The organism is Halococcus sp. IIIV-5B (assembly GCF_003602035.1).
Classification (GTDB): domain Archaea; phylum Halobacteriota; class Halobacteria; order Halobacteriales; family Halococcaceae; genus Halococcus; species Halococcus salsus.
Genome location: NZ_QZWE01000008.1, coordinates 57672 through 147995 on the forward strand (window position 1 = coordinate 57672; position 90324 = coordinate 147995).

Sequence of the window (90324 nt, forward strand, 5' to 3'; positions counted from 1 at the left end):
GTCGGAGCCGCGGCCGGCCGACGTCGATCGGGACCTTCTCGGTCGTGATCAGCCCCTGCTGTTCGAGCGTGGTCTTCATCCGCGAGAACGTCGCCTTGCTCGCGACGCCGACGTCCTCACCCCACTTCGAGATGTCGTAGAGCAGCGCCTCGTGTTTGGCCGCCACGAGCAGGCTCGCGCCGACCTCGTCGAGCCCGTCGTTCCCACTGCCACGGGCGGTCCGAAGCGCGGTGACCATCGTCCGGAAGTCGGTCTCGACCTCCGGGCCGAACGTCTCGGTCAGCGACTCCTCGACCTGCGAGCGCGCCGGCGTCCGGAGGGCGAACTCGTCGCTGCGCTCCCAGCTCCCCTGCCAGTGTTCGTTCGCCTCGTCGACGAACGTCGTGTCGTCGGTCGCCAGCCCCGCGGTGTACCGGCCCGCGGGGACCAGGGAGACGAGCTGGTCGTCGGTGACGACCAGTCCGGTTCCGGCGGGCTCGTCGCTCGTCCGGAGTTCGAGCGTGCCGGCCTCGACGAGCTCCGCCGCCGTGCTCGCGAGAACGAAGTCGCTGCGTACCCCTTTCAGCACCGACTCCGCCGCGAGCAACCGCACCGTCGGCGAGTCGTCCAACTCTCCCAGAACGTCGAGAAGCGCTTCGGTCGTCTCGTTGTCGACGCCGACGACGAAGGTCTCCCCCGATTCGTTTCCGAGGATACGTTCGAAGAGCTCGGTTTTCGACGCCACCACACTATTTGAGGCTGCGGTCATGCCGAAACATACGGTCCCATCGCATAGGAACCTTTTGGCTTCGGACGGCCGCTATCCGGCCACATCGACGGGACTCGTCGTTCACGATCCATCGGGTGCGTCGTGCGCTATCGCGTCTCGCCACTGACGCGTCGGACTCGCGAACACGTCGCCGCGATCCGAACCATATGTCGGACGTGGCCACCGCGTGTCGTGGTTTTCGGTGGTGGGACCGACGGCAGTGATACCGACCGGCCCGATCGCCAGTGAAGCCTCGTTTTCCAAAACATAGCCCCGGCACGTTTCCGGATCGTTCGGTCGGGGATGTCCGTCGTTCGGTGGTCGTTACCCACAATGCAGGAAAACCGTCGTCCCCTCGAACGACGTGCAATGGTAGTTCAGCAGATCGGTCTGAGCGACGAGATGGAAACGTGCGTCGACACCTGTATCGAGGCCGCGGAGGTCTGTGAGTGGTGCGCCGACGAGTGTGCGGGCCACGGCGAGGAGATGAGCGAGTGTCTCCGGCTCTGTCGGGACGTCGCCGACCTCGCCTCGCTGTGTGCCCGGCTGTGCGTCCGCGACTCCGCGTTCAGCTCCCAGGTCGCCGAGGCCTGTGCCGAGGCGTGTGAGGCGTGTGCCGAGGAGTGCGAGCAACACGACCACGACCACTGCCAGGCCTGCGCCGAGGTCCTGCCCCGCTGTGCGGAGACCTGCCGGAACATGGCCTGAACACGGGTTCGAGCGACGAGGACCTTCTCAGTGAGGGATGTCGAAGATCCCGCCCATCCAGTCGGGTGCATTTGGCTCGTAGACCGCCTGATCCCGATCGAGGTCGGTGAGACGTCGGTGGTCCGCCTCCTCTAGCTCCCAGTCGAAGACCGCGAGGTTGGCTTCGAGGTGCTCCGCCGACCCGGACCCGGGGATGGTCGCGACGCCGCGCTCGAACGCCCACCGGAGGACGACCTGAGCCGGCGTTCTGTCGTACGTCTCGGCGAGCTCCCCGACGACTTCCTCGTCGAACACCTCCGTTCGTGCGAGCGGCGCGGAGGCCTCCACGACGACGTCGACCTCTTCGCAGTACTCGACGAGCTCGGGTCGTTGGAACCACGGGTGGAACTCGATCTGGTTGAGGGCGATCGGGACGTCTGTGACGTGGTTCGCGTTGCTGAGCTGGTAGGCGCTGAAGTTCGAGACGCCGACGTTCCGGACCTTTCCCTCGTTGTGGAGCGTCGCCATCGCGTCGAGGGTCTCGCGTAGCGAGATCGCGGGGTTCGGCCAGTGGATCAGATAGAGGTCGAGGTACTCCGTCCCCAGACGGTCGAGCGAGTCCTCGCAGGCCTCGATCACGGACTCGTAGTGGAGGTTCGCGGGACGGACCTTCGAGGTCAGAAAGAGGTCATCGCGGTCCTCGTCGGCGATGGCCTCGCCGATCTCGGTCTCGTTGCCGTAGGCTTCGGCCGTGTCGAGGCGGGTGTAGCCGATGTCGAGGGCGGTTCGGACGGCCTCGGTGCCGAGCCCGCCGGTGCCGAGCCCGACCATCGGTAGTTCGTCGCCGCTCGGGAGGGGTCTGGATGGAATAGCCACAGCCGCGAAACGCGGGGGGCGGTATTAGTCGTTCCCCACCCCCTCGCACTCGGACCCCGCGGAGTGGATGGCTATTTACCGACGTGGCTTCCAGCGGAGCCATGAAGGACCTCCTCGTCGACTGCGACCCGGGCCACGACGACGCGATGGCGCTGTTGCTCGCGCTCGCGTCGGATCGGGTCGCCCTCGAAGCCGTCACGACGGTCGCCGGCAACCAGACGATCGAGAAGACGACCCGGAACGCCTGCCGCGTGCTGACCCTGGCCGATCGGACCGACGTCCCCGTCGCCCGCGGCATGGGAGCCCCGCTGGTTCGCGACCAGGTCACTGCCGGCTGGGTCCACGGCGAGAGCGGCCTCGACGGGGCGGACCTCCCGGAGCCGGAAACGGAGCCGATCGAGCGACACGCCGTCGAGACGATCGCCCAAACCGCCGCCGAGAGCGGAGCGCTCCACATCGCGCCCGTCGGACCGCTCACGAACGTCGCCGTCGCGCTCCGGAAACATCCCGATATCGTCGAGGACATCGAACGGATAGTGCTGATGGGTGGCACAACCGAGGACGGGAACATCACGCCGGCCGCGGAGTTCAATGTCTTCGCCGACCCCGAGGCGGCGAAGGTGGTCTTCGAAGCCGACGTCGACGTCACGATGGTCGGGCTGAACGTCACCCGCGAGGCCCGTCTCGACCGCGACCACGTGGCGCGGATCCGTGAGATGGAATCCGCGATCACGACGGTCGTCGCGGACCTGCTGACCTACTTCCTCGACGTCTACGAGACCTCGTTCGAGTGGGATGGCGTCCCGATCCACGACGCGTGTGCCGTCGCCGAAATCGTCGAACCGGGGGTCCTCGACACCGAGCACACCTTCGCGACCGTGGAGACGAAGGGCGACCTGACCTACGGGCGAACGGTCGCCGACGTCCGCGGCGTGAGCGACGACTGGCCGAACGTCGAGGCCCCGAACGCGAACGTGGCGGTCGACATCGACCGCGACCGGTTCGTCGAGATGCTTCTCGACGCGTTCGAAACCTACCGGTAGGGAAGACCGGTTTCGGACGAAAGAAAGTCGAACGGACGGTGAGTGTCACGGCCCGTTCGCGGTGTGGATCGGTGTCGTCGACCGACCAGCTATTCGAGCGGGACCTGGCCGCGGATCTCGCCGTCGGGGTTGGCTTTGGTGTGAACGTTGACGTAGAGCCCCTCGTCGGCCATCGACTGCAGGTCGGAGACGGTCTTGCCTTCGAGCGGACCCACGAGGTCGGACTCGGTGATCGTCCCGCTCGCGATCTGGCCGTCCTCGCTGGTGCCGTCCTCGTTCGGACCGTAGAGGAAGGCGACGACCGGGCCGTTCTCCTCTGATCCACCGAGATGGAAGTGAGCCGCGGTGACGTCCTCGATGTTCATCACCGAGAGGTCGTATCGGAGCGCGTAGCTGTCCCCGGTATCGACGAGCGTGAGCCCCGCCTCACCGCTGGCGTCGGTGTCGACCGGCGGGACCTCGTTGTCGCCCGAGAGCTGGACGGTGAACTGTCGGACGACGTCGCCCTCGACGCCGTCGTCACCCTCGGAGTCGTCGCCGCTGCCGCCGCTCGCGCCGACGATGAACTGTTTGACGATCGGGAGCACCTGCTCCATCGTCCGCGCCGGGTTGAACGCGTTCGGCGCGGGGCGCTGGAGGTGGAGCAGTTGGAAGTAGGTCGCGTGGTTGGCCTCGACGCTGTGGATCGAGAGCGCGGCCGTGAGGACCTCCTCGCTGTCGATCATGGGTGCCGCGCCGGCGTAGGCCGAGACGCCGACCGACTCCAGACGGTCGGCGACGGCGACGAACTCCTCCATGGAGTCGTAGGGGAACTCGTAGTCGGCGGGTTCGACCGGTGTGCCACCGAGCTGCTCGATCGTCTCGGTGAGCGCGTCGACGTGGGCCTTCTCGTGGTCTCGGACGTCCTCGATCTGCTGATAGACCGAGTACTGGAGGGTCGGGCGGGCGAAGTAGTTCGCGACCGCCGAACGCTCGACCTCGTGTTCCGAGTGGTTGGCGAGGAACTCGTCGTAGAACGCGTACTCGAGGTGTTCGAGCGCGAGCGCGTAGTTCAGGATGTCGACGTCGCTCGGGTCGTCGCCCGAGCCCGAGCCGGAGCCCGAACCGCTGTTGGCACCGACGGTCCCGGCACCGAGCGCCGAGAGCGCGGTTGCGCCGGCTCCGACTTTGAGCGCGTCGCCCATCATCTCTCGTCGTGAGCGAACCTGGCCTTCGACTCGCCCGATCAGTTCGAGGACCCCCTCCTCGGAGTTGGTAGTGTCGTCTGTCATAGTTTTGCGTGCGGACGCACGTAATCGTACACCGCGTTCAGAGATGAAAAAACTATCGTCACCCCGGGTTCTATCCGCTTCCGTGGCTCGGGAGGGATCGGGAGACGACCATAGCGCTCGGCGAACGACGGCCGGAAGCCAGCACGCGAGAGACGGCCGTCCGTCCGCACGGTGAGCGGACGAACACACCCCTCAGAAGTCGCTCAGCGCGGTCTGGTTGTTCTTCAACGACCGCGCGGTGAGGTCGAACTCGGCTTCGAGGTGGGTCGCGAACGCGTCGGCGAAGCCGTGCTGGGTGTAGACCCGCTCGGGCTCCAGTGTCTCGACGGTGTCGACCAACTCGGAGAAGTCGCTGTGGTCCGAGAGCACGAATATCTCGTCGTAGCTCCCCCGATACTTGAACGACTCCTCGATGGCCCAGCCCGAAAAGCCCGCCTTCAGCGCGCCGGTCGACTCGGCGATCGAGTCGACGAACGAGAGCCGGTTGGTCTGTGCCGGGAGGAGCAGCGCGTCGCCCGCCCCGAGCGTGGTGGCCTCCTCGTAGCGTTCGGCCCCGAAGTCGACGTCGTAGGCGTCCTCGATGATCGCGTTCAGCCGCGCCGTGGCGTCGGTGACGAACAGCCGCTCACGATTCGAGCGCCCGACCAGGAGTTCAAGCTCCTGGGCACGACCCAGGGTGTAGCCGAAGAGCAGGACGGGCGTGTCGTGGGTCTCGTCCAGCCAGTCGACGATACGCGCTTCGAGCACCTCCTGGTCGTCGAAGACGTACTCGGGCTTGCCATACGTGGTCTCGGTGACCAGAACGTCGACGTCGTACTCGTCCGCGACCGCGCCCGCGTCGAACCCGTCGAGCAGAAATCTGGATCGCGGCGAGAAGTCGCCCGTATAGAGGTAGGTGGTCCCGTCGGGGTCGTCGACGACCGTCGCTCGGGAGCCCGGCACGTGACCCGCCGGGACCTGCTCGACTCGTGGATGCGTGGTTCTGGTGAGGGGGGCCTCGTCCTCGCGGCGCGCGTTCGCCAGCCGAGCCGTGACCTCGGAGCAGACCACCGACTCGGGGGCGCGCGTGTAGAGGTGGTCGCCGTGGGCGTGGCTCAGTCCCACGACGTCGCCCGCGGGTTCGGTGGCGTCCGCGACGAACGTCTCGCCCGTCGAGAGCGTTATCTCCACGCCGTCCCGGAGACTGACACCGTTGCTCATCGAGGGTGCCCCTCCGAGCGCACGGCTCGCACGGGCCGACTCGGTCGTGTCTCTCGGTGTCTCATTGGTCCCCGTAGAGTCGTTCTACCCGTTCGAACCGGTCGGCGTCCTCGGGGCCGAGGTCGTCACGAAAGCCGCCGAACCGGGGGAAGCGGAGCGCGTAGCCCGAATCGTATTTCGTCGATTCCTGTATCGCCTCGTACTCGACCTCGACGACTACTTCCGGACGGAGCTTCGCCGTTCGACCCTCCACGGACTGAATGAGGGGTTCGAGTTTGTCGGTGATCTCGCGGAGTTCGGCGTCCGTGAGACCCGAGAACATCCGCCCGACCTCCCGGAGCTCCTCGCGGTCGGCGTCCCAGCAGGCCAATCGTAATCGCCCCAGCCACTCGCTCTTGCGGCCCGCGCTCCACTTGGCCTGGACCACGACGAGGTCGAGCGGCTCCATCGTGGGCTTGACCTTCAGCATGTAGCCGACCCGCGACCCCGGCTGGTAGCCCGCGTCGAGGTTCTTCACCATCAGGCCCTCCTGGCCGTCGTCGAGCGCGTCCCCATAGAACGCTTCAGCCGCTTCGAGCGAGTCGGTTCGAACGTTCTCGGCCCGCTGGACCGTCTCGCTCTCGGGGACGACGACCGATTCGAGGCGGGAGAGTCGGTTCGCGAGCGCCGTTTCGACGAGCGGGTCGCCGTCGTGATAGAGCAGGTCGAAGGCGTGGACCGTGACCGGATACGCGGCCGCGAGTTCGTCGATGTCGGTCTTGCGCTTGATGCGTTTCGAGAATTCCTGGAACGGTATCGGCCGGTCGGTCTCGGGGTCGTAGCCCACTACCTCGGCTTCGACGATCGCGTTCTCGACGTCGACCTCGTCCCGCACCACCTCCACGACGTCCGGGAACTGCTCGGTGACGGCTTCGAGCCGGCGGGTGAACACCCGAACCTCGTCGCCGTCGATGTGGATCTTCACCCGCATCCCGTCGTACTTGTATTCGAGCAGCGGGCGGTCGGTCGACGCCAGCGCGTCGTCGAGACCCTCGGCTTTCTGCGCCAGCATGGCCTTCACCGGCCGGAAGAGCTCGACTTCGAGTTCGTCGAGCCCCTCGCGTCCTCGGTCACGGACCGTCTCGCTCACGACGCGGAAGTCGTTCGTGACCTCGTAGGCGCGTTCGACCGCCCGGATCGCGTCGTCGGAGCCGTCGAGAAACGCCCTCGCGAGTGCATCGCGGATGGTGCCCTCCCCGACTCCCAATCGCATCGTCCCGACGATAGTTCGAACGACGTACCGGGCCTCGTCAGCGCTCGCGTCCCCGAGTAGATCCGCGATATCGTCGGTCGCTCGGGTCTGGCTGCCCGAGCCCTCGTACGCGGCGAGCCCCCGAAGCGTGTCGTAGACCTGCCCGACCGAGAGGCTCCCCGAGAACAGCGTCGTCTGGACGCGGTTCTCGACCGCTTTCGCCGCGGCGTCGCCGAGGTCGCCCGTCTCGCGCCGCCAGTCACCGATCCGGTCCGCGTCGACGCCCGTCGCGTCGCTCAGGGCGCGAACCGTCAACGACGACGAGACGCCGAGGTCGTCGGGTTCCCACGAGGCGAAGACCCGCCCGCGAGCGAGGCCGGTGAGCTCGCCCAAGAGGTCGCCGGCGTCGGCGAACAGCTCGGCGAGGATGGCCGTCTTCTCGAGCGTCGACGGGGTGGCGTCGAGATGGTCGTAGCACTCGACGAGCTGCGAATATTCCACGAGTAGTCGAGGACACGAAAACCCAAAAAGTCGCGGGTTGCGGACGCAACGCCCGGTCGAACGGTGAATGAAGGGGGCCGTCGTCCGTCGTCGACGGCTGGCTTCGAGACGAGCTACGAGCGCCGTCCGGGGTAGGTGTCCCGCCACGGCCGGACGCGTTCGAGCGCGGCGCTCGCCGCGAGCACCGTCTCGTCGGCGTGTCGCCGACCGACGACCTGGAGCCCGACCGGGAGTCCATCGACGAACCCCGCGGGTATCGACGCGACCGGGTGCCCGGTGAGGTTGAACGGCCAGGTGAGACACCAGTCCACGACCGGGTTCGCGACCGGCTCCCCGTCGATCGTCTGGGGGCCGTCCCGCCCGTGTTCGAACGGGGGCACCGCCGTCGTCGGGGTCACGAGCAGGTCGTGCTCGTCGAGAACGGTCTCGACGGCGTCGTAGAAGTCGGTCCGTGGCCGGTCGGCGCGCTTGTACGAGACCGCGTCGGCGTCCTCGCCGATCTGGACCATCGTCCGCACCGATGGCGAGAGCCGCTCGCGGTCGCCGTCGCCGATGATGCCCTCGGCCTCGAAGCCGTCGACCATCGACGCGAACACCACGGTCGAGATCTGTGTGAACGCGTATCGGAGGTCCGACAGCGTGCCGTCGTAGGGCGGGTCGGCTCGCTCGACGTCGTCCACGACGCCCGCGAGGTCGGAGAGCGCGTCGTCGGTGACGTCGGCGACGCGCTCGGCGACGTCGAAGATGCCGAGGTCGCGACTGTACGCGACGCTGAGGTCGCTCGTGTCGCGGTCGAGCGCGTCACGGTAGGACTTCTCGGATGCGGGAAGACTGTACGGGTCGCGCGGATGTGGTCCCGAGAAGACGTCGATGGCGAGCGCGGCGTCCTCGACGGTCCGCGCGAGCGGGCCGATGCTCGTGAAGGGGGTCGACAGAACGAACCCGTCGGGGCGGGTAGCGGTCGGCACCCGGCCGAAGGAGGGTTTGATCCCGTAGACGCCACAGAAGGCAGCGGGAACACGGATCGAGCCCCCCTGTCCGAGCCCTGGGCGAACGTCGCGAGGCCGTCGGCCACGGCGGCCGCGCTGCCGCCGGACGATCCTCCGGAAACCCGCTCGGGGTCGAAGGGGGTTCCCGTCCGGCCGTGGAGCGGGTTCTCCGTGACGAGCTTGTGGCCGAACTCCGGGGCGTTCGTCGTGCCGACGACGACCGCGCCCGCGGCTTCGAGCCGTTCGGTGACGACGGCGCTCTCCTCGGGGACGAACTCCCCGACCGCCGCCGACCCCATCGTCGCCGGAACGCCCGCTTTGTAACCGAAGAGGTCCTTGAGCGCGACCGGCACCCCGGCGAGCGGGCCCGGGTCCTCGCCGCGCTCGACGGCCGCCTCGATCTCGTGGGCGCGCTCGCGGGCGTCGTCCTCGACGAGCGTGACGTACGCGTTCGTGACGTCGTTGCGGGCCGTGGCTCGGTCGAGGACCGTCTTGACGACGTCGACCGCCGACAGGTCGCCCGCGCGGACCCGCCGTGCGAGCGACGTCGCGGAGGTGAACGGGATATCGGACATAGATCCGCATCCCGCGTCGACACCAAAAGGGTTCCTGCGGTCGGTCCCCGTCGTCGGCGATCGGCCGACCACCCCGGATTCGGAGTCCTCGAAGACCGGTGTGAGCCAAAGGCTATGTCCTTCCCTCCGGGATCGGGACTATGGCCAACGACACGGATGAGACCGGGACCGGAAGTCCGCTGTGCATCGTGATGGGGCTCGTCTACGTGGTCGCGGGCGTGCTCCACTTCCTCGTCCCGAGGGCGTTCGCCCGGATCGTCCCGCCCTCCCTCTCTCGTCCGGTGGGGCTCGTCTACCTCTCCGGGCTCGCCGAGGTCGTTCTCGGGGCCGGGGTCATGGTCCGGCGCACGCGGTCGCTCTCGGCCTGGGGGATCGTGGCGCTGCTGGTCGCGGTGTTCCCGGCGAACGTCCACATGGCGACCAGCGGGATGGTGCCCGAGTCGGTCCCCGACCGTGCTCGCGGGCTCGCACGGGCGGGGCTCTGGGCACGGCTCCCGCTCCAGGGCGTGCTGGTCCTCTGGGCCTGGCGGTACACGCGCTCGGGACGGCCCACGCCCGAGTGAGCGGTCGGGAAACGCGGCTCCGACGAGCCGTCCGAAAGGTCGTCCGACCGACAGCCTCAGGTGTCCGGGAGGCGGAGGATTCGGCCACGAACATGGACTGGAATCGGAGACGACTGCGTACGACGACTCGGGAACGGTAACACGGTGACCGACGCGTATCCGGCCGATTCCGCCGACCGTGGCTCCCACCATGGATAGGCGCGCGCTCCTCGAACGCGCCGGCGCGGTCCTCGGTGCCGTCGCCGTCGCGGGCTGTGGGTCGGTCGCGATCCCGGACGAGTTCTCCAGCGGGGACGACGACGACCCGGGGTCGTCCCCGACCGAAACGACCACACGACGTCCCGATACCGACGCGCCGGCCGACGGGACGTCGACCCGACGAACCGCCGAGCCCCCCACCGTCGACGCGACGGCGGGCTCGACGCCGACGCGACGGCCGACGGCGCGACCCACGACGACGGCACCGACACGGACCGAGACGACGCTGGCGACGCCGAATCCGCCTGCGAATCGGTTGTTACTGGCGGAGGAAGTCGGCGATCGGTGGCGCTACCGGAGCGAACCCACCGAGCGCGGGAACGGGACCATCACCGCGGTCTACGGGATGGTCCGCGAGCCCTCGGCGAAGCTTCGGACACGGCTTTGGCCCTGCGAGGGCGAATCGCTGGCCAACCTCGGGGGGACCTGTTCGCTCGGCAACCTCCCCGAACGCTATCGGGCGATGGACGACGTCGAGACCGCGACGCCGGCGGTCGGCGAGACCGCGTTCGCGTGGTGGGCGGGTGCGACGACCGACATCGAGGTCGTCGCGAACGGGCACGTGTTCCGGATGACCTACACCACCCCCGGACCGAGCGCGGTAGCTACCGGCGGTGCCGACGACCGAAACCCCGTCCTCCGACGACTCACCCGACTCGCGCGTCGACAGGCCGACAAACTCGGGACGGTCGCCTGACCGGAACGGGCTATCGGTCGCGAACGGCCTGCCACCGACCGGCTCGCCACTCCCAGAGGAGTTCGAGCCCGATCCACCCCAGGCTCCAGACGACGATGACCGTCGCGACGAGCGCCGTCGTGGAGAGAACCCCGAAGGACTCGGTGAGCGCGACCAACACCGGATAGAGCAGCCCCGAGAGCGCGATGGCGAGCACGAGCCCCCCGACGGCACACGTGTGGTGTTCGGTCCAGCCGACGGTCGTCACCGGGTTCGATTCGTGCTCGGTTTCGGATGCGGCCTCCTCCTCGTCCATGCCGTGGTGTGCGTACACACTTGTCACCCTCTATCGTATATCTGTGTGGATCGACAATCAACGTTTCGCCCGTGCCGAAGGCGGTGGGTCGGCAGCGACGAGGGACCGAGCCGGGCCATGTCGAGCCCCTCAAAAGGGTCGGCCCCGCATCGAACGCCGAGGACGTCGATGAAGGATTTCTACAAGAAGCTCATGAAGATGAGCATCGAGGACGCGGAGGAGATCGCCCGCGAGAGCGAGATGGACGCGGTCAACGAGATGGCGATGCAGCTCTACCAGACCAGGGTGCGCCACTGGCAGCTGAAGGCGACCGAAGAGCGACAGCTCGATTTCCCCGACGACCCGATGGCCATGTACGACTGACGCTGTCCTCCGAAGCCTTTCGTAACCCATCGCAGCGGTCCCCTCGACCTGCGGGGAGGCCGTCTCTCGAACTGCGGGATGCACCTGCTCGAACGTACTTGCTCGGCCACATCCGTGTGGACGAACGCTACCAATACCACGATCGGTCTTTGCAGTTTTTGTCAAACGATACTCTTCGTATGCGTAAGGTTATTAGTTCGTCAATGTCGATTAGCATCCAATATGGCACACATCCACCTCGGCGAGGGGTCGTTCCCGCTGTGGGCGCTCGTCCTCTGGAGCGTTCTCGGCATCGGCCTCCTCGGGGTCGCCACGTACCGCGTCCGGAAGAACGGGATCAGAACCAGCCAGGTCGCGCTCGCGGGTATCGGTGCCGCGGCGAGCTTCGCGGTCTTCCAGCTCAACCTCCCGGTCTGGGGTGGGATCCACATGAACCTCACCGGGCTCGTCGGCATCCTCGCCGGGCCGCTGCTCGGGGCGGTCATCGCGCTCGTGGTCAACGTCTTCTCCGCGGCGCTCGGCCACGGCGCGGTCGGGCTGCTCGGCGCGAACGTGCTCGTCAACGCGACCGAGGCCATCGTCGCCTACTACGCCTTCCGCACGTTGGTGCGCATGGACTGGGACGTCTTCCCCGCGAGCGCGAGCGCCGCCACGCTCGGGCTCTCCACGGGCGCGGTCCTGATGGGGGTCATCATCGTGGTCTCCGGGGTCAACGGCAGCGCCCTCCCGCGTTCGGACCTCGCTATCGCCGTCGCCGGCATGGTCGGGCTCAACCTCGGCGTGGCCGTCGTCGAGGGGCTGCTGACCGGGTTCATCGTCCAGTTCCTCGCCTCGATCCGACCCGACCTCGTTCCCGGCGTGACCCGGACGGAACGCGAGACGACCGACGGGGTGAGCGCCTGATGCAACGCTGGAAGCAGTACGGCGGGCTCGCCGGGTTGCTCGCGGTCTGTCTGGCCGCCGGGCTCTACGGGTTCACCTCGACCGGCGGCGCGCTCCCCTACGCCAAACGGTTCGGCCAGGCACTCCAGAAGGGCGCACAGGAGGGTGGCGGGCCGCTCGTCGACCTCGGACGCGGCGTCGTCATCGCCGGGCCGATCACCAAGGGCGGGCTCGTCACGGAGTACGTCGCGATCGTGGTCGTCCTCGTCGCTGTCGGGGTCGGGTTGTACTTCTACGCCGTCCGATATCGGAGCGGGAGCGACGACGGCCAAGACCGGGACGACGGTCAGGACGCCGCCTGAGTGGATGGCGACGCTCTCGAACCACGTCCCCGATCCGCGACTGATCACCGCCTACGCCGAACACCGCGATAGCCCGCTCCACCGGGTGAACCCCTGGACCAAGCTCGGCGTCGTCGCCGTGCTCGTCCTCGCCGTCACCGTCGTGGACTCGCTCGCGGTTCTCGTCGGTCTCTACGCCGCGACGCTCCTCGTCTACGGCGTCGCCGACCTCCCGTACCGACGGCTGGTGCGGTGGTACACGCTACCGATGTTGTTCATCGTCTCGGTGGCCGGGCCGATCGCCTTCCTCGAACCCGGACGCCCGATTTTCGGTGCGCTCGCGACCTCGCTCGGCGAGCTCTCGGTGACGTGGGCGGGGGCCGCGCTGTTCGCCGAGCTGGCCTGCCGGTCGCTGACGGTCGTGACGTTCGCGCTCACGGCGTCGATGACGACGAAATACAACGACATCGCCTACCTCCTCGGCCGGGTGTTCCCGGCCCCGATCGACCAGATCGCGCTGTTGACCTACCGGTTCACATTCATCATGCTCGAAACCCTCGAAGACCTCGTGAAGAGTACGCTCGCACGCGGGGCGAACCTTGGGGAGTTCTGGGCGAACAGACGGCTCTACGCACGGATCCTCGGGATGACGATGCTGACCGCCATCGAGCGCTCCGAGCGGCTCGTCAAGTCGATGGAGGCGCGCGGCTACGAGGGCGACATCACTCTCTACAGCGACGTCCGCCGCCCGCCAGCGATGGAGGTCGCCGCAGTCGTCGGGCTGTTCGCCCTCGTCGTCGCCTACGCGCTCGTGGTTACCTATGGGGTGGTGACGATATGAGCGAGCACCCGACGGCCGACGCAACGGGAGATGCAGCGGACACCGAGCCACTGGTCGACCTTCGCTGTGAAGCCCACACCTACCCCGACGGGACCGTCGGGATGCACGACGTCGAGTTCGCGGTCCATCCCGACGAAGTCGTCGCGCTGGTCGGCGGCAACGGCTCGGGGAAGTCGACGCTGCTCGAACACCTGAACGCGACGCTCGTGCCCGACGAGGGCGAACTCCGTGTGACCGGCGAGGAGGTGACGAGCGAGAACAAGGCCCACGCCCGTCGGGAGGTCGGCTTCGTCTTCCAGGACGCCGACACACAGATCGTCGCTCCCACCGTCCTCGACGACGTACTGTTCGGACTCCACAACTACGGCGTGCCCGCCGACGAGGCGGAGCGGCGGGCCCGCGAGGCGCTCGCGACCGTGGACGCGAGTCACCTCGAAGACCGCATCCCGCACTACCTGAGCGGCGGCGAGAAGCGGCTCGTCGGGCTCGCCGGCGTGCTGGTGCTCGAACCCAGCGTGATCGTGCTCGACGAGCCGTTCGCCGGGCTCGACCCCGAGCGCTCGCGGCTGGTCGCCGACCGGATCCGCCGGATCGACGCCGAGGGGATCAGCGTCGTCCTCTCGACCCACGACCTCGACACCGCGGCCGCGATCGCCGACCGGGTCTGCGTGATGGCCGACGGAGGCGTCGTCAGCAGTGGCACCCCCCAAGAAATCTTCTACGACGACGACCTGCTGAACCGGGCCAACCTCCACCCGCCGAGTACGGTTCGGATCGCACGCGATGCGGGGCTGGACACCGAGGCACGACCCGTCACCGAGGCCGAACTCGTCGCGTTGCTCGGCGAGGGATCGGTGGGGACTCGTCCATCGCCCTGAGGGTGCGTTCCTCCAGCGACGTGAGTTCGTGCTCGGGTGCTTCGCGACCCGCGTTCTCGCCGACGCCGTTCGCGTGCTAGCGACGTCGTAACGCCTGCCAGTCCCCGCGCCGAGTGCTCCGATCCCGTTCAGAGGAACGCAACGGCGAGCATCGCCACGAGTATCGTGAGGGTCAAGAGGAACTGGACGATCGTCGAGGTGAGCATCCCGACCACGGTGTAGGCGGCGGTCCGGGCACCCCGGACCGGGTCGCCGTGGCGGTAGAACTCGGCGGCGAAGACGGTGACGACGACCCCGACCACGAGCCCGAGCGGGCCGGTGAGGAAGAAGAGGACGAGGCCCACGACCCCGGCGAGGGCGCTCGTCACCAGCGACCCACCACCAGCGGCGGCGGAGATCGCCCCCGAGAAGTAGTCGGCGACGAACGCGAGCAGTCCGATGAGGGTGAGCGCGGCGAGCAGCCCGAGCCCGGGCTGGCTGTAGCCTGTGGCGTACCAGTAGCCGTAGACGCCGACGAGCGAGAGGAGCGCGCCCGGGATCAGCGGGAAGAGGCTGCCGACGACGGCGAGCACGAGGACCCCGAGGGCGACGAGCGCGAGGGGTTCGACCATGTGCTGACTCCCGGGCGACGGGAGTAAACTCCACCGGCCTCGGGCGTGGGGATTCCTCAACGCCTAAATGCACCAGCCGCTCAGGGGCTTCATCGGGCGATGGAGTCCGCCTGCCCCAACCGCTGGGTTTCCAGCTGATGACTCCTTCTCCAGCCAGCCATGCCCGACACCCACCCGCTCCGAACGCTCGAATCGGTCGTCCTGATCGCCATCGGCGGGTTCTCCGGCTCGAATCTCAGATACTTCGTCGCCACGCTGGTCCCGGGACCGGCGGGGACGCTCGCGGTCAACGTCGTCGGGAGCTTCGTGCTCGGGTTCGTCCTCTACGAGGCGATCTACACGGGGATCCTCGCCGAACGGATGCAGCTGGTCTTCACCACGGGCTTTCTCTCCTCGCTCACGACCTACAGCACGTTCGGCGTTCAAACCGTGCTCCTCGACGCGCCGCTCCTGATGGTCGGGAACGTCGTTGCGACCTACGCTCTCGGCTTCGCGGGCGTGTTCGCGGGTCGCGCGCTCGCCCGCCGTATCGAAATCGATCCCGAACGGGGGGCGAGCGCGTGATGGAGATCCATCCCGCCCACCTCGTCGGGACCGGTGGGGCCATCGGCGCGCTCTGTCGGAGCTACGTCGGCCAGCGGCTGAACACGACCTACCCGCTCGGGACGCTCACGGTCAACGTCGTCGGGAGCTTCGTGCTCGGGCTGGTGACGTTCGCCGGCGTGGGCGGCGACGTCGCGCTCCTCGTCGGGACCGGGGCCTGCGGCTCGTTCACGACGTTCTCGTCGTTCTCGGTCGAGACCTTCCAACTGGCCGAGGTCGACGACTGGGGGCGGGCCGCCGCGAACGCCGCCGCGAACCTCGTCGGGTCGCTCGCAGCGATCGGGCTGGCGTGGTTCCTGTTGCAGATCGTCGGCTGAACAGCGGGTCAGTCGACGTACCGAGCACGTTCGGCCCGTGCCGCCTCGTCGCCGTAGCGTTCGATCAGTGGCTCGTAGGCGTCCCCGAGCCCACGGAGACACTCCCGGGCGGAGTCGTAGCCGAGTTCGTCGGCGATCGCCGAAGCGGGTCGTGACTGGAGCACGCGCATCACCAGCAGCCGCTCCTCGCGGGCCGACAGCGCGGTGCTCTCCGGGTCGGTGAGGTGGGCGAGCGCGAGCCGTCGGAAGACGTGCGGATGGGTCTTCGCGAGCCCCGGGCCGTGGGCCGCGCTCGCGACGACCCGCCACTCGTAGGGCGAGCAGTCGTGGTCGGCGGTGACGGCGGCCCCGGCGAGGACCGCCCGAACGACGTCGGGGTCGAGGTCGCGGAGCGAGTCCGAGAGCGTGCCGCCGACCCGCTCGACGAACCACTGCGCGTGGCGGTCGTGGAGGGCTCTGCCGTCGTCGGTGAGCGGGTCGACCATCAGGACGGAGTGTTCGCCGCTGCGCTCGTTGCGTGTGGTGGCGAGGTAGACCGTCGAGAAGCCGTTTCGCCACCAGAAGTCGACCAACTCCGGTGTTGCACCGTAACCCACGCCGAACCAGTCGGTCTCGATACGTTCGCGGACCGAATCGAGGAGGTGCGACCCGAGTCCACGCGAGCGGGCCGCGTCGTGGGTGGCGATCCGGAGCACGCGCTGGCCGACCGCGACCCCCGCCTCCTCGTCGCGGAGCTGGCTCGTGAGCACGTCCGGGAGGAGGTGACCCTTGATCCGACTGCCCTCGTAGACCGCGCGACGGCGGTCGGCGGGGAGCCCGCCCTCACGCGCGAGGAGCGCGACCGAGACGACGTGGTCCCGATGAAGCAGGACGTGGACCGAGACGTTCGGCGCGTCGAGCAGGCGCGCGAGGTCGTTCGGCTCGGTGCGGTAGTGGGCCGCGATGAGCAGCCCGAACGCCTCCCGGAGCCGGTGTTTGTTCGCGAGCAGCCCTGCCGACTCCAGCCGTTCGTACGTCACGGTCTCCGGGGTCGCGTCGGCGACGAGCGGGTCGACGGGGGGCCGTGCGTCGAGACACAGCGCCCGGAACGCCCAGACCTCGACCGGGTCGCCCGCGGCGTACCTGATCGGTTCGTCGAGCCGCGCTTCGGCGACGTCGAGGGCGGAGTCGTCGAGCCGGTCGCGAAAGCGGACCGAGAAGCCACGGCCCGCCCCCTCGTAGCCGTGGACGGTGGTGACGAAGGCGACGGCCGGGGCATCGAGGAAACCTCCAAGGAGATCGACGGGGAGGGCGGCGGCCTCGTCGACCACGACGAGGTCGGCCGCCGCGGCGCTCTCGACGGCGGTGCTTGGGGGCTCGAAGCGGATCCGGCCGCCGCTCGCGGCGTCGATCCGACGTGGTCGGTCGTCGCAGTCGGACTCCGCGAGCGCGTCGAGCGAACCGAGGAGTTCCCGTGCGCGCTCGAAGACCGCGCCGGCGCTCTCGAAGCCCGGCGCGGTCACGAGCACCCGCTGCCCGGCGGCGGCGAACGCGCCGGCCGCGAGTCCGGCGGCGCTCGACTTCCCGCGACCCCGGTCGGCCTCCACCACCAGCGCGTTGCCGGGGGTTCGGAGGCGCTCGAACGCGCCGAGACAGTCGGCCTGGCCGGCGGTCAGACACGCCTCGTAGGCGGCGCGCGGGAACTCGCTGTCGGCGGGGACCGACGGCGTGGTTCGTGGGGGCCGTGGCGACGGGTCGGTACAGCCGTCGCGTTCGACGGTCTCGGTATCGACGTCCACGATGGCGATGCCGCGGTGAGCGCGGAGCGTCTCCACGAGGCGGGCCCTGAAGTTCCCCGTCACGCCGTCGGCCTCGAACGGCGTCACCGCGAGCGTGTCGTCGAAGCCGTCGCGCCGGTCGGGCCAGTCGTCGAGCGGCGGGGTCAGGAGGACGAACAGGCCGCCGCCGTCGACCGCACCGACCGCCCGGCCGAGCGCGTTCGGGCGGCACTCGTCGTGACAGTCGAGCACCACGCACTCGCGGGTGGTCCCGAGGAGCGCGTCGGCGTTCTTCGGCGCGACCCGTTCGTGGCCGAGCGACTCCGACTCACGAGCGGTCACTTCCGTCGTCGCGGTGGCGTCGATCCCGGCCCCAGCCAGCGCCTCGCGGGCCGCCGAGCGACACGCGTCGTGGGCACCCGCGAACACGAGGAGCCGACGCTGGTTCGCCCGGCGTGCCTCGTCGCGGAGCGCGGCCGCGAGGTCGGCGGTCATACCACCGTCTGGGAACGGACCGACATGGGTGCGTCGTTTGCCGGGTCGGCGGGTTTCTGACAACGACCGAAAATTTTAGTCGGTTCGTCACGAACGCCGGGACGAGATGGGCCCCGCGGATGCCGTGCGGGAACGACTCGACCGCCTCCAGGAGCGCTTTCGCGGCGATACCGGCGACGAGGAGACCGAAGAGTCGCCCTGGCGGCGGTACGGCTCGCTGGTACAGATAGCGGTCGTGGTCGCGGTGGCGTTCGGCGGTGCCATCGTGAGCACCGCCTCGACCGCGTTCGATACGGGGTCGCGGGCCCTCCGTTCCGGCGGTCCGGCAGTGCTCGACGCCCTCTGGCCGGTTCTACTCGGCGTCACGCTGGTCGCGGTGGTCGTCTGTGTTATCGTGGTCGTGCTCGGCATCCGAAACGTGTAGCGCGGGGTTGAGGAGGGGAAGTTTCCGACGGGTCCGGCTCAGTCGAGGTCGACGTCGACCCACTCGCCGTCGGCGCGCGCGGACTCGTAGGCGGCCTCGGTGACTGCCGTGACGGCGAGCGCGTCACGGGCCGTCGCGGGCGGTTCCGACCCGTTCTCGATCGCGGTGATGAACGCTTCCGCCTTGGTGGTCTGGCCCTCGTGGTCGATGTACGGCACGGACTCGGTGTTCTCGGCGTCGATCTCGGTGACCTGTCGGGGTTCCCACTGGCGGCCGTCGATCGAGACCGCACCGTCGTCGTCCCAGAGGTGGACGTGCTCGCGAACACACGGCAGGTCCCCCGAGACCGTGACGTTCGCGGTCGCGCCGTTGGCGAACTCGATCAGTACCGTCGCCTCGCTGTCGACGCGCTCCGCGTCGTCGACGAAGGTCATCTTCGAGGAGACCCGCACGGGGTCGAGCCCGCTGGTCCAGAGCACCGCGTCGAGGAGGTGACTCCCCGTGTCGTAAAGCATCCCGCCGCCCGAGAGGTCGGGGTCGGTCCGCCACGCGTCGACGAACCGCGGCAGCCAGTTCTGGGTGACTTCGGCCGTGATCCACCGGGGTGGCGAGTCGGCGAACCGGTCGCGGGCCGCGATGAAGGAGGGGTTGAGGTGGCGCTGGTAGCCCACCATCAAGGTCCGATCCGAGGCCTCGAACCGGTCCGCGATCTCCTCCGCGTGACCCAGGTCCGTCGCGAGGGGTTTGTCACAGAAGACGTGGAGGCCGTGGTCGAGCCCCGCCAGCACCTGCTCGTAGTGGAGGGTGTGGGGCGTGCCGATGAGGATCGCGTCGAGCGCGGCGTCGTCGAGCATCTCCCGGTAGTCGTCGTACAGGGCTTCGTCGGGCACCGAGAAGGAGTCCGCGGTTCGTTCGCGGCGTTCTTCGTCGATCTCGGTGATGGCGCTCACCGTCGCGTCCCGGTGGCGGTCGAACTGACCGCCGACGAAGGTTCCGATGTAGCCCGTTCCGATGAGACCGACCCGTAGTGGAGTGTCGTCCGTCACCCCTGAGAACGGGGGCGAACACCGCATAAGCGTGGCGAATCGGCCGCCTCAGCTGGGGTCCCCGATGGGCGACGCCCGTCAGTAGAGCTGCTGTTCGCGCTCCTCTCGTTCGGCCTCGCGCGCCGCCTCCTCCTTCTCGTTGCGCCGCCCCCGCAGGTACTGCTTCGCGAGCGGGACGAACTTGTGCTTGACGTCGAGGACGAACGAGACGAGGCCGTAGGCCCAGAAGACGAACAGCAGCGACATCCCGACGACGTAGACCAGTCCGATCTCCGTGACCATCGTCAGTCGTCGCCCTCGGCTTCGGTTCCCGTCGGGCTCTCGGTCTGGGTCGGTTTCACCAGCCCGTGTTCGAGCGCGTCGCCCGTCTCGGCGTCGAAGAGGTGGACCTTCTCGCGGTCGAGCACCACCCGCATCGTCTGGTCCTCGCTGATGTCGGAGGCGGGGTCGACGCTCATCAGGAGTTGGTTCCCGGCGGCTTCGGGGTCCTCGAGGTTGGTGTCGGCGGCCTCGTCGGCGAGCAGGAGGTAGACGAAGATCTCGTCGCCCATCGGCTCCAGTACGTCGGTCGTGACCTCGATCTCGGCGGTGGGGTTCGCGACCGACCCGGCCGTGTCGACGGGGTAGACGTCCTCGGGTCGTATCCCCATCGTGACCGAATCGCCCTGGCTCACGTTCATCGTTCCGGGGTCGAACTGGACATCGACGAACTCGGACTCGAAACCGTTGCCGCCGACGGTCCCACGCAGGAAGTTCATGCTCGGCGAGCCGATGAAGCCCGCCACGAACTGGTTGGCCGGCTCGTTGTAGCAGGTCAGCGGCGGGGCGATCTGCTGGAGCTTACCGTCGTTGATCACCGCGATCCGGTCCGACATCGTCATCGCCTCGGCCTGGTCGTGGGTCACGTAGATGATGGTCGTCCCGAGCTCGCGGTGGATCCGCTGGAGCTCGGTCCGCATGTGGACCCGAAGTTTCGCGTCGAGGTTGGCGAGCGGTTCGTCCATCAGGAAGACGTCGGGTTCGCGAACCAGCGCGCGGGCGATCGCGACCCGCTGGCGCTGGCCGCCCGACATCTCGCTCGGCATCCGGTCGAGCATCCCCTCCATCTGGACGGTCTCGGCCGCGCGGTCGACCCGGCGGTCGGTCTCGTCCTTGTCGAAGTTCCGGAGCCGGAGCCCGAAGGAGATGTTGTCGTAGACGTCCATGTGGGGGAACAGCGCGATGTTCTGGAAGACCATCGCGATGCCGCGGTCCTTCGGCGGGAGGTTCGTGACCTCCCGGTCGCCGATGTAGATCTCGCCCTCGGTGGGGATCGTGAGGCCGGCGACGGTCTCCATCGTGGTCGACTTCCCACAGCCCGACGGACCGACGAGCGTGACGAACTCGCCGTCGGGGATCTCGAGGTTCATGTCGTCGACGGCAACGATGTCGTCGTAGCGTTTCGTGACGTTGTTGAGGGTGACTTGTGCCATGGTGTTACTCCTTGAGTGCGCCGCTGGTGAGACCGCTGACGATTCGTTCCTGGGCGACGACCACGAGGATCGCCACCGGGAGGACGCCGACGATGCTCGCCGCCGCCATCAGGTTGTACGATGCCGTGTACTGGGTCTGGTAGCCCAGGATACCCCAGACGAGCGGGGCCCAGTTCTGGGCCTGCCCGTCGGTCATCAGGAAGGAGAAGAAGAACTCGTTGTAGACGCTGATGAAGGTGAGCACGCCCGCGGTGGCCACGCCCGGTGCCGAGAGCGGGATGATCACCCGGAAGAGCGCACCCAGTCGGGTGGTGCCCTCGACCCGCGCGGCGTCCTCCAGTCCGTCGGGGATCTGGCCGTAGAACGTGGTGAGGATGAAGATCGACAGCGGGAGGAACAGCGCGCTGAACGGCAGCACCATCGCCCCCGGCGTGTTGAACAGCATCGGACTGCTGAGACCGAGGATCTCGACGTTCCCGGTGAACAGCCGGAACAGCGGGAGCAGGAACGCCGCGGGCGGGAAGTACGAGATCGCGAGCACGAGGATCATCAACAGCCCCCGGCCGGGGAACGAGAGCCGGCCGAAGACGTAGCCCGCGAGGCTCGCGAGCGCGAGGACGATGACCGTCGTCCCGAGCGCGAGCACGAAGCTGTTGAACAGGTAGATGTGGAACGGCAGGCGCTCGAAGATGGTGACGAACGCCTCGGGGTTGAACCCCTTCGGGAGCAGCCCCATGTTCACGATGGCGCTCTCGGGCGTGAGCGCGAGCACGATCAGCCAGTAGAACGGGAACAGCGTCGTGATCAGGAAGAATATCGTCACGACGTAAAACATCGCGCGGTAGGTCCGGTCGGGGTTGCTGATCGACCCCTGGACCCACCGGGTGAGCGGTCCGGCGTCGTCGTCGGTCTGGGTGTCCTCGGCCTGTGCGCTCGCCATCTCAGATCCCCTCCTGGGAGTCGCGCCAGTACTTGACGATGTAGAACGAGACCACGATGGCGATGATCGCCGCCGTCACGAACGCCACCGCCGAGGCGGTGCCGTACCGGCGGGTACTGAACGTCGAGACGACGAGACACGACAGCGACGGCACCGTCGTACAGCTCGACGTGGTCTCGATCAGTCCGTAGATCCGCATCGCGTCGATCGTCCGGAAGAGCACCGCGACGATCACCGTCGGCAGCACCAGCGGGAAGGTGATCATCTTGAACTGCTGCCACTTCGAGGCCCCGGCGACCTTCGCGACGTCGTAGAGGCTGCGGTCGACGCTCTGGAGCCCCGCGAGGATGAGCAGCGCCATGAACGCGGTGGTCTTCCAGACGTCGGCGAGGATCAGGATGGGGAGCGCCTCGGCGCTGTCGACCAGCGGGGTGCCGGACATCCCGAGCGCCTGCGCGACGTCGACGCCGAAACCGATACCGGGCTGGAAGAGGAGGAAGAAGATCATCCCCTGGATCACGATGGGGACCGCCCACGGGATGATGATGGCGACCCGGACCCAGCGCCGGCCGCGGAAGTCCTGGTCGAGCACCAGCGCCTGGCCGAAGCCGATGATCGTCTCGAAGAAGACGCTGGCGATGGTGAAGATCAGGGTGACAACGAGCGCGCTCTTGAACGGCTGTGCGGGGTCGAGGAAGGGCTGGGGCAGCGCGACGGTGTCGAGCTTCCCGGTGAGGAGGTTGACGTAGTTCTGGAAGCCGACGAACTCGCCGAGCTGGGCCGCCCCGCTGATGCTGTCGGCGTGCAGCGACATGTTGAACGTGCTCACCAGCGGCCAGAAGGCGATCACCGCGAGCACGAGGAACGCGGGGACCAGGAGGAGATAGGCGAACGCCGCCTCGCTCAGGCCCTCCACCCAGCGGACCAGACTGGTGTACGCGCCGCCGCTCTGTGCACCTCGTTCGGTTGATTGTTCCGTTGCCATGGGTTATCCGTTGTAGTTTTCGATCGCGGTGAGTTGGCTCTGGAGCGTGTCCATCGCCTGCTGTGGCGGGCTCGACCCGTCCATCCCGGCGTGGACCTGCTGGGCGATCTTGCCGGACTGCTGGGGCCAGACCACGCTCACCGGTCGCGGGATCGCGTTCCGACCCGCCACCTGAAGCGTCTCGATGTAGTTCCCGACGATCGGGATCTGCTTCGCCCGTCGCGTGTTGAGGAGCTCCTGATTCGGCGGGAGGAGCCCGAGGAGCTCGAACAGTTCGAGCTGGAAGGAGGGCTGGGTCAGCGCCTCGATCACCTCCATCGCCTGTTCGCGCTGGGGGGTGTTCGGGTTCACGCCGATATGCCACCCGCCGAGCGCCGCCGTCGGCCCGCCGATGTCCCTGAAGTTCGATTGTTGCTCGGTGACGGCGTAGGGGATCGGCATCACGCCGAGTCTGTCCCCGAGCGCGTCCTCGGCCCCGGCCGCCGCGATGGCGTAGGGCCAGTTGCGGAGCGCCACCATGTTCCCGGCGGTGAACGGCGAGAGCGAGGAGTCCTCGATCCAGCTCAACACCGCGTTCGGGGAGATCTGTTCGTAGCCGTTCAACGTGTCGGGCGCGTTCGAACCGAAGACGAACGTCTTCAGCATCTTGATCGCGTTGACCACGGGCTCCTGGTTCACCGTCACGGGGCGGTCGCCGACCGGGCCCAGTAGTGTGTCCCGGCCGCCGAAGTAGGCCCCGCCCCAGCTCGTCATGAACTCGTTGAAGTCACAACACGAGAGACCCTCGTAGATGTTGCCCTGGAAGCCGAAACCGTAGTTGACCCCCGACTGTCGTTTGGTGTCCGCGACGACCTTCGAGAACTTCTTCCAGCGCATCGACTCGGTCGCCCAGTTCTCCTGTTCCGGGTTGTAGCCCGCCTGCTGCACCAGGTCCTTTCGGTAGAGCATGGTGGCGAAATCGGGGTACATCGGCACGGCGTAGAGGTCGTTGTTGTCGCCCCGTGCGGTGTTGACACTGGCCGAGAAGTACTTGTTGTTGATGCGATTGAGGAGGTTCTCGGGGAGTTCGTTGCTGAGGTTGAGGAGCTGGTCGCGATTGATGAAGTTGAGCGCCCAGCCGCTGTCCATATCGAGGAGGGCGGGTTCTTCGAGGTCCGCCGAGAGCCACCGGGTGTACTGGGACTGACGCTGGTCGGTGTTCGCGGGCCCCGCGACGATCTCGAGGTCGACGTCGTTCGACATCCCCGCGTTGCGGAGTGCCTTCTTGATCGCGGCGCTCTCGCCGGCCATGTCGTTGCTGCTTATCCAGCGAATGGAGTTCGAACTCGTCTCCGTACCGCCGACGGTACAGCCCGCGAGACTGACCGCGGCTCCCGCCACGCCGGCCGTCTTCACGAACGTCCGACGGGAGACGTCCCGGCCGGACGGGATCCGCTGTGGGTCGCCTTCATCTCTCATCATTATTAGGAAACCATACGCCTACTTATAGCTAGTGGAGACGAGCGCACGTGGGCGGGGGTGTTTCGAAGGACGGGGGCTCGACGACTACGCACCGACGTCGACCCACTCGCCGGCCGCGTCGCTCCGCTCGACCGCGTCGAGCACGCGCTGGACGCCGAACGCCGACTCGAAGGACGGCTCGAACGAGTCGCCGTCGCGAACCGCCGAGAGGAACTCGTAGTCCTCGTGGACGAACGTGTGTTCCCAGCCGAGGACGTGGCCCGGCGGCCACCAGTGCTCGACGTAGGGGTCGCTCTCGTCGGTCACGAGTACCGTCTCGTAGCCCCGGCCGTCGCCGCGGAGCACCTCGAGTTCGTTGAGCCGTTCGAGCGAGAACGCGAGGCTTCCCTCGGAGCCGTGGACCGCGATCGAGTGGTCGTTCTTGTGGCCCATCGCGACCCGTGAGGCCTCGAAGGTCCCCATCGCGCCGTTCTCGAAGGCGGTCTCGGCGGTGTAGGCGTCGTCGACGGTCACGGGTTTCGTCCCGCCGTCGCCCGTCGGGCGTTCCTCGACGAACGTCTGGAGGTGGCCGCTGACGCGCTCGATATCGCCGGCCTGCTCGCCGACGAGGAATCGCGCGAGGTCCACCGTGTGCGCCCCGAGGTCGCCGAGCGCGCCCGCGCCCGCGAGGTCCGCGTCCATCCGCCACGTCCAGGGGTCCTCGGGGTCCGCGCCCCAGTCCTGGAGGTAGCTCCCACGGACCTGCCGGATCTCGCCCATCTCGCCCGCGTCGATCAGGTTCTTCGCGTACTGGATCGCCGGCACGAACCGGTAGTTGAACGCACAGCCCGCGATGGCGTCGCTCGCCGCCGCCGCCTCGGCCATCCGCTCGGCGTCGTCGACCGTGGGGGCGAGCGGTTTCTCGCAGAATACGGGAACGTCGGCTTCGAGCGCGGCGATCGACGGTTCGGGGTGGATGTGGTTCGGACCGAGGTTGTAGAAGACGTCGACGTCGTCGATGGCGCTCTCCCAGTCGGTCTCGGTGTGCGAGAAGCCGAACCGGTCGGCGGCGTCGGCGAGCGCGTCCTCGTCGCGGCCGACGAGGGTGTGGCGCTCGACGTCGGGCGCGTCGGGGAAGAACAGCGGGAGCCGCGCGAACGCGTTCGAGTGAGCCTTGCCCATGAACCGGTAGCCGAGGACGCCGATATTGAGTCCCATATCGGGACTACAGCCGAGGCCGTCTTAGGTTTCGGGGTCCCGCCACCGCCTCGTGTCTCCGCCGGCTACCCGTCGAGACCGACCCGAGCACCCGTTGCCGCCGACTCGTAGACCGCGTCGGCGACCGCGATGTCGACCAGCCCGTGCGCCCCGTCGGGCTCGATCGACTCGCCGTGCAGCACCCGCGTCCCGAAGTACTCGAACTGCTCTTCGATCTCGTCGACGTACGGGCCCGTGAACTCGGCGTGCATCTCGCCACGCTCGACGACGACCTCGCGGTCGACCAGCCCGCCGAATGCCGAGTCCACGGTGATCCGACCCTCGGTGCCGACGACCTTCAGCTGGCTGTCCCGGTGGGCGTTGAAGCTCGCCGAGAACGAGCCCACCGCGTCGTCCGGGAAGGAGACCTGGAACGCGACGTGCTCGTCGACGCCGTCGAACGCCTCGTCCGGGGCGGCCGTCGTCGCCTGGACCGCGACCGGGTCGGCGTCGAGCAGGTATCGAGCCGTGTTCAGGGGGTAGATCCCGAGGTCCATCAGCGCGCCGCCGCCGGCGACCTCGGGGTCGATCCGCCAGACGTCGGTGGCCGAGCCCTCCGTCCGGCCGAGGAGGTCGAGCGAGAACGCGCCGTGGACCTGGACCGGGTCGCCGATGAACCCGTCGCCGATCAGTTCCCGGAGCCGTCGGTAGGCCGGTTCGGCGTGGAGCCGGTAGGCGACCATCAGCGCCACGCCGGCGTCGTCGCAGACCTCGACCATCCGTTCGGCGCGGTCGGAATTCACGTCCATCGGTTTCTCACACAGGACGTGTTTTCCGTGCTCGGCGGCCGTCTCGGCGGCCGCGAGGTGGTGGGCTGGCGGCGTCGAGATGTAGACCGCGTCGTAGGCCTCGACGGCCTCGCCAGCGTGAAAGGCCTCGTAGTCGAGCGTCTCGTCGACGTCGAACCGCGAGGCGACGGTTTCGATCTTCCCCGGCGACCCGCTCACGGCGACCGTCGTCTCACACCGGGCCGTCCGTTCGATCGCCGGTAGCGCACGGTCGCGGGCGTAGCCGCCGAGACCCACGATGGCGAGTCGGAGCGGTTCGCCGTCCGGTTCGGCCTCGGGTTCCCAGTCGCGGTCGTTGAATCCCTCGAAGTACCGCTGAAGCTCCATACGGCACCCACGTGAGTCCCCATAATATACCACCGGAAGCCGGCCGAGCGGTCCTCGGTGTGGTCGACCGGGGAACCGATGGGGAGTCGAAGAAAGCGCACGTATTTCACCCGGACGACGAAACGGCTGCCATGTCCAACCGACCACGCCGCGTCATCGTCGATACCGACACCGCCGGCGACGACAGCCAAGCCCTCCTGCTCGCCGCCGCCACCGACCGGGTCGCGATCGAGGGGGTCACGATCGGCGCGGGAAACGTCGCGTTCGACCGGCAGGTCGAGAACGCGAAGTACACCCTCGACCTCGCGGGGGTCGACGACGTGACCGTCTACGAGGGGGCGCGGGGACCGTTGCTCGTTCCGTTCGAGCACGCCGACCACATCCACGGCGAGGGTGGACTGGGTGGTGAGCGGTTCCCCGAGACCGGCATCCCCTCGGGCGACGCCTACGGTCCCGACTTCATCGTCGAGCGGGCGCGCGAGAACCCCGGCGAGTTCACGCTGGTCTGTCTCGCGCCGCTGACGAACGTCGCGCTCGCGCTCCGGCGGGAACCCGACCTCGGGGAGCTACTCGATTCGGTCTGGGTGATGGGTGGGAACGCGAACTGCCCCGGCAACGTCACCCCGGCCGCCGAGTACAACTTCTGGGTCGACCCCCACGCCGCCCGAAAGGTGCTCCGCGAACTCGACGTCACGCTGTTCGACTGGGGCGTCTCCGTCCGCGACGCGACCTTCGACGGCGACACCCTCGACGGGTTCGCGGGGATCGAGACCGAGTTCGGGGAGCTGTTCGGCGAGATCGCCGACGCCGGCCGGGCGTTCAACCGCGAGACCCACGGCGAGGACCAGGCGACTCAGCCCGACCCCGCCACGATGGCGGCCGTCATCGCGCCCTCGCTTGTGGAGGAGGCGGGAACGTACCACGTCGCCGTCGACGACCGCGAGGGCCTCACGCGGGGCTACTCGGCGGTCGACGAGAACGGACTGACGGAAGACGAACCCCGAACGAGAGTGGTCGAATCGTTCGACGGCGACCGCTTCGAGGCGATGTTCCGGGCGATGCTGCGCGGCGACGCGCCGGAAACCGCGCTCGAATGACCCGACAGCGGCGAGAATATTAGGATCTTCTTACAGACGATGTATTGAACGTGTGGTGGGAATACACGGCGTAATATTTCGTATTTTCACCGGCATTCTTATATCTATCTCGCCGATACCACGCCCAAAATGATTGGATGGCACACCGAATCGGCACGGTTCCGATCGTCCCGTGGATATCGTGGCGGGCCGAGGCTCGGTGTGTCGAGACGACGTGAGGGGTGTGTGCCATGAGCCAACCCGTCTCGACGACCTGTATGCGGTGTGCGGTCGGCTGTGGGTTCGTCCAGCGTGGCGTCGCGTCCGGCCGTGGTCTCGACACCGTCCGCGGCGACGTCACCCACCCGGTCAACGGAGGTGCCGTCTGTCATCGCGGTACCAGCGAGACGCAGGCCCCGTGTGGCGATCGGCTGACTCATCCCCTCGTCAGGGACGGCGACGAACTGGTTCCGACGTCGTGGGACGCGGCGCTGGAGCGGGTGACCGAGGAGTTCGGGAGGGTCCTCGAAACCGATCCGAATCGACTAGCTGTGCTGGGAAGCGGGCAGCAGACGAACGAGGCGGCGTACGCGCTGGGGAAACTGGCCCGTGGTGGGTTCGGGACGAGAAATTACGACGCGAACACGACCCTGTGTATGGCGAGCGCCGTCGTCGCTTACCGCAACGCGTTCGGGAGCGACGCGCCGCCGTGCAGCTACGACGACATCCCCGAGGCGGAGACCCACCTCGTGTGGGGCGCGAACCCCGCTGTCGCCCACCCCGTCCTGTTCGATTGGATCCACGACAGTGCGACCCGACCCGGAAGCGAACTGGTGGTCGTGGACCCGGTGGAGACGGAGACGGCCGAGCGTGCCGATACCCACGTGAGCCCCGCGCCGGGCGGCGACCTCGCGCTCGCACGCGCCGTCCTCGCCCAGGTCGTCGACACCGACCGGATCGACGCGCCGTTCATCGAGCGGGCGACCACACGGTTCGGGAAGCTCGTTCGTGACCTCCCCGACCCGGCGACCGCCGCTGCGGAGGCCGGTGTCACCCTCGATGCGGTCGAGACCATCGCGGCCGCCCTCACGCAACGGACCCTGCTCTACTGGGGGATGGGGGTCAACCAGAGCGTCCAGGGGACCGAGACGGCTGGTGCACTGATCGACCTCTGTCTCGCGACGGGGAACCTCAGACCGGGGAGCGGGCCGTTCTCGCTCGCCGGGCAGGCCAACTCCCTCGGCGCGCGATCGTTCTCCCCGAAGGGGACCTGGCCGGGCCACCGTGACTTCGCAGACCCCGACGAGCGCGCCGTCGTCGCCGACCACTGGGGGATACCCGTCGAACGCTTACCGGACACCACGGGCCCCGGTCCCGTGGGGGTCGTCGAGGCGGCCGGCACGGACGTCGACGCTCTCTGGACGGTCGCGTCGAACCCCGTCACGGCGTTGCCCGACAAACACGCCGTTCGCGAGCGGTTCGAGGACGCCTTTCTGGTTGTCCAGGACGCCTTCCGGAACGAGACGGCCGAGTTCGCCGACGTGGTGTTGCCCGCGGCGACCTGGGGTGAGGTCGAGGGAACCACGACGAACATGGACCGCCGGATCTCCCGTATCCGAGCCGCGACCGATCCCCCGAACGGGGTTCCGACCGACCTCGACCTCGTCACGACCATCGGCGAGCGCCTCTCGCCGGGGCTGTTCGAGGCCACCACGCCATCGGCGGTGTTCGACGAGTGCGTCGGGCTCACATCGGGAACGACCGCCGACTGTTCGGGCATCAGCTACGATCGCCTCGACCGGGAGCGGGCAGTGCGCTGGCCCGCCCCCGATCCGGACTCGGCGGGCGGCTACCGCTACTGCCGCGAGACCGAGGGTGGGGCCGAGTGGCGGTTCCCGATGCCGACCGGTCGGGCGCGGTTCTCGTGGGGTGTCACCGGCGACCCCGCCGAACCACCGACCGAGACGTACCCGTTGACGCTGACGACCGGACGGCGACCGGAGCGCTACAACACGGGCGTCCGTTCGCCGGAGTCCGACTCGTCGACGCCGGTCGCTCGCGTCAACCCGGAGACGGCAGCGACGCTCGGCGACGACGATCCGGATCTGGAAGCCGATGTCCGGGTCGAGTCGCGCCGTGGGTCGGTGCTCGCGGCCCTCGACCCGGACCCCGCCGTCCCCGAGGGGCTGGTCTGGCTGCCGGTCCACCATCCCGCCACGAACGAACTCACCATCGCGGCGCTCGACCCCGAGTCGGCGGAGCCGAACTACAAGCAGTGCGCGGTGCGACTCGCGCCGGTCGAACGGTGGAAACCGAAACCGGCCTGAGCCGAACGTATCGGACCGTCCGAGACCTGATACTCGTTACTTGCGGCCGGATCGGATATCGTCGGCGAACCGTCGAAACCCGCACGCGGACGACCCGTTGGCCGAGTGAAAAAGGCGTGCGCAGCGGTCAGTCAGTCGTCGCTGGTCGGCTGGCCGTCGTCGGTGCGGTCGAGCAAGCCGTCGACGTTCGCGCGACGGGCGATCTGGGGTCGATAGACCCACGCGTTGATTGCCACGATCGGGACCATCACGACGAGCGCGACGAGCGCGTAGCCGAGGTGGAGGTTCGGCATGAGCGTCGAGGCGTAGACCAGCGGGAAGGCGATCCCCCCGACGGTACCGATCCCGCCGACGACGCCCGAGACCGTCCCCGAGCTGTTCGGGAACATCGCGGGGACCTGCGCGAAGATCGCGCCTTCGGCGAACGCACACGCCGCCCCGACGAGGAAGCCCGCCCCGACCGCGAGCAACAGCACGCCCGAGAGCCCCGCCAGCGTCATCCCGATCATCGTGACGACGATCAGCGCGAGCGAGACGAACGTCCACTGTTCGCGGTAGCGCCCCTCGAAGAACGGCAGGATGTCCCGTTCCCGCCGGGCGAGCACGTCGCTGATGTAGCCCCCGAACGGCCGGAGCAGCCCCGCCGCGAGCGAGAACGTCGCCGCGAACGTGCTCGCGAGCACGAGGTCGCTCGTCCCGAAGCCCTCGCGGTAGTAGGTCGCGAGCCAGCCGTTCATCGAGAGTTCGAGCCCGAAGCTCATGAGGTAGCCGAGCGCGAGCACCACGGTGCCGTACCGTGTGGCGGTGTAGATCCACTGTTTGAGGCTGGCGTTGTCGGCAGTGGCCCGACGGCGCTCCTCGCTCGACGCCGCCTCGCCGACCGCGTAGTAGACGACCGCGAGCAGGATCGAGACCACGCCGGTGTAGAAGAAGGCCGCCCGCCAGTTGGTCTCGAACAACGGGCCGCTCCAGTCCGCGCCGAAGATTCGCGGGAGCAACAGCGCACCCGCCGCCGCGCCAGCGTTCCCGATCCCGGCGTAGACACCCTCGGCGGTGCCGAGGCGCTCCTCCTCGAACCACTCCGAGACGTGCTGGATGCCGATCACGAACGTGATCCCCGCGGTGGCGACGATCAGCCGGACGACGAAGAAGAGCGCGTAGCTCTGGGCGAACGCGCTGACGATCGAGAAGACGCCGACGTAGCCGAGCACGATCGCGAAGACGACGGGGGCACCGTACTTGTCCGAGAGCCAGCCGGTCAGGATCCGGCCGAACGGCGCGAGCCAGATGTTCGCGCTCGCGAGGAGGCCGATCTCGGCGAGCGAGAGGCCGAACTCCTCGGCCATCGGGCCCGTGAACGGCGCGAACGAGAACCAGATCAGAAAGGAGAAGTTGAAGCTCACGGTCGCGAGCAGCAACGTCCGCCACTTCGTCATCCTGACGAGGCTCATCTGCTCACCTCGCCATCGCTACCGAGTGGACGAGCCACCCCGCCGTCGTGGAGCACCGCGCGGGCGGCACCGGAATCGGCCGACTGGTCGGTGGCGACGAGGCGGACCGCACACTGTTTGTAGTTGGGTTCGTTCGACTCGGGGTCGGTGGCGGGTATCGTGAGCCGGTTGGTCGCGGGGTGGTGGACCGGCAGCCAGACCATCCCCTCCGGGATCGCTGCGTCGGGAACCGCCGACACCGGGACCGAAGCCCGTCTCGATTCGACGGTCAGCCGGTCGTCACCGGGTTCGGCGAACCGGTCGAGTGTCGTCGGGTCGACGCGCGCGACTGGGTCGCCGGGTTCGTCGACCGAATCGCGGGTTCTGACGCCGGTGTTGTAGGCGTCGGCCTCGCGGGCCGTCGTCAGGGTGAGGGGATACTCGTCGGTCGTTGGTTCGGGAACTCCTCCATCGACCTCGGTCGAGAAGCGTGCGCGACCCGTCGCGGTCGGAAATTCCCAGGTAGCCGACCCCGAATCGGGGTCGTAGTAGCGGTAGCCGCCCGCCGAATCCGGATCGGGGGCGGGCCAGCGCACTGCCCGCTCCCGGTCGAGGCGATCGTAACTGATGCCCGAACAGTCGGCGGTCGTTCCCGCCGTGAGCGCGACGAACTCCTCGAAAACTCCCTCCGGGTCGCGCGCGTCGAACAGTCCGGGAACGAGTCGGTCCCCGACGGTGGTGACGATGTCGAGGTCGGTTCTGACTTCCGAGGGGGGTTCGGTCGCGGCGCGGACCCGCGAGACGGTCCGCTCCATGTTCATGGTGGTGCCTTCGGACTCCCCCCACGTCGCCGCGGGCAACACCACGTCCGCGAGGTCGGCCGTCTCGCTCCGGAAAGCGTCCTGCACGACCAGGAAGACGTCGTCGAGGCGGTCTCGGGCCGCCGTCGCGTCGGGGAGCCCCGCGACCGGGTTCGTCGCCACCGCCCAGACCGCCTCGACCGGCCCGTCGTCGATGGCCTCGACGATCCCTACGGGACCGGGACCGGTGTCCTCCGGGAGCCGCTCTTCCGGGATTCCCCACGCGTCCGCAACGACAGCGCGTTCGTCGGGGTCGGCGAAGTCGCGGTGGCCCGGCCACGTTCCCTTCGACGAACACACCCGGGTGCCCATTGAGTTTGCTTGACCGGTGAGCGAGAACGGGCCGGAGCCCGGACCCAGGTTGCCGGTGGCCAGACAGAGGTCGATCAGCGCCCGCGCGGTCGCCGTTCCGCGAGTGCTCTGGTTGACCCCCATCCCCCAGTAGAGCAACGTCGGGTCGGCGAGCGCCTCGACGAGCGTGTCGACCGCGTCGAGCGAGACACCAGCGGTCGCGGCCGCCGATTCGGCTGGCGGAAGCTCATCACGGAGCGCGTCGAACCTGTCGGTGGCGTTCTCGACGAATTCGCGATCCACGAGGTCGCGGTCAAGGATACGAGCGAGAACCGCACGCGCGAGCGCGAGGTCGCCGCCCGGTGCGAGGCCGACGTGAGTGTCGGCCCGTTCGGCCGTCTCCGTCTCCACCGGATCCACGACGACGAGCCGGCTTCCCTCCTCGCGGGCGCTTTCGGCCATCCACCGGTACATGACTGGATGGGCGACGGCGGGGTTCGCGCCCCACACGAGGTGCGTTTCCGCCTTCGGAACGTCCTCGTAGGTGCAGGGTGGGGCATCACTCCCGAAGGCGTCGTAGTAGGCCGTCACCGCGCTCGCCATGCAGAGCGTGGTGTTCGCGTCGTAGAACCTGGTTCCAAAGCCCCCGCGTGCGAGTTTCCCCAGCGCGTACGCCGCCTCGTTCGTCTGCTGCCCGCTGCCGAGGACCGCGAGGCCGTCCGGATCGGTTTCGAGGACCCTCTCGAACTCGTTTACCACCCGATCCAGCGCGACGTCCCACGTCGTCGAGACGAGCGCGCCGTCGCGGCGGACCTTCGGCCGGGTCAGCCACTCGCCGCTTGGATTCGCGCTCTCGCGGATGCCGCGCGGGCACGCGAGCCCCTGGTTCACGGGATGGGCGACGTCGCCCCGAACCGAGGCGATACCGTGGCCGAGGTCGACCCCCTCGTGGACGTGTCCACAGCCGACCGCACACCGCATGCACGTCGTCGGGACCGGTTCGCCCATCTCACCCCCTCCTGCTGACCATCGCCTCGCCCCGCTCGGCGGCCGCCGCGGCGGCTTCGAGGTCGGCTGCGAGCGTCCGGGCTTGCTCGGGTGCGAGCGGAACGCGGTCGACGTGGTGCGGGAGGATTTCGGTACTCCCGTCGAGTTCGAAACCGAGTTCGACCCGGTCCTCGCCGCGCGGCGATTCGACGTCGAGGACGGCGATCGATTCGCGGGTCCAGCCGTCGCCCTCGGCGCGCGCCGGGAGGTGGTCGAACGTAGTTCGCGAGGTGACGTCGAGGAAGCGCCGATGCATCTCAATCGTCGGCCTCCATCGGGGTCCCGTCGGCGGCGGTCGGGGCCGGCCCCTCGCCGTCGTCGAACGGGTACCACGACTGCTTCGCGTCGGTGAGGCAGGGATCCACGTAGTCGGTTTCCTCGGGCTGGGCGAGTTCGGCGATAGTGCCGTCGCCCGTGGACTCGACCCACTCCCGGAAGGTCTGGCCGTCGTCCCGGAGCGCCACGAACCCGTCGAGGAGGTTCTTGATCATCCCCGGTGCCTCGTCGGCCGGCACGCGCTGGTGGACCCAGTCGATGAACGCGGGCTCCGGGCCGATACCGCCCCCGACACCGATGTCCATCGCCTCGACCATCTCGCCGTCCTTCCGGGCGCGCATCCCCTGGAGCCCGATGTCGGCGGTCAGCGCCTGGCCGCAGTCGGCGGTACAGCCCGAGAAGTGCATCTTGACCTGAGAGACGTCGTCGGGCATGTCGACGTTCGCCTGGAGCCACCGAAGGGTTGCTGCCATCCGGGCTTTGGTCTCGGTGAGCGCGAGCGAACAGAATTCGGTTCCCGTACACGCCATCGCCCCGCGGGTGAACACGTCGGGGTCGGGGGAGTGGACATCGAGCAGCGGCTCAGCGAGCAGCTCGTCGAGCTTCGCCTCGGGAACGTCCATCACGAGCGGGTTCTGTCGGCGGGTGAGTCTGACTTCCCCTGAGCCGTACTCGTCGGCGAGGTCGGCGAGTTCGAGCGCCTCGTGGGTAGGGACTCGCCCTACCGGGGTGTTCAACCCCACGTAGTACCGTCCGTCGGGCTGTTCGTGGACGCCGACGTGGTCGTGGCGGCCCGCCTCGTCGGACCGCCCGGCGTTGTAGGTGTACTCCTTCCGGATGTCCGTCCCGCCGTACGCGAGGTCGAAGTCGACCTTCTCGGCCATCGCTTCCCGGATCTTCTCCGTGCCCCACTCGTCGACGAAGAATCTAGACCTGTTTTTACTCCGGTTCTCGCGGTTCCCCTCGGCGTGGTAGAGTTCGACGAACGCTCGGACCGCGTCGTAGGCGTGCTCGGGTTCGACGAAGACGTCGAGCGAGCGCGCCCGCCGGGGTTCACGCCCGCCGAGACCGCCGCCGACCCGCATGTTGAAGCCTCTGACTGTTTCCCCATCGACCAGCTTCCGCGCGGGTTCGAGCGCCACGCCGTTGATGGAGTCCTGGGCGCAGCCCTCGCGACACCCGGTGACCGAGATGTTGAACTTCCGGGGCATGTTCGCGAGCGCGTTGTCCCCGCGGAGGTCGTTCTGGATCTCGTCGAGCAGCGGCCGCGTCTCGACGTACTCGTGGGCATCCTTCCCGGCGACCGGGCAGCCCGAGACGTTCCGCATGGTGTCCCCGCCCGACGAGCGACTCGAAACGCCCACGGCTTCGAGCTTCTCCCAGACCGCGGGGACGTCTTCGAGTTTGATCCAGTGGAGCTGGACCGACTGGCGGGTGGTGAGGTCGATCCAGCCGTTGCCGAACTCGGGGTTGTCAACGGGTCCGGTCGCGTACTCCTGGGCGACCTCGGCGATGGCGCGGAGTTGGCCGGGTTCGAGGAGTCCCCCGCAGTTGGTGAGCCGCATCATGAAGTAGCTCTCCTGGCCCGACCGGTGGTGGAAGACCCCCCAGAACTTGAATCGCGAGAACCACACCTCGCGTTCGTCCTCGGGGATCGACTCCCAGCCCGATTCGGCGAACTCGATCAGTTTCTCGCGCACCTCGTCGCCGTACAACCCCGCCTTCCAGTCCTCCTTTTTGTGCGTCATTGTAGGATCAGTCCTCTGATACCGGTGATTCTTCACGTATAACGTGTTTCGACACGGTGTTCGTCACGCTTCGACCCAGGGAGGAGTGTATAAATAAATCTGGCCGCCAAAATCCCCAATTTATTTCCCGTTCTCGGAGCCATCCGTCCAATACACTATGAATGCGGGATTATTCGGTTCTGTATAAGGTCTTCGTACACAAGTCGAGCGCTCGGGGCCGCCGTCGGTATCTCAACCTACATAACCCCCGAGCGCGTACCGACGTCCAATGGCCGACCGAGTGTTCAACCGGGAGACGCTGCTCGACCTCACGGTCAACTTCATACCGATGGGGATGATCATCTTCTTCTTCGCGCTGTTCATCCTGGCGGACCCGTTTCCGGCCGACGCGATGGCGGTCGGAACCAGCCTCAGCCTGCTCGTGATCCCGTTCGTGGTGCTCGCGGTCACCACCTACGTCACGGGCCGGATCATCGCCGAGGCCGACCAGACCGGCCGTTCGGGGACCGCGGCCAAGATCAGCAGTATCGCCACGGGGATGGACCACGAAGCGGACGACGAGCCCTGATCAGGCCCGTTCGCGCCAGACCAGCCCGCCCCCGGCGACCATCACGAGGAAGCCGACGACCGAGACTGCGAGCGTCGGGACGAACGCGATGGCGTGGATCTCGGCCCACGCGTACACGGCGATACCCACGAGCGCGACGAGGTAGCCGGTGGTGACCGCGGCCAGTCCGAAGGCGGTTCTCCAGGAGGGCTCCAGCACCGGCGGGGATTCGGGCGACGACATGAGGAGGTTCGTTTCCACCAACGGGCACCGGCGTCATTTAGTTTGTGAAGGCGTACCCGTCGACGGCCGCAGGCGGGGTGTTTTTATCGCTCTCGACGCAATCGGGGGCATGGGGACGACGAGCGAGACGGTCGAGGAGACCGGCGAGGACGAAGCCCTGTGGCGCGACTTCCCCACCGGGCACGAGGAAGCGACGTGGTGGCCCGTCGCCTGTACGGTCGGGCTGATCGGTCTCTACTTCGGGGCCGGGCTCTACTTCTTCGGGACCGGCGAGAACGCGCCGATACCGCCGACGATCGGCCCGGCGGTGTTCGCCCTCGGCTCGCTGGGGTTCATCGCCGGGGCGTTCGGCTGGTTCTACCAGGGCTTCCTCGTCGACTTCTGGACCCGGAGCACCGAGGGTCGCGAGCCCGGCGCGCTCCGGGGCGCGATGATCCTCTTCATCCTGACCGACATCGCGACGTTCTCGGCGGGGTTCGTCTACTACGCCTTCATCCGGGTCGACCAGTGGCCTCCGGGGGAACTCCCCGAACTCCTCACACCGGTGTTGATCGTCAACACGGTCGCGCTGGTGGCGAGCAGTTTCACCCTCCACTACGCCCACCAGGGGCTCGAAGAGGGGAACCGGCGGGGCTTTCTCGGCCTGCTCGGCGTCACGATACTGCTCGGCGTGATCTTCGTCTCGGGCCAGATATACGAGTACTACACCCTGGTCGTCCACGAGGGCTTCACCATCACCACCGGGATCTTCGGGAGCGCGTTCTTCGGGCTCACGGGGCTGCACGGGCTCCACGTTCTCGCCGGGACGATCTTCCTCGGCATCCTGTTCGCCCGCGGTCTGCTCGGCCAGCTCTCGGACGGGCGGGACACCTCGATGGTGACGATATCGTACTACTGGCACTTCGTCGACGTCGTCTGGATCTTCATCATCGCGCTGCTCTACTTCGGGGCCGAGTTCTCGCTTTGACGTCCTCCCCGCGCTGAAGGGCGAGGATTCCCACGGCCGTACCGCAACGCTGGGTTGGGCGTTTCAGGTTCGTGGACGGACGTTCGTTCGTCTACAGGGAGTGCCACGTCCCCGAGTACTCTTCTCGTTCGGGACGCCACACCCGGGGTGACTGTCCAAGGTACTGGTTGTCGTTGCCCGAGCTGTTGTGGTGGCTGTCGTTCGGGTTGCGACTGCGGGTGTTCTGTCTGTGCAGGCATTCCACCCGGTGGCTCGTGTGGATGTGATTGTCGTGTAGTTGGATGTGGCGGTGGGCGTGGCTGTGGGTGCTGCTACTGCGTATGACTTACCCCTCTCGGGTTCGCCTGTAACCCTTCCAATGAAACAGAAGCTACGACTTCCTTATGCACGTCAACAGTCGTTAGTAGCGCAGAATTTTCATTCGGTCTCAGCACCGTGACGGTGAGGCGTTAGCGCCTGATTTTCACGTAAAAGTTCAGGCTGGCGGTGCGGCGACCGACCCGGTGACGTTGGTCGCGTTCTCCGCGCTCACCCGCGTCGGGACGTCGGTTCGGTTCTGGTTCGACAACCAGGCCTGGTATCGGTCCTGGCTCACGACCGTGAGGTTGGCGTACATCCGGGAGTGGCCCGCGCCACAGAACTCCGAACAGTAGACCCGGTAGGTGCCCGGTTCGGTGATGTTGGTACGGATGGTGTTGTACTGGCCGGGGATGGTGTCCATCTTCAGCCCGAGTTCGGGCGCGTGGAAGGCGTGCAACACGTCACGTGACGTCAGGTGATAGTAGACGTCCGTGTTCGCCGGGACGACCGTGGTGTTGTCGGTCGTGACGTTCTCCTCGGGGTAGACGAAGTCCCACCCCCATTGGTAGGCGATGGTGCGAACGATGACCGCGTCGTCATCGTTCGCGGGCATGACGGCCCCTTCGAGGTTCTGGTCGCCGCCGAGGGCCTGCTCCTGTTCGGTGAGCGAGGGCGAGATGTACGGGTCCGTGAGGATGTTGTACGACGCGAACCCGACGAACAGCAGGATGATCGCGGTGGCGATCGTCCACGTGATCTCGAGCGAGCGGTTCTCCTTCGTCGGCGAGGGGTCGTCGTTGTCCTTGTGTTTCCAGACGGCGTAGAACAGGATCACCTCGACGAGTATCGCGAGCGGCACGGCGACGTAGAGGAGCTGCCGGTTCAGGCTCTCGATCAGGGTCTTGTTGATCGACTGCGCGGCGACCGGCTCGACAGCGATCGTCAGGAACGCCGCCAGCGCCACCCCGGCCGTCGCCTGTCTGCGGTTCATCGAGCTACGATCGGAGGGCCCCGCACAAGTATCTGCTGTCGTCGGCCAGAACCGTCGGCCCGCGGTTCCCCGGGCGAGGGGCTTTTGCTACCCCGGCCGTAATCGCTCGCATGGCCGACACGGGCTCACTCGTCGAAGAGGTTACCGGCGAATCCGAAAGCAAAGCGCGGGGCGACCTCCGACGCATCGTGGTGGGCGGACTCGTCGGCGGGATCGCCGGTGGGCTCGGTACGCTGGCCTTCTCGGCGGTGCTGGCCCTCGCCCTCCTCCTCGACGCGTTCGACCCCGTCCAGTTCGGCGAGATGGCCGTCATGGCCGGGCTGAGCGACCCGCTCGCGGGCGAGGGCGACCCGGTGCTCGGTTACCTCATCTTCGTCGGCGGCGGGATGACGACGTGGCCGTTCCTGTTCGCGGCGCTCCACGAGTACCTCCCCGGCTGGCGGATGGCGGTCTCCGGAGTCACGTTCGCGGCGATCGGCTGGGCGGGCTTCGCGATCGCCTTCTACAGCCCCAACGTGAGCCTCCCGCTGTTCCTCGTGTTGACCTTCATCGGGCAGTGCCTCTACGGGCTGGTCATGGGACTGGCCTTCGAGTACGCCGAACCGCGGACCGACATCGCCTTCGTCGGAACGACGTTTCAGTAACCGTTCGACTGGGGTCTACCGGCGGCCGCGAAGCCGGTTCATCGCGACCGTCGCCACCGCGAGGAAGAGCAGTCCGATCGTCGCACCCGTCGAGGAGTAGGAGGCCTCGGCGGCCGTGATGGTGTCACCGACCACGCCACCGGTCGGGTTCGCGGGCGCACCGCCCGTGGCGGCCGCCCAGTCGGCATCGCTCACGACGACCTCCTGGTACTCCTCGAAGTGCTCGGTCCCGAGGTCGTCGATGAGGGTGTCGAGCTCCGCCCGCGTGTCCGCATCGAGGTCGGGGATCTGGTCGGCATCGTAGGGGCCGTCCCGCGCCGCGAAGAGCGCGTTGAGGCTGAGCTCGTTTCGGCGGTCGACGACCGGGAGGTAGAGGTCGTCGAGCGAGTCGGGCTCCTCGAAGCCCGAGGCCGACACCAGGAACCGGTCGGCGACGGCCGAGAGGTCGCTCGTGTCGAAGTCCTGTGCGGTCGGGAACACCCAGTCGTTCCTGGTGGTCCCCGTGAATCGTGGTCGGTGGATCGAGTACTCGGTCATGGATTAGTTGAACCATCGCCGGAGCCCGGGGGCGGCCGAGAGGCCGAGCCCCACGACGACCCCGACGATGCTGAGCGGCACGTTGAACGCGGTCTCGTCGACGCAGTCGTCGAGCGACGCGACGACGGTGTAGTACGACTCGCCCTCGTAGGTCACGACGGAGCCGTTGCGAAGCTCCTCGAAGTGCGCCGTCCGTCCGTCGAGTTCGGCCTCCTGGAGCGCGCTCGTTCGGGCCTCATCGAAGGTCTCCTGCTCCATCGGCGTGAGTTCGTCGTAGGAGAACTGCCTGAAGTTCGGCGGCTCGTCGCCGGCCGTGAGTTCCGCGGTGTCCGCCGGCGAGTAGACCTCGACGACCGGTTTGTCACAGAGCCCGTAGGTCGGCTGTATCGCGGCGTAGGGCCCGAGGATGACGCCGCCGATGCTGGCCGAGAGGATGATCATCCCCACGAACGATATCGTGTAGGTCTGGAACGACCGGCTGGTCATCGTTCGCCAGAAGCTCCGGACGACGGGTGCGAAGTGCTCCTGGAAGTCCCCCTGGTCCTCGCCGTGGAGGTCCTTCTCGTCGTCGCTCATCCGTCGGTCCTGGGGGTTTCGTCCGCCTCGGTTCCGTCCGAACCGCCGTCGGTGGCGTAGCGCTCGGCGAGCTGCTTCTCGAACCACTGCCACTCACGGGTGAACTGTCCGGTCTCCTTCAGGTCCCAAACGTCGGCCTCGGTGACACGCTCGCCCGCCCAGTACGAGCGGAGCATGTTGTAGAGCCAGAGCAGGACGCTGATCCCGATGACGTACGCGCCGATGGTGGTGATCTCCATCAGCCCCGTGAACTCGGCGGGGTAGGTGGCGTATCGGCGGGGAAGCCCGAGCGCGCCGGTGATGAGCATCGCGCCGAAGGTCACGATCACCCCGATGACCATCGTGACCGCCTGGAAGCGTGCGAGCGGCTGGTTGTACATCTTCCCCGTGATGATCGGGAACCAGTAGTAGCTCGCGGCCATCATCATGAACGGGATCACGCCCATCAGGATCATGTGGAAGTGACCCACGACGTAGTAGGTGTCGTGATAGAGGATGTCGACGGGGATCGCCGCGAGGAACACACCCGTGATGCCGCCGATCACGAACGTGCTCAGCCCGCCGACACAGAACAGCATGGGGGCGGTCAGCCTGACTCGCCCCTTCCAGATCGTGGTGATCCAGTTGAACTCCTTGATCGCGCTCGGGATCGCGATAGCAAGCGAAACCGCCATGAAGCTCGCGCGGATCCGGGGGTCGATACCCGTCGTGAACATGTGGTGGGCCCACACGCCGAACGAGAGCACGCCGATCGCGAACGTCGAGTAGATCACGAACCGGCGGCCGAACAGGGTCCGACCCGAGAACTTCGGGAGGATGAGGCTCATCAGCCCGAAGCCCGGTAACACGATGATGTAGACCTCCGGATGGCCCCAGAACCAGAAGATGTGTTGCCAGAGGATCGCCCCGCCCTGTTCGAGCGCGAAGAACGTCGTCCCGAAGTTTCGGTCGAGGAGGAGCATGATGAGCGCGCTCCCGAGCACCGAGAACGCCAGCAGGGCGATCCCGGCGGTCGTGACGAGCGTCCAGGTGAAGAGGTCGAGGTCGGCCCACGACACCTCGTCGCTCTTCTCGGTGAACACCGTGACGATGAAGTTGACCGACGCGAGCACCGTCGCGATCCCCGAGAGGTGGAGTCCGAGCAGCAGGAAGTCGACCTGCGGGTTCGCCGACTGGAGCGACAGCGGCGCGTACATGTACCAACCGATCTCGGGCGGTTGGATCGCGAACAGGAAGTCGATCGCGTCGACCGGGACGATCAGCCCGAGGAACTTCGCCGTCATGTTGACGATGAGGCCGCCGCGGATCAGCACGAGCGCGGGCGGCAGCATCCAGAAGCCGAGCAGGTTGATCCGGGGGAAGGCGAGGTCGTCGGCCCCGATGAGGAGCGGGAGGAAGTAGTTCGCGATGCCGAAGAAGACGGGGGTGACGAACAGGATCAGCATCGTCAGCCCGTGGGTGGTGAAGAGGGCGTCGTAGGTGCCCGCGGTCCAGACGTCGGCCTGCGGGGTGAGGAGTTCGGTCCGGATCATCATCGCGTCGACGCCGCCCCAGATCGCGGCGATCGTCCCGAAGACGATGTACATGATACCGATGTCGCGGTGGTCGGTGGTGGTGAGCCAGCGCGTGATGCCGCCGACCTTCGCCTCGGTCTCGGCCCCCGTCTCGGTGCCGGCGCTCTCGGGGAGGAATCCCCCGTCGGTCGCCGGTCTGCCGGCCGTGGTCTGGGCGGTGTACGACCGCCAGACGAAGCCCGCGAGCGCGAGGCCGAGCACGGCGGCGACGAGGATCGTCGCGTTCAGCATGGCACGGTCGTATCGAGAACGGCCGCCCGCTCGATGCTTTCGCTTGCCGATTCAAGCGATTGCGCCTGCCGTCTCGGTGCGAACGCGGAACGATGCATACCCGGAACTGGAGCGGTGGGGGTAAATACCCAGCGGAGTCCCGACTTCGTTTCCGGTAACCGGCCGACCCGAGCCGGATCGCGGGGACGAATCTCCGCCTCGTCTCCGCTCGTGGGTCACCCCGACTGCGTCTGGAACGGCTCGACGGCCCCGCCGGTTTCGGCCTCGTGGAGGTAGAGCGCGCTGTTGACGAGCCCGATGTGACTGAACGCCTGTGGGTAGTTCCCCAGCAGTTCGCCCGAGTCCGGGTCGATCTCCTCGGAGACGAGCCCGAGCGGGCTGGTGTAGCCACAGAGGGTGTCGTAGATCTCCCGCGCGCGGTCGACCTCGCCCAGCAGCGCGAGGCAGTCCACGAGCCAGAACGAACACAGCACGAAGGTTCCCTCTTGGCCGGGGAGGTCGTCGTCCTCGTAACGATAGACCAGCCCCTCGTCGGTGGTGAGTTCCTCGCGGATCGACTCGACGGTGCCCTGGATCCGTGGGTCGTCGAAGTCGAGGAAGCCCGACAGCGGCAGCAGGAGGAGGGAGCCGTCGAGCTGGCCGTCGTCGAACGCCTGGGTGAACGTGTTGCGCTCCTCGTCGAAACCACGTTCGATGACGCTCTCCTTGATCGCCTCCCTGTCGGCTCGCCAGTCGTCGAGCGGCGCGTCGAAGCCGTGTTCCTCGGCCATCTCGATCGCGCGGTCGATCGCGACCCAACACATCGCCTTCGAGTGGACGAACTGTTTCGGCCCGCTCCGCATCTCCCAGATGCCCGCGTCGGGGCGCTCCCACGCCTCGCGAACGAACTCGACGATCTCCCGGATCGCGGTCCAGTCGTCGCCCGCGATCTCCCGGTCCGACCACGAGAGCTGGTGGATCGCGAGCACGAGCTCGCCATACATCCCGAGCTGGAGCTGGTCGGCCGCGCCGTTGCCGATCCGCACGGGTGAGGACTCCCGATAGCCTTCGAGGTGGTCGAGTTCGGTCTCCTCGTAGGTCGAGTCGTGCTGGAGGCCGTAGAGGGGTTGCATCTCGCTCGGGTCGACCTCGCGGCTCAGTCGGAGGAAGTCGTCGAGGTAGTCGACGGCCTCTTGGATGTCGCCGAGGTTGGCGAAGGCTCGCACCGTGAACGCACCGTCGCGGATCCAGTTGTACCGGTAGTCCCAGTTGCGGACCCCGCCGACCACCTCGGGGAGCGACGTCGTGGGTGCGGCGGTGATCCCGCTGGTTCCCTGGTAGGTGAGGAGCTTGAGCGCGAGCTCCGAACGCACCACGGCGTCGTGGTTGTAGCCCGCGAACGGGCAGTCCTCGCCGTCACAGGCGTGGGTCCAACCGCGCCAGAACTCCACGGTGTCGTCGAGCAGCCGTTCGCACGCCTCGGGCTCCCGGGGAGCCCGGGTCCCGTATTCGAGCACGAACCAGCCCGAATCGTGGGCGTCGAGCGCGTACGACGCGGAGGCGGAGTCGCCGTCGGCGTCGAGGTCGACCGGGCTCGACAGCGCGATCCGGCGGGCCTCGCCGGTCGCCACCACGCCGTCGTCGATCGACTCGACCTCAGTCTCGGAGCGGGCGTAGTCGAATCGCGGCTCGAACGCGACTTCGAGGTCCACGCTCCCGTCGGTGCAGGCCACCTCGCGGTAGAGCCCTCGAACCTTCGGCTGGTTGCCGTCGTTGCCCGCCGAGAGCGGCATGAAGTCCGTCACCGTCGCGGTCCCGGTGTCGGTGTGGAAGGTGGTCTGGAGCACGTTGGTGCGCTCCATGTACTGCTGTTCGGCCTCGAACTCGCCCGCCGGTTGGACGACGAACCGGCCGCCCCGGTCGGCGTCGAGGACCGCCGCGAAGACCGACGAGGAGTTGAGCCGCGGGAGGCAGCACCAGTCGATCGCGCCGTCACGACCGACCAGCGCACAGGTTTCGAGGTTGCCGATCAGCCCGTAGTCGGCGAGCGGTTTGTACTGGCTCATCGCTTCCGCGGTGTCGGCAGCCACTGTTCGGCGGACGATGCGGCAGCCGGAACGGCGGTCGGTCTCATCGATCGGTCCATCGACCGTGCGACGGGTATATGCTTCTATCCCCGTTTCCCCGGGGTCTTAGCCGATGTGTATTCGCAAGCCGGTCGGATAACTCCACCACGGTCGGAGGTCTTGACAGCCGATCGGTCGTCACGGGCCAGAGCCATCGGCCGTATCCTGGGTGCGGGACACGTTCTCCAGGCGCTCACGGTGGGCCGAACGCGCTCCGAAGCGTGGGAGAACGCCAGTGTAGGTGTCGACGTACTCCACGCGCTCAGTATGCTGCTTTTCGCCGGCTACAGCGAGAACTACCGTCGGCTCGCGGCGCTCGATGCACTCGTCGCGGGCGCGTGGGCGACGAGCGCGTGGCTCGCCGCTCGACGTTCGTAAACGGTCCTTCCAAAAACGGTGCGTCGACGGCTCAGCTCAGCGGGAGGACCGTCGAGAACAGCACGGTGAAGGCGAAGCCGAACACCGAGACGAGCGTCGTCGCGACGCTCCACGTCTTGAGGGTCTCGACCTGCGTGAGCCCGCCGAGCTCCTTGATGATCCAGAAGCCGCTGTCGTTGTACCACGAGAAGGTCGTCGCGCCCGCGCCGATCGCCATCACGAGGTAGGCGGCGTTCGGCTCGAACCCGCCGGCGAGCGGGGCGACGATCCCGGCGGTCGTGAGGATCGCGACGGTGGCCGACCCCTGCACGATGCGGACCGCGGTCGCGATCACCCACGCGGTGACGAGGATACCGAGCCCGAACCCGCTGAGGATGCCCGCGATGTACTCACCGATGCCCGCGGCGGCGAGCATCGCGCCGAACGCGCCACCCGCGGCGGTGATCGCCGCGATGTTCCCACCGCTCTGGAGCGCCTGCGTGAGCTCCTCGCCCCAGTCGGTCCGGTCGAGGGAGCTCTCGCGGAAGTAGGTGATCGCCGCCACGACCGCCGCGAGCGTCAGCGAGAGGTTCACGTCGCCGATGAAGCTCATGACCGCGCCGAGCTGGCCACCGACGCCGAAGATGTTGCTCGCGGTGGTGTTCGCCCCGATGAAGCCGACGGCGATGACGATCGGCAGGAGGGACTCGACGATCCCCGGCAGCCGGTCGGTCGACTTCGAGCTCATCGTCTCGAGCTCGTCGGTCGTCATCCCCATCGAGTCCCGGAGCGGGATGTCCATCCGGCTGTTGATCCACTTCCCGAAGCCGATGCTGACGAACGCGGCGGTCGGGAGCCCGACCAACAGCCCGACCACGATGGTCGTCCCGAGGTTCGCGCTGAGCTGGTCCGCGGCCGCGAGCGGGCCGGGCGTCGGCGGCACGAACCCGTGGGTGACGACCCCTGCACCGGCGACGGCGATGAGATAGAGCGTGTAGTTGTCCTCCATTCGCGCCGCCGCGGTACGCGCGAGCGGCGTCAGGAGGTAGAGGACGTTGTCGAAGAAGACCGGGATCGCGATCACGAAACTGCTGCCGAACAGCGAGTACTCGGCCCGGTCCCGTCCGGTAAGCGACTCGAACCCACGGACGATCCGCTGGGCGGCCCCGCTTTCGGTCATCGACTTCCCGATGATCGCCGCCATCAGGATCGGGATCCCGATACCGACCATGTTCTCACCGAACGCCTCCGCGATCCGCGTCGGGACGTTCCCGAGCGCGACCTGTGGCGCGACCAGTCCGACGGCGAACGCGGCGATTATCAGCCCGAGAAACGCCGGGACGTCAAGCCACGCCAACAGGAGGATGACGATGATCGTGCCGACGAGCAGCGCCAGGAGCGGCGCTGGAACGATACCCGTTTGGAGTAGCCCGGATCCTACCTCGTTAATATCCATCAACGACGGTTCTACACAACCCCTATTTAAATCTGTGATCGACGCTCGGGACGGCGGAAAAATCATGCGCTATTCATGTAAAATGAAAAATCCGATCCGCCGAGCCGCCGTGAAGGGTCGATCGAGCCTCCGTCGCGGCCCCTTCGTTGAGGACGGCGGGCGAGCGTGTGCAAACGGGTCAGCCGTCGGACCCCGAAGGGGCCGCTACCCCTCCTCGTGGAGGAGATACCGTCGCGCTGCTGCGACGGTCAGAGGGAGTTCGACCGTGTCGAGGATCCCCTCGAAGAGCCGTACCGTCGCCGGCGGCCGGAGCCCGTTCTCGGCCAACAGCGACCCGTCCGTCAGAACGTCCCGAACGGAGCCGTCCGCGACGACGGTGCCGTCCCGTCCGATGACGATCACGCGCTCGGCGACTTCGGGGACGGCGTCGAGCGACGGCGTGAACAGCACCACGGTCCCCTCGTGGTCGGTCACCAGCTGTCGGATTCGCTCCCCGTAGTGGGCATCGACGGCACCGAACGGTTCGTCGAGCAGGAGGGCGTCGGGGTCGAACGCGAGCACGCTCGCGAACGCCGCCCGCTGCTTCTCGCCGCCCGAAAGCCGAAACGGCGGTCGGTCCAGCAGCCCACGAAGTCCGAGCTCGTCAGCGAGCGCCGCCACTCGCCGGTCCGCCGTCTCCAGTGGCATCCCGAGCTGTGCCGGGCCGTATTCGAGGTCCTCGCGAACGGTGGTGTTGAAGAGGTAGTCGTTCGGGTCCTGGAGTAGCACGCCGAGTCGGTCCCTGACTGCTTCGGGGTCGGTCGTCTCACCGAAGTACTCCACCGTCCCGACGGACGGCTCGACGAGTCCGCCGAGGAGAAGCTGGAGCGTGCTCTTGCCCGACCCGTTCGCGCCGACGACCGCGACCCGTTCGCCCGCCTCGATGGCGAGCGTCACGTCCCGGATCGCCGTCGTTCCGTCCGGATACTCGTGTGTCAGCTCCCGCGCCTCGATCACGGGCCCCACCGTATCACCCCCGACCCGACGACGGCGACGACGGCCAGCGCGACCAGCGCGTAGTCGGCGCGGTCGAGGGTTCGCGACCGGCCGTAGGGAGATGGGGGGCGAGCACCGCCGCGGGCCCGCATCCCGCGGCCGACGCGTTCGCCACGGTCGAGGGTTCGCAGCAGGAACGTGCTCGCGATCCCGCGTGCGTCGCGCCAGCCATCACGGAGGCCCGAGTCGCCGGTCGTCCGGCTGTTCCGCGCCAGTATCAGCCGTTGTAGTTCGTCGAAGAACAGAAAGAGGTACCGATAGGTGACGGCGATGGTCCAGACGAGCGCGACCGGGACCCGAAGTTCCCGCATCGCCGCGACCACGGCCGAGAACGGGGTCGTCATCACGACCAACGACAGGAGGGCGACGCCGACGCCGACACGCAGCGTGAACAGGACGACGTACGCGACGCCTGCCTCGGTGACGGTCACGCCGACCACCTCCACGAGTGGGTCGCCTGGAAGCAGTACGATCTGCGGGAGGACGACGAGCGCGGAGACGAGCGGGACGACCGCCGAGCGCGCGAGGAGCCGACGCAGCGGGACGGCGGACAGCCGCGCGAGCGCGACCGTCACGAGCCCGAGCGCGACCACGACCGCGAGCGTTCGCGTGAGCATCGTGGCCAGCGCGAGCCCCGTCATCGAGAGAAGCGAGACACGGGGGTCGCGGCGCTGTAAGAAACCGTCGTCGGCCGCGACCCGTTCGGCGGCGAAGACGGCTCGGAGCGCGGTCGTGATCGTTTCGACGGACGCCGCGACGACCCCGGTCACCGTTCGAGGAGCCGACCGATCCCGACGGCGACGCCGAGAGTCAGCGCCGTCCCGACGAGCGCCGAGACCAGCGTACCGAGCGGCGCGCCGAGACCCGGGACCGCGTAGTCAGGGAGGAACCCGGCGTGGAGCGTGACGGCGGCATCGCCAGCACCCGTCGCCTCGGCGGCGTTCTCGAGCGGCTCGGCGTAGCCGACGGCCCCCGATGCCCACCCGAAGACCGGTGCCAAAAGGACGAGAACGAGGATACCAAGACACGCCCGGCGAACCCACGGGTTCGTTCGGACGGCGCTCACAGGTCCACCTCCGGCGAGACCGGTTCGTCCGCGAACCGTCCGAGGACGAGGTCCGGTCGGGCGTTCACGACGGAGCCGTAGACGGCGGCCGTGATCGCCCCCTCGACGAGTCCCAGCAACGCGTGGCCGACGACCATGACGGGAACGGTCACACCGAGTTCGTAGGCGAACGCCGACGAGGCACCGACGGCGACCCCGACCACGAGCGCCGAGACCGTGATCGCCGCCCAGCCGGCCACGAACGCCGCGCCGTTCTCGTGCACCCCTCGCAGGAGCCGGAAGAGCACGTAGCCAACGAGTACGTCGACTACGGCCATCGTGAAGAGGTTCGCGCCGAGCGCGATGATGCCGCCGTCGCCGAAGACGAGCGCCTGGATCGTGACGACGGCCGTCATGGCGAGGACCCCGAGGTACGGCCCGAGGAGGATGCCGGCGAACGCACCGCCGACGAAGTGGGCGCTGGTTCCGCCGGGGATCGGCCAGTTCAGCATCTGGGCGGCGAAGATACCGGCCGCCACGACGCCGAGCAACGGGGTCCGCTCGTCACCGAGCTCGCCGCGAGCACGGACGACCGCGACACCGACCGCCATCCCCGTTCCGAGCCAGAGGAGGCCCGCCACCCAGGGGTCGAGAAACCCATCCGGAATGTGCATTCGTACCCGCACCCACCCGCAGCACGGCGATAATACTTTTGGTCGCCATCGTAATACTGGATGGTGTGACATCATTTCGACATCGCAGCACCCAGCGACCGACCGGCTGCTCGGGAGGCGTCGGGTCGTGAGCGAGGAGATCGAGCGGATGAGCGTCACGCTCCCGCCGAGCCTCCTCGACGAGTTCGACACCGTCGTGGACGTCGGCGAGTACGACAGCCGGTCCGAGGCGACGAGGGACGCCCTCCGCGCGTTCGTCACCGAGTTCAACCAGCAGACCGACCTCTCCGGAGCGCTCAGTGGGACGGTGGTCGTGCTCTACGAACACGACCACAGCGGTGTGAGCGACGCGATGACCGAACTCCAGCACGACTTCACCGAGACGATCATCGCGGTCCACCACGTCCACCTCAGCGACCACCTCTGTCTGGAGTCGATCGCGGTCGACGGAACCGGGGACCGGATCGAGGCGTTGCTGTCCCGGATCCGCCCGCTGAAGGGCGTCCACCAGGTCAAACTCACCGTCGTCGAGGCGGACCGATAGCGACGGGGTAGTGAGAATATGCCGTCTCCGGACGGCCTCGAACGACTACTCGTCGTCGATGATGCGATAGATCTTGATCCCGCTCCGTTTTCCGACGGGTGTCCGCGACCCGGGTCTGAGGAAGTAGTGGTCGTCAGTGAGGTCGATTGTGTACTCCCCACCGGCGTCGTAGGCCTTGAACTTCCCCGGTTCGAGGGTTTCGAGCGTCTCCACGGTGTCCACGAGTTCGGTTTTCTCGCTGTCGAAAGGTTGCATTGAAGTCCTCTATCGGTGTCACGGCCTTTAAGATACTGGTCCCTGGCCCGTCGGTCGTCCGCGACGCGCCGTCGGTCAGTCGTCCGTCGCGGGGTCGTGGAGGACGAACTCGATCCGATCGACGTTCGCGCCCTTCGAGGTCCGGTTGATGATCTCGATCTCGCCGAGTTCGGCCAGCGAGTCGACGTGGGTGCCGCCGCAGGGACAGACGTCGATGTCGCCGATCGAGACCGCCCGGAGCGGGTCGACGCTCTCGGGGATCAGGTCGAGGTTGGTCCGGCCCTCGGGCGTCTCGTCTTCGAGCGCCGCCCGCGACCGGTTCTCCTTTCGGACGGGTAAGTCGCGCGCGATGAGGTCGTTCGCGCGCTTCTCGATCGCCCGGAGGTCGGACTCGTCGAAGTCCGCCGGTTCGAAGTCGATCCGGGCGTGGTCGGGGTAGACCTGATTGCCCGCCGTGCTCGCGTCGTAGTCGTCGAGGACGACCTTCGAGACGACGTGCTGGGCGGTGTGGTATCGCATGTGGGCGTGGCGACGGTCCCAGTCGAGTTCGCCGTGGACCGCGGTTCCCGCTTCGGGGACGTCCCCGTCAAGTTCGTGTCGGATCTCGCCGTGGTCCTTGCGGACGTCGACGACGTGTGCCTCGCCGCCGTCCCACGAGAGCGTCCCGTGGTCGGGCGGCTGGCCGCCGCCCTCCTTGTAGAACAGCGTCCGGTCGAGCACGACGCTCGGGCCCGCGTCGTCGGCGGCGACGACCTCGGCGTCGAACGTGCGCTGGTACTCCCCGGCCGGGAGGTAGAGCTCCTCGGTCATGACCCCGATCCGCACCGGATAAGTATGGGTGTTCGCTCTCGAACGGGGTGCTCGTGGCCAGGGGTCTGACGGCCGTCTGACGGGGTTTTATATACCCATCTTTCCACACGGGAGTATGTCGCGTCGTTACCCGGGTACGGGGTCGTCGCGGGTCCCCGTTGTCGGGGCCCTCGGACGCACTGATTCGGTCGATCGAGCCAGCGTCGTCGGCAGCGCACCGGTGATCGCCGGCACGGGATTCGTGCTGAGCCGTGCGGTCGCCATGGTCGTCGCCGGCGGCTCGGGGCTGACGTTCCTCTGGGGACTGGTCATCGGCCTCGGGTTCGCCACCGCCGGCGTCGTGGTGCTGGCGTCGAGCGAACGAACCGGCGACCGGATGGGACCCGGTCGGTCGCCAGTCGAGCGGATCCCGCTCACGACCGCCGGCGGCGTGCTGTTGCTCTCGCTGCTCACCGGCGTCGTGCTCGGCACCGTACTCTGAACGCCCGCGACGGTCGTGGCTCGGGCCGTCCTCGCCACCGAAACCCGTGAATTTTTAACGGTGCGGCGTATCTCGACGCCAGTGACAACGGCGGGACCGACGACGGACGAGACGACGATGCGCTGGTGAGAGATGGGAACCGTGTTCTTCGAACCCGACGCCGAAGGCGGACTCGCGGTGGTGGACCCGGTGGAGCGACACCGATACGTGCTCTCGACACCGGAGTCGGTCACACCCGAAGTCGCCGAAACGGAGTCGTTCGAACGCCCGGTCGAGGCCGCCGTCTCGGTCCGCACCAGTTCGTTCTCGCTGCCGAACATCGTACTCGCCACCGTCCGTGACGGAAACGACGTGGTCGCCCACGCCGAACACTTCGCGGACGAACACCTGCCTGAGGGAACCTACAGCATCGAACTGAGCGCCCCGATAAAACTCTACTTCGTGGTCGAGAGCTCGGTGGACCTGACCGCCAACGCCGAACGGATGTCGGTCGAGTTCGGCGAGGAAGTCGACGTATTGGTGGGCGCGCGCTCACACCACGACCAACCGGCGGCGACGGTAACGACGACGTCGGAGCCGGCGCACATGATGCAAGCGATTTCGACGTTCGGCTCGGCGCTCAAGGCTACCAGCCCCGAGCGCTCCTATCCCACGCTTCGGGGCCACCCGCCCACGGTCGAACTCGGCGAGGAACTCGACCTCGCGGGGCTCGAACCGCCCGAAACCGGCGTGACGATCGAGGTTCCGGCGGACTGCCGGTCGGTGTTCGTGGTCGCGCCGCTGGCGTACTACCTCGGTGCGCGGGTAGTCCCGGGCGAGACTCCACATGTTCGGACCGAGACGGGGTTCGAATACTCCTTGGACGGTCCCGCCGGCTTCGAGACCACCGTCGAACGCACCCTCAAGCGCGCCTTCTTCCTCGACTGTCTCTGCCGGTCCGAGGGCCGGTCGCCGGTCGACCTCCACGAGCGGTCGGCGCTGGAGTCGACGCTGGGACTCGATTTCGGGGCGCTCTACGACCGTCCGCTGGCGGCCCGGCTCGAAGCCGCTCTCGACATCCCCTACGAAACCATCGAGCCACACCTTCCCCAGTGGAAGCTCACCGCCCACGTCGAGCCAACCCCCGACAGCGTCGAGATGCTCCCCTTCCTCGTCGACGACCTCGCCGTCGTTCGGTCGCCGCACACCCACGAGGTCGCGGTCTCGAACGTCTGGGCCGCCACGCTCGACGAGTTCCTTCGAGGGAGCCGTTCCGAGACGAGCCGAGGCGTCGCCGCCAGCTCTACCGACCCTCCGCAGTTCGTCCGGCTCGCGGCGGCGGACTCGCTCGAACAGGCGTGGGTCGGCGACGGCACGCCGCTGGGGGCGAGCAAGGCCACGACCGAAGCGCATCGGAACCGCCTCGACCGAACGCCGACCGAGGGCGACAGCACCGTGCGAGTGGTCTGCAACGATGCCGAGATGGGCGAGGAGCAGGGGCTAGTCGATACGATCTACGGCGACCGCGACCTCCCGTTCGACGTCGCCGTCGAGCACGACCTCACCGTCGACGAACTCCGCGAGGCCCTCGCGGAGCGAACCGACCTCCTCCACTACATCGGCCACATCGACGGGACCGGTTTCGAGTGTCTCGACGGGGCGCTCGACGCCGCGACGCTGGACTCGGTCGGGGTCGACGCCTTCCTGCTCAACGCCTGTCAGTCCTACGAGCAGGGGATGAGCCTGATCCGGAAGGGTTCCATCGGTGGCATCGTCACCCTCTCGGACGTCCTGAACCGGAACGCGGTGGCGATGGGCCGGGCGTTCGCGGGGTTGCTCAACGCCGGCTTCCCGCTGCGGGCCGCCCTCGAGATCGCCCGCGACGAGATCATCGTCGGCGGCCAGTACCTCGTGGTCGGGGACGGTGGATTCACCATCGCTCACGCCGAGAGCGGGACGCCGAACCTCTACGTGGCCGAGCGGGCGGACGACGGGCTCCGGGTCGAACACCGGACCTACCCGACGGCCGAGCGCGGGATGGGGAGCCTTTTCGTCCCCTGCGTCGACGGCGAGAGCGAGTACCACCTCTCGTCGGGGACGGTCAGGACGTTCGAGTGCACGGTCGCCGAGCTCGAACGGGTGCTGGCGGCCGAGGGGGTCCCGGCGAAGGTCGACGGCGACCTCCACTGGGACGGCCGGTTCGTGGCGGCCGACTACGGGCCCGAGTAAGTACAGCTGTTGGCCGCCGCGGGGTCTCGTCGCGCGAGCGCCGTGGTCGGTTCGACACCGGACTGGGAACGGGCTCCCGACACCGACCCTCGTTCGTCCGACATAACGGGCGGAGCGACGACCAACGGATTCATAAGCGTTGTTGATCCTTTCGAACAGGATCCCCCGTGGTCCCCGAGGGCGAACGGGCGGTTTTTGTCCGAAATTTATGCACGATTCGGGTTACGGTTCCGGAAAATTCGGGCATTTCAGACCGGGATGGCCAGTGAAATTAAATACCGCGAACGCCTAGCGGTCAGTCGCATGAGTTCCCAGAATCTGATAGAGACGGACGTTGCGAACATCTACCGCGCCGCGCTCGCCGACGCGGCCGGCGAGTCGTTCGTGGTCGCGGCGTCGGCGACGTCGGTCGAACGCCTGGTGTCGGTGCTCGACGACCTCGACGACCCGCCGACGGTCCGGCTGTTCGCCCGCGAGGACACGTTGAAGACGGTGATGGACGACTTCATCGTGGCCAGCACCGCCGCCGACCTCATCGAGAACGAAACCCTCTCGCTCCGCATCGCCGATGGCGACGGCATGAGCCCGCTGGTGATCACCGAGGGGACGGTGTTCTCGGTCGTCACCGCGGGTGGACGGGTCGCCGGGCTCGCCACCGACGACGAGACGTTCAGCGAGACCGCCCGCGAGGAGTACGCGGACGCGTGGGCTGACGCCGCCCCCTACACGCTCCGGACCCCGCCGCTCTCACGTGTGCGAGCGACGATGGAGGAGTCATTCGGCCCCGAGATGGTGACCGATTTCGACGGGGTGCTGGCCTCGCTCGACACCGCACGCGGCGGCGACGACGGGCTCGACGAGGTCACGATCAGTCTGCTCGTCGCGGCGAAGAACGAGGAGCTGCTCTACGACATCTCGAAGTGGGGCGAGGACACCGGCGTGGCGAGCAAGGCGACGTTCTCGCGAACCAAGACCCGGCTCGAAGAGATGGACCTGATCCACACCACGAAGGTCCCGATCGACGTCGGTCGACCACGGCTCCGGCTCCTGCTCGGCGACGAGCGCCTCGCCGACGCCGACGCCGACGAACTCGCGTCGGTCGCCGGGGGGCTCCTCTCGGCGAACGGTGCGGCCGCCTGAGGTCCGTTCTCGACTGGCTACCCGAGTACGACCGGGATCCCGAAGACGACCACCAGCCCGACCAGCAGCACCGCGAACCCGATCCCCGCCGCCCGCGCCGAGAACGGGCTCATCGGGGCGGTCTCCCGGGGGTCGTCCGCCGCGTTCGAGGCCAGTCCGCCGCCGGTGGTCGTCGTCATGTTGTCGTCCATGCCGGGGGCGAGGGGTGGGGGGAGTAAGTGCTTCGCGGTGACGGCAGGGCTTTTACCGCCGGTCGCCGACCATCCGGTATCGAATGCTGACAAAGCGCATCATTCCCTGTATCGACGTCGACCTCGACGAGGACGGCGAGCCAGCGGTCTACACCGGCGTGAACTTCGAGGACCTGACCTACTCCGGCGACCCAGTCGAGATGGCTCGGAAGTACAACGCCGCCGGCGCGGACGAGTTCGTCTTCCTCGACATCACCGCCTCGGCCGACGGCCGCGCGACGATGCTCGACGTCGTGTCACGGGTGGCCGACGAGGTGTTCATCCCCCTGACCGTGGGCGGCGGTATCCGGACTCGGGACGACATCAAGGAGACGCTTCGGGCGGGGGCGGACAAGGTCTCGATCAACACAGCGGCGCTCGACAGACCCGAACTCATCACGGAGGGGGCGGCGGCCTTCGGGAACCAGTGTATCGTGATCTCGGTCGACGCCCGTCGACGGTTCGACGGCGAGGGCGACCACTACACGACCGTGGACGGCGAGTCGTGCTGGTTCGAGTGTACGGTGAAGGGCGGGCGCGAGGGCACCGGTGTCGACGTCGTGACGTGGGCGCGCGAGGCCGAGGACCGAGGGGCGGGCGAACTGTTCGTCAACTCGATCGACGCCGACGGCACGAAGGACGGCTACGACGTTCCGCTCACGCGAGCGGTCTGTGAGACCGTCTCGACACCGGTGATCGCCTCATCGGGCTGTGGTGGCCCCGGCGACATGGACGAGGTGTTCACCGAAGCGGGCGCGGACGCCGCGCTCGCGGCCTCGATATTCCACTTCGGCGAGTACTCCATCGGGGAGGTCAAGGAGTACCTCGCCGACCACGACGTTCCGGTCCGGCGTTAGCGGTCCATCCGCATCGTCGAACGCTGGATCGAGTCATGCCGACTCACTCGGTCAGCGGGAGCACGATCCCGAACAGCAGCACCGAGAGGAAGGCGACGACGATCCCGAGCGCCTCGCTGTCGACCAGTAGCTGTTCCTCCCAGCCGGGGAACGGACCGACGAGCGGTTGGAGGAGGACCAGCCCGAGGACGCCGAGCGCGAACAGCCCGACGCCGAGGCCGAAACCGCCTTTCGTGAGCCGTTCGTAGTCGAGGTCGCCGTAGCGCGCCATCGTGTGGGGACCACGACCGCTATCGAATATAGTCGTTTCGTCGCGAAACACGATGGCTTTGCATCGGGGCGGGGTCGAGGTGTTCGTGTTCGAAGCCCTCATCGGCACTGCCGCCGACGCGGGGACCGTCGCGGTGCGGGCGGTCGGCGTCGTTCTACATCGTCCCGGGGAACCGCCGGAGCCGTGCGTAGACGACCACTCCGAGCCCGAGGCCGGCGGCGACGCCGGCGAGGAAGACGAGTTCGTTCATGCGGGCGGCGGTCCCGTTCGGGTGTCCTCGACCGAGCGAAGCTTCGATTCGCCGCAGCTCGGACAGCCGCTCGCACCGATCCGGTATCGGTTCCCGCCGCCGTCGAGCGCGGTGATACAGAACTCGCCGCAGTCGGAACACTGCATCAGGTCTCGTCTCATACCCGACACACGCGGCTCGGTACTAAGGGGGCGAGCCATCCCCGTCCCGAAAGTGGAAGTGCTGGAGGGAACGGGGACGGCACGGACGAACCCGACGGATGGCTACAACGCCGGATAAGACGGCGGTGGTCGTCCCACGAGCGATGCCGTTCGTCACATGGAAGCGGCGTGAATGTGGTCCAGATTTCTCTGAGAGAGTCTCTTTGCCACTATATCGCCACTTTCAGCGGGACGGTGTTCACTTTCACTCCGGCGTTGCCGCCGGCTTATCCCGCCGGATCCCCTCGTGTGATCCAATGAGCACGACCACATCGTACGACGACGCGCTCGCGACGCGGCCGTTCAAGCACGCGATCGACAGGCGCGACCGGCGGGCGCTCTCCGAGCGGCTGGTCGTCCTCGAACACGGGCCAGACATCTACGAGGTCTACAGCGAGGACGGCACCGAGTACCTCGTGGACATCCGAACCCCGTCGTGTACCTGTCCGGACTTCATGTACCGCGAGGCTGATTGCAAGCACATCCGTCGCGCCCGGATCGAAGCCGGCGAGCACGACCTCGACTCGCTCGCCGCGACGGTCGAGGAAACCATCGGGAAACTCGACGACCACATCGCGAACCTCGCCGCGCAGCGTGCCGAGCTCGTGCGTCTCCAGCGCGACATCGAGCGGTTCGCTGACGACGCCTAAACCAGTCTCCGGCGTCTTCACCACCGATTCGACGGCGACGGCCGGGTCCGGCTACAGACCGCCGCCGGTGATCGCGCCGATCACGCTCTGGGCCGAGGAGACCCCGAGCACGACCGAGAGGACCACGAGCACGGCACCGACGGCGTTCAGCGCCGGCCCGTTCGTGTGCTCGCCCAGCAGGCCCGTGCTGTTCGCCGCCCAGACGAGACAGACCGCGGTGATCGGGAGACCGATCACCCCGTTGAGCGCCGGGAACAACACGATCATGTCCACGACACTCAACCCGAAGAAGGCCGCCACAAGCGGCGAGAGCGCGCTGACCCCGATACCGACGATGTAGACGATCCGGAAGAGCCGGTCGTCACTGTCCACGTCCCGTCCGGTGGCCTGCGGGATGATGTACGCGGGCGTCCACATGATGGGGACGATGCTGTTGAACGCCGCGACGATCGCCCCGACGAGGAAGAGGACCAGCGCCCAGTCGCCGAGAACGTCGGCCAGCGCCCGTCCGGGCGTGATGAACGTCGCTATCTCCGTGATCCCGGCCGGCCGGAGCACCGCCGCCGTCGCGATCACGATCGCCATCGTGACGACCCCGCCGATGGCGTAGCCGACACCGAGGTCCAGTCGCATCGTCGGGATCGCCGACTCGTCGGTCCACCCCTTCTCCCGAACCAGGATCGATTCGAGGAAGAAGTTGGGCCAGAGCGCGGTCGTCCCGAGGATGCTCGCGACGAGCGTGAGCGCGCCGATGTCGGGGATCCCGGGCACGAACCCGCCGGCGACGCCACCGATGGAGGGACCGCTCCCGACCGCGACGACGACGTAGGCGATCAACAGCCCGAACATCATCGTGATCATGACCTTCTCGACCGCGTCGTAGCCGAGAATGCCGACGACGATCGCGAGGACCCCGCAGGCGACCGCGATCGGCTGCCACTGGATCGCCCCGCCGAGCAGTACGGAGATCCCCTCGCCGACGGCGGCCGTGAGCGCGAGCCCCCACGCGATACAGCCGACCGAGAGCACGAGCGCGAGCGCCGTCGCTACCGGCGTGCCGACCCGCTCGTGGATGAACGTCATCAGCGGTTTGCCGAAGATCCCGAGGCGCGCGCTGATGTACTGGGCGATGAACCCGAGGACCACCGCCCCCACGACCGCCCAAAGCAACGCGTAGCCGTACTGGACCCCGGCCGAGCTCGCGATGAAGACCGAACCGGACCCGAAGTAGCTCGCGACCATCACGAACGCGAGACCGTATTTGTCGAAGAAGTCACCGCCGGGAACCCCGTCGATCCCGGCCTCCGTGTTTTCACTCATGCTACGTATATTAATTTTTCACTGTCATATTCGGTCGAGCGATACTGCTGGCGACCGTCGACGACGAGATATGGATAACGTATATCTGACGAAGTAGGACGGTACTGATAAGCGCACTGTTTGCGAGCGACGGTACTCAGCGGGTATGTGGACGGTGTATACCGGTTTCGGCGAACGGAGCGCTACTTTCGTGGACGAACGCCGGTCTTCGTGAGCCGATACGGTGTGGCGACCATGGGCCTCCGGTAGCGTTCGCGGAGGTGGTCAACGATCCGATGTTTCGTGCTGCTGTTCAGTTCGGTCAGGTGGTTTCGGAGCCGGGTCATGGGTCAGTTTCCGCGCACGATGCGAGTTCGTCCTGGTACTTGGATGTTTTGGCGGCACCCGGGGACGGCGCGGATCTCGCCGAGTCTACAGCACGAGCGTGGGTGCGACGAGAACCAGAACGCCGCCGAGCGCCACCTTCAACCGTGCGGGGTCGACGAAGTGGGCGACCTTCCAGCCGACGAGTACACCCGCGAGCAGCGGAACACCGACCAGAAGGGCGAGCGGGCCCGAGATGGCTCCCTGGGCGAGGTAGCCGAGCGCGGCGAACGTCGCGATGAACACGCCCTGGGCCTGGGCGACCGCGACGGCGCTCAACATCGGCACGCCGAGCAACACGAGCGCTGGAACGGCGATCACCGGGCCGCCGACGCCGAGGAGGCCGCTGAATCCCCCGAGCACCGCGCCGACCACGACGTAACCCGTCCGGCCGGCGGTCGTTTCAAGGTCCAGCGAGTAGACCGCGCTCAGTCCCCGGAGCTCCCGGTAGACGATGACGAGCCCCGCGATCCCGGTGAGCAGACCGAGCAGCACGCCGAACAGGTCGCGGGAGACCGAGCCGTTCAGCCACGCGCCGACCACGGCCCCACCGATGCTCCCGCCACAGAGCAGCCCGGTCAGTGAGAGCCGCTCCCTGGAGAGTTCGCCGGAGCGAACGTAGGCGGCGGTTCCGACCACCCCGGTGGCGATGAACGCGACCTGGACGGTGCCGGCGATGACGTCCGAACCGATGTCGGTGAGCGTGTAGAGCGCGATCGTGAGGAAGATCCCGCCGGGTCCGATCGCCGTGATGCCGACACCCGAGGCGAACGCGACGAGGACGAGCCCGACGGTCAGTCCGAGCCCGAGCCACACCACCGAACTAATCACGGTCGATTCGAGGACCGGTCTCGACGCGGATGAAGGGCCGGATCCGGTGACGTGGACCCGTCGTGACCGCCGGCCGTTCGGCGTTCGACACCGCTCAGGCCGTCCCGTCGGGAACGACGAGTTTCTTGAGTCCCTCGGTGTTGCCCATCCGCTCGAACGCGCCCGCCAGCCCGTCGAGCCCGATCTCCTCGGTGACGAGCGGGTCGACGTCGATCCGGTCGTTCCGGAGGAGCGTCACCGCGCGCTCGAAGGATTCCTGGGTCAGCGCGAACGTCCCGACCATGCTGACCTCGTCGAAGTAGAGGTCGAACGGCGAGAACTCCATCGTGGCGTCCTGTGGCGGAACGCCGGCGACCAGCGTGCGCCCGCCCTTGCCGGTCATCGCGCGGGCCTGTTCGATCGTCGCCGTCTGCCCGACGACCTCCGCCGCGACGTCGACCGGCCCGTCGACCGCCGTGACCTGCTCGACCGCGTCGCCGTCGGCGGGGTCGATCGCGTGGTCGGCCCCGAGTTCGAGCGCGAGTTCCCGACGACCGGCGTCGAGCTCCGAGACGATGATCTCCCCGGCACCGGCGATCCGGAAGCTCTGGACCATGAGGAGGCCGATCGGGCCCGCACCGATGACGGCCACCGCGTCGCCGGTCGTGAGGTCCGCTCGGTCGACGGCGTGGACACAGCACGCGAGCGGTTCGGCGAGCGCGGCCGTTCGGACCGGGAGGTCGCCGCAGTCGACGACGACCGACGCCGGGGCGGCGACGTACTCGGCGAACGAACCGTCCCGAATGGTGTTGCCGGCCCCACCGATCGAGGTGTTGTCCGCACAGAGGTTCGTCTCGCCGCGCTTGCACGCCGGACAGGCGTTGCAGGGGACCGTCGGATTGAGCGTGACACGGTCGCCGACGGCGACGGTCGTGACGTTCCCGCCCACCTCGACGACCTCGCCCGCGGTCTCGTGGCCGAGCACGAGCGGTGTCGGGGCCTCGAACGAGCCGTGGTACATGTGGTAGTCGGTCATGCAGACGCCGCACGCGCCCACCCGGATCAGTACGTCGTCGTTGGCGACGGTCGGGCGCGGGCGGTCCTGAACCTCGACCTCGCCGACCGCCGTGAGCACCGACGCACGCATCCGCTCCGCTCGCCCGTCGTCCGAATCGGTGTCGGTATCGGTGTCGTTCATGCGACCACCACAGCCACGAACGACTTCCGACTTTCGCTGATCGTCATCATCGAACCACGGAGTGACTCTGGCCGTTCACCTTCGTCACACGTGGCCGGTCGGGCGATCCGACGGCGCGATGGTCGTGACCGAACGCTCCACCGGCATCGTTGAGACGACATCACTGCGCAACGGCGTCCAGCCCTCGTTCGACGTCCGCCACCAGGTCCGCGCTCCGTTCGATGCCGACGCTGAGCCGGACGAGGCCGGCGTCGATCCCGGCCGCGTCGAGTTCGGTGGGGGCGAGGTCCTGGTGGGTCATCGCCGCGGGGACCTCGATGAGGCTCTCGACCCCGCCGAGGCTCTCGGCGATCGTGATGGTCGAGAGCGCCGCGACGAACGCGACCGCGTCCTCGACGCCGCCCGCGAGCTCGAACGACAACATCCCGCCGAAGTCGGCCATCTGTTCGGCGGCGACCTCGTGGCCGGGGTGAGAGGCGAGCCCCGGATAGTGGACCCGTTCGACGGCGTCGTGGCCGTCGAGCAGGTCGGCGAGGAGCGCCGCGTTGTGGCAGTGGCGGTCCATCCGCGCGCCCAGGGTCTTGATCCCCCGCCGAATCAGGAACGCCTCGAACGGGCCAACGATCGCACCGCGGGTGTACTGGATCCGCCAGATCCGCTCGGCGAGCGCGTCGTCGTCGGTCGCCACCGCGCCAGCGATGGCGTCGGAGTGGCCACCCAGATACTTCGTGAGCGACTCGACGACGAGGTCCGCGCCGAGCTCGACCGGGCGCTGGAGGGCGGGCGACGCGAACGTGTTGTCGACCGCGAGGAGGGCGTCGACCTCGTGGGCGATCGCCGCCGTCGTCTCCAGGTCCGTAACCCGGAGGAGCGGGTTCGTCGGGCTCTCGGCGTAGACGAGCGCCGTCTCCTCCCTGACCGCCTCGCGAACCGCTTCGGGGTCGGTGACGTCGACGTAGCTCACCTCGATCCCGTAGCGCGGGTAGAACTCGGCGAGCAGGTCGTAGGTCTCGGCGTAGAGGCTGTTGCCCGCGACGACGTGGTCGCCCGCCGAGAGCAGGGAGAAGACCGCGTCGATCGCCGCCATGCCGCTGGCGAACACCCGTGCGTGGGCCGCGCCTTCGAGGTCCGCCACTACCGCTTCGAGGTCGGCCCGCGTCGGGGCCGCCATCCGCGAGTAGCGGTACTCGCCGCGCTCGCTCGGCGAGTCGTACCGGTAGGTCGCGTTGGCGTAGATCGGCGTCACCAGCGCGTCGTTCGTCTCGCGCTCGCCCGCGTGGATCGAGGCCGTGTCGAGTCGGTCGTCGTCGCCCGTCATTCGCCCGTCACGGTCTCCCGCTCGATTCGCTCGTTCTCCATCCCCGCCCTCGCTCGTCGAGTGGTCGCGAACCGAACCGTCGTCGTCAGTCGTTTCGTCGTTTCACAGGCCATACACGGCGACGTATTCGGCATCCGGCAAAATCGTTGTGTTCGGCGCGAGCTCGACCCCTGAGACGAGTCGGTTCCCGAGTCCGGCCTCTCACGCGGTGAACAGCCGGCGGGGGAACTCCGCGAGGGTCTCGACGCCCGTCGCGGTCACCCGGAACGTCTCGCTGAGCTCGACACCGAACTCGTCGAACCAGAGGGCCGGAATAGTGTGAAAAGTCATGTCCTCCTCCAGCACCGTCTCGTCGCCCGGTCGGAGGCTGGCGGTGTGTTCGCCCCAGTCCGGTGGGTAGCCGAGCCCGACCGAGTACCCGATGCGGTCGGCCTTCTCGATACCGTGCTTCGCGACCTCCTCGCGCCAGGCCTCCTCGACGGTCTCGCAGGTGACGCCGGGTTTGACCGTATCGAGCGCGGCCTCCAGCCCGTCGACGACGATCGTCGCGGTCTCGGCGATCTCGTCGGGTGGGTCGCCGACGAACGTCGTTCGGGCGAGGGGCGAGTGGTAGCGGTGGCGACAGCCCGAGAGTTCGATGACGACGGGGTCACCCTCCGAAAACGGCTCGTCTGTCCAGGTCAGGTGGGGTGCACCCGTGTAGTCACCGGAGGGCAGCAGCGGGACGATCGAGGGATAGTCCCCGCCGTAGTCCTCGGTGCCGTCGATCAGTGCCCCGTAGATGGCCTCGACCGCCTCGTACTCCGGGACGCCTTCCTCGATGGCGTCGAGCCCCGCTTCCATCGCGTTCTCGGAGATCCGGGCGGCCTGGCGCATGTACTCCAACTCCTGTTCGGATTTCGTCACCCGGACCCAGTTGACCAGCAGCGTGGCGTCCGTGAACTCGGCCTCGGGGAGTTGCTCCTGAAGCCGGGTGTAGGACTTCGCCGTGAAGTAGTAGGCGTCCATCTCCAAGCCGATCCGACCGTCGTCGACCCCGAGATCATCGAGGACGTCGGCGACGACGTCCATCGGGTGGAGGTCGTGGGGCGAGTGGACGTGGTCGTCGCTGTACGCGCGGATGTCCTCCTCGGGGAGGGTCGTCGTCGCGCGCGCCCCGATGGCGTCCATCTGCCGGCCGACCCAGACCGGGTCGTGATCCTGCGCGACGACCACGCCCTGGTGGACGTAGAACGACCAGCCGTCGTAGCCGGTGAGGTAGTTCATGTTCGCCGGGTCGGTGACGAACACCGCGTCCAGCTCCGCCTCGGCCAGGCGTTCCCTCGTCCGCGCGATCCGTCGGTCGTACTCGGCACCGTCGAAGACGTCCCCTGGCATGCTGTCTCCCGGTCGTTTCGAGGAGCACGTACATAGTATCTCGTGTCGGCTCACTCCGTCGTTCCGACACGCGCTGCCGACGGACGGTTCACGGTCGTGTCCGACTCTCCGGGACGGTTACACACGGCCCGCCGACCGAAATGCCGACGTCCACAACAGTTAACCTGATCGCTTCGGTCAGTACGGTGGTAGTCAGCAGATGACACATCTCTCACTTCTCTCCACTCACCGCCCCCGTCCCGTCGGTGGCCAATCGCCGCGCCGCGGGCGAACGGGGTGGGGAACGGAGGCACGGTCGCGATGAGCTGGTCCGACGGATCCGGGCCGGTCGCGGCGTTCGTCGACGAGGTCGAGCCGGTCGTCTTCGCGTTCGGCGCGGGGCTCACCCTGCTGTTCGTCGTCCTCTTCGCGCTCGCCCCCCAGACCGCCGCCGACCTCGTCTCGGGCGCGAACGGGTTCGTGCTCTCACACTTCAACTGGGCCTTCCTCATCGTGATGCTGTTCTTCGTCGCGTTTCTCTTCTTCCTCATCCTCGGCCCGTGGGGGAACCTCCGGTTCGGCGACGACCCGCCGGAGTACAGTTTCGTCTCCTACTTCACGATGATGTACTCGGCGGGGCTCGCCGCGGGCATCGTCTTCTGGGGCCCCGCCGAGGCGCTGCTCCACTACGCGACCGTCCCGCCGCTCTACGGTGGCGTGGCGGACGCGTCGGCCGCCGCGATGCCGATCGCGGTCCAGTATTCGATGTTTCACTGGGCGCTGACCCAGTGGTCGTGTTTCACGGTGATGGGGCTCGGGATCGGCTACTACGTCTACAACCACGGCGCACCGTTGCGCGTCTCCTCGGTCTTGACACCGTTCATCGGGGCGGAGAACGTCGCCGACAGCTACTGGGCGAAGCTCATCGACATCGTCGCCGTCTTCGCCACCCTCGGCGGCGTCTCGACCTCGCTCGGGTTCATCGGGAGCCAGTTCCTCACCGGCCTCCGGTTCCAGTGGGGGATCCAGCTCGGCGACCTCGGCACGTTCCTCGTGATCACCGGCATGACCGTCGTCTTCACTCTCTCGGTGGTGCTCGGCGTCGACAAGGGGATCCGCCGGCTCTCGAACTTCAACATGGGGCTGTTCGCCGTGTTGTTGGTCGCCACGCTCGTCGTCGGGCCGACGTGGTTCGTCCTCCAGCTCGGAACCGACGCGCTCGGTGGGTTCGTCACCGACTTCGTCGCGATGAGCCTCTTCATCGACACCGCGAGCAACGGCGAGTGGGCGAACGCCTGGACGGTCTTCTACTGGGCGTGGCCGCTCGCGTGGTCGCCGTTCGCGGGGCTGTTCATCGCGCGGATCTCGCGCGGGCGCTCCGTCCGCGAGGTCGCGTTCACCGGGATCGGGGCGACCGGGATCGCGACCACCCCGTGGTTCATCGTGCTCGGCGGCACCGGCGTCTGGCTCCAGCACTCGGGCGGCGCGAATCTCCTGGGGCCGATCAACCGGCTCGGCGAGTCGGTCTCGGGCTACGTGCTCTACGGTGCGCTCCCAGGTGGCATGTTCCTGCTGGCGGGCTTTCTCGTGCTCGTCACGACCTTCTTCATCACGTCGGCGGACTCCTCGACGCTCGCCGTCTCGATGATGACCACCGGCGGCGAGGAGCACCCCTCGACGGTCATCCGGGTCTTCTGGGGGCTGATGTTGGGTGCGGTCGCGTCGGTGCTGATGGTCATCGGCGGCGTCGACGCGCTCCAGTCCGCCGCGATCATCACGGGCGGCCCGTTCGCCATCGTCTGCCTCGTCGCGGTCCTCGGGCTCGCGAAGTCGTTCCGCGAGCAGTACGGCAACCTCCTCTTCCAGGAGGAGACGGTCATCTTCGGTCGCGACCGGTCCGCGGACGGAACGACGGGCGACCAGGGGGCTGCGGAGAACGACGACTGAGCGCGTCGCCCGCGGTCACCGATCTCCTCGTTCTACGAACCGAGTCCGTGACCGGTCAGATGGTGCTCGTCATGCCGCCGTCGACGACGAGCGATTCGCCGGTGACGTAGCCCGCGAGGTCGCTCGCGAGGAACACCGCCGCTCGGCCGATGTCGCCGGGTTGGCCGACGCGGTCGAGCGCGATCTTCTCCCGGAACTCGTCCTCGTCCTCGGTGCCGATCATCGGGGTGTCCTCGGTCGTCATCGTCGTCTCGATCAGTCCCGGGTGGATCGCGTTGACCCGGACGTCGGGCGCGAGCGCATCGGCGAGCGAGTACGTGAGCGTCCGGACGGCACCCTTCGACGTGCCGTAGGTCGGGTGGTCGCCGATCCCCTGGAGGCCCTCGGCGCTGGAGACGTTGATGATGCTTCCGCCACCCGTCTCGGCCATCCGCTCCGCGGCGACCTGCGCCCCCATGAACGTTCCCTTCGAGTTCACGTCCATCATGTCGTCGTACGCGTCTTCGTCGACGTCGGTGAACGCCTCGTCCCGGCTGTAGCCGGCGTTGTTGACCATGACGTCGATCCCGCCGAATTCCTCGGTGGCCTCGACGGCGTCGACTATCCCCTCACGTTCGGTCACGTCACAGTGGACGAACGTTGCGCGGCCCTCGGTTTCGTCCTCGATCCGCTCGTGGGTCGGCGCGCCGCCCTCTCGGGGGGATTCGCGGATGTCGGCGACGACGACGGCTGCGCCGTGGCGGGCGAGCGAGAGCGCGATCCCGCGGCCGATCCCGCTCGCAGCGCCGGTGACGACGGCCGTTCGGTCCGCTACAAGTTCGGTCATACCACACTGCGGTCAGTTTCCTCGAAAAGATACCGGGTTGCCCGTGCCGGCCGTGCTCCTGGGCGGCTCAGTTCGCGACGAGGCGCGCCAGCCAGACGATCGGGATCACCGGGATCGCGAGCCCGGTCACGAGGAGGAACACGGCGATGATTACCTTCTCGAGACGGCTCGAACCGCCCCAGATCGATTGCCACATGTCGTCGATCGCTTCCGCGGTTCGCTGAATGAGTCCTGCCATAGGGGACCCAACTCGCTCCGGCGGGGTAAACCTTCCCGCTCGGAACGAGCCACAGCAGATCAGACGGCACTTCGCTTCCCGGCGAAAACAGTGAACATGGACCGTCTCTGTGTCTACTGCGGATCGAGTATCGGCGCACGACCGGCGTATCGAGACGCCGCCACGGAACTCGGGCGAACGCTCGCGGACCGTGAGATCGGATTGGTCTACGGTGGCGGCGACGTCGGACTGATGGGTGCGGTCGCGGACGCGACGCTCGACGCGGGCGGCGAGGCCCACGGCGTGATCCCGGAGTCGCTCGTCGATGCCGAGGTCGCCCACGACGGGCTCACGGAACTCGACGTCGTCGATTCGATGCACGCGCGCAAACAGCGGATGGTCGACCTCGCCGACGGGTTCGTCGCGCTTCCCGGCGGTTTCGGGACCCTCGAAGAACTCACCGAGGTCCTCACCTGGACCCAGCTCGGGCTCCACGACGACCCGTGTGGACTGTTGAACGTCGCGGACTACTATGCCGACCTCGCGGCGTTCTTCGACCATCAGGTGACCGAGGAGTTCGTGAGCCCGGCCCACCGGGCGATGGTCATCGTCGAGAACGACCCCGAAGCGCTCCTCGACCGGTTCGCCGAGTACGAGGCCCCGCCGCTGAAGGACGTGCTCGACAGCCCCGACGAGACCTGACCTCCCGAGGGACAAGTACCGCTGGTTATATCAACACGCGCTCCGATAACCCGAGTGAATACATGGGAGACGACCGTCGGATCCGGACGACGCACGTCGGGAGCCTGCCGCGGCCCCCCGAACTGCTCGACCTCCTCACCGACCGCCAGGACGGCGAGGCGGTGGACGAAACGGAGTGGGAGACGACCGTCGCGGACGCCACGCACGACGTCGTCGAACGCCAGGCCGAGACGGGGCTCGACATCGCCAACAACGGCGAGCAGTCCCGAGTCTCGTTCAACTGGTACGTCAAGGACCGCCTCAGCGGTATCGAGGGGGAACGCGAACAGGAGCTCTGGGCGGACCTCCAGGACTACCCCGACTACGCCGACCAGACCTTCCGAACGGACGTGATCGACCTCGCGATGCAGCCGGTCGTCGCCGACGCGATCGAGTACACCGGCCACGAGGAGGCCGAAGCCGAGATCGAGGGCTTCCGGGCCGCCCTCGCCGACACCGACGCCGACTTCGAGGACACGTTCATGACCTCGGCCTCGCCGAGCGTCGTCACCGCGACCCACGTCAACGACTACTACGACACCCACGAGGCGTACCTCACTGCCGCCGCCGACGCGATGCAGGCGGAGTACGAGATCGTCGCCGACGCCGGGCTCACCCTCCAGATCGACGCGCCCGAACTCCTGACCGCCGGGCAGACCGAAGCCCTCGCAGACGCGTCCATCGAGGACGTCAAACAGGTCACGCGCCGGAACGTTGAGGCGCTCAACGGCGCGCTCGAAAACGTCCCCGCCGAGCAGGTCCGGCTGCACACCTGCTGGGGGAGCTACGAGGGCCCCGGCCACCTCGACGCCGACCTCGCCGAGATGCTGCCGGTCATCTACGAGGCCGACATCACGGGATTGAGCATCGAGCAGGCCAACCCCCGCCACCAGCACGAGTACCGTGCGTTCGCCGAACACCCGGTCCCGGACGGCTGGACGCTCATGCCCGGCGTGGTGGACGTGAAGACGAACATCATCGACCACCCGCAGACGATCGCGGACCGCTTGGAGCGCGTCGCGAACGCGGTCGACGACGACACCCCGCTCGTCGCGGCCCCCGACTGTGGCTTCGGGACGCAGGCCGGGTTGGGAATGGTCAACCCCGAGATCGCGTGGGCGAAACTCGGTGCGTTGGTCGAGGGTGCGGCGATCGCGACCGAGCGGATCTACTGACTGGTTCGAAGCGAATTCCTGATTTTGACGGAGATGGTGTGTCGGCGACGACCGCGGATAACCCGTTACAAACGAGAGACCGCACCGCCAACCACCACGCGACAGCCACGAGCCTCCCCAACCGACTGCGCTCCTCGCTCGTTTCACTCGCTGCGGTGCTCATCCCTCGCACAGTGTTCGCGGTCGCGCGCTCACTGCGGCTCACGGGTCACTTCGTTCCCCGTTCGCATCGAGGTTCTCGCTTCGCTCAAACCTCGCCGTTCGCGCACGACCGCCAGCGCGCGCCGACCGTCCGCCACCGCAACCGTACCACGACCACACCGCCTGCCAACCACACACGTCGACCGCTCCCGCGCGCCAGCCGCCGACCACCCGACTCGACACCGCTCCCGTCCGACAGTATTTCACCACGGGGGCTGTCTTGCGGCTATGGACCGCTACGACCTCCTCTACGAGCTCTACGACGAGTTCGACGCCGACGCGCTTCGGGACCACCAGCGCTTCGTCGACGTCTTCCCGCCGGTGGACTCGCGGGTCGCGCTCGAACACTACCAGGCGATCGACGCCGAGCTCACGGACCGAAAGGACGAGATCCGGGACGCCTTCGAGGCCGGCGAGACCCTCGCCGACGTCGCCGCCCACGCCACCCGCGAGGAGGCGTTCACCGCGCTCGACCTCTGTACCAAACACGGCCGTCGGGTGAACGCCCTCGTGCTCGACGTCGACGAGACCCTCCGCTCGGCGGGTAGCACGGACAACGAGATCCCCAGGGAAACCCTCCACTACCTTACCGAGTTCCACGAGGCGGGCGTCCCGATCGTGATCTGCACGGGGCAGACCTTGGAGAACGTCAAGGGGTTCACGATCCAGGGTCTCGGTAGCGAACTCGTCCACTCGGGGACCGTGAGCATCGTCTACGAGGCCGGCACCGGCGCGTTCACGCCCGGCCACGGCCCGCAGACGAAGGAACTCCTCTACGAGGACTTGGACGAGGAGATACAGGACGTCTTCTACCGGATCCGCTCGCGGGTGCTCCCCGACGCACCCGAGGCGATCCGGGAGGGCTGTCACCTCCAGGGCAACGAGTTCAACGTCACCCTCAAGCCGAACGCCGAGGTCGGCAGCGACCCAGCGGCCGAGGTCATCGACACCGCGCTGTGTCACCTCCTCGACCTCCTCGGCGAGACCGTCGCCGACCGTACCGATACCACGGCGGACGGAGCCGGAACCGACTGGGCCCGCGGGTTCTACGCCGATGCGGACCCCGAGATCCGAGGGGTGCTCGAAGCCCGCGACGGGCTTCCCAACCTCGATAGTCAAGAGATCCCGGCGGCGGTCACGGACACCTTCGAGCGCATCGACGTCGCCTACTACGAGGCCGACGCGGCCGAGATCGGGAGCCTCGAACTCAACAAGGTCGTCGGCGTCGAGGCGGCCTTCGAGGTGCTCGGTATCGACGAGGCGTTCCCGCTGGTGATGGGCGATTCGAAGTCCGACCTCCGGGTGATGGAGTGGGTCGGGGACAGCGGTCTCGCCGCCGCCCCCGAACACGCCTCTCGCGCGGTGCTCGATTACGTCATCCGGACCGACGAACTCGTCTTCGACCGTGGAAACGCCGCCGAGGTGCTCCGGATCGTCTACGCGCTCAATCGGCTGGCGACGATCCGGTGAAGCGAATTAGCCGCTGACCGCGCGGCCGTGGGTCATCGACGGGATCTCACACTGGTTGTGGATGTCCTGAACCACGACCGCGAGACTGAGTTCGTCGGCCGAGCGCGCGTCGGCGAGCTCCGTCACGCGTTTCATGCACGACCGCAGCGCGGCGAGCGCCGCGCGTTGGGTCGACACCCGACCGATGGACCGCTGGCTCACCGACTCGCCCGCCCGGATCCGACACGACAGGTCCCACCCGCGCGACGGCTCGAACGGGAGCCGGTCGGCGTCGCTGGTCCGCGCCGCGATGACCTCGAACCCGTCCGCGCACCGACCGAGAACGAGTTCGTCCGCGCACGCTCGCTTGCAGATCCAGCCACTCGGAAGCTGCAAGTCCTCGGGAAGGGGATTCATGGTTTGTATCCATCTATTCGAACACTCGCGGACCCCTTTCGGGTTGAGCCTGCAACTGCCGGTCAGCTATGACGATCCCCGCCAATAATACCACACAGATGGTGGCGAAAATTACCGTTCTAGACCCCGATTCAGGAGAATTCGATATCCTCGGTGAACCGGTCGACGACGAGCACGAGCACGCCACCGAAAACGGCCACGACCAGGATCGTCCCGATCACTGTCGGACCGGGGTTCGACGTGTGGTCGAGGATATCGGTCACCGGAAGGCGAAGCGCGCCGACCATCAGGCTCACGAGGAACGTGAGGGTCGCGGCACGGTAGTTCGCCAGCGCCCACCGGATGGCGTACGAGATCGAGAACAGCCCGACCAGCGCGCCGACCCCGAACGCGACGATGATGATACCGGGTTCGACCAACCCGGCGACCGACCCTCCCGAGAGCAAGCCAGCGAGACGGTTCGTGAACGTCGTGAGGGTGTTGCTCAGGTACTCGTACTGGCCGAGCACGTAGAGGAAGAACGCCCCGGAGATCCCGGGGAGGATCATCCCGGCGATGGCGATCCCGCCCGCGAAGAGGACGATCGTCGGCGAGTTCGGGAGCGAACTCCCGACCTCAGGCCCGGAGACCACGAAGGCGAGTACGAACCCGAACACCCCGACCGCGACGCGGCGCGGCGTATCGAGCGAGACGTACTCGTAGAGGACGACCGCCGAAGCGGCGATCAACCCGAAGAACAGGGCGGCGACGTAGGCCGGATACGTCTCGAACGCGTACGCCATGAGCCGTGCGACCGTGACCAGCGCCGTCGCGATACCCAGTCCCAGCGCCATCAGGAACGGGATGTCCATCTCGACCAGCGCGTCGCGGAACGCGGCGCGGCCGGTCCGGCGGTGGAGCCGCGGGAGGTAGCGGAGCGCCCGCGGGTCGAGGGCGGTGATCGCGGCGATGAGCCGCTCGTAGATCCCCGTGATGAGCGCGATCGTGCCGCCGGAGACGCCCGGCACCGCGTCCGCCGCACCCATGAAGATGCCCTTGAGGTAGACGACGACCAGCGCCCGCATGGAGCGCCGACGGCTCATCGTACCACGCTCACAGCGGCCCCTTCAGCGACGGGAGCGCGTTTCGAGGTGGCCGAGGCGTTCGCCGTCGCGTTTGAAGTGGCTGAGGCGTTCGTCGTTGCGTTCGAGGCGTTCGCACCCGACGCCGACCCCTGCTGGAGGTCGACGGTTACCTGGCCGTCGGTCCGGCCGATCACCGCGCCCTCGGGGACGTCGACGGTCGTGCTCGGGCCGGTGTCGTTCGCGCCCGCCGTCTCGAACGTGTACGGGCCCGTCGCCCGGATCGAGACGTTGGTCGCGCCCTGCTCCGGGCCCCACTGGTCGTAGCCCGTCGTGGAGTACGGCAGGGTCATCGTGAACGAGCCGTCGGCCGAGGTGTTCGCCCGCTGGGTGTAGGTGAACGTGTCGTCGAGCACCGGTGAGGGGGGCATCTGCAGCTCGACGCTGGCCTCGACGGTGCTGTTCGGCGGTCCCTGGCCCTCGACGGTCGCCCCGTCGACCCGCTCGAAGGTCTTGACCCAGTTCTGCGGGGTGGCGTAGAGCTCGTTCGGGCTCAGTCCCGTCGATTGGTTCTGGTTGATCAGGGACTGGTAGAACGACTGCGAGCTCAGGAGACCGCTCGTCTCCGTCGCGTTGACCAGCCGGTAGTGCTGGAGCGCGGGGACGTACTCCTCGGAGTACTTCCCGACGCCACCGATCTGGGAGGTACTGTCGTTCCTGACGTAGGCGCGTGCGTCGCTCATGGTGTCGAACTCCCTGACCGTGGGATGGTTACCGCTCGTGACCCTGGCCTGTACGCCGCTGGAGGTCGCCTGCGTCGTGTCGTAGTCGATCACGACCGGTTCGGGCTCGATCGCCGAGCCGTGGAAGGCGTAGAGCCGGGTTCGCATCGTCTCGTAGTGGCGCTGGTTGTACGCGACGAACTGGCTCCCCGAGGTCTGGTTCGCGACCACGAACACGTCGTCGGCGAGCGAGATCGGGCCGTCGTTGTACCAGGTGTACGGCACGGTGTACAGCGCACCGCCGGCGACGTCACCCATCCGCCAGTCGATCATCACGTACCGGTCGCCTTCCCCTTCGGGCGTGGTCGCGATCTGGTTGGCGCGGGACTCGTTCGGCGCGAGCAGGAAGTTCGCGGCCTCGTGGGCGTTCTGCTGGAACGGGTTCGCGACCGGGATCCGATGGCCGAGCACGGTGATCCAGTGGCCGTAGTCCCACCACGACATGACCCCGTAGGAGCCGTCCGGATAGTCGAAGTCGTCCGTGCGGTCGTAGCGCTCGTAGTAGCCCATCTCGTTGTCCGCCCCGCCGTAGGTGCCCTCGGCGGGCGTGCTGGTGTTGAGCCACTCCAGCGCCCCGTCCCAGCCCTGGACGGTCGATCCGGGGGTCGAGCCCTGGTCGGCGTAGCTCCCGGCGGTGGTCACCGTGCCCGCGCTCCCGCCGACCGCGAGCGGCGCGGTGATGAACAGCACCACCACGACCACGGTGAGGACCTGACGGAGACGGAGGCTTCGGAGGGTCGCGCGGGCGTCGGTCTCGCCGAAGTAGTCGACGACCCAGCCGACGAGGTACGCGTTCAGCACCGCGACCGGCGTCACGAGGTAGTAATCGAACCGCGACTGGGTGAGGGTCGCGGCGAGCATGAAGCCGGTCCAGAGCAGCACGAACCCGGCCGCCGTTCGGTGTTTCAGTCGACCACGCGCGAGGGCGAACAGCATCAGCACCGCCCCCACCGCACCCCCGACGAGCGCGAACGCGTATGAGTTGAAGAGGAAGCCGACGGCCTGACTCACCGCCTGACCGAACGGAGCGCCCGCACTGTACGGCGGCTGTGCCTCGCCGACGGTGAGGGCGGTCGCGTTCGACCCCAGCCCGATCGTACGGACGATCTGGTTCACGAAGAAACCGAGCAGGTCCGGGAGGGCGACCGCCATCACGACCACGACGGCGACGAACAGCCCGAGGATCGTGCCGGGGTAGGCGTAGCTGGGATAGTCGCTCCGCTCGACGACGCGCGCGAGCCAGGCGAGGAAGACACAGCCGACGGCACCGACGAGCGCGAGCAGCGGTTGGAGCAGCGAGAAGCTCGACGCGCTGACCTCGGTGGTGTCGAACGTCGCGAGCAGCAGTACGCCAGCGACGCCGAGCGAGACCGCGCCCACTATCGCGAGGTGTTCGGGGCTCTCGTCCCGGAGGAACTGGAGGGGGAGCGCCACGAGCAGGAAGACGCCGAAGACCCCCACGAGGAGCACGCCGGGCGGCCAAGACCAGACGTAGAGCGTGAAGCCGAGCCCGGCGAGCGCCGCCCAGCCGACGGGCTTTCGGAGGTTCGAGACGTCGCGCTCGACGAACTGTTCGTAGATCGGCTTCTCGCGCTCGCCGACCACGATGGCGACGACGAGGAGCGCGACCGCGAGGACCTGGAAGAACACCTCGGCGGCGTGGTGGTCGGAGAAGCCGGCGATCGAGCGCGAGAGGAAGGAACCGGGCGAGAACGCGAGCACCGCGACGCCGACCAGTCCCCCGAGCCGCCCGCCGAACCGCTTGCCGAGGAAGTAGGCGGGGATCGCCACCAGCGTTCCCAGCACCGCCGGCGCGAACAGCAGTGTGAGTGCAGTGGTCTGGGCCGACGGGCTGCCGCCGCCGATGACCAGCGCCGCCGTGGCGACGAGCTGGTCGTAGAGGGTGCCGAACTGGCCGACCGTCGCGCCCTCGGGGAAACCGGTCCAGGGGTCCATCGGCATCGTGCTGGGCCAGTTTCGGACGGTGTACTGGACCTGCCGGAGGTGGTACCAGGCGTCGTTGCCGCTGAAGTAGACCTGCCCCTCGACGATGAAGTTCCGCCAGTTGCGGACCCGTATCCAGAGCATGAACGCGACGAGGAGGAGGAGAACCGGGACGTGATACCACGACGCGACCGCGTCGAGAACCGGGTCGGGAACCGAATCGGCGAGACGTTCCCGGCGTTGGCTCATTGTCCATCCCAGCAAGAAGACGCGCATAAAGCTTGTGAAACGCCCGACGTGAGTCCTCTCCCCGCCCGACGACCGAAACGAAAAGGGCTATGCCGTGACCGATCCCAGCCAGCGCATGCGGGTGTCAGTGGTGCTCTGTACCTACGACCCGGCGCTGTTCTCGGACTTCCGCGCCGCCGCCGACAGCGTGCTCGCCAACACCCACCCCGCCGAACTCGTCGTGGTGGTCGACGGCGACCCCGCGCTCGCCGACCGGGTTCGGGGGACCTACGCCAGTCACGACGACGTCACGATCCACGAAAACGACGAGAACGTAGGCCTGCTCGAGAGCCGAAACACGGGGGCCGAGGTCGCCGACGGCGACGTGGTGGCCTTCCTCGACGACGACGCGCGGGCCGACCCGGAGTGGATAGCCCGTCTCGTCGCGGCCTACGAGGACCACGATTCGCTCGCCGTCGGCGGGCGGATGACGCCCGAGTGGGTCGCCGGCAGGCCGAAATTCCTCCCGGCGGAGTTCTACTGGCTCGTCGGCGTCACCCACCGGGGGTTCGGTCCCGCTGGCGACGAACACCGCGCGGGCGAGGTCCGCAACACCAACGGTTCGAACCTCTCCTTCCGCCGCGGGGTCTTCCTCGACCTGGGTGGCTTCGACACCGAGATCGGTGGTCGGAAGGGGGACAACAAGCTCCAGGGCGGTGAAACCGAACTCTGTGCCCGGCTCGAACGCGAGTACGGCGAACGGGTGTGGTACGACCCGGGGGCGCTCGTCGGCCACAAGGTGTTCGCCTACCGGACGAACCCGCGGTGGCTCGCGGGACGGGCGTTCTGGCAGGGCTACTCGAAGCGCGCGATGGAGTCGTTCGTCCCCGACTCGACGAGCGAGGAGAGCGCGTTTCTGGGGCTGCTTCTGACGAGATCCCTCCCGCGGCGGCTCGCTGACCTCGTTCGGCATCCCTCACGCGAGCGCGCGAGCCAACTCCTCGCGCTCCTCGTGCTCACCGGACTCGTCGGGTTCGGATACGTCTACGCGACCCTTCGGTATCGTCCCGCGGAGCCCGACGATGGCTAAGGATATCGAGAACCCGATTCGCGTGCTCTGGCTCACGCCGGACAAACCCGAGACGATCAGCGTGGGTCGCCGTCGGATCGCGGAGCAGCTCGAAGCACGCGGGTTTCGCGTCACGCTTCGCGGGACGACTCCGAGAACCGCGCTGGCCTCGTTCCGTGAACGCGCCACGTACGACGTGGTGGTCGGAACGACGCGGGCCGGCGCGTTCGCGGGGGCGGGGCTGAAGCTCGCGGGAGTTCCGTTGGTCGTCGACCACGTCGACCCCATCCGACAGTTCACCGAAACCCACGGCACCGCGCTCTCGCTCGGAGTGCGCCTCGCCGAGAACGTCGCCTTCCGGGTCGCCGACCACACGCTCTCCGTCTACGACGAGGAGCGCCCGCGCGTCGAGCGCTACGCCCGCGCCGCGACGGAGACCGACCTCGGGGTGTCCTTCGACGCGTTCGCCGATCCCGAGGAAGAGGCCGTCGCGGACGCACGAAGCCACCTCGTGGATGCCGACGTCGACCCGAACACACCTCTCGCGGTCTACGTCGGCGGGCTCGAACCCATCTATCACGTCGAAGCTCTCCTCGGCGCGATGGCCCACCTCGACGACTGGACCCTCGTGGTGCTCGGCACGGGGTCGCTCGAAGGGCTGGTCGAACGGGCCGTCGCCGAGCGCGAGAACGTCGTCTTCCTCGGGAGCGTCGCACACGAACGGGTTCCGGGCTATCTCCACGCGGCGGACGTGGGAATCGCGCTGGTCGACGACCCGCACACCCTGAAGGTGCTCGAATACGCCGCCGCGGGGCTACCGACCGTCGGGCTCCACGGTCGCGTCGAGGACCGATTCGGCGAGTTCGTCGAAGCCTGCGACCCGACCCCGGAGAGCGTCGCCCACGCGGTACGGCGAGCGCCCGACCGCGACCTCGAGGCCTTCCGAGAGTACGTCAAGGCGTTCGATTACGCACGGGTCGCCGAAGGCTACGCGCAGGTTCTCAGACGCGTCGTCGGTCGTGGGGAACCGGCGCAATAGAACCTACTGGTGTCGTTCTTGGAGGCGTTCGAGCGCGCGGAGCGCCCGTCGATGACCCCGCGGGAGGTACGAAATCGCGAGCAGCGCGAGGACCCGAGGGTCGGAGTGGTCGCCCGACAGCGCCGCCCGGAGCGGAGCACGGGCAGCCACGGCGTCGCCGGCCCGAAGCAGCCGTTTCCCGTGTTTGTACTCGGCCTTGCGTTCGAGCGCCGCGCGATGGGGTTCGAGCTCCGGCAGTCGGTCGCAGAGGTCCGCGATCACTTCGAGTTCGGATTCGTACATGACCGCCGCGTCCGAACTCATCGAACCCTCGCGCACGGCGTAGCACGCGAGCGGTTCGGCCACCCGCGCGGGTCGATAGCGGGCGAACAGCCGGGCCCAGAGGTGGCGGTCCTCGACCGCCGGCAGGCGCTCGTCGAAACGGTGGTCGTCGAAGCACTCCCGCCGGGCGACGACGGTCGGCATCGGCACGCCGCCCTCGTAGAGGAAGTCGATGTGGTGCGCCTCGGGGTTCTCGACCGGCAACGATGACTGATAGCGTTTCGTCCCACTTTCGAGGAGGAAGACATCCGAGTAGACGATATCGGCACCGGCGTCGAGCGCCGCGAGCTGCGCTTCGAGTTTCTCGGGACACCACCGGTCGTCGGCATCGAGGAATCCGACCACCTCGCCGGTGGCGGCGTCGAGCCCTCGATTCCGCGCCGCCGCCAACCCCCGCGGCTCCTGTTCGACGTACTCGAATCCCTCGACCTGGTCGGCGAGGTCGCGGAGCCAGTCCACACTCGAACTATCGACGACGACGATCTCGACATTTCGGTGGGTCTGGTTCGCGATGGATTCGAGCGCTTCGGGGAGGTACTCGGCGTCGCCGTAGGTCGGCACGATAACCGAGACGAGCGGGCCTCCTCCTGTCCGGAGCGAACGCGGGAGCGAGACGGTCTTCGGCACGTTTCTCGTTACGGTGTCGAGGAGCGTGGGTTAACGCCTTTTCCGTTCGAGATGCTGCGAGCGATCCGGGTGATTCACGATGAGCAGACACAGCGATGGCAATACCCGACGCAAACGAGAGACCGCACAGCACCGCTCCGCAACCGGCCACACGCCTCCCCAACCGATTCACTCTGCTCGGGCTTCGCCCTCGCGCCGTTCATCCCTCGCACAATGTCCGCGACTGGTCCTCACTCTCGTTCGGACCGGTCGCGAGCGCGCGCCACAGCATCCCGTACCGCAACCGCACCACCACCGCACCCGCACTACACCACCACCGCACCGACCCCCTACCGAGCCAGTTCGTCCGCCGAAAACCCGACCGACGACGGAGGGAAAGGTACTCAAAGCCGTGGGGAGGACTCGAAACGAACGATGCGAGACGTGCTGTTCATCACCGTCGACTCGCTCCGAGCCGACCACCTCTCCTGCTACGGCTACGGCCGCGAGACGACCCCCGCCATCGACGCGCTCGCGACCGGCGGCCACCGCTTCGAGAATGCGTTCGCTCACGCGTGCGCGACCCGCGCCTCCTTCCCCTCGATCCTGACCTCCGCGACGGCGCTGATGTACGGCGGTTACGAACGGGTCTCCGAAAACCAGACCCTCCTCCCCGAGGCGCTCCCCGACGACTATCACACCGCCGGCTTTCACTCGAACCTCTATCTCTCGGCGGAGTTCGGCTACGACCGCGGCTTCGACCGCTTCTTCGATTCCAAAACGGATCCCTCCCAGCTCGCGCGACTCAAGCAGGTCGTCAAGAGCCGACTCGACGAGGACGGCGCGCTCTACCGACTCCTCTCGGGCGCGGTCGACACCGCCGAGAAGGAGGCCGGCCTCTCCTTCGGCTCGGCCTACGTCCGGGCCGACGAGATCACCGACAAGGCGCTCGCGTGGGCCGAAAAACAGTCCGAAGGGCCGCGATTCGGTTGGGTTCACTACATGGACGTCCACCACCCCTACCTCCCACCCGAGCGCCACCAGCGCGCCCTGGGGCTCGACCCGGTGGACGAACGCGAGGCGGTGCGCCTCCGCCGGACGATGGTCGAGGAACCCGAGAACCTGACTCCCGACGAACGCGAGACCCTGATCGACCTCTACGATGCCGAGACCCGCTTCGCCGACGCCGAGATCGGTCGCCTGATCGAGTCCGTTCGCCGCAACTGGGGCGAGGACACCGTGATCGTACTCACCGCAGACCACGGCGAGGCGCTCGGCGAACACGGACGTTTCGGCCACTCACAGACCTTCTTCGACGAGGTGCTCCACGTCCCGCTGGTGGTCGACCTCGGAACCGGAGCCAACGAGCCGAGAACGCACGACGAGATCGTGGGACTGCTCGACGTGACCCCGACCATCGTGGACTACGCGGGCGGAACGCAGTCCGAAGCCTTCCACGGCCACAGCCTTCGCCCGCTGCTCGACGGAACCGGGGAGTGGCCACGCGAGCACGTTCTCGGCGACTGGTCGGCCGAGAACACCGGCGAGGGCGAACACCGCTACGCCTACCGCGACCGGCGCTGGAAGTACGTCGAACGTGACGGGTCGGGCGCGCTCTACGACCTCCGAGCCGACCCCGGCGAGGAGACGAACGTCGTGGCCGACAACCCCGACGAGTGCGAGCGCATCGAGGCGATCCTCGACGACCACCGCCGGACGATAGTCGCGACCGACGACGACCTCTCGACCGTGGCGATGGACGAGACCACGAAACAGCGCCTCCGCGACCTCGGCTACGCGGAGTGATGACGCGCGTGTCTCCTCCGGCGGTCCCCTCGCTCAGGGACGCGTGGACGAACCCCGTGAGTCGCTGATGCGGATCGGCCAGACCTCCGTCGTCAACTTCGTCTCGGAGGTCGCGACCTCGGTCTTCGGGTTCGTGGTGACGATCTACCTCGCGCGCGAACTCGGGAGCGCGGTGCTCGGGGAGTACTACCTCGTCGCGGCGGTCGTGGTCTGGGGGAAGGTCCTCGGCGGCCAGGGCATCCAGATGGCGACCCGAAAGCGCATCAGCGAGGGTACGGACCAAGCGAGATTTTTCGGCGGCGGACTCTCGCTGCAAGCGCTCGCGTTCGTTCTCCTCGCGGCGGCGATCCTGGTCTTCCGCGGCCCGGTCAACGATTACCTGCGAACTGACGCCGCCTTACTGCTGATCGTCCTGCTCTTCACTGGACTCCTCGTCTGGCAGGTCCGGGCCGCGCTCGAAGGCCGTCACCGCGTGGACCTCTCCTCACTTCTTGGGCCGTTCGACCGGCTGCTTCGCGGCCTCCTCCAGATCGGGGTCGTGGTCGTTGGCCTCGGCACGGTCAAGTGGCTCCTGACGGGGTTCGCGGCGGCGGAATTCGTCACGGGCATGGTGGGTATCGCGCTGCTCGGTCTCCGACCACAGCTCCCGACCCGCGCACAGGTCGCGAGCATGCTCGACTACGCCAAGTACTCGTGGTTCTCGGGGCTCGAATCCCGGACCTTCGCCTCGATGGACACCCTCGTGCTCGCGGTCCCGGTCTTCGCCGTGAGTTCGAGTCAGATCGGGATCTACGAGGTCGCCTGGAACCTCGCCTCGATCCTCGCGGTGTTCGGCGCGTCGGTGAGCACCACGCTCTTCCCTGCGATCAGCCGACTGTCGAGCGCCGAGAATCGGGAGGCGATCCGTGGGCTGATCGACGACTCGATCGCCTTCTCGGGCCTGTTCGTGGTGCCCGGCCTCGTGGGCTGTCTCGTCGTCGGCGACCGGGTGCTCGCGATCTATCGCCCGGAGTTCGTGCAGGGCTACACCGTACTCGTCGTGCTCGTCGTGGGCCGGTTGCTCTACGTCTACGAATCCCAACTCACCAACGTCCTCGCGGCCGTCGACCGCCCCGACGCCGCCTTCCGGGTCAACGTGGTCTTCGTCGCCACCAACCTCGTCCTCAACCTCGGTCTCGTCTACGCCTTCGGCTGGCTCGGCGCGGCGGTCGCCACCACGACCTCGGCGGCGGTGGGACTCGTCCTCGGCTACGCCCTGCTCCGAAAGGTCATCGCCGTCCCGATACCCGCCCGCGAACTCGCGAACCAGGCCGTCGCCGCCGTCGCGATGGGCGTCGTGGTTCTCGCGGCCCGCGGCCCCGCACCCGCCGGCGTGCCGTGGACGGTCGGCCTGGTCACGTTCGGCGGGGCGGTCTACTTCGTCGGGCTCGTCGGGCTCTCGAACCGGTTTCGCGCCACGGTTCGGCGGAACCTCCCCATCCCCTGAGCCCGCTTCCATCGATGTTTTGAAGCCCGCCCCTCCGCAACCCACACCAACTCGATGCCCGACACGCCGAACCTGCTTCTCCTCTGTGTCGACTGTCTGCGCGGCGACGCGATCGACGACAGCTGGGGTGAGACCCCGTTTCTCGACTCGTTCGTCACGGGTGGGCAGTCGTACGCCAACTGTTTCGCGTCGGCCACCACGACGACCCCCTGTGTCGCGAGCATGATGACTGGGCGCTACGCCGAAGGAAACGGCGTCCGCTCGCTCCGGGAGGCCCGCCTCGCGCCCGACGTATCGACACTCGCCGAACGACTCTCCGGGGCGGGCTACGACACCGCCGCGTTCGTCACCGGCCCGCTGGTGGCTGACACCGACCTCGACCGAGGGTTCGACACCTACCGCTACCGCGAGAACACCGAGTCGGTGTTCGACGGCTGGGAACCGCACGCGCTTGACTCGTTGCTCGCGAGCGATGACCCGTTCTTTTGCTACCTTCACCTCTGGGAGCTCCACGAACCCATCACAGTGCCGGCAGGGTACCGAAATCGGGAGAACGGTCGCTGGCCCTACGAACGCGCGCTCTCGGCGCTCGACCGGTATCTCGAACGCCTCCTCGAATCGGTTCCCGAGGACACGGTGGTCGCGCTCTGTGGCGACCACGGCGAGAGCATCACGTGGCGACACAACCCCCTCCGCCGAGTCGCGAAACGCGTCCGCGACAAGGCTCGCTACGAGTTCGGCGTCGACACACGGAGGATGGAACGGGGACTCGACCGTCTCGCGGAGAGCCTCGCACCCGCACCGATCCACGACCGCTTCGTCGAGAACGGTCACGGCGAGACGGTCTTCGACCACGTCGCGAACGTCCCACTCGTCCTCTCGGGGCCCGACATCGAACCGGGTCGCGAGACCGCTGTCTGTCGCCAAGTGGATATCTTCCCGACGCTGCTCGACGCGCTCGGGTTCGACTGGGAGGCGAGTATCGACGGCGAGTCGCTGCTCACCCCGGCAAGCGAGGGACTCGACGACCGCGAGGCTTACATCCGGGCCTGCGGCGCGGCGCTCCGCGGGAAGGAGAACTGGGTTCGGGCCCTTCGAACCTCGACGGAGAAGTACGTCGAGTACCCGAACCGCGACTGGGAACCCGAACTCTACGACCTCGTCGCCGACCCCGCCGAGCGCGCGCCGGTCGACGACCCCGACCCCCAGCGCTTGCGGGAACTCGCGAGCCGACTCCCCGAATCCGAGGGCGTCGCCACCGAACGCCTCGCGATCGACGACCGGCTCCGCGCGCTCGGCTACCGCTGAACTGGTCCCCTCGAACCGACCCCGACAGACCTTTGGGAGTGGATCGAGGTTGTCGAGACGATGACGCTCGCCGACTGGATCGACGAAACCCGGGCGCGGGTCGCCCGCGATGGGATGGCCGGCGTCCACGAGAGCGCCTACGAACTCCGGGTCGGCGCGCTCCGGCGGGCGGACCGCTTCGTCGACCCCGGCGTGAACGTCTACGACCGCGACTGGGACGCCCTCCTGATCCTCGACGGCTGCCGGGCCGACCTCATGCGCGGGGTCGCGCCGGCCTACGACTTCCTCGATTCACCCGGCACCCACCGCTCGCCGGGGTCGACCTCCTACGAGTGGCTGGAGCGGACGTTTTCCGATGGGTACGAAGAAGAGATGGCGAACACCGTCCACGTCAGCGCGAACCCGTTCACCCACCAGTATCTCGACGCCGACTGGTTCCGCGTCCTCGACGAGGTCTGGCGCGACGGCTGGGACGACGAGGTCGGGATCGTACCCGCACGAACCGTGACCGACCGGGCGATCCGGGCGGGTCGGGACCACCTCGACTCGGACGGTCGGCTCATCGTCCACTACATGCAGCCCCACTTCCCGAGCGTGCCGCGCCCGCTCGGCGACGTCTCGACCCTCGACGAGTGGCGCGACGGTCGCGAGATGGCCTGGCAGGGCCTCCGGCGCGGCGAGTTCACAAGAAGAGCGGTCTGGCGGGCCTACGCCGCGAACCTCCGGTACGTCCTCGACGACGTGGCCGTCCTCCTCGAAAACCTCGACGCCGATCGGGTGGCTATCTCCGCCGACCACGGCAACGCGGCGGGCGAGTGGGGGATCTACGGCCATCCGAACGTCCCCCTGAGAGTTCTTCGCGAGGTGCCGTGGTTCGTGACGAGCGCGACCGACCGCCACACCCGCGAGCCCGACCCGCGACCGGCGGATGAGGGGTCGGGCGAAACGTCGTCGGCGGTCGAGGAACGGTTGGCGGCGCTCGGCTACACCGAGGACGAACGGACGTAGTCATCTGGATCAATCCGACGGCGACGGGTCCGGGTACTCGGCCAGGCTCTCGTACTCCCAGATCAGTTCGAAGTAGCGTTCGAGACCGGCGACGAACGAGCCGTTGCTCGTAACGGCGGCCTGTCGGATCGCGTTCGGGACGTCGTTCTCCTCGACGAGCAGAACCGCTTCGCCCGAGTCGTAGGCCACGCTCGGGTCGCGGAACGTGCCGCGCCACGGGAGTTTGCCGGTCGAAAAGCGGATCTCGACCGCCGGGTACGCCGTCGCGAGGCGGTCGACGATCCCGGCCTGCACCTCACGTTTCTCCGCGGGCGAGCGCTCCCCGCCCGGGACGTGGTCGGGGTGGAGCATGAGCACCCGGACCGCGATCCCCCTGTCAAGCGCCTCTTCGAGCGCCGTCTCGACGGTCGGGAGGTACTCGAAGCTCGTCGTGATGACGTTGACCTCCGTCTCGGCGGTACGGTAGAGCCGGCGCGCCTCGGCCTCGCTCGGCTCGCCGACGTCCACGACCGAGAACAGCTCGTCGTCCCGGCTCTCGGCCGCGTCGTCGTATCGCGGGCCGAACTCCGCAAGGAAGGCCTCGCGCGACCCTTCGACCTCCTCGCGGAAGGCCTCGTACTCCCGACGGCGATTCTCGGTCGCCCGGTCGAGCACCTCCGCCGGCGACCGGGCGTGGTACTCCTTCGGTCGTCCGGGTATCACCTCGACGAAGCCCTGGTCGGAGAGCGATTCCAGCACCCCGTAGATCCGGGCTTTCGGCACCCCGGTCGCTCCCGCGAGCGTCGGCGCGGTGGTCCGACCGAGCTCGAACAGCTCGGCCAGCGCCCGCCGTTCGTACTCCGTGAGACCCAGGTCGGCGAGGGTCCCCGTCGGGTCGCTCATACCCGCCCCTTCGTCGCCGGGCCCCTAAACGCGCTGTCATTCGTCGACAGGGGTGGCCCCCGTCGGAAGACCGTCCGAGACGGCGTTCGACCGAGTCCGAAGGGTTTTGCGCGTGGGTCGCCGACGTGGGTGAAATGGTCGACCGCGGCGACGTCTGCGTGCTGATCCCGACCTACAACGAGGCCGCGACGATCGGCGACGTCGTCGGCGAGTTCCGCGAACGGGGGTTTGAGAACGTGCTCGTGGTCGACGGCCACTCGACCGACGACACGGTCGAGACCGCACGGGAGAACGGCGCGCGCGTCGTCGAACAGTCCGGACGGGGACGGGGCACCGGCAAGGGCCAGGCGGTTCGCGAGGGCGTCGCGCGCTCGACGGCTCCCTACCTCCTGATGCTCGACGGCGACGGCACGTACCGTCCGGCCGACGCCGACGCGCTCCTCGAACCCCTCCTCACCGGGGAAGCCGACCACGTCGTCGGCGACCGCTACGCCGACATGGCCGACGGCGCGATGACCCGGTTCAACGGCGTCGGGAACCGACTGATCAACCGGGCGTTCCGCTCGATCCACGGTCGCGACGTCGGCGACGTCCTCAGCGGCTATCGCGCGTTCACCCGCGAGTCGTTCGAGCAGTGCAACCCCGCAGCGGACGGCTTCGGTATCGAGACCGAACTCGCCGTCGAGTGCGTCAAACACGGGGTTCCCCTCACAGTAGTACCGATAGAGTACCACGCCCGCCCCGAGAACTCCGAGACCAACCTCAGACCCGTCCGCGACGGCGCGAAGATCCTCCTCACGCTCTACCGGCTGGCGAAGACCAACAACCCGCTCTTCTACTTCGGGAGCGCGGGCGTGCTCTCGGGGCTCGCAGGGGTCGTCGTCGCGGCCTACGTCTTCGTCGAGTGGGTTACCCTCCGGGTCTCCCACGAGGTGCTCGCGGTCGCGGCGGCCTTCGCCATCATCGTCGGCGTCCAGCTGGTGATCTTCGGCGTGCTCTCGGACATGATCCTCGCGATCAACCGCGAGCAGACCCGACGGTTCGAGGCGCTGCTCGACCGGGAGGCGACCGACCGCCCGCGAACGGACGACTACCGGCCCGGCAGTTCGATGGAGCGGGCCGGATCGGCCGACGAGCCGGACCGGTCACCGAAGCGCGACCCCTCGACCGACCCGCCCGCTGAACGCGTCGGCGCAGAGCGCGACTAGAACAGCGCCCGGAGCCGCGCCAGCAAGCCCGTGGACGCGGACTGCCGGCGCTCCTCGAAGACGGGATGGAGCGCGTCGAGCAACCGGTTCTCGTCCTCGAATCGGTTCGCGTCGGCCTCGTCGAGCGCCGTCGAGAGCGGGATCGACTGGCCGGCGGGGTCGTAGGGGATCTCGGGGTCGCCGAGGGTCTCGACGACCGTCGCGGCGTCCGTCGGGTAGCTGAGGTCGGCCTCGGCGAGGCGACCGTCGAGCGCGGCGATCCCGAACGTGATGGCGTCGGGTTCGGCGGGGTCGTCCTGGGGCGGGCGCGCGGCCATACCTGCCGTACGGCTCGGGCGACGAAAACCCTGCGGACAGTGCACAACGACTATCCGGCGGGCTGTGTTTCCCCCACTATGACCGACTACACCACCGTCTCGATCCCGAAGGACCTCGCCGACCGGGTGGAGGAGACCATCGAGGGCACCAGCTTTTCGAGCACCAGCGACCTCGTTCGCTTCCTGCTCCGAAGCATCGTGATCCAGCACCAACAACAGGGCGAGCTCACCGAGGCGGAGTTCGACGAGATAACCGACCAGCTCCGGGACCTCGGCTACCTCGGCTGATCCACGGACTCCGCGGGCGGGTCGGTGTCGACGAGTTCGAGCGATTTCTCCCGCCCGTCGCGCCCGAAGGCCGCGAGCGACGCCCGCTCCCACGGCGCGACCGCGACGAAGACCGTCCCGTGGAGGTCGTCGGCCTTGGTGAGCTCGAGTCTTCCCTGGGGATGTGAGACGAACCGACCCTGTGTCTGGCCGGCCGGAACCCCGAGGTCGACGCCGAAGACCGCCGAGACCGCACCGCCGGCCTCCGGGAAGTAGAAGTGCGTGAAGACGGGCGTCTCGGGCGGGAGGTCGGGCGCGAACTCGCCAGCGGGCGTGGTCGCGAGCGGGATCGTCACCGCCTCGGGTTCGGCCTCGCGCGCGAAATCGAGCAGCCCGTCGACGAGCCCGCGGGTCGCGTGGACGGTCCTCATCGGCCGGTCCGACCGTCGGCGGGCGGCGTGCCCGCGGTCATCCGGGGAGGAACAGCCGTGCGGCCTTCGCGTACAGCGCGGGTGCGCGCCGACGGGATCCCGAGAGCGCCGCGGAGAGCGCCGCGCTCGCGTGGTCGTGGACGCCGGCCCCGTGACCGAGCAGGACCCGGTCGGGCGAGAGGTCCCGGAAGGACCGGCGGGGCGGCAGGAGGCGGAGCATCGGGTGGACCCCGAGGCGCTCGTCGCCGGTTCGCATGTACTCGGAGGTGCCGACCGCCTCCGCAACCACCAGGGTTCCCTCGTCCTCGTTGTAAAGCAGTGCCTCCTGCCAGAGCGGGGTCGCGACCATCCGGAGGCGATAGCCCGTTCCGCCGAGTTCGCCGGAGAATCGCTCGACCGGGGCCTCGATGTCGTCGGCGACGCCCGCCATCCACGACGGGATGTGGACCGAGACGTCGTGTCTGGTCGCGATCGTTGCGGCGTCGCGCTTGTGGCGGTCGAGCAGGATCACGACGCCCGCGACCTCGCCCTCCGCGGCGAGCAGGTCGTCGAGCCCCTCGGTGTCCACCGGATCGACCAGCCAGACGCCCTCGTCGGTCGTGAGCGCGTGGCTCGCGCGTTCCATGCGTTCGTCCGGGTAGGCGAGCCAGCCAACGCCGCCGTCGAACCGGTCGATCTCCTCGTAGCTCGCCCGGCCGGAACCTTTCATCGGCATACGTCGTCTTCGAGGGCGCGTGGGATGAGGCCGTCGGTGGCGGGGACGTCCGTTTCGGGGTGGCCGAGACCGCCCGGGGCGTTGGCGTTATCGTTTGCCGGCGAACTCCTCGTAGTCCATCTCCAGGAGCTCCTGCGGTCCGCCCGATCCCGGTTCCTCGAACGTGGGGTCGGCAGCGGCGTCGGTGACCGGGCGCTCGGGGGGGTCCCCGCCGTCGCTTCGAACGACCTGCTCCAGCGCTTCCGAGAGTGACGCGGAGAGCTCGGCGACCGCGTCGGCCGTGAGGACGTCGATGTCGTCCAGCACGCCGACACCGATGCCCGTCGCGAACCCGAGGTAGGGGAGGTAGCTGCCGACGACGGGAACGTAGTCACCGACCGTCTTCCCGTATGCGAACCCGTCCTTCCCGAATCGGAACACCCGTCGGAAGTCGGCTTCCCGCGCGACGGTGGCGGCCCTGTCGCCACCCCGTTCGAGAGCCGGTCGCACGCGGACGTCCGGCAACGCGAACCGTTCGTAGGACACCGACGTCAACCGGTGGACGGACGGTCCGTTCCCGACCCGCTCGCGCACGACCGACCCGTCGACCAGCCGGTCGGGAAGCCGCGCCGTGATACGGCCTCTTGCGTCGTCGGCCCTCCCCGAAACCGCCTGGGTCGCCGTCGAGACCACGGTCGAAGCCGTTCCCGTGGCGTCGGAGGCCCGTCCTCTCGCCTCGTCGGCCTTCTCGGAGACGGTCTCTCTGGCACCGGAGGCGGTCGTCGCAGCCGTGTCCCTCGCCTCCGCTACTCGGTCTCGGAGATCCATGGTCCGGATACACGCGTCGGCCGAATAATGGTTCCGTCCGGCGAGGGCGACGCGACCGTCGGGCTATCCCAATCGGTCGGTGTCGATGCTGACGCCCGGCGGTGTCACGATCAGGAACTGCCGGAAGTGGATGAGTTCGCCACCGAGTTCGCGGACGTCACGCGCGAAGCCGCCGGCGAGCCGGTTGAGGTCGCCCTCGACCGCGAGCACGAGCACGCCGCCCGACTCGATCTCGGCGACCCACTCGGACTTCGGGGTTCCGCCGTCGAGCACGCCGAGGACGACCCGCGTCGCCGCGCCGTCCGCCTCGTCGATCTCGCCTTCGATGGCCTGCAGGTCCAGGTCGAAATCGCTCATATCCGCCCCTCATCGTCGGTGGGCAAAAACCCTCCCTTCAGTCGTCGCCCGCCGGGGTCGCGTCCGTCCGGGCGGCCCGCGACCGACGCGAGAAGTAGGTCGCGACCGCGGGCCCCGAGATGTTGTGCCAGACGCTGAACAGCGCGGGCGGGAGCGCGGCGAGCGGGCTGAAGTAGGCCGTCGCGAGCGCCACCGCGAGCCCGCTGTTCTGGAGGGCGACCTCGAAGGTACACGCCCGAACCCGGTCCTCGCTCATGCCGGTCGCGCGGCCGACGCCGTAGCCCGCCCCGAGACCGACCGCGTTGTGGGCGACCACCGCGACGAAGACCACCAGACCGGCCCCCAGAATGTTCGAGACGTTCGCGCCGACCACCGCGGCCACGATGGCGACGATGGCGACCACGCTGACCGCGGGAAAGACGTTCAGACCGGTCTCGGCGACCCGCGGCGCGTAGCGGTCGAGGAGGAGTCGAAGAACGAACCCCGCGACGACGGGGATCAGTACGACTTGCACGATGCTCGAGAACATCTCGGCGAAGGTGACTTGCAACTGTTCGCCCGCGAGCGCGACAACCCACGCCGGCATCACGACCGGGGCGGCGAGCGTCGTCACGGTCGTGATCGAGATCGAGAGCGCTACGTCGCCGTCGGCGAGATAGGTCATCACGTTCGAGGCCGTCCCGCCGGGCGCAGCCCCGAGGAGTATCACGCCGACCGCGAGCGCGGGCGGCAGGGAGAGGACGACGGTGAGCACCCACGCCGCGACCGGCATCACGACCCACTGGGCTATCGCACCGATGGCGACGTCGCGCGGGCGCTCGACGATCCGCTCGAAATCCACCGGACGGAGCGTGAGTCCCATCCCGAGCATGATGACCCCCAGCAGCGGCGTGATGTACGGCGTGATCCACGTGAACGAGTCGGGCGTGACGAGCGCCGCGCCCGCGAAGACCAGGATCCAGACCACGAAGTAGGTGCTCGCGAGGTCGCCGACGCGTTCGAGACCGTCGAGAACGGTCATACCGCTGCCACCCGGCTCGATCCGGGCGTGTCCGTTGTTCGCATCCGGCAATCCATGTCCCGTGCCTGCACGGCCCGGATCAAAAGGTTTGGTATCAGGTACTCGGCGACCCGCCCACACCATCACGGTTTATGATCGTTGATCTTCCGAGTGGCTTTCCGACGAACCCCGGTTCGGAACGCCAGACTTATATGCTACATCGGCCTCGTGAGGATTGCAATGGCTTACCACAACGCGGACACGGAGGCTTCGTCGGACACCCCGGCGGGTCGAGTTCTTCCAGGGCACCCTGGGAGATACGACTGAGTTCGACGACGCACGGATTTTCGACACGACGCTCCGTGACGGAGAGCAATCGCCACGCACCTCGTTCAGCTACGACGACAAACGCGAGATAGCGGCGGTGCTGGACGAGATGGGAACCCACGTCATCGAGGCGGGTTTTCCTGTGAACTCCGATGCGGAGTTCGAGGCGGTGCGCGACATCGCCGAGAGCACGAACGTAACCACCTGCGGGTTGGCCCGCGTGGTCGAGAAGGACGTGGAGGCGGCGCTGGACTCCGGCGTCGAGATGGTCCACGTCTTCGCGTCGACGAGCGACATCCAGCTCGAGGACGCGATGCACTCGAACCGCGCGGAGATGCAGGAACGGTCGGTGAACGCGGTCGAGCGCGCGGCCGAGGCGGGCGTCGAGGTGATGTTCTCGCCGATGGACGCCACCAGAACCGACCCCGAGTACCTCAGGGACGTCGTCGAGGCCACCTCGGCGGCGGGCGCGGACTGGATCAACGTCCCCGACACCTGCGGGGTCGCCACACCCACTCGGTTCGGCAAACTGATCGCCGACGTCTGCGCGCACGCCGACGCCGAGGTCGACGTTCACACCCACGACGACTTCGGGCTGGCGAGCGCGAACGCGCTCGCGGGCTTCGAGGCGGGGGCGGCGCAGGCCCAAGTGAGTGTGAACGGCATCGGCGAGCGCGCCGGCAACGCCGCCTACGAGGAGGTCGTGATGGCGATCGAGTCGCTCTACGACGTCGACACCGGTATCGACACGACGCGGATCACCGAGCTCTCGCGGCTGGTCGAGGCCGCGAGCGACATCGAGACGCCGGGCAACAAACCAGTAGTAGGGCAGAACGCCTTCAGCCACGAGTCGGGGATCCACGCCGCAGGCGTGATAGAGAACTCCGATACGTTCGAACCCGGCGTGATGACCCCCGAGATGGTCGGCGCGAGCCGCGAGCTCGTCTTGGGCAAACACACCGGCACCCACTCGGTCCGCGAGCGGCTGGTCGAGGCGGGCTACTCGCCGACCGACGACGAGGTACGCGAGTGCACGCGTCGCGTCAAGGACTTCGGGGCCGAGAAGGAGCGGGTGACGATGAG

At 67.9% G+C, this 90324-nt stretch carries 91 protein-coding genes, 1 pseudogene and 1 riboswitch (1 of these 93 cut by a window edge); of the genes and pseudogenes, 38 read left to right on the plus strand and 54 right to left on the minus strand.

The genetic code is table 11. The annotated features are described in order from the left end of the window. Positions 1-748, minus strand: partial view of a transcriptional regulator TbsP gene (gene tbsP / locus D3261_RS07700; RefSeq protein ID WP_199693950.1) — the 5' portion only. Its footprint begins 89 nt before the window's first position; the window shows 748 of its 837 coding nt (coding positions 1-748); the start codon lies at positions 746-748; its stop codon lies off the left edge, out of view. A gap of 369 nt (positions 749-1117) precedes the next feature. Here tbsP (D3261_RS07700) and D3261_RS07705 point away from each other — a divergent pair, with 369 nt between their 5' ends. Then, positions 1118-1456, plus strand: coding sequence for a four-helix bundle copper-binding protein (locus tag D3261_RS07705; protein ID WP_120071093.1), 339 nt, complete (start codon positions 1118-1120; stop codon positions 1454-1456). Positions 1457-1483: 27 nt separating this feature from the next. Here D3261_RS07705 and D3261_RS07710 read toward each other — a convergent pair whose 3' ends face one another. Continuing rightward, positions 1484-2311: an aldo/keto reductase gene (locus D3261_RS07710; RefSeq protein ID WP_120071096.1), complete on the minus strand. Its 828-nt coding sequence runs from the start codon at positions 2309-2311 to the stop codon at positions 1484-1486. A 101-nt stretch (positions 2312-2412) separates the two neighbouring features. Here D3261_RS07710 and D3261_RS07715 point away from each other — a divergent pair, with 101 nt between their 5' ends. Further along, positions 2413-3354: a nucleoside hydrolase gene (locus D3261_RS07715; protein WP_120071099.1), complete on the plus strand. Its 942-nt coding sequence runs from the start codon at positions 2413-2415 to the stop codon at positions 3352-3354. 89 nt (positions 3355-3443) lie between these two features. Here the strand turns inward: D3261_RS07715 and D3261_RS07720 are convergent, their stop codons facing one another. The 4 genes and pseudogenes from D3261_RS07720 to D3261_RS07735 all read right to left on the minus strand — a co-directional run bounded on the left by D3261_RS07720 (position 3444) and on the right by D3261_RS07735 (position 9121). Further along, positions 3444-4625: a ferritin-like domain-containing protein gene (locus tag D3261_RS07720; RefSeq protein WP_120071102.1), complete on the minus strand. Its 1182-nt coding sequence runs from the start codon at positions 4623-4625 to the stop codon at positions 3444-3446. A gap of 192 nt (positions 4626-4817) precedes the next feature. Then, positions 4818-5825: an mRNA 3'-end processing factor gene (locus D3261_RS07725; RefSeq protein ID WP_120071104.1), complete on the minus strand. Its 1008-nt coding sequence runs from the start codon at positions 5823-5825 to the stop codon at positions 4818-4820. Between the two features lie 61 nt (positions 5826-5886). Continuing rightward, a complete protein-coding gene (locus tag D3261_RS07730; RefSeq protein ID WP_120071107.1) occupies positions 5887-7557 on the minus strand; it encodes an ATP-dependent DNA ligase in 1671 nt (556 codons plus the stop codon). A 113-nt stretch (positions 7558-7670) separates the two neighbouring features. Next, a pseudogene (locus tag D3261_RS07735) lies at positions 7671-9121 on the minus strand (amidase). Positions 9122-9261: 140 nt separating this feature from the next. On the opposite strand from D3261_RS07735, the gene D3261_RS07740 reads away from it, so the two are divergent. Both D3261_RS07740 and D3261_RS07745 read left to right on the plus strand, forming a co-directional pair. Continuing rightward, positions 9262-9684, plus strand: a complete 423-nt coding sequence (locus tag D3261_RS07740) for a hypothetical protein (protein WP_120071109.1) — start codon at positions 9262-9264, stop codon at positions 9682-9684. Positions 9685-9874: 190 nt separating this feature from the next. Beyond that, a complete protein-coding gene (locus D3261_RS07745) occupies positions 9875-10639 on the plus strand; it encodes a hypothetical protein (protein ID WP_120071111.1) in 765 nt (254 codons plus the stop codon). Positions 10640-10649: 10 nt separating this feature from the next. Here D3261_RS07745 and D3261_RS07750 read toward each other — a convergent pair whose 3' ends face one another. Then, positions 10650-10961 carry a hypothetical protein gene (locus D3261_RS07750; RefSeq protein WP_233553931.1) on the minus strand — a complete coding sequence of 104 codons (312 nt, stop codon included), beginning with the start codon at positions 10959-10961 and terminating at the stop codon, positions 10650-10652. A gap of 141 nt (positions 10962-11102) precedes the next feature. Between D3261_RS07750 and D3261_RS07755 the strand changes: the two genes are divergently transcribed. From D3261_RS07755 to D3261_RS07775, 5 genes are all read left to right on the plus strand, one after another. After that, positions 11103-11297 (plus strand): hypothetical protein, encoded by a 195-nt coding sequence (locus D3261_RS07755; RefSeq protein ID WP_120071115.1) that lies wholly within the window; start codon positions 11103-11105, stop codon positions 11295-11297. Positions 11298-11519: 222 nt separating this feature from the next. Next, positions 11520-12200: an energy-coupling factor ABC transporter permease gene (locus D3261_RS07760; protein ID WP_120071117.1), complete on the plus strand. Its 681-nt coding sequence runs from the start codon at positions 11520-11522 to the stop codon at positions 12198-12200. Next, the gene (locus tag D3261_RS07765) at positions 12200-12541 is read left to right on the plus strand and encodes a cobalamin transport operon protein (protein WP_120071118.1); all 342 of its coding nucleotides are present in this window, start codon (positions 12200-12202) and stop codon (positions 12539-12541) included. Before D3261_RS07760 ends, D3261_RS07765 begins: the two co-directional genes overlap by 1 nt. A gap of 4 nt (positions 12542-12545) precedes the next feature. Then, positions 12546-13361: a cobalt ECF transporter T component CbiQ gene (gene cbiQ, locus D3261_RS07770; protein ID WP_120071120.1), complete on the plus strand. Its 816-nt coding sequence runs from the start codon at positions 12546-12548 to the stop codon at positions 13359-13361. Further along, positions 13358-14239, plus strand: coding sequence for an energy-coupling factor ABC transporter ATP-binding protein (locus D3261_RS07775; protein WP_120071121.1), 882 nt, complete (start codon positions 13358-13360; stop codon positions 14237-14239). The genes cbiQ (D3261_RS07770) and D3261_RS07775 overlap by 4 nt, the downstream gene beginning before the upstream one ends. A gap of 128 nt (positions 14240-14367) precedes the next feature. Here the strand turns inward: D3261_RS07775 and D3261_RS07780 are convergent, their stop codons facing one another. After that, complete coding sequence (locus D3261_RS07780) at positions 14368-14850, minus strand: DUF456 domain-containing protein (RefSeq protein WP_120071123.1); 483 nt, start codon at positions 14848-14850, stop codon at positions 14368-14370. Between the two features lie 86 nt (positions 14851-14936). Beyond that, a riboswitch (Fluoride riboswitch) is annotated at positions 14937-15004 on the plus strand. 5 nt (positions 15005-15009) lie between these two features. On the opposite strand from D3261_RS07780, the gene D3261_RS07785 reads away from it, so the two are divergent. Both D3261_RS07785 and crcB read left to right on the plus strand, forming a co-directional pair. After that, on the plus strand, positions 15010-15414 hold the full coding sequence (locus tag D3261_RS07785; RefSeq protein WP_120071124.1) for a CrcB family protein: 405 nt from the start codon (positions 15010-15012) through the stop codon (positions 15412-15414). Continuing rightward, positions 15411-15770 (plus strand): fluoride efflux transporter CrcB, encoded by a 360-nt coding sequence (gene crcB, locus D3261_RS07790; protein ID WP_120071126.1) that lies wholly within the window; start codon positions 15411-15413, stop codon positions 15768-15770. Before D3261_RS07785 ends, crcB begins: the two co-directional genes overlap by 4 nt. 8 nt (positions 15771-15778) lie before the next feature. Here the strand turns inward: crcB and tmcA are convergent, their stop codons facing one another. Then, positions 15779-18022, minus strand: coding sequence for a tRNA(Met) cytidine acetyltransferase TmcA (tmcA, locus tag D3261_RS07795; protein ID WP_120071129.1), 2244 nt, complete (start codon positions 18020-18022; stop codon positions 15779-15781). Positions 18023-18128: 106 nt separating this feature from the next. Here tmcA and D3261_RS07800 point away from each other — a divergent pair, with 106 nt between their 5' ends. After that, a complete protein-coding gene (locus tag D3261_RS07800) occupies positions 18129-18446 on the plus strand; it encodes a hypothetical protein (RefSeq protein WP_120071131.1) in 318 nt (105 codons plus the stop codon). Positions 18447-18484: 38 nt separating this feature from the next. On the opposite strand, the gene D3261_RS07805 is transcribed toward D3261_RS07800, so the two are convergent. The 8 genes from D3261_RS07805 to gfo6 form a co-directional block, all read right to left on the minus strand. Then, entirely contained in the window at positions 18485-19492 is a 1008-nt protein-coding gene (locus tag D3261_RS07805; protein ID WP_233553932.1) for a Gfo/Idh/MocA family protein, read from the minus strand. Between the two features lie 78 nt (positions 19493-19570). After that, the gene (locus D3261_RS07810; RefSeq protein ID WP_120071135.1) at positions 19571-19774 is read right to left on the minus strand and encodes a hypothetical protein; all 204 of its coding nucleotides are present in this window, start codon (positions 19772-19774) and stop codon (positions 19571-19573) included. A gap of 2 nt (positions 19775-19776) precedes the next feature. Next, positions 19777-20964, minus strand: a complete 1188-nt coding sequence (locus D3261_RS07815; protein WP_120071137.1) for an ABC transporter ATP-binding protein — start codon at positions 20962-20964, stop codon at positions 19777-19779. Between the two features lie 4 nt (positions 20965-20968). After that, positions 20969-21904 (minus strand): carbohydrate ABC transporter permease, encoded by a 936-nt coding sequence (locus tag D3261_RS07820; protein ID WP_120071139.1) that lies wholly within the window; start codon positions 21902-21904, stop codon positions 20969-20971. 1 nt (position 21905) lies between these two features. Then, positions 21906-22889, minus strand: a complete 984-nt coding sequence (locus D3261_RS07825) for a carbohydrate ABC transporter permease (protein ID WP_120071142.1) — start codon at positions 22887-22889, stop codon at positions 21906-21908. Positions 22890-22892: 3 nt separating this feature from the next. Beyond that, positions 22893-24350 carry a substrate-binding domain-containing protein gene (locus tag D3261_RS07830; protein ID WP_120071144.1) on the minus strand — a complete coding sequence of 486 codons (1458 nt, stop codon included), beginning with the start codon at positions 24348-24350 and terminating at the stop codon, positions 22893-22895. An 84-nt stretch (positions 24351-24434) separates the two neighbouring features. Then, positions 24435-25547, minus strand: coding sequence for a Gfo/Idh/MocA family protein (locus tag D3261_RS07835; protein WP_120071146.1), 1113 nt, complete (start codon positions 25545-25547; stop codon positions 24435-24437). Between the two features lie 65 nt (positions 25548-25612). Then, a complete protein-coding gene (gene gfo6 / locus D3261_RS07840) occupies positions 25613-26701 on the minus strand; it encodes a D-xylose 1-dehydrogenase Gfo6 (protein WP_120071149.1) in 1089 nt (362 codons plus the stop codon). A gap of 131 nt (positions 26702-26832) precedes the next feature. Between gfo6 and D3261_RS07845 the strand changes: the two genes are divergently transcribed. Both D3261_RS07845 and nasA (D3261_RS07850) read left to right on the plus strand, forming a co-directional pair. Beyond that, complete coding sequence (locus tag D3261_RS07845) at positions 26833-27798, plus strand: nucleoside hydrolase (protein WP_120071269.1); 966 nt, start codon at positions 26833-26835, stop codon at positions 27796-27798. A 230-nt stretch (positions 27799-28028) separates the two neighbouring features. Next, on the plus strand, positions 28029-30104 hold the full coding sequence (gene nasA / locus D3261_RS07850; RefSeq protein ID WP_233553933.1) for an assimilatory nitrate reductase NasA: 2076 nt from the start codon (positions 28029-28031) through the stop codon (positions 30102-30104). Positions 30105-30235: 131 nt separating this feature from the next. Here the strand turns inward: nasA (D3261_RS07850) and D3261_RS07855 are convergent, their stop codons facing one another. From D3261_RS07855 to D3261_RS07870, 4 genes are read right to left on the minus strand one after another with little or no spacing between them, the layout of a single operon-like run. Then, positions 30236-31540, minus strand: a complete 1305-nt coding sequence (locus D3261_RS07855) for an MFS transporter (RefSeq protein ID WP_394337575.1) — start codon at positions 31538-31540, stop codon at positions 30236-30238. Positions 31541-31551: 11 nt separating this feature from the next. Beyond that, positions 31552-33693, minus strand: a complete 2142-nt coding sequence (gene nasA / locus D3261_RS07860; RefSeq protein ID WP_233553934.1) for an assimilatory nitrate reductase NasA — start codon at positions 33691-33693, stop codon at positions 31552-31554. 1 nt (position 33694) lies between these two features. After that, positions 33695-33988 (minus strand): DUF6360 family protein, encoded by a 294-nt coding sequence (locus D3261_RS07865; protein WP_120071154.1) that lies wholly within the window; start codon positions 33986-33988, stop codon positions 33695-33697. Between the two features lies 1 nt (position 33989). Beyond that, a complete protein-coding gene (locus tag D3261_RS07870) occupies positions 33990-35756 on the minus strand; it encodes a nitrite/sulfite reductase (protein ID WP_120071157.1) in 1767 nt (588 codons plus the stop codon). A 268-nt stretch (positions 35757-36024) separates the two neighbouring features. Between D3261_RS07870 and D3261_RS07875 the strand changes: the two genes are divergently transcribed. After that, positions 36025-36324 carry a DUF6684 family protein gene (locus D3261_RS07875; RefSeq protein WP_120071159.1) on the plus strand — a complete coding sequence of 100 codons (300 nt, stop codon included), beginning with the start codon at positions 36025-36027 and terminating at the stop codon, positions 36322-36324. On the opposite strand, the gene D3261_RS07880 is transcribed toward D3261_RS07875, so the two are convergent. Further along, the gene (locus tag D3261_RS07880; protein WP_233553935.1) at positions 36325-36564 is read right to left on the minus strand and encodes a hypothetical protein; all 240 of its coding nucleotides are present in this window, start codon (positions 36562-36564) and stop codon (positions 36325-36327) included. A 91-nt stretch (positions 36565-36655) separates the two neighbouring features. On the opposite strand from D3261_RS07880, the gene D3261_RS07885 reads away from it, so the two are divergent. Continuing rightward, positions 36656-37513: a heme-copper oxidase subunit III gene (locus tag D3261_RS07885; protein ID WP_120071165.1), complete on the plus strand. Its 858-nt coding sequence runs from the start codon at positions 36656-36658 to the stop codon at positions 37511-37513. 475 nt (positions 37514-37988) lie between these two features. On the opposite strand, the gene coxB is transcribed toward D3261_RS07885, so the two are convergent. Further along, the gene (gene coxB / locus D3261_RS07890; protein ID WP_120071168.1) at positions 37989-38804 is read right to left on the minus strand and encodes a cytochrome c oxidase subunit II; all 816 of its coding nucleotides are present in this window, start codon (positions 38802-38804) and stop codon (positions 37989-37991) included. A gap of 110 nt (positions 38805-38914) precedes the next feature. On the opposite strand from coxB, the gene D3261_RS07895 reads away from it, so the two are divergent. Beyond that, on the plus strand, positions 38915-39448 hold the full coding sequence (locus tag D3261_RS07895; RefSeq protein WP_120071171.1) for a DUF6789 family protein: 534 nt from the start codon (positions 38915-38917) through the stop codon (positions 39446-39448). Between the two features lie 15 nt (positions 39449-39463). Here D3261_RS07895 and D3261_RS07900 read toward each other — a convergent pair whose 3' ends face one another. The 4 genes from D3261_RS07900 to D3261_RS07915 all read right to left on the minus strand — a co-directional run bounded on the left by D3261_RS07900 (position 39464) and on the right by D3261_RS07915 (position 44411). Further along, entirely contained in the window at positions 39464-39985 is a 522-nt protein-coding gene (locus D3261_RS07900) for a hypothetical protein (protein WP_120071174.1), read from the minus strand. Positions 39986-39988: 3 nt separating this feature from the next. Beyond that, on the minus strand, positions 39989-40561 hold the full coding sequence (locus D3261_RS07905) for a hypothetical protein (protein ID WP_120071177.1): 573 nt from the start codon (positions 40559-40561) through the stop codon (positions 39989-39991). Further along, positions 40558-42366, minus strand: coding sequence for a cbb3-type cytochrome c oxidase subunit I (locus tag D3261_RS07910; protein ID WP_120071180.1), 1809 nt, complete (start codon positions 42364-42366; stop codon positions 40558-40560). The genes D3261_RS07905 and D3261_RS07910 overlap by 4 nt, the downstream gene beginning before the upstream one ends. 215 nt (positions 42367-42581) lie before the next feature. After that, complete coding sequence (locus D3261_RS07915) at positions 42582-44411, minus strand: glycoside hydrolase family 15 protein (protein ID WP_120071275.1); 1830 nt, start codon at positions 44409-44411, stop codon at positions 42582-42584. Between the two features lie 180 nt (positions 44412-44591). On the opposite strand from D3261_RS07915, the gene D3261_RS19700 reads away from it, so the two are divergent. Then, the gene (locus tag D3261_RS19700; RefSeq protein ID WP_147464936.1) at positions 44592-44849 is read left to right on the plus strand and encodes a hypothetical protein; all 258 of its coding nucleotides are present in this window, start codon (positions 44592-44594) and stop codon (positions 44847-44849) included. Positions 44850-44880: 31 nt separating this feature from the next. Here D3261_RS19700 and D3261_RS07920 read toward each other — a convergent pair whose 3' ends face one another. The 5 genes from D3261_RS07920 to D3261_RS07940 form a co-directional block, all read right to left on the minus strand. After that, positions 44881-46284: a GntP family permease gene (locus D3261_RS07920; protein WP_120071182.1), complete on the minus strand. Its 1404-nt coding sequence runs from the start codon at positions 46282-46284 to the stop codon at positions 44881-44883. A gap of 204 nt (positions 46285-46488) precedes the next feature. Further along, positions 46489-47289, minus strand: coding sequence for an energy-coupling factor ABC transporter ATP-binding protein (locus D3261_RS07925; protein WP_120071184.1), 801 nt, complete (start codon positions 47287-47289; stop codon positions 46489-46491). Next, the gene (gene cbiQ, locus D3261_RS07930; protein ID WP_120071186.1) at positions 47277-48089 is read right to left on the minus strand and encodes a cobalt ECF transporter T component CbiQ; all 813 of its coding nucleotides are present in this window, start codon (positions 48087-48089) and stop codon (positions 47277-47279) included. The genes D3261_RS07925 and cbiQ (D3261_RS07930) overlap by 13 nt, the downstream gene beginning before the upstream one ends. After that, on the minus strand, positions 48086-48385 hold the full coding sequence (locus D3261_RS07935; RefSeq protein ID WP_120071188.1) for a PDGLE domain-containing protein: 300 nt from the start codon (positions 48383-48385) through the stop codon (positions 48086-48088). Before D3261_RS07935 ends, cbiQ (D3261_RS07930) begins: the two co-directional genes overlap by 4 nt. Next, positions 48382-49038 carry an energy-coupling factor ABC transporter permease gene (locus D3261_RS07940; RefSeq protein WP_120071190.1) on the minus strand — a complete coding sequence of 219 codons (657 nt, stop codon included), beginning with the start codon at positions 49036-49038 and terminating at the stop codon, positions 48382-48384. The genes D3261_RS07935 and D3261_RS07940 overlap by 4 nt, the downstream gene beginning before the upstream one ends. A gap of 127 nt (positions 49039-49165) precedes the next feature. On the opposite strand from D3261_RS07940, the gene nikR reads away from it, so the two are divergent. After that, positions 49166-49582 (plus strand): nickel-responsive transcriptional regulator NikR, encoded by a 417-nt coding sequence (gene nikR / locus D3261_RS07945; protein ID WP_120071192.1) that lies wholly within the window; start codon positions 49166-49168, stop codon positions 49580-49582. A 45-nt stretch (positions 49583-49627) separates the two neighbouring features. Here nikR and D3261_RS07950 read toward each other — a convergent pair whose 3' ends face one another. Both D3261_RS07950 and D3261_RS07955 read right to left on the minus strand, forming a co-directional pair. Next, the gene (locus D3261_RS07950; protein WP_120071194.1) at positions 49628-49837 is read right to left on the minus strand and encodes a hypothetical protein; all 210 of its coding nucleotides are present in this window, start codon (positions 49835-49837) and stop codon (positions 49628-49630) included. Positions 49838-49912: 75 nt separating this feature from the next. Next, entirely contained in the window at positions 49913-50647 is a 735-nt protein-coding gene (locus D3261_RS07955) for an alanyl-tRNA editing protein (protein ID WP_120071277.1), read from the minus strand. Positions 50648-50762: 115 nt separating this feature from the next. Between D3261_RS07955 and D3261_RS07960 the strand changes: the two genes are divergently transcribed. The 3 genes from D3261_RS07960 to tbsP (D3261_RS07970) all read left to right on the plus strand — a co-directional run bounded on the left by D3261_RS07960 (position 50763) and on the right by tbsP (D3261_RS07970) (position 54476). Next, positions 50763-51128, plus strand: coding sequence for a hypothetical protein (locus tag D3261_RS07960; RefSeq protein WP_120071196.1), 366 nt, complete (start codon positions 50763-50765; stop codon positions 51126-51128). 132 nt (positions 51129-51260) lie between these two features. Continuing rightward, a complete protein-coding gene (locus D3261_RS07965; protein ID WP_120071198.1) occupies positions 51261-53336 on the plus strand; it encodes a hypothetical protein in 2076 nt (691 codons plus the stop codon). Positions 53337-53639: 303 nt separating this feature from the next. Beyond that, a complete protein-coding gene (tbsP, locus tag D3261_RS07970; protein ID WP_120071200.1) occupies positions 53640-54476 on the plus strand; it encodes a transcriptional regulator TbsP in 837 nt (278 codons plus the stop codon). A gap of 17 nt (positions 54477-54493) precedes the next feature. Here the strand turns inward: tbsP (D3261_RS07970) and D3261_RS20330 are convergent, their stop codons facing one another. Beyond that, positions 54494-54667, minus strand: a complete 174-nt coding sequence (locus D3261_RS20330; RefSeq protein WP_199693952.1) for a hypothetical protein — start codon at positions 54665-54667, stop codon at positions 54494-54496. Positions 54668-54750: 83 nt separating this feature from the next. Between D3261_RS20330 and hisF the strand changes: the two genes are divergently transcribed. Further along, positions 54751-55563, plus strand: coding sequence for an imidazole glycerol phosphate synthase subunit HisF (gene hisF, locus D3261_RS07975; protein WP_120071201.1), 813 nt, complete (start codon positions 54751-54753; stop codon positions 55561-55563). A gap of 43 nt (positions 55564-55606) precedes the next feature. On the opposite strand, the gene D3261_RS07980 is transcribed toward hisF, so the two are convergent. Continuing rightward, a complete protein-coding gene (locus D3261_RS07980; protein ID WP_120071203.1) occupies positions 55607-55834 on the minus strand; it encodes a hypothetical protein in 228 nt (75 codons plus the stop codon). Between the two features lie 52 nt (positions 55835-55886). Between D3261_RS07980 and D3261_RS07985 the strand changes: the two genes are divergently transcribed. Beyond that, positions 55887-56363, plus strand: a complete 477-nt coding sequence (locus D3261_RS07985; RefSeq protein ID WP_147464937.1) for a hypothetical protein — start codon at positions 55887-55889, stop codon at positions 56361-56363. A 178-nt stretch (positions 56364-56541) separates the two neighbouring features. Next, positions 56542-56934, plus strand: coding sequence for an SWIM zinc finger family protein (locus D3261_RS07990; RefSeq protein WP_120071207.1), 393 nt, complete (start codon positions 56542-56544; stop codon positions 56932-56934). A gap of 51 nt (positions 56935-56985) precedes the next feature. Here D3261_RS07990 and D3261_RS07995 read toward each other — a convergent pair whose 3' ends face one another. The 5 genes from D3261_RS07995 to D3261_RS08015 all read right to left on the minus strand — a co-directional run bounded on the left by D3261_RS07995 (position 56986) and on the right by D3261_RS08015 (position 63320). Then, positions 56986-58254 carry an Nramp family divalent metal transporter gene (locus tag D3261_RS07995; protein WP_120071209.1) on the minus strand — a complete coding sequence of 423 codons (1269 nt, stop codon included), beginning with the start codon at positions 58252-58254 and terminating at the stop codon, positions 56986-56988. Between the two features lie 411 nt (positions 58255-58665). Continuing rightward, positions 58666-59448, minus strand: a complete 783-nt coding sequence (locus D3261_RS08000) for a sulfite exporter TauE/SafE family protein (protein ID WP_233553936.1) — start codon at positions 59446-59448, stop codon at positions 58666-58668. Between the two features lie 94 nt (positions 59449-59542). Continuing rightward, positions 59543-60574 carry a zinc-dependent alcohol dehydrogenase family protein gene (locus D3261_RS08005; RefSeq protein ID WP_199693959.1) on the minus strand — a complete coding sequence of 344 codons (1032 nt, stop codon included), beginning with the start codon at positions 60572-60574 and terminating at the stop codon, positions 59543-59545. A 211-nt stretch (positions 60575-60785) separates the two neighbouring features. Beyond that, positions 60786-61943 carry a PLP-dependent aspartate aminotransferase family protein gene (locus D3261_RS08010; protein ID WP_120071215.1) on the minus strand — a complete coding sequence of 386 codons (1158 nt, stop codon included), beginning with the start codon at positions 61941-61943 and terminating at the stop codon, positions 60786-60788. Positions 61944-62144: 201 nt separating this feature from the next. After that, on the minus strand, positions 62145-63320 hold the full coding sequence (locus D3261_RS08015; protein ID WP_120071217.1) for a M24 family metallopeptidase: 1176 nt from the start codon (positions 63318-63320) through the stop codon (positions 62145-62147). A 300-nt stretch (positions 63321-63620) separates the two neighbouring features. Between D3261_RS08015 and D3261_RS08020 the strand changes: the two genes are divergently transcribed. Next, a complete protein-coding gene (locus D3261_RS08020; RefSeq protein ID WP_233553937.1) occupies positions 63621-65246 on the plus strand; it encodes a BCCT family transporter in 1626 nt (541 codons plus the stop codon). A 55-nt stretch (positions 65247-65301) separates the two neighbouring features. On the opposite strand, the gene D3261_RS08025 is transcribed toward D3261_RS08020, so the two are convergent. After that, complete coding sequence (locus tag D3261_RS08025; protein ID WP_120071221.1) at positions 65302-66072, minus strand: SDR family oxidoreductase; 771 nt, start codon at positions 66070-66072, stop codon at positions 65302-65304. A 67-nt stretch (positions 66073-66139) separates the two neighbouring features. Further along, positions 66140-66310, minus strand: coding sequence for a hypothetical protein (locus D3261_RS20335; RefSeq protein ID WP_199693954.1), 171 nt, complete (start codon positions 66308-66310; stop codon positions 66140-66142). Positions 66311-66406: 96 nt separating this feature from the next. On the opposite strand from D3261_RS20335, the gene D3261_RS08030 reads away from it, so the two are divergent. The 3 genes from D3261_RS08030 (at position 66407) to D3261_RS08040 (ending at position 69876) form a co-directional block, all read left to right on the plus strand. After that, a complete protein-coding gene (locus D3261_RS08030; protein ID WP_120071223.1) occupies positions 66407-66991 on the plus strand; it encodes a TIGR00730 family Rossman fold protein in 585 nt (194 codons plus the stop codon). A 62-nt stretch (positions 66992-67053) separates the two neighbouring features. Further along, positions 67054-68205 carry a cobalamin-independent methionine synthase II family protein gene (locus tag D3261_RS08035; protein ID WP_120071224.1) on the plus strand — a complete coding sequence of 384 codons (1152 nt, stop codon included), beginning with the start codon at positions 67054-67056 and terminating at the stop codon, positions 68203-68205. Between the two features lie 429 nt (positions 68206-68634). Further along, positions 68635-69876: an HAD hydrolase family protein gene (locus tag D3261_RS08040; RefSeq protein ID WP_120071226.1), complete on the plus strand. Its 1242-nt coding sequence runs from the start codon at positions 68635-68637 to the stop codon at positions 69874-69876. A gap of 6 nt (positions 69877-69882) precedes the next feature. On the opposite strand, the gene D3261_RS08045 is transcribed toward D3261_RS08040, so the two are convergent. The 3 genes from D3261_RS08045 to D3261_RS08055 all read right to left on the minus strand — a co-directional run bounded on the left by D3261_RS08045 (position 69883) and on the right by D3261_RS08055 (position 74308). Beyond that, positions 69883-70272: a hypothetical protein gene (locus D3261_RS08045; protein WP_120071228.1), complete on the minus strand. Its 390-nt coding sequence runs from the start codon at positions 70270-70272 to the stop codon at positions 69883-69885. Positions 70273-70403: 131 nt separating this feature from the next. Next, a complete protein-coding gene (locus D3261_RS08050) occupies positions 70404-71354 on the minus strand; it encodes a DUF368 domain-containing protein (protein WP_120071230.1) in 951 nt (316 codons plus the stop codon). Beyond that, positions 71351-74308 (minus strand): oligosaccharyl transferase, archaeosortase A system-associated, encoded by a 2958-nt coding sequence (locus D3261_RS08055; protein ID WP_120071231.1) that lies wholly within the window; start codon positions 74306-74308, stop codon positions 71351-71353. Before D3261_RS08055 ends, D3261_RS08050 begins: the two co-directional genes overlap by 4 nt. A gap of 115 nt (positions 74309-74423) precedes the next feature. Here D3261_RS08055 and aglG point away from each other — a divergent pair, with 115 nt between their 5' ends. Both aglG and D3261_RS08065 read left to right on the plus strand, forming a co-directional pair. Further along, positions 74424-75377, plus strand: a complete 954-nt coding sequence (gene aglG / locus D3261_RS08060; protein WP_120071233.1) for a glucosyl-dolichyl phosphate glucuronosyltransferase — start codon at positions 74424-74426, stop codon at positions 75375-75377. Then, positions 75370-76395: a glycosyltransferase gene (locus D3261_RS08065; RefSeq protein WP_120071235.1), complete on the plus strand. Its 1026-nt coding sequence runs from the start codon at positions 75370-75372 to the stop codon at positions 76393-76395. The genes aglG and D3261_RS08065 overlap by 8 nt, the downstream gene beginning before the upstream one ends. A 3-nt stretch (positions 76396-76398) precedes the next feature. On the opposite strand, the gene D3261_RS08070 is transcribed toward D3261_RS08065, so the two are convergent. After that, positions 76399-77343 (minus strand): glycosyltransferase, encoded by a 945-nt coding sequence (locus D3261_RS08070; protein ID WP_120071237.1) that lies wholly within the window; start codon positions 77341-77343, stop codon positions 76399-76401. A gap of 414 nt (positions 77344-77757) precedes the next feature. On the opposite strand from D3261_RS08070, the gene D3261_RS08075 reads away from it, so the two are divergent. The 4 genes from D3261_RS08075 to D3261_RS08090 are packed head-to-tail and all read left to right on the plus strand — an operon-like array spanning position 77758 to position 82930. Continuing rightward, positions 77758-79128: a sulfatase gene (locus D3261_RS08075; protein WP_120071238.1), complete on the plus strand. Its 1371-nt coding sequence runs from the start codon at positions 77758-77760 to the stop codon at positions 79126-79128. 43 nt (positions 79129-79171) lie between these two features. Further along, positions 79172-80614 (plus strand): lipopolysaccharide biosynthesis protein, encoded by a 1443-nt coding sequence (locus tag D3261_RS08080; RefSeq protein WP_233553938.1) that lies wholly within the window; start codon positions 79172-79174, stop codon positions 80612-80614. Between the two features lie 54 nt (positions 80615-80668). Continuing rightward, positions 80669-81922: a sulfatase gene (locus D3261_RS08085; protein WP_120071242.1), complete on the plus strand. Its 1254-nt coding sequence runs from the start codon at positions 80669-80671 to the stop codon at positions 81920-81922. Between the two features lie 60 nt (positions 81923-81982). Continuing rightward, positions 81983-82930 (plus strand): hypothetical protein, encoded by a 948-nt coding sequence (locus tag D3261_RS08090; protein ID WP_120071244.1) that lies wholly within the window; start codon positions 81983-81985, stop codon positions 82928-82930. A 9-nt stretch (positions 82931-82939) separates the two neighbouring features. On the opposite strand, the gene D3261_RS08095 is transcribed toward D3261_RS08090, so the two are convergent. Then, positions 82940-83812, minus strand: coding sequence for a TrmB family transcriptional regulator (locus D3261_RS08095; RefSeq protein ID WP_120071246.1), 873 nt, complete (start codon positions 83810-83812; stop codon positions 82940-82942). 134 nt (positions 83813-83946) lie between these two features. Here D3261_RS08095 and aglJ point away from each other — a divergent pair, with 134 nt between their 5' ends. Beyond that, entirely contained in the window at positions 83947-85020 is a 1074-nt protein-coding gene (aglJ, locus tag D3261_RS08100; protein WP_120071248.1) for an S-layer glycoprotein N-glycosyltransferase AglJ, read from the plus strand. Here aglJ and D3261_RS08105 read toward each other — a convergent pair. Beyond that, on the minus strand, positions 85017-85337 hold the full coding sequence (locus D3261_RS08105) for a hypothetical protein (protein ID WP_120071250.1): 321 nt from the start codon (positions 85335-85337) through the stop codon (positions 85017-85019). The two genes, aglJ and D3261_RS08105, sit on opposite strands and share 4 nt — an antisense overlap. 78 nt (positions 85338-85415) lie before the next feature. On the opposite strand from D3261_RS08105, the gene D3261_RS08110 reads away from it, so the two are divergent. Then, positions 85416-85625, plus strand: coding sequence for a ribbon-helix-helix domain-containing protein (locus D3261_RS08110; protein ID WP_007693818.1), 210 nt, complete (start codon positions 85416-85418; stop codon positions 85623-85625). On the opposite strand, the gene D3261_RS08115 is transcribed toward D3261_RS08110, so the two are convergent. The 5 genes from D3261_RS08115 to D3261_RS08135 form a co-directional block, all read right to left on the minus strand. Continuing rightward, positions 85613-86035: a hypothetical protein gene (locus D3261_RS08115; protein ID WP_120071252.1), complete on the minus strand. Its 423-nt coding sequence runs from the start codon at positions 86033-86035 to the stop codon at positions 85613-85615. The genes D3261_RS08110 and D3261_RS08115 overlap by 13 nt on opposite strands. Before the next feature lie 37 nt (positions 86036-86072). Further along, positions 86073-86750 (minus strand): hypothetical protein, encoded by a 678-nt coding sequence (locus D3261_RS08120; protein WP_120071254.1) that lies wholly within the window; start codon positions 86748-86750, stop codon positions 86073-86075. A gap of 87 nt (positions 86751-86837) precedes the next feature. Then, positions 86838-87557, minus strand: coding sequence for a hypothetical protein (locus D3261_RS08125; RefSeq protein WP_120071256.1), 720 nt, complete (start codon positions 87555-87557; stop codon positions 86838-86840). 63 nt (positions 87558-87620) lie between these two features. Then, the gene (locus D3261_RS08130) at positions 87621-87914 is read right to left on the minus strand and encodes a DUF5779 family protein (RefSeq protein ID WP_120071258.1); all 294 of its coding nucleotides are present in this window, start codon (positions 87912-87914) and stop codon (positions 87621-87623) included. 37 nt (positions 87915-87951) lie between these two features. Next, positions 87952-88935 carry a bile acid:sodium symporter family protein gene (locus tag D3261_RS08135; RefSeq protein WP_120071260.1) on the minus strand — a complete coding sequence of 328 codons (984 nt, stop codon included), beginning with the start codon at positions 88933-88935 and terminating at the stop codon, positions 87952-87954. A gap of 214 nt (positions 88936-89149) precedes the next feature. Here D3261_RS08135 and D3261_RS08140 point away from each other — a divergent pair. Continuing rightward, positions 89150-90324: LeuA family protein (locus D3261_RS08140; protein WP_120071261.1), on the plus strand; the 1175-nt coding region annotated here is incomplete at its 3' end.

Bases quoted from the DNA above. Each gene is read 5' to 3' on its own strand.
- D3261_RS08055 (WP_120071231.1), bottom strand. From the start codon at position 74,308: ATGAGCCAACGCCGGGAACGTCTCGCCGATTCGGTTCCCGACCCGGTT.
- aglG (WP_120071233.1), top strand. From the start codon at position 74,424: ATGCGGGTGTCAGTGGTGCTCTGTACCTACGACCCGGCGCTGTTCTCG.
- D3261_RS07920 (WP_120071182.1), bottom strand. From the start codon at position 46,284: ATGGATATTAACGAGGTAGGATCCGGGCTACTCCAAACGGGTATCGTT.
- cbiQ (WP_120071120.1), top strand. From the start codon at position 12,546: ATGGCGACGCTCTCGAACCACGTCCCCGATCCGCGACTGATCACCGCC.
- D3261_RS07910 (WP_120071180.1), bottom strand. From the start codon at position 42,366: ATGCTGAACGCGACGATCCTCGTCGCCGCCGTGCTCGGCCTCGCGCTC.
- D3261_RS08090 (WP_120071244.1), top strand. From the start codon at position 81,983: ATGACGCTCGCCGACTGGATCGACGAAACCCGGGCGCGGGTCGCCCGC.
- D3261_RS07865 (WP_120071154.1), bottom strand. From the start codon at position 33,988: ATGCATCGGCGCTTCCTCGACGTCACCTCGCGAACTACGTTCGACCAC.
- D3261_RS07760 (WP_120071117.1), top strand. From the start codon at position 11,520: ATGGCACACATCCACCTCGGCGAGGGGTCGTTCCCGCTGTGGGCGCTC.
- D3261_RS08115 (WP_120071252.1), bottom strand. From the start codon at position 86,035: ATGAGGACCGTCCACGCGACCCGCGGGCTCGTCGACGGGCTGCTCGAT.
- D3261_RS07785 (WP_120071124.1), top strand. From the start codon at position 15,010: ATGCCCGACACCCACCCGCTCCGAACGCTCGAATCGGTCGTCCTGATC.
- nasA (WP_233553933.1), top strand. From the start codon at position 28,029: ATGAGCCAACCCGTCTCGACGACCTGTATGCGGTGTGCGGTCGGCTGT.
- D3261_RS08050 (WP_120071230.1), bottom strand. From the start codon at position 71,354: ATGAGCCGTCGGCGCTCCATGCGGGCGCTGGTCGTCGTCTACCTCAAG.
- D3261_RS07765 (WP_120071118.1), top strand. From the start codon at position 12,200: ATGCAACGCTGGAAGCAGTACGGCGGGCTCGCCGGGTTGCTCGCGGTC.
- hisF (WP_120071201.1), top strand. From the start codon at position 54,751: ATGCTGACAAAGCGCATCATTCCCTGTATCGACGTCGACCTCGACGAG.
- D3261_RS08065 (WP_120071235.1), top strand. From the start codon at position 75,370: ATGGCTAAGGATATCGAGAACCCGATTCGCGTGCTCTGGCTCACGCCG.
- gfo6 (WP_120071149.1), bottom strand. From the start codon at position 26,701: ATGGAGCTTCAGCGGTACTTCGAGGGATTCAACGACCGCGACTGGGAA.
- D3261_RS07740 (WP_120071109.1), top strand. From the start codon at position 9,262: ATGGCCAACGACACGGATGAGACCGGGACCGGAAGTCCGCTGTGCATC.
- D3261_RS08040 (WP_120071226.1), top strand. From the start codon at position 68,635: ATGGACCGCTACGACCTCCTCTACGAGCTCTACGACGAGTTCGACGCC.
- D3261_RS08005 (WP_199693959.1), bottom strand. From the start codon at position 60,574: ATGCGTGCGTCGGTGCTCACGGCGGTCGGCGAGGTCGAGGTTCAGGAC.
- D3261_RS07810 (WP_120071135.1), bottom strand. From the start codon at position 19,774: ATGGTCACGGAGATCGGACTGGTCTACGTCGTCGGGATGTCGCTGCTG.
- D3261_RS07995 (WP_120071209.1), bottom strand. From the start codon at position 58,254: ATGAGTGAAAACACGGAGGCCGGGATCGACGGGGTTCCCGGCGGTGAC.
- D3261_RS20330 (WP_199693952.1), bottom strand. From the start codon at position 54,667: ATGGACGACAACATGACGACGACCACCGGCGGCGGACTGGCCTCGAAC.
- D3261_RS07895 (WP_120071171.1), top strand. From the start codon at position 38,915: ATGGCCGACACGGGCTCACTCGTCGAAGAGGTTACCGGCGAATCCGAA.
- D3261_RS08105 (WP_120071250.1), bottom strand. From the start codon at position 85,337: ATGGCCGCGCGCCCGCCCCAGGACGACCCCGCCGAACCCGACGCCATC.
- D3261_RS07835 (WP_120071146.1), bottom strand. From the start codon at position 25,547: ATGGGACTCAATATCGGCGTCCTCGGCTACCGGTTCATGGGCAAGGCT.
- D3261_RS08085 (WP_120071242.1), top strand. From the start codon at position 80,669: ATGCCCGACACGCCGAACCTGCTTCTCCTCTGTGTCGACTGTCTGCGC.
- D3261_RS07955 (WP_120071277.1), bottom strand. From the start codon at position 50,647: ATGACCGAGGAGCTCTACCTCCCGGCCGGGGAGTACCAGCGCACGTTC.
- aglJ (WP_120071248.1), top strand. From the start codon at position 83,947: ATGGTCGACCGCGGCGACGTCTGCGTGCTGATCCCGACCTACAACGAG.
- D3261_RS07845 (WP_120071269.1), top strand. From the start codon at position 26,833: ATGTCCAACCGACCACGCCGCGTCATCGTCGATACCGACACCGCCGGC.
- D3261_RS08110 (WP_007693818.1), top strand. From the start codon at position 85,416: ATGACCGACTACACCACCGTCTCGATCCCGAAGGACCTCGCCGACCGG.
- D3261_RS07950 (WP_120071194.1), bottom strand. From the start codon at position 49,837: ATGCAACCTTTCGACAGCGAGAAAACCGAACTCGTGGACACCGTGGAG.
- D3261_RS08045 (WP_120071228.1), bottom strand. From the start codon at position 70,272: ATGAATCCCCTTCCCGAGGACTTGCAGCTTCCGAGTGGCTGGATCTGC.
- D3261_RS07915 (WP_120071275.1), bottom strand. From the start codon at position 44,411: ATGAGCCAGTACAAACCGCTCGCCGACTACGGGCTGATCGGCAACCTC.
- D3261_RS07755 (WP_120071115.1), top strand. From the start codon at position 11,103: ATGAAGGATTTCTACAAGAAGCTCATGAAGATGAGCATCGAGGACGCG.
- D3261_RS07875 (WP_120071159.1), top strand. From the start codon at position 36,025: ATGGCCGACCGAGTGTTCAACCGGGAGACGCTGCTCGACCTCACGGTC.
- D3261_RS08095 (WP_120071246.1), bottom strand. From the start codon at position 83,812: ATGAGCGACCCGACGGGGACCCTCGCCGACCTGGGTCTCACGGAGTAC.
- D3261_RS08030 (WP_120071223.1), top strand. From the start codon at position 66,407: ATGGACCGTCTCTGTGTCTACTGCGGATCGAGTATCGGCGCACGACCG.
- D3261_RS07705 (WP_120071093.1), top strand. From the start codon at position 1,118: ATGGTAGTTCAGCAGATCGGTCTGAGCGACGAGATGGAAACGTGCGTC.
- D3261_RS07980 (WP_120071203.1), bottom strand. From the start codon at position 55,834: ATGGCGCGCTACGGCGACCTCGACTACGAACGGCTCACGAAAGGCGGT.
- D3261_RS08020 (WP_233553937.1), top strand. From the start codon at position 63,621: ATGAGCTGGTCCGACGGATCCGGGCCGGTCGCGGCGTTCGTCGACGAG.
- D3261_RS07820 (WP_120071139.1), bottom strand. From the start codon at position 21,904: ATGGCGAGCGCACAGGCCGAGGACACCCAGACCGACGACGACGCCGGA.
- D3261_RS08120 (WP_120071254.1), bottom strand. From the start codon at position 86,750: ATGCCGATGAAAGGTTCCGGCCGGGCGAGCTACGAGGAGATCGACCGG.
- D3261_RS07885 (WP_120071165.1), top strand. From the start codon at position 36,656: ATGGGGACGACGAGCGAGACGGTCGAGGAGACCGGCGAGGACGAAGCC.
- D3261_RS20335 (WP_199693954.1), bottom strand. From the start codon at position 66,310: ATGGCAGGACTCATTCAGCGAACCGCGGAAGCGATCGACGACATGTGG.
- D3261_RS08130 (WP_120071258.1), bottom strand. From the start codon at position 87,914: ATGAGCGATTTCGACCTGGACCTGCAGGCCATCGAAGGCGAGATCGAC.
- D3261_RS07900 (WP_120071174.1), bottom strand. From the start codon at position 39,985: ATGACCGAGTACTCGATCCACCGACCACGATTCACGGGGACCACCAGG.
- tmcA (WP_120071129.1), bottom strand. From the start codon at position 18,022: ATGACCGCCGACCTCGCGGCCGCGCTCCGCGACGAGGCACGCCGGGCG.
- D3261_RS08075 (WP_120071238.1), top strand. From the start codon at position 77,758: ATGCGAGACGTGCTGTTCATCACCGTCGACTCGCTCCGAGCCGACCAC.
- D3261_RS07965 (WP_120071198.1), top strand. From the start codon at position 51,261: ATGGGAACCGTGTTCTTCGAACCCGACGCCGAAGGCGGACTCGCGGTG.
- D3261_RS07715 (WP_120071099.1), top strand. From the start codon at position 2,413: ATGAAGGACCTCCTCGTCGACTGCGACCCGGGCCACGACGACGCGATG.
- D3261_RS07780 (WP_120071123.1), bottom strand. From the start codon at position 14,850: ATGGTCGAACCCCTCGCGCTCGTCGCCCTCGGGGTCCTCGTGCTCGCC.
- D3261_RS07800 (WP_120071131.1), top strand. From the start codon at position 18,129: ATGGGCCCCGCGGATGCCGTGCGGGAACGACTCGACCGCCTCCAGGAG.
- D3261_RS07990 (WP_120071207.1), top strand. From the start codon at position 56,542: ATGAGCACGACCACATCGTACGACGACGCGCTCGCGACGCGGCCGTTC.
- D3261_RS08015 (WP_120071217.1), bottom strand. From the start codon at position 63,320: ATGCCAGGGGACGTCTTCGACGGTGCCGAGTACGACCGACGGATCGCG.
- D3261_RS07775 (WP_120071121.1), top strand. From the start codon at position 13,358: ATGAGCGAGCACCCGACGGCCGACGCAACGGGAGATGCAGCGGACACC.
- D3261_RS07960 (WP_120071196.1), top strand. From the start codon at position 50,763: ATGTCGCGTCGTTACCCGGGTACGGGGTCGTCGCGGGTCCCCGTTGTC.
- D3261_RS07830 (WP_120071144.1), bottom strand. From the start codon at position 24,350: ATGATGAGAGATGAAGGCGACCCACAGCGGATCCCGTCCGGCCGGGAC.
- D3261_RS08035 (WP_120071224.1), top strand. From the start codon at position 67,054: ATGGGAGACGACCGTCGGATCCGGACGACGCACGTCGGGAGCCTGCCG.
- nasA (WP_233553934.1), bottom strand. From the start codon at position 33,693: ATGGGCGAACCGGTCCCGACGACGTGCATGCGGTGTGCGGTCGGCTGT.
- D3261_RS07745 (WP_120071111.1), top strand. From the start codon at position 9,875: ATGGATAGGCGCGCGCTCCTCGAACGCGCCGGCGCGGTCCTCGGTGCC.
- D3261_RS07855 (WP_394337575.1), bottom strand. From the start codon at position 31,540: ATGACGAAGTGGCGGACGTTGCTGCTCGCGACCGTGAGCTTCAACTTC.
- D3261_RS07870 (WP_120071157.1), bottom strand. From the start codon at position 35,756: ATGACGCACAAAAAGGAGGACTGGAAGGCGGGGTTGTACGGCGACGAG.
- D3261_RS07825 (WP_120071142.1), bottom strand. From the start codon at position 22,889: ATGGCAACGGAACAATCAACCGAACGAGGTGCACAGAGCGGCGGCGCG.
- tbsP (WP_120071200.1), top strand. From the start codon at position 53,640: ATGAGTTCCCAGAATCTGATAGAGACGGACGTTGCGAACATCTACCGC.
- D3261_RS07725 (WP_120071104.1), bottom strand. From the start codon at position 5,825: ATGAGCAACGGTGTCAGTCTCCGGGACGGCGTGGAGATAACGCTCTCG.
- D3261_RS07720 (WP_120071102.1), bottom strand. From the start codon at position 4,625: ATGACAGACGACACTACCAACTCCGAGGAGGGGGTCCTCGAACTGATC.
- D3261_RS07815 (WP_120071137.1), bottom strand. From the start codon at position 20,964: ATGGCACAAGTCACCCTCAACAACGTCACGAAACGCTACGACGACATC.
- D3261_RS08135 (WP_120071260.1), bottom strand. From the start codon at position 88,935: ATGACCGTTCTCGACGGTCTCGAACGCGTCGGCGACCTCGCGAGCACC.
- D3261_RS08010 (WP_120071215.1), bottom strand. From the start codon at position 61,943: ATGACGGGCGACGACGACCGACTCGACACGGCCTCGATCCACGCGGGC.
- D3261_RS07905 (WP_120071177.1), bottom strand. From the start codon at position 40,561: ATGAGCGACGACGAGAAGGACCTCCACGGCGAGGACCAGGGGGACTTC.
- D3261_RS07985 (WP_147464937.1), top strand. From the start codon at position 55,887: ATGGCTTTGCATCGGGGCGGGGTCGAGGTGTTCGTGTTCGAAGCCCTC.
- D3261_RS08025 (WP_120071221.1), bottom strand. From the start codon at position 66,072: ATGACCGAACTTGTAGCGGACCGAACGGCCGTCGTCACCGGCGCTGCG.
- coxB (WP_120071168.1), bottom strand. From the start codon at position 38,804: ATGAACCGCAGACAGGCGACGGCCGGGGTGGCGCTGGCGGCGTTCCTG.
- D3261_RS07940 (WP_120071190.1), bottom strand. From the start codon at position 49,038: ATGCACATTCCGGATGGGTTTCTCGACCCCTGGGTGGCGGGCCTCCTC.
- D3261_RS08125 (WP_120071256.1), bottom strand. From the start codon at position 87,557: ATGGATCTCCGAGACCGAGTAGCGGAGGCGAGGGACACGGCTGCGACG.